This window comes from Exiguobacterium sp. s46, assembly GCF_018618875.1.
Lineage (GTDB): Bacteria > Bacillota > Bacilli > Exiguobacteriales > Exiguobacteriaceae > Exiguobacterium_A > Exiguobacterium_A abrahamii.
The window spans coordinates 1-115343 of record NZ_JACSMY010000003.1; the positions used below are offsets into that span (position 1 = coordinate 1).

Below are 115343 nucleotides of genomic sequence, written 5' to 3' on the forward strand. Positions count from 1 at the left end.
CTGCGCTCGACTTGCATGTATTAGGCACGCCGCCAGCGTTCGTCCTGAGCCAGGATCAAACTCTCCATGAAGTGTTTGACTTGCTCGTTGTGTGACCGAAGTCACGATTGACGAAGCTTGCGCTTCATTCATTTTTGTATTCCGTAGAATACGATTTTTGCCTCATCGTTCAGTTTTCAAAGTTCGTCCGCGCCTGTTTTGGCGACTCAATTAGAATACCAAGTCTGAAACAAGAAGTCAACAACTTTTTTGAAATTGTTTTTCTCGTTTGTTTCAAGCGCTTGTCGTTGTTAAGGACATGTAATAATATATCATGCGTTTTATTATTGTGCAACACTTATTTTAAAATTGTTTTTAAAATCATGAACAAGCCTCTTGAACCTTGCGATTCCGGCTCAAGAGGCTGTTTATTCCCTATTAATCCATCAACTGAATAATACTATGTTGTCGTTCTTCCATTAAATCAATGATCGTCATCCGTCCTTGTTCTTCATAAGAAATGACAGGTCGATCAAAGACTGGATTCTTTCGCGTGATGGTTGCAATCTTTCCGTTACTCATCAGCACGCGATCACCGACTTCTATTGGTAGAAGTAATTGTCCGAGCAACAATACATACTTTGAGCAATATTGCATCGGTCTTGCTTTCAAATGACGATAGGCATCAAACGGCGTATAAGCTTCCCGATACGGACGCCAACTCGTCATTGCAGCAAAGACGTCCGCTACGATGAACAATCGTGTGTGATCTGCGATCTTATCTCCTTTTACCTTTAAAGGGTAACCTGTTCCATCTAAACGTTCATGATGTTGAACAATTAAACGATTTACTGTATCAGAGATGATCGTCTCCTTTTGCAAGGCTTGATACGCCATAGCCGGGTGACGTTGAAAAATTTCTTGTTGCATTGCTTCATATCGTTTCGTGTGACGCCATTCCATGATTCGCGCTAGTCCATAGTCTGCAAAATAGGATGCGGTCCACAACTCATGAATCATTTTCCGTTCTTTTCCGACTGCTTCCGCCAGCATTTGCGCAATTGCCCCTCGATAAATGGCATGTCGCACTGTATAAGCTTCCGTTCCCCGCTCTAGGAAGAATGGTAAGACATCTTGTCTCGTAATCCGTTCTGGAACGGACTGTTTGACCCAACTCAAGGCTTCGTATACATTCGGCTTCATTCCTTGTTCCCATGACATGAAGACTTTATTGTAAAAGCGAATAAATTCTTCAAAGGGATGTTCCACATGGGCTTCAACTGTTTCAGTCTGCACTTGTTCATCTTTACTGAAATCAGGTCGATCTTCAATGACGACTTCCTTAATTAAAAAACGCTGGATTCGTCGTAACTCATCGCTTCCTATTTTTTTCCCTGCTTCTACGATCGGATGATCCGTATGTAAATAGATGGATTCAGTCAAACGATCCCCGATGCGTAATTGGTCACTTGCCACTCGCATATCGCTTCGTTCCTTTCTCTTCTTTCTATATATGTAGATAAAAGCAGCAGAGTAGTATCACTCTGCTGCTTTCTTGCTGACGTCTTGCTTATTCTTCCGCTTCTTCTGAAGCATCCGACACGATCTCATTCTCTTCTGACACAAGATCCGTGTCTTCTTCCATTTCATCAGTCTCTTCGCGTTTCAGTTTGGCAACCGTCGCAACACGGTCACCCTCTTCGATTCGAATGACCTTCACCCCTTGGGTATTCCGGCCGACACGTGAAATGTATTGCGAGTCTGTCCGAATGACGATACCACTCTCTGTCATGATCATGATGTCATCATCAACATCAACGATTCGCATGGCAACGATTTGACCGACGCGATCCGTCACCTTACTCGCGATCAATCCTTTACCACCACGAGACTGGCTACGGAACTCGGTCATCGGTGTTCGTTTACCGAATCCTTTTTCCGTAATGACAAGAACATCTTGTGCATCACGTGCAAGTTCCATCCCGACGACGAAATCGTCTGGGCGTAACGTCATCGCTTTGACCCCACGAGCACCACGTCCCATCGAGCGGACATTCGTGATTGGGAAACGAATCGCTTTCCCGCTTGTTGAAACAGCAAAGACTTCATCGTCCGTCGATGCGAGACGAACCGATGTCAACTCATCGTCTTCAAACAATCGAATCGCGATCAAACCGTTTTTGTTGATCCGTGCGTACGCAGACAACGGTGAACGTTTGACGCGTCCTTTACGTGTCATGAAGATCAATGATTTTTGCTCATCTTGAACGACTTCTTCCGTTTCGAGCGTTTCTTCCGTCTCTTCAATCTCTCCTTCAATCACCTCGACAGGTGCTTCAGTTGCTTGTTGCTCCTCGAGATAACGTTTGAAGTTGACTGGAATCATCGTCTCGACCTTTTCGTCGCGTTCGATTTGGATGAGGTTGATGATTGGTACACCTTTTGATGTCCGGCTCATCTCCGGTACTTCATATCCACGAATCCGGTAGACTTTCCCACGGTTCGTAAAGAATAGAATCGTATCATGCGTCGAACAAGACAAGAGACGCGTGACGTAATCTTCGTCGTTCGTTCCGATTCCCTGAACCCCACGTCCGCCGCGGCGTTGTGTCCGGTACGAATCCGTCGTCATCCGTTTGATGTAGCCACTGCTTGTCAACGTGATGATGATATCCTGTTCCGGAATCAAATCTTCGTCTTCGAATTCGATGTGGTCCATGCGGATTTCCGTCCGACGTTCGTCGTTGAAACGTTCTTTTAACTCCTCGAGCTCTGTCCGGATTAAATCAAGCAAGACTTCCTCACTCGCAAGGATGCGGTTCAGTTCCGCGATCAATTGCATGATTTCGTCATACTCTGCTTCAATTTTCTCCCGCTCAAGACCTGTCAGGCGTTGCAAGCGCATATCAAGAATCGCTTGTGATTGTTTCTCGGATAACGCAAAACGCTCCATCAACTGTTCACGTGCTGCGTCCGCTGTCCGGTTCCCGCGGATGATTTGAATGACTTCATCCAAATGATCGAGTGCAATCCGTAGACCAGCGAGTAAGTGTTCACGTGCTTCTGCTTTTTCGAGATCGAACTGTGTCCGACGACGCACGATTTCTTTTTGATGCTCGAGGTAATGATAAAGCATTTCCTTGAGCGTCAATGTTTTCGGACGTCCTCCAACGATCGCTAGCATGTTGACACCAAACGTCGTTTGCATCGACGTCTGCTTATACAAGTTGTTTAAGATGACGCTCGCATTTGCGTCACGACGGATTTCCATGACGATGCGCATACCGCGGCGATCTGACTCATCTCGTAAATCGGTGATACCTTCGATCTTTTTCTCGCGAACGAGATCGGCAATCTTTTCAACGAGGCGGGCTTTATTGACCTGATAAGGCAGCTCCGTCACGATGATCCGTTCCCGGTCTTTTTTCGTCTGTTCGATTTCAGCTTTCGCGCGGACGATGATTGAGCCACGTCCTGTCTCATAAGCGCGACGAATACCGCTACGACCAAGAATTTCACCAGCTGTCGGGAAATCAGGTCCCGGAATGTGCTGCATCAGTTCTTGGATCGTGATTTCTGGATCGTGAGATAATGCTAAGACACCATCGATGACTTCGCCAAGCTGATGTGGTGGAATGTTCGTTGCCATCCCGACCGCGATCCCGCTCGAACCGTTGACGAGTAAGTTCGGGAAGCGTGACGGTAAGACTTCCGGTTCGCGTTCCGAACCATCGTAGTTATCTTTGAAATCGACTGTGTTTTTGTTGATATCGCGAACGATCTCCATCGCGATTTTTGACATACGAGCTTCCGTATATCGCATCGCAGCCGCCGAGTCCCCATCGACAGACCCAAAGTTTCCGTGTCCATCGACGAGTTCGTAACGGTAGCTGAAGTCTTGCGCCATGCGGACCATCGTGTCATAGACGGCAGAATCCCCGTGCGGGTGATACTTACCGATGACTTCCCCGACGATACGGGCAGACTTTTTATGTGGTTTATCGGCACGAATACCGAGGTCGTTCATCGCATAGAGAATCCGGCGGTGTCCGGGTTTTAAGCCGTCCCGTACGTCCGGAAGAGCACGTGCGACGATGACGCTCATCGCGTAGTCCATGAAGGACGTACGCATCTCTTGACTGATATTAATATCCTTGATGATTCCGTGATTTTGTTCGGACATGCTTCTGGCCACCCTCTCTGTTCAGCGTTAAATATCCAGGTTCTTGACGTAATGTGCGTGTGATTGAATGAAGTCGCGTCGTGGTTCGACTTGATCTCCCATCAAGATATCAAAGACTTCATCTGCTTCGATTGCATCTTGAAGCTCGACACGCAACATTTGACGACCACTTGGATCCATCGTAGTTTCCCAAAGTTGCTCTGGATCCATCTCCCCAAGACCTTTGTAGCGCTGAATGTCGTACCGTGCGTTTTCAGGAAGCGCTGCAAGCGCCTCTGTCAATTCACGTTCGTTATGCACGTACGTGATGTTCTTCCCTTGTTTGATCCCGTATAGCGGTGGCTGAGCGATATAGACATACCCATGCTCGACAAGCGGACGCATGTAACGGTAGAAGAACGTCAACAAGAGTGTCCGAATGTGGGCACCATCGACATCGGCATCGGTCATGATGATGACTTTGTGATAGCGTGCTTTTTCGATATTGAACTCAGAACCGATACTTGTTCCGAGTGCCGTGATGATCGTCCGAATCTCATTGCTTCCGAGAATCTTATCGAGACGTGCTTTCTCAACGTTCAAGATTTTACCGCGAATCGGTAAGATCGCTTGGAAATGACGATCGCGTCCGGATTTTGCAGAACCACCCGCCGAGTCACCCTCAACGATGTACAATTCGGAAATCGACGCATCACGTGATGAACAGTCAGCCAGTTTACCCGGTAGTGAGCTCACTTCGAGAACACCTTTACGGCGTGTCAGTTCACGGGCGCGTTTCGCTGCCATGCGGGCGCGCGACGCCATCATCCCTTTTTCGACGATTGCGCGTGCGTTCGTCGGGTTTTCGAGCATGAACTGCTCAAATGCACCAGAGAAGAGTGAATCCGTAACCGTACGCGCGTCGGAGTTCCCGAGTTTCGTTTTCGTCTGACCTTCGAACTGTGGGTTCGGGTGTTTGACGGAAACGATCGCGGTCATTCCTTCACGCACGTCCTCACCGGATAACGTACCGTCCGCATCCTTCATCAAACCGAACTTCTTCGCATAGTCATTGATGACGCGTGTCAGAGCTGTCTTAAAGCCCGTCTCATGCGTACCACCCTCATGCGTCGGAATGTTGTTCGTGAACGAGTAGATGTTTGACGCAAATCCATCGTTGTACTGAAGCGCGACTTCGACTTCGATGCCATCCTTTGTACCGTGTACATAGACAGGTTCCGCATGAACGACTTCTTTTGAACGGTTCAAGTGCTCGACGTAGGACTTGATTCCACCTTCATAGTGGAAGCTACGTGTCATCGGCTCATCTGCACGATCGTCCGTGATGATGATCTTCAGGCCTTTGTTCAAGAAAGCAAGCTCGCGAAGGCGTGTCGCTAGCAAATCATAGTCATACTCGAGCGTCTCTTGGAAAATCTCACCGTCTGGGAAGAAACGAATCGTCGTTCCTGTCTCTTCTGATGTTCCGATCACTTCAAGATCTTGCGCTGGTACACCGCGATGGTACGCTTGGTAATACAGTTTTTCGTTCCGTTTGACGAATACTTCAAGTTTCGTCGACAGGGCGTTAACGACCGAAGCCCCAACACCGTGTAGTCCACCCGATACTTTATATCCGCCGCCGCCGAACTTACCACCGGCGTGGAGGACTGTCAGGATGACCTCAACGGCAGGACGACCCATCTTCTCTTGAATGTCGACTGGAATACCGCGTCCATTATCCTCGACTAAGATCGAGTTCCCTGGTTCGATCGTCACCTTGATCGTGTCACAGTATCCTGCGAGCGCCTCATCAATCGAGTTATCGACGATCTCCCATACGAGGTGATGGAGACCCTTTGATGCCGTCGAGCCGATATACATCCCTGGACGTTTACGAACTGCTTCTAATCCTTCAAGTACTTGAATCTGATCGGCACCGTACCCTTGTTCCAATTCCATATCTTCATGATTACTCATCGGTTTTCTCACCTACTGTTTCTTTATATGATGTCTCTTCCAAATCGACCGTCCCTTGTTTCACGTGGAACAACTTCGCTTGGTTGATCGTTTCATGCGCAATCCCGTCGACGCTTGTCGTCGTCAGGATCGTCTGGACCTTTTGTTGCATCGTATCGAGCAAATGTGTTTGACGATGATCATCAAGCTCGGATAAGACATCGTCGAGCAGAAGAAGTGGATATTCCCCTACTTCCTCATGAATCAATTCGATCTCCGCAAGCTTTAACGAGAGGGCTGCTGTCCGTTGTTGTCCTTGTGAACCATACGTTTGGACGTTTCGTCCATTGACTTCCATCTCGAAATCATCGCGATGTGGTCCAAACAACGTAACTCCTCTTCGGATTTCATTTTCTTTTATTTTACCAAACTTCCGCGTGTAGGACGCAGTCATTCCTTCGACATCGAGTAATTCGTCGCCGAATGTGTCCGAACGATAGATGAGCGCGAGTTCTTCCTGTCCACGACTGATTCCGTCATGAATCGGTCGTGCCCATTTTTCGAGCTGGGCCATGAAATGATGCCGGCGCTGAACGATTTTAACGGCTAGCGTAATCATTTGCTCCGTCAAGATATCAAGGAAGGTCTCGTCTCCTCCCTTCATGGACAGTTGTTTCAGCAATGCGTTTCGCTGCTTCAACACTTTCAGGTACTGACTCAATTCATGCAGATAGACCGGACTGACTTGACCGATCTCCATATCGAGAAATCGCCGGCGGACTTGTGGACTGCCTTTGACGATATGCAAATCTTCCGGGGCGAATAAAACGATGTTCAGTGCCCCGACATAATCACTCAAGCGTCGTTGCTCTAGATGATTCAGCTTTGCTTTTTTCCCGCGACCCGAGATGACGATCTCTTGGACATGGGAGCCGGTCCGCTTGACGACACGTCCTTCGACGCGCGCTGTTTCTTGGTCCCAACCGATCAGTTCCTTGTCATGCGTCGTCCGGTGCGACTTCGCGAGAGCAAGAACATAGATCGCTTCCAGTAAGTTCGTCTTCCCTTGTGCATTTTCACCAATCAGGACATTCGTTTTTTCGGAGAATGACAGTTCGAGTGCGTCATAGTTGCGATAATGACTGAGTCGGACTGAATCCAGCCGCACGTTAGTTGCCCTCGTTCTTGATGATGAACTGACCGTAGTCTTCTACATCAATGATGTCTCCATCCCGTAATTTACGACCACGTCGCTGATCGACCTCGCCGTTGACTAGAATCGGTACCTCTGCTAAAAACGGTTTGGCTTGTCCTCCGCTTGAGATGATATCCGATAGCTTCAGGAACTGCCCTAATGTGACGTATTCCGTTGTAATTCTGATTTCTTGCATGGATTGACTCCTCCTACCTACATATTATAAATGACGTACTCTTTATTGTACTAAACATTGAGCGATTTAGCAAAATCCCCGAACGTATATACGGTATACGAAAAAGACGGGTCCGATGTCGAAACGATCGAACCCGTCTTATCACGTATTTCGTGTTTATACTTACGCCGTCCGGACTGGAAGAATCAGTTGCAGGACGTTATCTTGATCGACTGGGTGCAAGATAAATGGACGAATCGAACCCGTGAACTGGATTTCGATATCTGTCGCGTCAAGTGCCTTCAAGGCGTCCATCATGTACTTCGAGTTGAACGAGATTTTCAGCTCTTCTCCTTCAAGCGAAAGAATGCTGACTTGCTCCGAGACTTTCCCGACTTCTGGTGAATGTGAAGAGATCTCGACCGCTGTCGTTCCTTCAGCTGCGAACTTGATGACGTTGTTACGGTCCTCACGTGCAAGCAGTGACGCGCGATCGATCGCTTGGAGCAATTCTTTCGCGTTCATGCGGACAGCTGTCCGGTACTCTTCCGGAATCAAACGTGATGTATCCGGATAGTTTCCGTCGAGTAGACGCGAGAAGAAGAGGACGTGCTTCATCTTGAATAAGATTTGTTGGTTTGTGATCGTGATATCCACATGACCATCCCCAAGCAACTTCGATAATTCATTTAAGCTCTTCCCTGGAACGATGACGTTCTGGAACGAGATATCTGTATCTGTCTCAAATTGAGCACGACGAAGGGCTAGACGGTGACTATCTGTTGAGACACACGTCAAGATGCCTTTATCGGCTGAGAAGTTCACACCTGTCAGAACAGGACGTGTTTCTTGAACAGCGACAGCAAAGCTTGTTTGGCGAATCATCGAACGTAAGAGATCAGCCGGTAAACGGAAACGTTGTCCCCCATCGACTTGCGGAAGGCGTGGGAACTCATCTGGATCAAGACCGTTCAAATGGAATTCCGCTGTTCCTGACTGGATCCGTGTCATGAAGTTCGGTGAGACTTCAAGTGTGACTTCGTCTTTTGGCATCTTTTTGACGATATCGCCGAAGAAGCGGGCATTCAAGACGACACTACCTGCACGGTGAACCGTGACATAAGATGTTCCATTCTCTTCTGCATAGATCGTCCGTTCAATCGAGATTTCTGTATCGCTTCCTGTCAGCGTCATACCATCTCCATGAGCTTCGAGTTTGATTCCTGTCAGAATCGGAATCGTCGTGCGGGATGAGACCGCTTTGGCTACATCTTGTACTGCTTGAATTAAAGCTTCGCGTTGAATGGTGATATGCATATCGTCGTTAGACTCCTCTCGAAAATAATGGGCATGCGCCCATCATAACATAATAATATATTTTTTTAATAATAGTCTTAGGGGCTGTGGATAGTGTGGATAAGTCGGTGGATAACTTGATATAAAGCCAAAAACGGTGTGGATAAGTTGTGGATAACTGCCCTACTTTATCCACATGTTTATCCACAGTTTTACGAATGCTTCAATTCATGTTTGATTTGTTCGATGACTTTTCCCGTTTCCCCGTCCGATTTGATCAACATACTGATCTTTTCATGGGCATGGATGACGGTCGTATGGTCGCGTCCCCCGAATTCTTCTCCGATTTTCGGTAACGAGCTCTCCGTCATCTCACGTGAGAGATACATCGCGATTTGACGTGGGAAGGCAATCGATTTCGTCCGTTTCTTCGCCTTCAGATCATCAAATGGCAAATTGAAGTGCTTACTGACCGACTCCTGGATGTCACGAATCGTGACTTTACGCGGTTCAGCGACCGGCATGATGTTATGCAAGGCTTCTGCAGCGACATTTGGATCGATTGGTCGCCCGACGAGATTCGCATAGGCGATAACGCGGGTTAACGCTCCTTCGAGCTCCCGAATATTCGTATCAATTTGACTTGCGATGTAGAGCATGACTTCGTTTGAGACATCAAGTTGCTCCGCATTCGCCTTTTTCCGTAAAATCGCAATCCGTGTTTCGAGATCCGGTGGCGTGATGTCGGTGATTAATCCCCATTCGAAACGTGAACGAAGCCGATCTTCAAGCGTTGGAATCTCTTTTGGTGGTCGATCGCTCGAGATGATGATTTGTTTTTGGTCGTTATGCAGGGCATTGAATGTGTGGAAAAACTCTTCTTGCGTCTGTTCTTTGCCAGCAAGGAACTGGATGTCATCAATTAAGAGGACATCGATGTTACGGTATTTATTTCGAAACTCAACCGTCTTATTATCACGGATGGAGTTAATGAAGTCATTCGTAAAGCGTTCAGAAGAGACATAGGCAATCCGTGTCCCAAGATTTTGATCTTGAACGTACTGTCCGATGGCATGCATCAGATGGGTTTTGCCAAGACCAACGCCACCATAGATGAAAAGCGGATTGTATGCTTTAGCAGGCGCTTCCGCAACAGCAAGTGAAGCGGCATGCGCAAAACGGTTCCCCGATCCGATGACGAATGTATCGAACGTATACTTCTCATTTAATTGTCCGAGTTCACTCATCGTCAATTCCTCTGTTGGTCTCCGCATGTTCGATGGACGCGATTTCGGAGTCGGTGTTGCCTCAACACGTTCCTCTTCTTGTCGATCGAGCATTTTCTTCGCTTGTCCCTCTTCAATGAACTGAATATCGAGTCGGCTTCCTGTTACTTCCTCAACTGTGTCTTCGAGTAAAGATAAGTACTGGCGCTCGAGCCATGTCACCGTAAATGCAGCTGGTGCTGAAACGAGTAGTGTCGTTCCATTTAGCGTGACGCCTTCTGTGGATTTCAACCACATATCATAACTAGCTTTCGGTGTTCGTTCCTCTTCCTCGATCACAGATAAGACATTATGCCAAAGTTCGGCAGCGTTTTTCATAAATACCCCCCTTTTTTTATCAAGATAGAAAATTTTTGTACACAGGCTTATACACAGACAAAGTTAATGAAGAAACTCGACTTATCCCCATAACGTAAAAACTGTGGATAACGTTATCCACAGGCAGTTGAATCTGTGTATAAAGTTATCCACAGGGTGTGTATAACTTGTTTTGTCCTGAACAATCAGGATCATGTTATGCACAATTAGTGTATCAAAAGAAATGAGCCCTGGCAATGGTTGGAATGATTTATCCACAAGTAAATTAAACCGTCCACAGGTAGTTACCCACAAGCTGTGGATAGTGTGGATAAATTGTGGATAAGAGGTGGATAACTTTTTAAATGAGGAAGCGTTGAAAAAGAGTTATTCACAAAATACAAAAGAAGTGGAAAAAGGAAATCCAAAATCGAGGATTGACGTCGATTTTAAAAAATACTAGTGTAGACAAAGTGAAGAGTTATCCACGGAAAGTGTGGATAATGTGGATAAGTCTGTGGATAGGTGGATAAGTCTACACACATCCCCTCCATGATCGATATGTATTCTATCGCGTAATAGAGTTTGCGCAGTCGAATCCTATCGCCTGTTTTCGAACCAGAAATCCCTTAAGCAGGACAAGAAATCTTCTGAACTTTCATTGACAATGCCACAATCAGTTTATATAATGTACAAGACTGCCTTAAAGTAGAAAATAACAATTGGTTATAAAGATCTTTTAAAGGAGGTGCAGACGAATGAAACCAACTTTCAACCCAAACAACCGTAAGCGTAAAAAAGTTCACGGATTCCGTGCGCGTATGGCTACGAAGAGTGGCCGCCGTATCTTGGCTGCTCGCCGTCTTAAGGGCCGCAAAGCCTTGACTGTCTAATGCATTGATGCATCCATCACTTCGGGCATGATCCGAGGTGATTTTTTTTTATGTTTTTTCGTGTGTTCGTGCTTTTGTCACATGCGCCCTATCGCGTCGCGTGTTTATTCTATGATATGATGAGAGACGACGAATTTTCGTAGTGTCAGGATGGAGTGTGAATAAGGTGAAGAAGGAATACCGCGTCAAGAAAGACAAGGAGTTCCAAGCGGTGTTTACTAAAGGAGCCTCTGTCGCAAATCGGCAATTTGTCGTGTATGCCTTGAAAAAGGAGCAACAGACTCACTTTCGGGTTGGTTTATCCGTCAGTAAGAAAATCGGGAATGCCGTCGTCCGGAATCAGGTAAAACGGTATCTTCGGGAAGCATGCCAGCAGCATGAAGCCTCGATTGCCCCGAATTATGATTTGGTGATCATCGCGCGCAATCCGGCCGCGAAGATGACCGCGCAAGAAGTGGCTGACAGTCTCCGTCACGTGCTCAAACGTTCCGGTGTCTGGATGCGATCAAAAAAATGAATCGTAGCAATGCATCCTGTTGATTTGTACGGCGCTCCCTTTCCTTGCCTTACTATAGAAGAAGATGGCGTTCGACAAAGCGTAAACAATTTCTAGGAGGAATTATGAACAAGAGAACTAAGATTTGGTTAACTCTCGGACTCATGTCCGTGCTCGCGATCGTATTATCCGGCTGTACACCTAGTTCGTATGGTACTGGTGAACCGATCACAGCAGACACAGAAGGTTTTTGGAAACATTACTTCGTTTGGCCGATGGCGTGGTTGATTCGTGAGATTTCACAGTTCTTTAGCGGGGATTACGGTATTGGAATCATCATTACGACACTTCTCGTTCGTCTTGTCATCCTTCCATTGATGATTAAACAAACGAAGAGTATGGGTGGAATGCAAGTCATTCAACCAGAAATGATGAAGCTTCGTGAGAAATACAGCTCAAAAGACCAAGAGACACAACAGAAATTGCAACAGGAAATGATGAAGCTCTATCAAGAGCACAACGTCAATCCACTTGCAGGCTGTTTACCGATCTTGATCCAAATGCCGATTTTGATCGCGTTCTACAATGCCATCATTTATACACCGGCTATTTTCCAACACACATTCCTCTGGTTCGACCTCGGGAAACCGGATCCATTCTTCATCTTGCCGATCTTGTCTGCAGTACTGACGTATTTGCAACAAAAGATCTCGATGGCAGGTCAAGAAGACAATCCACAAATGAAAATCATGCTTTATGTCTTCCCGATCATGATCTTCATCATGGGGGTTACACTCCCATCTGCCCTTTCGCTTTACTGGGTCGTCGGTTACATCTTCTCGATCATCGTCACGATCGTCATCATGAAGCCGATGCGTGAAAAGATTAAGTTGCAGACGGAAGCGACAATGGCTGCTAAACGTGAAAAAGAAGCAGCACAAGCAGCTCCGGCTCCTAAAAAATCGAAAAAGAAACGCTAATACGTGAAGAGCGACGCTTTGTTTTGACAGAGTGTCGCTCTTTTTCTTTTGCGTCATTTCGTGTATAGTTGTTTCGTTATACCCATTGCAACGATTAAGGATTAAATACTCATAAAAAGACAGAAGAAAAACGAGGTGGAAGAACGGATGATGGAATTTGATACGATTGCCGCGATTTCGACGCCGATGGGAGAAGGGGCGATTGCGATCGTGCGCTTATCAGGTCCTGATGCAGTCGCTGTAGCCGACCGTGTTTACAAAGGGAGCAACCGCTTGACGGAAGTACCAACCCATACGATTCATTACGGGAAATTGGTCGACCATGAGGCGGACCGTGTCGTCGATGAAGTAATGGTGAGTGTCATGCGCGCACCAAAGACGTTTACACGTGAAGATGTCATCGAATTGAATTGTCATGGAGGAGTCGTCGCGGTCAATCGTGTCCTCGAACTCATCCTCGCCCAACCGGAAGTCCGGCTGGCGGAACCTGGTGAATTTACGAAACGTGCGTTCTTGAACGGACGAATCGATTTATCACAAGCGGAAGCCGTCATGGATCTGATCCGGGCGAAGACGGACCGAGCGATGCATGTCGCCGTCAGTCAGATTGAAGGACGTCTCTCAAAACTCGTCCAAGACTTACGTCAACAATTGTTACAGACGATTGCTGCAATCGAAGTTAACATCGATTACCCAGAGTACGATGCAGAAGAGATGACGCAACAGATCGTCGAACGTGATGCTGGTGCTGTCCGCGCGATTTTGGCAGAGTTATTAACAACGGCACGCCAAGGAAAAATCTTGCGCGAAGGGTTATCCACAGCGATCATCGGTCGACCAAACGTCGGAAAGTCGTCTTTGCTCAACACATTGGTGCAAGAAGCAAAGGCCATCGTCACGGATATCGCGGGAACGACGCGCGATACGATCGAGGAGTACGTCAATGTTCGCGGTGTACCGTTGAAGTTGATTGATACGGCAGGGATTCGCGAGACGGAAGATATCGTCGAACGGATGGGTGTTGAAAAGTCGCGTCAGGCTTTGAAGACGGCCGATTTAATCTTACTCGTCCTGAACGGGAATGATGTTCTAACGGATGAGGACGTCTTGCTGTTTGAAGCGATCAAAGGGATGAACGCGATCATCATCGTCAACAAGAGTGACTTGGCGCAACAGATTGACTTAGCGCGTGTCACGGAGCTTGCTGATGGTCGACCAATCGTCACGACATCCTTGCTCGAAGAAGCAGGTGTCAACGATCTTGAAGCAGCGATTGCGAGTCTGTTCTTTGAACAGGGTGTCGAGAGTCAAGATATGACGTACGTCTCAAATGCACGTCACATCCAGCTCATCAAACGAGCGAGTCAAATGATTGAAGATGCCCTCGGTGCAGCAGAAGCAGCGATGCCGATCGACATGGTACAGATCGATTTACGACGGGCATGGGACACGCTCGGCGAAATCAATGGTGATACAGCACAGGATAGTTTATTGGATCAGTTGTTTTCGCAGTTCTGTCTCGGGAAATAATTCGAGACGACTGCGTGTGGAATAAGAAGGAGGAACCAGTACTATGGCTTATCAAGCAGGTGAATTCGACGTCATCGTCGTCGGAGCCGGACATGCCGGCATCGAAGCCTCTCTTGCTGCGGCACGAATGGGCTCGAAAACGGTCATGTTGACAATGAATCCCGATATGGTTGGATTCATGTATTGCAACCCGTCGATCGGTGGTCCTGCAAAAGGGATCGTCGTCCGGGAAATCGATGCGCTCGGTGGCGAAATGGCACGCGCGATCGATGCAACGTACATTCAAATGAAAATGTTAAACACGTCAAAAGGTCCTGCCGTGCGAGCATTACGGGCACAGGCAGATAAATTCGAATACCAAAACCGGATGAAAAAAGCGCTCGAGGATGAGCCGAATTTGCTCTTACGTCAAGCACTCGTCGAACGGTTATTGATTGACGACGAAGGACGCTGCGTCGGTGTCGTCACGAATACAGGGGCGGAGTACCGGGCAAAAGCGGTCGTCATCACGACAGGAACGTTCATGCGTGGAAAAATCATCATCGGTGAATTGTCGTACGAGAGTGGTCCGAACAATCAGATGCCATCAATCAATCTATCGAAACATCTTGAAGAACTCGGATTTGAGCTCGCACGTTTCAAAACAGGAACACCACCGCGAATCGACGGGAAAACGATCGATTACTCGAAGACGGAGATTCAACCAGGTGACGAAGTAGCACTTCCATTTAGTCATGAAACGACTCAGATGATCACGGAACAGATCCCATGCTGGTTGACGTATACGACGGAGTATACGCATCAGTTGATCGATGCGAACCTGCACCGCTCACCAATGTTCTCTGGGATGATCAAAGGAACAGGTCCACGTTATTGCCCATCGATCGAAGATAAGGTCGTCCGGTTCAACGATAAACCGCGTCACCAAATCTTCCTTGAGCCAGAAGGTCGCGATACGGAAGAAGTCTACGTGCAAGGATTATCGACAAGTTTACCGGAAGACGTTCAACACGATATTCTCCGCTCGATTCCTGGGCTTGAGAATTCAGAAATGATGCGTCCTGGTTATGCGATTGAGTACGATGCCGTTGTTCCGACACAACTATGGCCAACACTCGAGACAAAACGTGTTCCTGGTTTATTCACAGCGGGTCAAATCAACGGAACAAGTGGTTATGAGGAAGCGGCAGGACAAGGGATCATGGCAGGGATCAATGCCGGACTACAAGTCCAAGGCAAAGAACCACTTATCTTGTCACGTTCACAAGGCTATATCGGTGTCATGATCGATGATCTCGTTACGAAAGGTACGAACGAACCGTACCGCCTCTTGACGTCACGTGCCGAGTATCGGTTGTTGCTCCGTCATGATAATGCGGATCTTCGTCTATCGGAAATCGGACATGAACTCGGATTGATCTCGGAAGAACGCCAAGCGAAGTTACTCGATAAACAAGAGCAAATCCGTCTTGAGATGAAACGTCTTGAGAAGGTCGTCATCAAAGCGACACCGGACGTGAATGCACAACTAGAAGCAATTGGTGCATCACCACTTAAGGAAGCTCTGCATGCGATCACGTTGCTGAAACGCCCGGAAATCACGTATGCGATGATCGCGCAGATGACACCACCGGAAACACCACTGTCTGCAGAAGCAGCAGAACAAGTCGAAATCCAAGTCAAATATGCCGGCTACATCGATAAACAACTCGATCAAGTCGAAAAAATGATGCGGATGGAGCAAAAACGGATTCCGGATCGTCTCGATTACGATGCGATCAGTGGATTAGCGATTGAAGCGAAACAAAAACTAAACCAAGTGCGTCCGCTCTCGATCGGACAAGCATCCCGGATCTCAGGGGTTAACCCGTCTGATATCTCGATTTTGCTTGTCTACATCGAACAAGGCCAATACGCATTGACTGCGGAGTGAACGAGATGAACCAACAGCAATTCGTAACAGCATTGGCAGCACAGGGACTTGAGATCTCAGAACATCAGTTGCATCAATTCAAACGGTATTATGAACTGCTCGTCGAGTGGAATGAAAAGATGAACCTGACGGCGATCACGGACGAAGAAGATGTCTATCTCAAGCACTTCTATGATTCGATCACAGCAGCATTCTATTTCGATTTCACGACGGTCACGACGGTTTGTGATGTCGGAGCGGGCGCTGGTTTCCCAAGTCTGCCGATCAAGATCATGTTCCCACATCTCCAAGTGACGATCGTCGATTCACTGAACAAACGAATCGGCTTCCTGAATCATTTGGCGACGGAACTCGGACTCGAAGGTGTCGCGTTCCATCATGGACGCGCCGAAGAGTTCGGTAAAAATAAACAATTCCGCGAACGGTTTGATGTCGTGACAGCACGTGCGGTCGCCCGGATGTCCGTTCTCGCGGAATATTGCCTACCGCTTGCGAAAGTCGGGGGTCAATTCGTTGCCTTGAAGGCAGCGAAAGTCAGTGAAGAGCTCGAGGATGGTGCGATTGCCTTAAAAGTACTCGGTGGGAATTTACGGGAAAGTTTCCAGTTCCAATTGCCAGGCGAGGAAAGTGAGCGTAATATCGTTATTGTAGATAAAAAACGAACAACACCCGGGAAATATCCGCGTAAAGCGGGGACGCCTGCAAAAGATCCATTAAGCTAAACACCGTTTCACGTGAAACGATGACTGATAAAGGTGAGGTGCGCCAACGTGAGAAATGCAATTGCCAAGCTGCTCGGTAAGGGAGGGCAACCTGCTACGATCGAGCTTGACCCACAAGAGACGGTTCAGGAATTACCATTGACAGAACTTGTCGCAAACCAGTTCCAACCACGGACAGTGTTTGATGGGGACCGAATTGAAGAGCTAGCCGTTACGATCGAAGAGCATGGATTACTCCAGCCGATCGTCGTTCGAAAACAAGGAACAGGATACGAAATCATTGCGGGAGAACGACGATACCGGGCAGTGCGCTCGCTTGGCTGGGAAACGATTCCTGCCATCGTCAAAGAGATGACGGACGAGACGACTGCTTCACTGGCATTGATTGAAAATCTGCAACGCGAAGATTTGACACCAATCGAAGAAGCAGAAGCCTATGAGCGCTTGCTTGCGTTACAAGACATCACGCAAGAAGTGTTAGCTCGTAAGCTCGGACGTAGTCAATCGACGATTGCCAACAAATTGCGTTTGCTTCGATTGCCAACGGATGTCCGGGAAGCATTGAAGCAACGGACGATCACGGAGCGTCATGCCCGTGCGTTATTACCGCTCAAGGATGAAGCGCTACAAGTAACGGTACTCGCTGAAATTCTGGAACGGGAATGGAACGTCAAGGAGACGGAGCGCCGGGTGGAACGATTGATGACACCACAGCCACCGAAGAAAAAACGTCATAAGAGCTTTGCTCGCGATACACGGATTGCGTTAAATACCCTTCGCGATTCCGTCGATATGATCGAGCAAACCGGATTGACGATTGAAAAAGAAGAAGTCGATTGTGAAGAATATGTAGAGGTGCGGATTCGCATCGTGAAGGCACGTCCGGAATAAGCGGTCGTGCCTTCCGCTACGTTTAGGAGAGAAGGCAAGTGAACGAATTACCTGTTCGGGCGATTCGCCCGAATCCGACTCAACCCCGGAAACGATTCAATGAAAAAGCATTAGAAGAGTTAGCCCAATCACTCGTTCGGCACGGGATGATCCAACCGATCGTCGTCCGACCACGTGATGGCTATTATGAAATCATCGCCGGCGAACGACGGTATCAAGCAGCGAGTCGCGCAGGATTCGAACGTGTACCGGTCCTCGTGATCGAAGCAGACGAGACACGCGTGATGGAGCTCGCTTTGATCGAAAACATCCAACGGGCGGATTTATCCGCGATTGAAGAGGCGATGGCGTATGCGGAGATGATCGAGGAATTCGGTATCACGCAAGCAGAGCTTGCGCAGCGTGTCGGCAAAAGTCGTTCGCACATCACGAACAGTCTTCGGTTACTACAATTGCCGTTACTCGTTCAACAAGCGGTCATGGATGAGCGGCTATCGATGGGACATGCCCGTGCCCTATTGTCGCTGAAGCATCCAAAGAAGATCGAGCAGATGGCAGAACGCGTCATGGCGGAAAACTGGAACGTCCGTCGATTAGAGCAGGCGCTTCGGGAACGGAAAGAATCCACGCGTCCGCAACAAGCGACCGCTGTGCAATTCGTCGAAGAGTCGCTTCGCGAAAAATACGGAGCAACGGTTCGGATCAAACAAGGGAAACAAGCAGGGAAACTCGAGATTGATTTTGCAGATGAAGACGACCTCAATCGGTTGCTCGATTTGTTATTACCTGAATCGGATCAATGAAAAAGAAGCGTTCCGGTAACGGTTCGCTTCTTTTTCATTACATCGAACGGGGCGTGAAGGAAATCGTCGTCCGTGTCGATTCAGCGGATAGTTTCGCATCGAGCATGTGGAAACTGTTCGCGACGAGTTCTGCTAGTTCATAAACGAGATGTAACCGTGTATTTTGGAGAATCATCATCTCCATGAATCCACTGACGTTAACGACGGCCTTAATGTTGAAGTCACCGACCGAAGGCAATTCTTTTTGAACGCCAGCACCGGGTGCGAGTGGACCTTCCGAGAAAAAGACGTGCCCAACGCTTGAAAGCCGACCAAGACACGCATCAATTGCGATGACGAGCGGACGGTAATGGGTCGTTTGGATCGAGTGAATCGTTTCAGCGAGATTCAGTGCATGGACGGGTTTAGCGAGTGTACCGTAAACGTGGAGATGAGCAGGTGCTTGTTTTTCAAGGAATGTTCCGACAAGTGGACCGAGTGAGTCGCCCGTCGAACGATCAGAACCAATGCAGACGAGTACGATTGGTCGTTTTTCTTGGACTGCGGAGATTTGTTCGAATAGTTGTTCAGCTAAGCGTTCTTTCGCGAACGGTTCCGTATATTCTAAAAAGAAAGAATAAGGCTTGGGCTCGTGCGAATGAAAGCGGAAATTCATCGAAATCATCCTTTCTTCTCTTGGTGTCGGTGTCGTGGTGGATTGGCAAGAGTGAAGGGTTCTTAGATGATTTTCCTTTCCCGGTTTTTCCAAAAATCTAACGTCAAAATCGGCTCTTTGGTTGAAACTCAATTAAAATCACGTATACTGTCGTAATAGAGAGAACAAGAAAGGATGAGAGAATGGCTACCAATCAAGATGTACAAGAATCCGTCGCCCAAGTCGATAAACTAATCAATCAAGTAATGGATGCGGATATGTGGATTCGTTTTGGGATGAAATTACTGATTGCGCTCATCATCATCGCGGCGTTCTATGTGTTAACGCGCGTTTTGACTGGGGCAGTCTCGCGTCTCTTTACGATCAGGAAAATCAATGAACAGGACTATTTGGCGCAGCGACAGAACGAAACATTACTGAAGTTGCTCCAAAATGCAATCCGTTACGTGCTCGGAATCGTCATGTTGTTGACAGTACTCAGTCAGTTTGGAATCAACATCACTGGTCTTGTCGCCAGTGCCGGAATCGCCGGTCTTGCGATTTCGTTCGGTGCGAAGAACTTGGTGCAAGATATCATTACCGGAGCGTTCATCATCTTCGAACGCCAGTTCAAAGTCGGAGATTATGTACGCGTCGGTGTGATTGAAGGAGTCGTCACGGAACTTGGGATCCGGACGACGAAACTCAAAGGACTCAACGGGGAGATTCACATCATCCCGAACGGTCAGATTTTGCAAGTGACGAACTATTCGGTCGACAACAGTTTTGCACTCGTCGACGTCCAAGTCTCCTATGACGAAGATCTCGAGCGGGTCGAACAAGTCTTGCATGAGATCGCAGACCGGACGACGAAGAAGTATGTCGATATGTTCGTCGAACCGATCCAGATGCTTGGCGTCCAGACACTTGGTCCTTCCGAAGTCGTCTATCGTTTGATGGCAGAAGTACCACCGATGCAACATTTCCAAGCTGGTCGTCTGATCCGGAAAGAATTGAAGCAAGGACTCGAAGAAGAAAACATCAAGATCCCGTATCCACGGATGGTCATGATGAATCCAGAACAAAAGAATGGTGGACAGACGGATGATTCCAAAAACGTATCAACTCCATGATTATGTTGAGATGAAGAAGCAGCATCCATGTGGTACGAACCGATGGCAAATCATTCGGGTCGGCATGGATATCCGAATCAAATGTCAAGGTTGCGGGGCAAGCATCTTAATGCCACGTCGTGATTTTGATAAACGATTGAAAAAAGTCTTACCAGAGTAATGAAAAGCGGATCTGATCCTCGTGATTAGATTCGCTTTTTTGTTGTCTTGCCTAAGTGGAGCGGTTGCGTTCGGTTAGGACGTGAGTAAAAAAGACGGTCGAGCTCCTTGCTTAAAAAAATTGAACTATCTATAATTGTGAAAGATGTGCTGACGTGGTGTAATCATTCTACCCACTGCGGCCGCTAGCACGGATTTCCTAGGAAATACCGAAAAGGAGGAATTCCAAGTGGGATTAACAGCAGGAATCGTTGGCTTACCAAACGTAGGAAAATCAACACTTTTTAACGCCATCACACAAGCAGGTGTAGAGGCAGCGAACTACCCGTTCGCAACGATCGACCCGAACGTCGGTGTCGTTGAAGTACCAGATGCACGTCTTCGGAAATTGACGGAACTCGTCAACCCGAAAAAGACGATCCCGACAGCATTCGAATTCACGGATATCGCAGGTATCGTAAAAGGTGCGTCTAAAGGGGAAGGTCTCGGAAATAAATTCCTCGCGAACATTCGTGAGGTAGATGCGATCTGTCAGGTCGTGCGTTGTTTCGTCGATGAAAACATCACACACGTGGCCGGGAAAGTCTCACCGATCGATGATATCGAGACGATCAACCTCGAATTGATCCTCGCAGACCTCGAGCAAGTCGAAAAACGGATTCAGCGTGTCCAAAAACAAGTCAAGTCCCGCGATAAAAACGCAGCGGCTGAACTCGAAGCACTTGAAATCGTGCAAGCATTACTCGAAGATGAGAAACCAGCACGTCTCGCTGAATTGAACGAAGATCAAGCAGCTCTCGTTAAACACTTCCAATTGTTGACGATGAAACCGATGCTTTACGTCGCAAACGTCGGCGAAGATGAAGTCGCAGATGCGGACAATAACGAAAATGTCCGTCTCGTACGCGAATTCGCAGAAAAAGAAGGTTCTGAAGTTATCGTCATCTGTGCTCGGATCGAAGAAGAGATTGCGGAGCTTGAGCCAGAAGAACGTCAAGAGTTCCTCGTCGATCTTGGAATCGAAGAATCAGGTCTTGATCAATTGATCCATGCAGCATACAGCACGCTTGGTCTTGCGACATACTTCACAGCAGGTGAAAAAGAAGTACGCGCTTGGACGTTCAAAAAAGGGATGAAAGCTCCACAATGTGCGGGTGTCATCCACTCGGACTTCGAACGTGGATTCATCCGTGCAGAAGTCGTTTCGTACGAAGATTTAGCAGCAGCAGGCAACATGGCTACAGTCAAGGAACAAGGACGTTACCGTTCAGAAGGTAAGGAATATGTCTTCCAAGACGGCGATGTCGTCACATTCCGCTTCAACGTCTAATCGAAAACGAATCGTTATTGCATAAAGCAAAATACTTTGGTAGTATTAACGAATGTGAGTAATGAATTATTGCTCCTTGCTCGAACATTCGAGCCGCCAGTCCAAGAGGAGGTGACAGATATGCGTAAATACGAAGTACTTTACATCATCCGTCCGGAACTTGATGAGGAAGCACGCAAAGCAACAGTGGAGCGTTTCAACAAAGTCCTCACTGATAACGGTGGTACAGTTGATAAAACAACTGAAATGGGTAAACGTCGTTTCGCTTACGAAATCAATGATATGCGTGAAGGGTTCTACGTTCTTCTTAACGTTTCTGCTGAACCAGCAGCTACAAAAGAACTTGACCGTCTCATGAAGATCAGTGACGATATCGTTCGCTTAATGATCACAAAAGACGAGAAATAAGCTGAAACAGGAGAGTGATTCTGATGATTAACCGCGTCGTTTTAGTCGGTCGGTTAACTCGTGACCCGGAAATGCGTTATACGCAGAGCGGGATTGCGGTAACGCGATTCACACTCGCATGTGACCGTCCTTTCACAGGGCAAGATGGGAAGCGAGAAGCTGATTTCATCGATTGCGTCGTTTGGCGCAAGCAAGCAGAGAACGTTGCTCAGTATTTGAAGAAGGGTAGTCTTGCTGGTGTAGAGGGTCGCCTCCAGATTAGCAGCTACGACGATAAAGAAGGGCAACGCCGTTATCGTGCGGAAGTCGTCGCTGATAGCGTCCGCTTCCTTGAGTCACGTAACGCGAGCCGTTCTTCGGATGGTAGCGAAGGCTACGCTTCATCTACTGGTGGAAACGGGAATGCTGCAGGATGGGGTTCACAGCAACAGCAGAACAACTCTTCCTCGCCAGCACCCGCTTCATCGAATTCGGGCTTCGGCGCTGATCCGTTCAGCGGCGGTAGTTCGATCGACCTTTCAGACGACGATCTCCCGTTCTAAGGAAATCGTCCTGAAAAATCCAAGTTAAAAAGGAGGTTAATCACATGGCACGTCGTCCAGGTGGAAAACGTCGTCGTAAAGTATGTTACTTCACGTCGAACCACATCACTCATATCGATTATAAAGACGTAGAACTTCTCAAACGTTTCATTTCGGAACGCGGTAAGATTCTTCCACGTCGTGTGACTGGTACTTCAGCGAAATACCAACGTCCACTTACAATCGCAATCAAACGCGCACGTCAAATGGCTTTAATCCCATACGTGGCTGACTGATTTCGTAGCACCATCCTCATGCGTGAGGATGGTGCTTTTTTTCGCTTCCCTTTCATCCCCTCCTGCTTTTCGGTTATAATAAACAAGTTACTAAAAATTTAAATGAACCCTATAGAGCATATAAGGAGGACACGATGGAGTCAGGTCAACAAGTATCACCGGAACGAGAACGACGCATCGTTCGCTTCATTCCGTATCTATTAATCGTCGGTCTGCTTCTCGTCGTCGCTGTACGTGAACCGATCATCTCTGCTATCGGAGCCGTCGTGACTGCCCTCCTCTTCGGATTGCACCTATTCGAAGAACGCCGTGCACGCAGGGCATGGGAGGCGTATGTCGCCGGAATCTCGATGCAAGTCGAGGAGACGGGACAAGATGCGTTGACGAACATGCCAATCGGGATTTTGTTATACGATGAGGAAACCCTCGTCACCTGGTTCAATGATCCGATGCGGGACATCTTTGATGATGTAGCGATGGGACAGACGCTCAATGAGCTCGATCCCTTATTCATCGAGATGGTCGCGACGAACGAGGACCAAGCGACGCTTGAAATCGGTGATGCCGTATATCGCGTCTTTTCAAATCATGAGAACCGGACGTTCTATCTGTTCGATATGACAGAAGAAGCACAAGTCGAACAACAACTCGTCGATAATCAGACGGTCATCGGCGTCATCTATCTTGATAACTACGATGAGATGACACAAGGTATCGAAGATCAGTTGCGCAGTGAGTTGAACAGCCGAGTTACGCAACTGTTGAATCACTGGGCAGCCGAACACGGAACGTATATCAAGCGGACCGCATCTGATCGGTATTTCATCGTCACGACAGAAGAGAATCTCCGGATTCTCGAACGATCGAAGTTCACGATTCTCGATACCGTTCGCGAAGAGACGAGTCAGCGTGGTGTCCAGTTGACGTTATCGATCGGAATTGGTTGCGGTAGTGATCCGATTCCTTCGCTTGGTCTGATGGCTCAATCGAGTCTCGATCTCGCGCTAGGACGGGGAGGCGACCAAGTCGTCATCAAACGCGACGGGAAAGTCCGCTTCTATGGTGGCAAGACGAACCCGACAGAAAAACGGACACGTGTCCGGGCACGGGTCATTGCCAACTCGCTTCGTGACTTAATGCAGGAATCAAGCCGTGTCCTGATCATGGGGCATAAGAATCCGGATATGGATGCACTCGGATCAGCGATCGGGATTTTGAAGCTTGCGGAAATGAACGATAAGGAAGCGCATATCGTCTTACCGCCAGAAGAAATCGGTCGCGGGATTCGCCGGATGATGGACGAGATCGCTGAAGTACCACAACTCGAGACACGGTTCGTCAATGCGTTTCAAGCGGATCAGTTGATTGACGATCAGACGTTACTCGTCGTCGTCGATACCCACAAACCGTCGCTCGTCGTCGTACCGACGTTACTCGATCGATTCGAGCATATGGTCGTCATTGATCATCACCGGCGCGGGGAGGATTTCATCGAAGATGCGGTCCTCGTTTATCTCGAGCCTTACGCATCGTCGACGTCAGAACTCGTCACCGAGTTAATCGAGTACCAGCCGACGAATCAGAAGCTATCGATGCTTGAGGCGACGGCGTTACTTGCCGGAATCATCGTCGATACGAAAGGCTTTGCGCTTCGGACCGGCTCGCGGACGTTCGATGCTGCATCTTACTTGCGTTCACAAGGTGCTGACACGGTGCTCGTGCAAGAGTTCCTCAGTCAGGATCTTGAGACGTACGTTGAGCAGTCACATATCCTCGAGCGGTCCGAGGTCTATACGAAAGGGATGGCGATTGCGACAGCGGAACCTGGCGTCATTCACGATCAAGTCTTGATCGCACAAGCGGCCGATCAATTGTTGTCGCTTCAAGGCATCCGTGCTGCCTTCGTCATCGCGGAACTTCAAGACGGACGGACAGCGATCAGTGCCCGTTCACTCGGAGAAGTCAACGTCCAGTTGATCATGGAGACGCTCGGAGGCGGCGGTCACTTGACGAACGCGGCGACACAGATGTCAGAATCGGTCGTCACGGTCGCGGATGCGTTGCGTAAAGCGATCGATCAATATCTAGAAGATGAGACAAAAGGAGAGGAATCAGAATGAAGGTTATTTTCTTACAAGATGTAAAAGGACAAGGTAAAGCAGGAGACGTTAAAGACGTGGCCGATGCTTATGCAAATAACGTACTCTTCAAGAAAAAGTTGGCGCGTCCTGCGACGACTGGCAACTTGAAGCAACATGAAGCACATGAACGTAAAGCAGCAGAAGAAGCGAAACAGAACTTGCTTGACGCACAAGCGTTAAAAGAGAAAATCGAAAAAGAGACGATCGTCGTCTCGACGAAAGCCGGTGAAGGCGGTCGTGTCTTCGGTTCTGTCACAAGCAAACAGATCGCGGAAGCACTCAAGAGCATGGGTTACAAAATCGACAAACGTAAAATCGAGCTCGAGCACCCAATCAAGGCACTCGGCTTTACGAAGGTACCATTGAAGCTACACAACGAAGTGACAGCGACGCTGAACGTTCAGGTCAAAGAGGCGTGAGTAGAAAAGGGGAACGGTGATGAGTGAAGTCATGCAAAATATGCCTCCCCAAAGTATCGAGGCAGAACAAGCCGTCCTAGGGGCGATCATGATTGATGCGGATCGTTTGATCAGTGCATCAGAACGTCTGTTACCGCAGGACTTTTACCGTGCCTCTCACCAACGGATCTTCGAAGCGATGCTCGTGCTGTCCGACCGAGGCGAAGCGATCGACCTCGTCACGGTCACAGCCGAGCTCAGTACGCTTGGCATCCTAGATGAGATCGGTGGTCTACCGTATCTAGCGGAACTAGCGGAAGGGGTACCAACCGCAGCCAACATCAATTACTACGTCAACGTCGTTGACCAGAAGTCGACGCTTCGGCGTCTCATTCGGACGGCGGGTGAAATCGTCACTGACGGATACGAGCGGCAAAACGAGGTCGATGTCCTGCTGAACGAGGCAGAACGGAAGATTCTCGAAGTATCACAAGGAAAAGGGAGCGCGAGCTTCATCCCGATCTCGGACGTCTTGACGAGTGCCTATGCAACGATTGATAAATTGCATAAACAAAGCGGCGAGACGACGGGGATTCCGACCGGTTTCCAGGATCTCGATAAGATGACGGCCGGATTCCAGCGTAACGATCTAATCATCGTCGCAGCACGTCCATCGGTCGGGAAGACGGCGTTTGCCTTGAACATCTCGCAAAACGTCGCGACACGCGCTGACGAGAACGTCGCCATCTTTAGTCTTGAGATGGGTGCCGAACAGCTCGTCATGCGGATGCTCTGTGCCGAAGGAAACGTCGATGCGCAGCGACTCCGGACTGGTCAACTCGAAGAAGAGGACTGGGGCAAGTTATCGCTTGCGATGAGTAACCTGTCTCAAGCCGGCATCTACATCGACGATACACCAGGGATTCGGGTCAACGATATCCGGGCAAAGTGCCGTCGTTTGAAGCAGGAGCACGGTCTTGGGATGATCATGATCGACTACTTGCAGCTGATTCAAGGGAACGGTCGCTCAAGCGACAACCGTCAACAAGAGGTTTCGGAAATTTCCCGTTCCTTGAAATCACTCGCGCGGGAACTCGAAGTCCCGGTCATCGCCTTATCGCAGCTCTCCCGTGGGGTTGAGAGTCGTCAAGATAAGCGACCGATGATGTCGGATATCCGGGAATCGGGAGCGATCGAGCAAGATGCCGATATCGTCGCCTTCTTGTATCGTGACGATTACTACAACAAAGAAACGGAAGATGCGAATACGATTGAGATCATCATCGCAAAACAGCGGAATGGTCCAACCGGTACCGTCAAACTCGCCTTCCGAAAAGAATTCAACAAGTTTGTGGATCTCGAGCCAAGTAACTCGTACGCGCCACCAGCTTAATCCAAGCTACGCTTTGTCTTCGATCGATCGGAGACAAAACGTAGCTTTTTTTATTTTCACCTAAAGATTCTCAGTTTATTTATCAAAAACGATAATTAAACGAACGAAAGAGAATTGTAACAATTAATTGTTCGGTATTTGGTTGACTTCTTTTTTTTATCGCGTTACACTTAGTCGTGGTTTTGAATCGTACGTGGAGGTGGATGATAAGATGTCATCAGTAGTAGTAGTCGGAACACAGTGGGGCGACGAAGGAAAAGGGAAAATCACCGATTTTCTTTCGAAACAAGCCGACGTCGTAGCACGTTATCAAGGTGGAGACAATGCAGGACATACGATCGTATTCAATAACGAGACGTACAAATTGCACTTGATCCCATCAGGTATTTTTTACTCGGATAAGAAATGTGTCATCGGGAACGGTCTCGTCGTTAACCCGAAATCACTCGTCAAGGAATTGAAGTATCTGCACGATCGTGGTGTTTCAACGGATAACTTGTTAATTTCGAATCGGGCGCATGTCATCTTGCCGTATCATCAGTTGCAGGATCAGTTAGAAGAAGAAGCGAAAGGCGACGCAAAAGTCGGAACGACGCTAAAAGGAATCGGACCGTGCTACATGGATAAAGCCGCTCGAATCGGAATCCGGATGGCAGACTTACTCGACAAAGAAACGTTCGCTGAGAAGTTGAAGATCGTTCTCGACCAAAAGAACCGCATGTTCACGAAGATGTATGACGCTGAACCAATCGCGTTCGACGATATCTTCGAAGAGTACTATGCGTATGGACAAGAGTTCGCGAAATACGTCTGCGATACATCCGTCGTCGTCAACGATAGCCTCGACCATGGTGAAAAAGTGTTGTTCGAAGGCGCACAAGGTGTCTTACTCGACCTTGACCACGGAACGTATCCGTTCGTTACATCATCGAACGCATCAGCTGGTGGTGTCGCATCAGGTGTCGGTGTTGGTCCAGCTCGGATCGATCACGTCGTTGGTGTCTGTAAAGCGTACACGTCACGAGTCGGTGACGGTCCGTTCCCAACGGAATTGTTCGATGACATCGGTCATCAAATCCGTGAAGTCGGTCGTGAATACGGAACGACGACAGGACGTCCGCGTCGTGTTGGTTGGTTCGACTCGGTCGTTGTTCGCCACTCGCGCCGTACAAGTGGATTGACGGATCTTTCGCTCAACTCGATCGACGTTTTGACAGGACTCGACACATTGAAAATCTGTACATCATACGAATTCAACGGTAAACAGATCGATGAGTACCCAGCAAGCTTCCGTGATCTCGAAGCATGTGTTCCAATTTACGAAGAACTTCCAGGCTGGAAAGAGGACATCACAGGTGTCCGTCGCTTTGAAGATCTACCGTTGAACGCACAGAACTACGTTAAGCGGATTGCGGATCTGACAGGTATCTCACTCGTCACGTTCTCGGTCGGACCGGGTCGTGAACAGACAGTCGTCTTGCGTGATCTCTACGAAGAAGCATAAGTCTCAACAGCCTCTTGCTTCCTGCAAGAGGCTGTTTTTTGTGCGAAATGGTTCACAAACGGAAGCAAAAACAGGTATACTGAATACAGTGTTTCACGTGGAACCTCTCTCGTGAGACGACGAACAGCAGAGAGAGTGGCGCCGGGAGTTTCCGTCGCCACCTTTCTATATGCCGAAAAAACAGGTAAAATAGATTGAATAGAAATTTTTAAGGGGGCACACCCAGTGACGGAACGCAAAATTCTAGTCGTCGATGACGAGTTACCGATTGCAGATATACTCAAGTTTAAATTAGAAAAAGAAGGCTACCAGGTCGCGATCGCAAATGACGGCGTGGAGGCATTAGAGAAATTCGAGGAGTTCAAACCGGATTTGATGTTACTCGACATCATGCTTCCGCTGATGGACGGGATGGAAGTCTGCCGAGAAGTCCGGAAGACGTCGAAGATTCCAATCATCATGTTGACAGCGAAGGATTCCGAGATTGATACGGTACTTGGTCTTGAGCTTGGCGCGAACGATTACGTGACGAAGCCATTTAGCTCGCGCGAGTTACTTGCCCGTGTGAAAGTCCACTTACGCAACACGAGTCCTGAAGCTACACCACAACCGGTTGGACCAGGTCCACTCAAAGTCGGAGAACTGTATATCGATACGAATTCGCATACGGTGACACGTAAGGATCAAAAGATCGAGCTGACGCAACGTGAGTTCGAATTGTTGCACTACCTCGCGAAAAACATCGGTCAAGTCATGACACGTGAGCATTTGTTGCAAACGGTCTGGGGCTATGACTACTTCGGTGATGTCCGGACAGTCGACGTGACAGTACGTCGTCTCCGTGAGAAAGTCGAAGACAACCCAAGTACGCCTGTCTATATCATGACGCGTCGTGGTGTCGGCTACTATCTCCAAGACGGGGAGAATGAATAACGATGTTAAAAGGAACGAACTTCTTTAAATCCATCCAATGGAAACTCGTCGTCATCTATGCCTTATTGATTTTAGTGGCGATGCAGGTCATTGGCGTCTATTTCGTTCGTTCCCTTGAAAAGCAGTACATTACGAACTTCTCGAAGTCGGTCGAGGACCGAGCAGGCCTTGTCGCCTATAACGTCGGGAAGGAATTCGATAAAACAGGCGATGATGACGCCTCCAAGCGGCAGTTGTCCCAATCACTAGGGCAACTGCTGTCTGAGTTTAGTAATGGCTCCACCTCAAGGAACGACATCCTCGAAGTCCAGATCATTGACCAGGACTCAATCATCCAAGCGACATCGGATAACGAGAACCAATCAGCAGTCGGACAACGGGCGACGAATTCACTGATTAAAAAGGCACAGGCAACGAGCTCGACCCGGACGGACACCGTGCTTGATCCGGAATCAGAGGATAAGATCCGGATCTTTGCCGTACCGGTCACCTCGGAACGAGACGGCGTAACGACCGGTATGATTTATGTTCGCGCCTCGATGGAGTCAATCTATTCGCAGATGCAACAGGTTACGCGGATTCTTGCGACCGGAACGGTCATCGCCCTCGTCATCACGTCAATTCTCGGTGTGTTGCTGTCGCGGACGATCACGCGCCCGATTTCCGATATGCGGCGTCAAGCGATTGAGATGCGACGCGGGAACTTCTCGCGGAAGGTTAAGGTCTATTCGGACGATGAGATCGGGCAACTCGCCCGTTCCTTCAACGAATTGACGGATGAGCTACTCGAAGCAAACGCGACGACGGAAGCTGAACGGCGGAAGTTGACGAGTGTCCTAGAGAACATGACCGATGGCGTCATCGCGACGGACCGGACGCTGCGCGTCATCTTGATGAACGACCAAGCGAAGGATATCGTCGGTGCTGACGATGCGAGCGTCGTCGGCACGAACTTGAAGGACTTACTGGCACTCGGTGACGATTTCATGATTCCGGAAGACGGTACGATGCCACCGCGTCTGCTTGATTTCAGCAGTGAGGACGAACTGTTCCTCGTTCGGGCATTCTTCTCGCCCGTCAAGAAACACAGTGGTCCGATTACGGGGATGATCGTCGTTCTGCATGACGTCACGGAACAGGAGCAAGTCGAACAGGATCGTCGCGAATTCGTCGCGAACGTCAGTCATGAGCTCCGGACACCGCTGACGACGATGCGCAGCTATCTTGAAGCCTTAGCAGAAGGAGCGTATCAGGACGAGGAACTTGCCCCGCGTTTCCTTGAGACGACACAAAACGAGACGGAGCGAATGATCCGCCTCGTCACCGATCTCTTACAACTGTCGAAGATGGACAGTAAGGAATATAAAATGAACAAGGTCCGCTTCGATTACATTCAGTTCCTGAATGAGATTCTCGATCGCCATGACATGACGAAGCCGGAACGGATTCATTTCCGTCGTAAGATCATGAAGCGGAAAGTCTATATCCGTGGGGATCAGGATAAATTGATTCAGGTCGCAGACAACATCCTGACGAACGCAATCAAGTACTCACCGGAAGGCGGAACGATCACCGTCCGGACGATGCTCCGGGCAAAACGAATCGTCATCAGCATCAAGGATGAAGGTGTCGGAATCCCGAAAGCGAATCTCCAAAAAATCTTCGAACGCTTCTATCGTGTCGATAAAGCCCGTGCCCGTAAAATTGGCGGCACCGGTCTTGGTCTGTCGATCGCAAAAGACGTCGTTTCAGCACATGGTGGCGACATCTGGGCAGAAAGTGAATGGGGACGCGGCACGACGATTTACTTCACGCTTCCGTATGAGGTGATCGAAGAGGTGGATGCCGGATGAAGAAACAACACTGGAGTTCGCTGTTACTCGTCCTGCTTGTCGCCGGTTCGATCGCTCAGACAGCGATGCTCTGGACCTATCATCCAAGCAGTGAATCAATCGAGCGGGAACAGGTCTCGTTCAACGAGATCGATGCCTCAAAGACGATTGAAAGCAACCAACTGATCAACCCGGAACTACTCGTCTATGCGGATCAGGAAGGGATCTATCAGACACAAATCATCGGTCGGACCTTCCTTAACCGCATCGGTGCGTCGTTTAACATCGGTGTTCTTGTCTTGACGGATAAAGCGAATAATATCCCGGTCGGTGACCGGAGTGTCGAGATGATTTTCCCGACACCGATCAGTGCGACGATTCTTGAAGAGTTACTCGGAGAAAAACAAATCGCCTTCTCGGAACCGATCAAACGGCTCTATTTACTTGATTATGATGGACCAATCCTCCGTCTCGAGTCGGCGACCGGTCGCCTGAAGGACTTCAAGCTCGTCGGCGATGAGACGGTTCTGAAGCGACTGTTCGCGCATGATAAGAAAAAACCGATGACACGCGTCGAACTCAAAGGTGGCGATTATACGTATGTCGCGAGCGGTACGACGCGACTAGAGCAAGTCTTCGTCTATGACGAGGTCGGGCAATCGCCAAAACCACTTGATCGCATCCGGAGTGCCTTTTTTGCCGAGAACTCGAACGTCCAGCAGATCAAGAGTCGGGATGATCTTGACGTCTTGACAGACGGTGTCAGCGTTTCGACGTATGACCGAAACTACAATGTCTATCGCTTCAACACGTTATCGCCGAATACCCAAAGCTCGACCGTCGATTACAGCACGCTCGTCAGCTATGTCAACATTCATGGGGGCTGGCTCGATCAAGATACCCAGCGCAGTGGTTTCCGGTATTACTTTGATCAGATGAGTAAAAAGAGTGAGGAACAGACGGCGACGTTCCGGTTGTACTTGAACCGGTATCCGGTATTTGGGGAGAGTGGTCCGCTGCTCGAACAGACGAAGTTCGATCTCGCGACACTCAAGATCATGTATGAGGAGAACCAAGTCCGATCGCTCAGCCGTAGCATGCTCCGAGCGAAGCGGAAGCTGATCCTTCGGGAAGAGACGGTGCCAGCCGTTGAAACGGTTCTCGAACGTCTGAGCCGTGCTGATCTCTTAAAAGAGATCAGTGGAATCCGGATTGGATATGAGATGACGTATAAGATTTCAACGAGCCGTTATGCCGTCTTTGAGCCGACGTGGTTTATCAAAATCGACGGCGTCTGGCAATCGATCAATCAAGCTGTCGGGAATGAGGGGTGAGGATGAATGGACTGGAGTAAAGCGAAGACCTTATTGATGCTGACCTTTTTGATCCTGAACGTCTACCTCGCCATTCAATTGATGGACCGGATGGTCGAGCCGCGGATCGTCGCGACGAGTGCGACCGGGAAATCGATCTTGAAGGATCGTCAAATCGACGAGAAGAAACTACAACCGGTCACGCGGGACATCGGCTATTTAACAGCCGAAGTTGATGCGCGGACGCTAGCGCCACTTGCGAGTTCACCGATTCGTGATGCGGTCGCCTCCGTCAAGAATGATGTCGAGTGGTCGGTCCGGTTGACGAAACCGTATCGACTCGAAACGAAGACGATGCGGGATTCTGCTTCATCGTTCGTTCAAGCGTCCGTTCGGTATGGTGCCGAATATACATTTTGGAAGTATGATAGTAAGTATCAGGAGATGACATTCGTTCAGACGTATAAGGGACAGCCGCTCTATTCGACACCACAGCAGTCGCGTGAGGACGATGCGATGATCGGACCGTCCCTGCTCGTCTTGCAGCTCAACGATGCGAAGGAAATCGTCAGCTACAAACAACGCCACTTGAACAAGGTCGTCCGGCAAGCACAGGACGTGACGTTGTTATCAGCAAGTGAAGCAATCGTCCAGTTGTCGGAGCAAGGCTTGTTCCCGGCATCGAAGCAGTTGACGAGTCACAAGCTCGGTTATTTCTGTCTCGTCACGGAAGGTACGGAATCGGTCCAAATCCTGCCGCCGACGTGGCAAATCGAGCTCGATAATGAAGAAGTCTACTTCGTCAATGCGATTGATGGCGGTGTCCAGACCGTCGAACGATTGGATACAGTCTCAGAGAAATGAGGAATGCACGATGAGCCTACACTACAGCGTCATGGCCAGTGGCTCGACGGGGAACGCCCTCTATATCGAAAGTGAACAGACCCGCTTGCTCGTCGACGCGGGATTGACCGGCAAGGCGATGCTCGCCTTGTTCGACCAGATCGACCGGTCGCCACATGGCATCGATGGTCTGTTCGTCACCCATGAACACTCCGACCATATCAAAGGCGTCGGCATCATGGCACGGAAGTACAATATCCCGCTCTATGCGAATGAAAAGACGTGGGCAGCGATGGAAGCGAAGATCGGTAAGATCGATCCGGCGCTGAAGTTCCTCTGGGAAGTCGGAGAGGTCAAGCAGTTCGGTGACATCGAAGTCGAATCATTCAACGTCAGTCACGATGCAGCCGATCCGATGTTCTTCCAGTTCGCACACGAAGGAAAACGATTGGCGCACATCACGGATACCGGATACGTCTCGGACCGGATGAAAGGTGTCATTCGGGGCGCTGATGCTTATATCTTCGAAGCGAACCATGATATCGGCATGCTCCAGATGGGACATTACCCGTGGAGCGTCAAACGACGGATCCTCGGGGATTACGGACACGTCTCGAACGAGGATGCCGCAATCGCGATGAGTGAGGTCCTGGATGACCGGACGAAACGAATCCACATGGCCCACTTGAGCAAGGACAACAACATGAAGGAACTCGCCCGGATGAGTGTCTCCCAGACGCTCGCGAGCCGTGACGTCGATCTGAGTAAGATTCAGCTTCTCGACACGGATCCGGTTATTCCGACACCGCTCCTAAAGCTTTGATTATGGGAAATTACTGAATATGCTCAAAAGACCCCCACATTTGGCTCACTTGCCACGTGATGGGGGTATACTTGTGTAAAGAGAGTCATAAAGGAGGCGTATGTCGATGGATCGACCCGAAGAACCACGGAACGAATCCGAACGATACGAACAGTCATCCGATGAGAGCGGCTTCCCGCCCCGTCAGCCGGCAACGAGCGAACCGGTCAGCCCTTATCGTGAACCATATGAAGAACAACCAGAACCACCACGGCGTCGCGGTGCCGGAAAAGCCTTTTTCGTCGGTCTAATCGGCGGAATCGTCGGAGCCTTGTTGATCGCCCTCGTCGCGTGGCCGTTCGTCCGCGATGAGATGACGAGTCCGACTCCGGTTTCGTCGACGACAGCGGAACAGACTGCGACACAGACGACGGAGGATGAAGCCGACATCGTCGGTGCGGTCGGTAAGACGAAGGAAGCCGTCGTGAGCGTGACGAACCTTCAGAGCTCGTTCCAAGGGACCGATCAGGAAACGGGTGCAGGGTCCGGCGTCATCTATAAAAAAGACGGCAATAAAGCCTACGTCGTTACGAACTACCACGTCGTTGAAGGGGCGAGCCGCTTGTCTGTCACGTTATCCGACGGAACAGCACTCGAGGCAAAAGTCCTCGGCGAAGATCCGACGTACGATTTAGCGGTCCTCTCGATTGATTCATCGAAAGTGACACAAGTCGCAAAACTGGGGGATTCGGATACGTTACGTGCCGGTGAAACGGTGCTTGCGATCGGAAACCCACTCGGCATCTTCGCGAACTCCGTCACACGCGGTGTCATCAGTGCGCAGGAACGGACAGTTCCAGTCGATACGAACAAGGATGGACAGCAAGACTTCAACACGGAAGTCATCCAAACCGATGCAGCGATCAACCCGGGGAACTCGGGTGGAGCGCTCATTAACACAGCCGGTCAATTGATCGGGATTAACTCGATGAAAATTGCAGAAGCAAGTGTTGAAGGAGTCGGATTTGCGATTCCGATCAACGAAGCGTTACCAATCATGCGTGATCTCGAGCAAAATGGTGAAGTCGTTCGTCCACAGCTCGGGATTCAGATTCGCGACGTGCAGGAATTCCCAAGCGGATACCGCGAAGATCGTCTGAAATTACCGAATGATGTCACGAAAGGAATCGTCGTCGTCGGTCTGACACGTAACAGCGGAGCCGAAAAAGCGGGTATGAAGGCAAACGATGTCATCGTCGAAATCAACGGAAAAGCGATCGCATCGTTCGCTGATCTGAAAAGCGTCCTCTACCGGGATGCAAAAGTTGGCGAAACGGTCAAAGTCACGTTCTACCGGGGCGGTGAAAAACAGACAGCAGATGTGAAGTTGTCCGCCCAGTCACCAACCGTTCAGTAAGGTATAACCTGAAAAACCATCCACAGGTCCGACCTGTGGATGGTTTTTTTGAGTGAGGAAACCTGCGCCTTTTCCGGTCAGGAAGGTTGATATTTGTTATACTGGAAGCGGATAAATGTGGATAAGTGAAAGGAGGAGACAACCTGTGGATAAGTACGTTTGTTTAGAACATGTCGAGCTCGCGCTTGACGAAATCGTAGATGAAACAGAACAATACCCGATTCTCGATCAGCTAAATCCAGAAAAAAACATCACGTGTGAATATTGCGAGGCGTCGGCAACATATCTTGTGTCAAGCAAAAAATAAATATCAACATGTGGATTTGTGGATAACTCTGTGGATAACTCCTGAATTTTCTGTCAGAAAGCGAGAAAAAAGATGCAAATTACCATTATTACGGTCGGAAAGCTAAAAGAGAAGTATTTGAAGCAAGGGATCGCTGAATATACGAAGCGTCTCGGCGCTTACTGTTCAATCCAAGAAATCGAGGTCCCGGACGAAAAGGCACCGGAGCAATTGAGTGAAGCGGAGATGGCGCAAGTGAAGAAAAAAGAGGGCGAACGGATTTTAGCGAAGATTGGACCGGACGTTCATGTCCTTGCACTTGCTATTGAAGGAAAACAACGGACGAGCGAACAGTTTGCAAAAGAACTCGATCAACTCGCGACATACGGCAAGAGCAAAATTGCTTTCGTCATCGGTGGATCACTCGGTCTTGCACCAGAAGTGATGCAGCGTGCGAATGATACAATCTCGTTTTCAAAGATGACATTCCCGCATCAATTGATGAAGATGATCCTTTGTGAACAGATTTATCGGGCGTACCGAATTAATCGGAATGAGCCTTATCATAAGTAAACGTATAAATATCATTCTGAAGCGTCAAAGTACATCCTAAATGTCTTTGATGCTTTTTTTATAAGTCAATATTTCGAATAATAAAAAGGACATGAAAATCATGGAGGTGGAGAATAGATGGGAGCTTGGGGAGTAGCGATATTGTCTGATGACATAGCAGAAGATATTAGCTTTAGATATAAGGATTTATTAGGCGACAACTTTACGAATGAAGAAGCAACGAAAGTTGTTATTGAAGAATACCTAGATGAGATAGACGATGAAGAAATTACAGCTTTTTGGTTATCTTTTGCCTTAATACAATGGAAATTAGGAAGACTTCAAGATGAAGTGAAAATTGAGGCATTGCGTATCATTGATAGTGGTGTTGACCTTGATCGTTGGGAGGAAGATCCTAAATTGAAAAAGAAACGCGAAGTCATCCTTTATAAATTGAAGGAGAAACTTAACTCTCCTCAGCCACAAGCCAAAAAAGTACCAAAGAGATTTATAGCTGAAACAAATTTAAAGACCGGTGATGCGATTAGTTATCAATTAACATCAGGTGATTTCATGATTCTTAAGGTTATCGAAATCATTGAACAGTGGACGAAGGATCGATATCCTCTTTTTGAAATATGTGATTGGATAGGAAAAGAAATTCCTTCAAAAGATCAAATCAATCAATTAGATTTAAAGAAAGAAACTCAGGCGGATGGGGAATTATTATTTAATAAAATAGCTGTTTATCCTGCAGGAAAAAGAGACAACCCAGCTAAACGTATAAAAGTAATAGCAGAAAATGTCTCTATAAAATTAGAGGCGGGAACTCCATATACGCTATTAACGTGGAAAGACTTAGATGAATATTTAACTTGGAATCGTTACATAGAATAAACATTAAAAATAAATGGAGGACATAATGATTATTCAGGTCATTGAAGAGGAAACACGTAGTCAGGTCAAAGCCTTTTTTACCAAGCACTGGGGCAGTTCACAAATGGTAACGTCGACAGGTGTTCATGATTGCAGTCTCTTAGACGGATTTTATGTCATTAACGATGATCATGAAATCATTGGACTTGTCACCTATCATATCTCTTCGCAGACGTGCGAAATCATTTCACTGGATAGTCTTGAAGAAGGCAAAGGAATCGGTTCACGATTGATGCAAGTGGTAGAGGAAAAGGCAACACAGCAACAATGCAACTTGCTGACACTCGTTACGACAAATGACAATGAGCATGCGATACGTTTCTATCAACATCGGGGATATACAATATCGCAGGTAATTCCGAATGCCGTGGACCTTGCACGCAAAATAAAACCGGAAATCCCGTTTTACAATGAAAAGGGAGTTCCGATTAAAGACGAAATCGTCTTGATAAAACATTTATGAGTCACTTATTCGTTGTTGATGTTAGAACTTCTAAATAATCTTTCTCACTCTTGAATTGATCATTCACAATCAAATCTGGTGAAATCAAATAGGTTCCGGCATATTCACCGTGCTTAATTTTGAAATAGCATGTCTTAGGTGCGAGTAGACTTTTCGATTGATGAATCTGCTCTCGTGATAGTGGCGTCCAACCTGATTGGTCTTGTGAATTAGCAAAAGAGACAACAATCGATTGATCAGCTTGAATCAATAGTACAAGATCGTTGTCTTGTAAACGTGATGGATTGACGTGGGCGAGGATCGGGTCAACAGACTTAGCGATAAACCCGCCAATAGTAGCGTGTAACTGCTGTTCCTCGATGAATTGTTGAATCATAATTATCCCCCTGACTGGACCTATAGATTACTCCGACTTTTCTTTCGTGATGATACCGATACCACAACCAAACAGCATGATGATGCCGGTAACGAGTAACGCAGGCACGTGACTTTCTAGTGCCATATAGAGACCTGCACCACTAAAGATGACACCGGTTGGGATCAAAACGTTTCGCATGAAGTATTCCTCCCGAAAGGATAATGACGTTGTTTTCACTATACCGGATAGAACGTCAGATAAAACGCATGCTTTAGTAAATAATGACAATCTAATTTTGAATATGCAGAACGAAAACAGACGCCGCCCATTAACTTGGACAGCGTCAGTTTTTCGTTATGTTCGCTCTAGTACATTGACGAGCATCTGATGGATGACGTCATGATCCCGGACGTCGTGGACACGATAACTGCCAGGTAACGTATAGACGTCTATCGCTCCGACGTAAGCAATCTTCAGTTCCAACGTTCCGTCCTCCTGACAGGTCGTCCGGAGTTCGAGTTCACCGCTGATGACACCGACTTCTTGCGTCATGACACCATGTGTGGCGGTAAAGGTAGAGGTTTTCGTTTCCATCGAATCGACTCCTTTTTAGTATGTACATGTGTTCAACATCGTTTGTAGAGCTGTTTTTTCACTCGACTGTAAGCTGAGGTTCCAGCGGCTCTTCGTATTGATCCACATCTTCGAGTAAGCACAGCTCGCACCTGCCCGTGTCGGCTTCCATGTCGACGGATCCTGGTCCCCTTTTGAACGGTTCGAGCTTGCAGAGACAGCAATCAATTGTGGACCTGTCAAATCGTTTGCGAACGCTTGACGTGTTGTCGTCGTCCAGCTGCTTGCTCCTGAGCGCCATGCTTCCGCAAGCGGTACGACATGATCGATGTCGAGGTCAGACGGATTCGTGAATGTCAGTCCGTCATAGTAACTATACCAAGAACCGGATGTAACGGGGCACGATCCGACATATGAATCAGCGTCACGTTTTAAGACGACTTGTCGTGTATCACAGCCGCCTCCTTGACTGCTCCAGTGCGGGAACAAATCACGCGAATAACCGGTCATGCTGCCTTCTGTTTTAACCGTTAAGGCATCGAGTTGAGACTGGGCCGTCGCTTTCGATGAGATGCCCGATGGTAACGCGGAAACAGACGTCGTATCGAATTGGAAAGCGGTCAGGCAGACGAGCGTAGTGATGACGATGGACTTGATGGCTTTGAACACGTGTCATTCCTCCTATGTATGAGACGAGATGATGTGATGTGAAGACACCCTTCACAATTTTTAGTATGGCATCACTCATTTAGGAGAAAATGAATATCGTGTAAATGTTATTAAAATTAAACTTTTGTCATTATATTGAAGGGTCTGATGTTAGGATTTAGGTGGAGAAGAAAGGGGACTACATCATGAACGAACGAATCAGAGGATGGTTGATCGTGTTCGGTATCTTTTTAGTCGTAAGTGGTACGTTGACGGAAGCACAACGTTATTTCAACACAAAAGAACTAGATAATTGCATCGCGCAAGCTCGTGCTGCCCACCAGGAATATGAATATGAAATCGTTAATCCTGTCACACGCGCGTATTCGTTCCGTGCGCATTGATTTTCTAAAAGATGTCGGTTCATCTCGCATATGGTACGCTTTTCAGGAAGCAGGATTTTAATGATTTGAGGAGCTGGTATGCATGAATAAAAAAGACATCGCCGACATCCGTCGTCACTTCAAGATGGATGCCGATTTACTAAAAATCCATGAAATCTACAACGTCTATATCCGAAAAGAGACGAGCGAAATCTATTATGAGGAAGCCCGACCGTTTCCATTGCTTGATCCGGAGCAACAGGAACTGTTCCTCGCGAACTTCAAAAAAGTATTAGGTGGAAAACTCGACGTCAAGCTATTCGAGGTCAAGTTCACGCATCCGGAAGAAGGGGAGACGGGTCATACGCAACAGCTTCTTTATGAAGGACTGTATGCGGAAGAGCCGGAGGACTGGGTCGAACAGATGCAGACGATGGCGCTGAAGATGGTTCAGGACGTCCAGTACGAGAACGACCTCGTCGTCACGTTCATTCGCGGACAATACTATAAAACGACGAAGCGCCAAGCAGATGAGACAGAGATCGATCCAAATGACGACGTCTATACGACACCGTTCATCCTCGGTAGCCTTAACTTGACGGAGTTACCGAAACAATCGCTCGTCTTTGATTTTGTCGAACGCGAATTCAAGTCGAACTTATTCATCAATCCGGTCATCAAACTGGCATCCCCGATTGGTGGATTCCTCTTCCCGACCTTCACCGACAATGCAGCAGACGTCAATCATGTCCTGTATGCGGCGGGCAAGCCGAATAAACCAGATTTTGGCTTCCTTGAAAACGTCTTGAACGGTCAACCGATCGTCACGGCAGATGAGGATAAAGCGATCTTCGAGGAAATCGTCAAATCAGTCGTCGGTGAATCGATGGATACGAAGACGTTAGCTGGTGTCTATGAAAACATCAACCAGTTGATCGTCGTCGAAGAGGATCAGGATGAAGAAGAAGTACCGATGCTCGACGTTCAGGAAGTCGAGCGTGTCCTCAAGGCAAGCGGTGTCGAAGACGTCAGCACGGAGCAGGTCGAACGGGCGTTCAAGACGGTCGTTGACGATCCGACATACGAGATGAAGGCAAGTAACATCGTCCCGAACTATGAAGCGAAATCGATTAAAATCAATACGAAGGTCGCAAATATCGCGATCAGTCCGCAAGACTTGAAGTACGTCAAACAAGTCAACTATCAAGGGAAACGATGCCTGTTGATCGAGGTCGAGGAAGACACGGTCATCGATGGCTTTACGATCGTTTCCCAAGAACAATTACGATGAGGATCAGCGCAGGCGACTGCGCTGATTTTTTTAGGTGAAACATTTGCTTCTGCTATCAAAGACAGGTATATTGTGATGTAAGCGGTCTCTTTTTAAAAAAAGAGGCATTCGAAATTTTTTTAACCGTTATCGAAAGCGCTTTCGATAACGGTTTGACTAGAAAGGAAGCGATTCATTTGTCTACTGCATCGATGCAAGACTTACTGCGGACGTTACGAAATCGTTCATCCATCCATCAAGACGGACTTGAAATCGTCGATAAGCCGATTCCTGACGTCTCGACTCCAGGAACACTCGATCCGCGTGTCCGTGAGGTCGTCCTCACGCAGCGTCCATCGGTCTCGATTCCAGAAGGGGCGTCGCCAGTCGAACTGGCGCGTGCCGGCATGGGCTGGGACAACGAAGACGTGACGACTCGGCAAATCTCAACGGATGTCCTCGCGATCCCAAGACCCGGTACCACGATCGAAGCACGGCTGTATCGTCCGAAAGCGGCGCGTCAACTCCCGCTCGTCGTCTATTTCCATGGCGGTGGTTTTTTCGGTGGTACGCTCGAGACGGTCGAGAATCCGTGTAAAGCATTAGCCGATAAAGGGAACGTCGCTGTCTTGTCCGTTGGTTATCGATTGGCGCCAGAGCATCCGTTTCCGACAGGGCTTATGGATTGTCATGCATCGATCGATTGGGCAGTCGAACACGCTGATCGACTTGGGATTGATCCAAGTGCAATTGCTGTCGCCGGTGATAGTGCCGGTGGGAACTTAGCGACGGTCTGTTGTTTGCTCGACCGCGAGCGTCCGACGCCGTATATCCGCTATCAAGTCTTGTATTATCCGGTCGTTAATGTCGGCGAACATCCGAATTCGGAATATGATTGGACGCTTGAAGCGTATGACCGACAAACGGAACCGGAGCTACTCGAACGGATCATTTTGTCGCTGCAAGATGAAGAGGGTGTCCTCGAGCAGTGGTACGTTCAAACAAGTGACGCAAAGGATCCGAGGATTTCTCCGTTGTTCGCGACACTCGACGATCTACCAGAGGCACTCGTCATTACAGGAGAGTTTGATTACTTACGTCTTGAAGGGGAAGCGTATGCGAAAAAGCTCGCACGCGCCGGCGTCAAGACCCGCTATCTCCATTACCGCGGGATGGAACATGCCTTTCTTGATAAACTCGGTCTGTATCCGCAAGCCGAGGACAGCTTAGACGAAATCGCGAAAGACTTAAAACGACTTTTTTCTCAAACTAACTAACAAAGGTGGATGACGCATGACATACACGCTCGATTGGCAAGCCTATACAAAACTCGCTCGACAAACCGTCGCGGAAGGGGCGGTCCTCTTACAAAATGATGGTGTACTCCCGTTACAACCCGCATCGACGGTCGCTGTCTTCGGACGTAATCAGTTCAACTACTATAAAAGCGGTACGGGATCAGGCGGAATGGTCAACGTCACGAACGTCGTCAGTCCGCTCGATATGCTACGCGAAGACGTAACGCTGAATGCAGACGTCCTCAAGGCGTACGAGACGTGGCTTGAAGACCATCCGTTTGACCAAGGTGAAGGCTGGGCAGCCGAGCCGTGGTCGCAAGAAGAGATGCCGCTTGACGCGACACTCGTTCAGCAAGCAGCGCTTGACTCCGATGTTGCCTTGATCATGATTGGTCGTACGGCTGGGGAAGACCGCGACAATACAGCGGATCCAGGGAGTTATTTTTTAACGGAGACGGAACGGGAGATGCTCCGACTCGTGACGACACACTTCAAACAAACTGTGGTCGTCTTGAACGTCGGGAATATCATCGATATGCGCTGGGTCGAAGAGACAGCGCCAAGTGCTGTCCTTTACGCGTGGCAAGGAGGGATGGAAGGCGGAACTGGACTGAGTGATCTTTTGCTCGGCCGCGTCTCGCCGTCTGGGAAACTACCGGATACGATCGTCCGTTCACTCGATGATTATCCGTCGACACCATACTTCGGTCATGCCGATCGCGCGTTGTATCAAGAAGACATCTATGTCGGGTACCGTTACTTCGAGACGTTCGCACCGGAAGCGGTCTTGTATCCGTTCGGTTATGGATTATCGTATACGTCGTTTGACCTTACGACAGACGTGACGACGTCAGCTGATGCTTGGACGGTTACGGCGACGGTGACGAATACCGGTCAGACGAGCGGGAAGGAAGTCGTACAAGGATACCTCGAGAAACCACAAGGACAACTTGGGAACCCAACGCGTCAACTCGTTACGTTCGGCAAGACAAAAGAACTCGCACCAGGCGAACAAGAGTCTTTCACACTCGTCGTACCGTTCGCCTCGTTTGCGAGTTATGACGATAGTGGCGTTACCGGGCATAAGTCGTCTTATGTCGTCGAACCCGGCACGTATCAGCTCTATCTCGGAACGGACGTCCGGTCGGCGGTTCCAGTCGCAAGCTATTCCGTCGAGACGCTTGACGTCACGGACGTCTTAACGGAGAACATGGCACCGGTGACGGCGTTTGAACGCATCAAACCGCAAGCGACCGAAACGGGATATACGGTAACATATGAAGCAACACCACTGCGGACAATCGAGCCGGAACAACGTCGTCAACAGGAGCGTCCCGTTGAACGGACGCAGACGGAAGATGCCGGTTGGAAATTACGCGACGTCAAAGAAGAACGTGTCACGCTCGAGACGTTCCTCGATCAATTAACGGATGCGGATCTCGCGGCAATCGTCCGAGGTGAAGGGATGAACTCACCGCGCGTTACACCGGGAACGGCGGGCGCCTTCGGTGGCGTGACGACAGAACTCGAAGCGCTCGGTATTCCAGCAGGCTGCTGTGCAGATGGTCCGTCTGGGATCCGGATGGACATCGGAACGAAAGCTTTCTCGTTACCGAACGGAACGTTGCTTGCTTCGACGTTCAACACGACGTTGATCGCCGATCTATTTGAGATGACAGGTCTTGAGTTACGGAAGAACGAGATCGATACGTTGCTTGGACCCGGGATGAACCTTCACCGCCATCCACTCAATGGACGGAACTTCGAGTATTTCTCGGAAGATTCGTATCTGACTGGAAAAATGGCAGTGGCACAGCTTGATGGGATGCACCGGGTTGGTGTGACGGGAACGTTGAAGCACTTCAGTGCCAACAACCAAGAGTTTCACCGACATGATCTGGATTCGATCGTATCAGAACGGGCGTTACGTGAGTTGTACCTGAAAGGATTCGAGATGGCCGTCAAGGACGGGAAAGCCTACTCGATCATGACAACGTATGGTGCCGTCAATGGCATCTGGACTGCCGGCTTATATGATCAGAACACACGTATTTTGCGTGATGAATGGGGCTTTGACGGAATCGTCATGACCGACTGGTGGGCGAAAATCAACGCCGAAGGTTTGGAAGCAAACCGTCAGCAAACGGCGACGATGGTCCGTTCGCAAAACGATCTCTATATGGTCGTCGGCGAACCGGGAACGAATCCGTTCGAGGATGATACATTGACTGCTCTCGCCGACGGAACACTTCGACGTTCCGAGTTACTGCGCAGTGCTGCGAACATCTGTCAGTTCTTACTCCGGTCACCGGTCATGGATCGCGTGATGGGAACGGCGTCACCTGTCGAGGTCCTCGGGGCACCGATCGAAGAAGAGACGCTCGAAGAGCAAGCAGTCTCGCACCAACGCCTCGTCAGTGGGGATGCGTTCCCGTTAACGGACGTCGTGACGACAACAGGCAGCAGTCATGTCTTCGCTGTCACGGCGGAAGAGACAGGGATGTATCAGGTCACGTTGACGGCACGTTCGAATGCTGGTGAACTGGCGCAGATGCCAGTGACATTGTTTGCGAACAACATGCCGGTTGCGACCTTCACCTTCAATGGAACGAACGGCGAGTGGGTCAGTCAGACGAAGGACGTCTTCGTCTTCAACCCACACAACTATTTAAAACTCTACTTTGCACTCGGTGGTCTCGAGTTAAAAGAGTTGACGTTTACGCTTGCGGAATCGTTTCATATGAAGAACGGCTGATTAGATTAGCCGGACGGAAAGGACGGATTGCGTGCAGTTTTCCATCATTAAAAAACGGGTCGAGCAACTGCTTGCCCCGTCGTTACAGGGACGGATTGCTTTTCATGCAGCCGTCTACCGGATTCAAGACAGTCCTAGTCGCGTCTGGATGACGTTTGACGGAGAAGAGATTCTCGGAGCAGACGACTTTCACTTCGAGCGGGAAGTCGAGCGGCGTTATGCATTACAAGCTGCACAGTTACCGGAAAAACCAGCCGGATCGTTATGGCAGTCCGACTGGTTGAAGCAGTCGCATGCGTTATCCGCTGAGATCGAACGACAGGTCAAACAAGACGGGTACATGGAGAACTACGAGATGCAACAGGACTTGTTGCAGTACCCGAACCTTGCGTTTGAACAAGCGCTCGTTCATCCACATCCTTTCATCCGCGGCATCGCACGGCTCGATCGGCGACTCGGCAAACGGCGTTTCCTGTCGCTGACGCATCAGTCTGATTTTGAACAATGGTGTGCAGATACACGTCAAACTATCGAACACTGGTGACACGAAAAAGCACGCTTCCTCAATACGAGGAGGCGTGCTTTGTTGTTAGATTGAAAACGAGTTGACCTCGTGAATCCCTTCTTCTTCAACGAAAGCGTCGAGTAAAGCACGCACTTCGTCCGTTGAGTTCGTCTCCATCAATTTGACCCGCAGTTCACTCGCACCGCGGAATCCGCGGACGTAAATCTTGAAGAACCGGCGTAATGGCTTGAAGAGACGGGGCTCGAATTGAGCCGAGTAATGATCGTGCAGATCGAGCTGGAGACGTAACAAATCGAGGAGTTCTTGGCTCGAATGTTCTTTTTTCTCGACTTCGAATGCAAACGGATTGTGGAAGATCCCGCGACCGATCATGACACCGTCGACACCGTATTTCTCGACGAGTTCAAGACCGTGTTGGCGATCGTTGATATCCCCGTTGATCGTCAGTAACGTCTGTGGTGCGATTTCATCACGTAACTTCTTGATTTCCGGAATCAATTCGAAGTGCGCTGGAACGGCACTCATCTCTTTACGTGTCCGGAGGTGAATCGAGAGGTTCGCGATATCTTGCTCGAGGATGTGGCGCAACCAATCGTGCCACTCTTCGACCTTCGTATAACCGAGACGCGTTTTGACGCTGACCGGGAGACCGCCCGCTTTTGCAGCTTGGATCAGTTCAGCTGCGACTTCCGGACGATTGATCAAACCGGAGCCTTTACCGTTAACAGCAACGTTATGGACGGGACAGCCCATGTTGATGTCGATCCCGCTAAACCCCATCTCTGCCATGCCGATACTCATTTCGCGGAAATATTCTGGTTTGTCGCCCCAGATGTGAGCAACCATTGGTTGTTCATCTTCCGTGAACTCGAGACGTCCGCGGACGCTCTGCTTGCCTTTCGGATGACAATAGCTTTCTGTATTCGTAAATTCCGTGAAGAAGACGTCCGGACGCGCCGCTTTTGCGACGACGTGGCGGAAGACGACGTCGGTGACGTCTTCCATCGGTGCTAAGACGAAAAATGGTCGTGGTAAGTCCTGCCAAAAGTTCTTTTTCATAGTATATTAAACCCTTTCCTTAAGGTAATGCACATGTGTGGTTAAAGAATTTCATCAACTATACACTTTAAGCGCTCTGGCTAAAAAGTGCAAGTGAGTGCTATTCGTTACCGTGAGGAAAGAGAGCGATCCATCATATGCCGTGCCATCCAGTCCGGCCCCGGAATCAGGTGTCCGGCTTCGTCCTTATAGATGACGTGTTCGGGTCGAAGTTCCGTCGGCGAGACGAGTCCTGCTGCCGCCGTCAGGTTATAGAGACCTTCTCGTAACGAAATGATGTAGTTCGTCACGCGGAAACTTTTTTCGTCGACGATTAGCGCCTTTTGCAGCTTCGGGTCGGTCGTCGCGACACCGACCGGACAGTGATTCGTGTGACAGACTTGCGCTTGGATACAGCCGACATTAAACATCAGACCACGTGCGATATTGACGAAGTCGGCACCGAGGGCGAGAGCGATCGCAATCTTATCGGCACTGATCAGCTTACCGGACGCAAACACTTTGACCTTGTCGCGTAAACCAGCTTCCGTCAGGAGTTGGTGGACGAACGGTAAGGCGGAAAAAAGTGGTAGACCTGCAGCATCCGCGAGTTCTTGGAACGTCGCGCCTGTCCCTCCTTCACCTCCATCGACCGTCATGAAGTCCGGATGACGTCCGGATTCTTTCATATAAGCAATCAACTGCCGCATGTCTTCAAGATTACCGACGACGACTTTGATTCCGACCGGTTTTCCGCCAATCTCACGTAGACGTTCGACCCAGTCGAGCATCGTCTCTGGTGTCGTGAATTCGTTGAAGCGGTTCGGACTATCGATGCCGACACCGACTTTGACCTTCCGGACAGCGGCAATCTCTTCTGTGACCTTTGATCCTTCGAGGTGACCACCGCGCGTCTTAGCTCCTTGAGCGAGCTTGAGTTCGAAAGCTTTGACTTGCGGTAACTCACTTTTTTTCTGGAACTCATCGAACGAAAAGTCACCGTCTTCCGTTCGGACACCGAACAGACCGGGACCAATCTGACAGATGATGTCGACGTCACCTTTTAGATGAAAATCGGATAGCCCGCCTTCCCCGGTATTCATCCAGCTCCCTTTGGCGCGACCCAGTCCGATCGAGAGCGCGGTAATGGCACGGTCACCGAGCGCTCCAAAACTCATTGCTGATTGACCAATCAGTCCTTGGATTTGATAAGGGTGTCGACATGTCGTTGCGCCAATGACTGGTGCATCCTCCATTTTCAAGAGATACGGTGAAATTTGCTTCGCAACGAGATGTTCTTTACGTGTAAATAGTTCATCGCGGTCAATCTGATAGATGTGTGTGTCGACACGTTCCGACTGGTCGATGCGTAATTCCTGACGATTCGTTGGAAAGAGGGCGTTTTGTACATAAAAACCGGCTTCTTCAAAATCACGTTCCGATCCAAAACCGAGAATCCGACTTTGATATTTGCCGGAAAGGACGGCCGTCTTGTATTCATTACGGGAGAAGGGTTTCCCTTCGTTATTGTTGAGAAATAAGTATTGGCGGAGTTCCGGTCCCATGTTCTCGAGGATATAGCGCATTTTTCCAAGGACAGGGAAGTTTCGCAGGACCGCGTGTTCTTGCTGACGACGATCAGCGCGCCAGACGTGCCAAAAGAGAAGCGGTGGGACAAGGATGATCAACAGGGCGATGGCGAGTAAAATGAAGAGAACAATCGTATTGATAGACATCAAAATTCCTTCTTTCCCGTAGATTCGTGGTATGTAAGTTGATACCACTGAAAGTTCGGATACAAACGATAATTTCCAGATATTGAATCTTTTCCGTCGGTGATCGCGTAAATGAACTTATACATTAAAGGAGGAGACCGGTATGCATACACTCTATATGAAAGAAAAAGCGTTCAGTTTACGTGGACGATTCTCGATTCAAGACGAGGCAGGGCACGACGCCTATCACATCGAGGGAAGTTTTATGAAACTTCCGAAGTCATTCAGCGTGACGAACCGAGATGGAGAGGAAGTCGCGGAAATCACGAAGAAGACGTTCAGTTTCCGACCGGTCTTTTATGTCGAAGCAGCAGGGCAATCGTTTGAGATCATTAAAGAGTTCACGTTCTTCAAGGACCGTTATACGATCAACTCGGATCAGTTCGAAGTAACGGGCGACTGGTGGGATGTTGATTTTGAGGTCTTACAACAAGGACAACGAATTGGTCGCGTGCAGAAGAAATGGATCTCTTGGACCGATCAGTACATCATTGAAGTCGAAGATGAAGCGATGGAAGAATTGTTGATCGCCCTCGTCGTCGCGATTGATTGCGTCAAGGCGGAGGAAAGTTCGAACTCTACATCTTTCATTGATTAAAAAGGAGCAGGATTTAGAATGGAACAGTGGGACGTATACACAGCAGATCGTAAGAAAACAGGACGGCTCTGGCAACGGGGAACGCCACATACAGCCGGCGATTATCACATGACGATTCATGTCTGTGTCTTTAACGCCAAAGGAGAGATGCTCGTCCAACAACGGCAACCGTTCAAATCTGGTTGGCCGAACATGTGGGATGTGACGGTCGGGGGTAGTGCGATTAGTGGGGATACGAGTCAGATGGCAGCACAACGGGAACTGTCGGAAGAGCTTGGACTCGATATCGATTTCACAGGCATCCGTCCCCATCTGACGATCCCGTTTGAAATCGGTTTTGACGATTATTATCTCGTCGAGCAGGAAGTGGATCTGACGACTTTGATGCTGCAGGAAGAAGAAGTCCAGCGCGTCGCTTGGATGACAGAAGAAGCAATCGTTAACGGAATCGAAGAAGGATGGTTCATCAGTTATCATGAATCATTGATTCGGCTGTTGTTTGCTCTTCGTCATAGTTATGGCGCGCATAACGAGGCATAAAAATAAGCCCTTCCGGTGATTCGGAAGGGCTTGTTGCTTGATTAAGCGGATTTTCGAAGTGCATCCGTCCGTTTTGGTTTTGTTTCTGGTAAGAAGAACGTGAAGAACAGATACACGGAACAGCAGAGGAAGAAGACGATCATTGAGACCGTATATCCAGCATGTCCGAGTGCGTAACTCCAAATGATCGTAAAGATCGTCTGCGTCGCATAAGCGATTGCCCAGAAGAGACCAAATAAGACGGTGATCTTTTGCGGTGTCATCCCTTTTCGTTCGTGTGCCAAGTTCATGAAGATCGGATACTGGATGTACATCGCAAATCCGGAAATGAACGCAAAGACATACGAAACGAGTGGCGAGATGTTTCCGAACAAGACGGTGACGAGGAAACTCGCAATCATGACCGTCCCGCTGATCAACAGAATCGGTTTACGAGGTGTTCCTTTGTTACCGATCCGTAGACCGACGAACGTTCCGACGATTCCGGCACCTGAGACCAACAGGTTGACGAGCGAACCGTTCAACTGCGTATACGTATCGAACACAGGTTTCAAGCCGACGAGCGATAAGATATAGAGCGTCAAGAAACCGCCGAAGGCAACCGCATATTTCCAAAGGAACGGATCGCGGACAGCATCTCCGTAACCGTAAGGCGTTTCGTCCGCGTCCGCAGCATCGTTCAACTCGAACGATTCACTACCGATCCACCATGCGAAGAAGAGAATCGCTGTCAGACTCGCGAAGATCGTTAACGTCAGTTTCCAGTCACTGACGAATTGATCAGCGAACAAGGTGAACAAGAGTGACACGACGAATGCACCGACGTTATAGGAGACAGTATTGAAAGCGTTGATGCGTAATTTTTCAGCCGGATCTTGAACGTAACGTGTTACGACCGGGTTCATATAGACGATGACCATTGAACCACCGAGTCCCATGACCATGCGAGCGACCGTATACGCCCAGTAGTTCGGCAGATAGATGGCGACGATCGACATCATCAGGAACAACAATGCGAGCAACGGTGCTTTTTTCGGACCGAGCTTCATCAAGATGAGCGCAGCGAGAATGTTCGCGAAGACACGCGCCGTCGTAATCGAATAGTTGACGAGTTGTGAGATGAGGGGGTCAACGGTCTGATTGCCAAAGAAATGCGCCGTGATTTGTGGCGTCAAAGACGAACCCGCGACCCAGTTCATGGCGAAGGTCGCATAGGCGAACCAGAGGACGATCATCATGAAATAGCCTTTTTTTGTGGTAGACATAAAAATCCCTTCTTTTCTGAAGTTCCGCTTCATACATGAATCGAAAACTACTTAACTTTATTATCAATTCATTCAATATAAAGCCGTTCCGAAGGGAAGTAAAATAGATAGTTCTTATGAAATCTATAATCAAATTGAATGAGTAGAGTTCGTTATTATTCTTCAAATGAATAATAAAAGGAAATTAAATGGTTATAATTGTAATAAAAGGAGGTATTCATTTGAAACCTAATATTTTTGATTATGCCACAAGTGAGCTATCACAAGATGCTTTTCTATGTTGGTTATTGAAGTGGGCGGAAGAAGGAGCACGAAGTCACGATCCGCAACTCCATACGATTGCGAATGTATTTGTTAAAGAAGTTTTTGATCTTCATAACTGTCAGTTAAACGAATCGATTCAAAGTGTGTGTATTAAAAGACAGTTCAATAGTCTAGATATATTAGCGATTATCAATGAGAAATATGCCATTATGATTGAGGACAAAGTATTTACGAGTCATCATTCAAATCAATTAAATCGATATTTGCGAATGGTCGAAAATCACTCTAAAACCAAGCATTTAAAACCGTTACCGATTTATTACAAAATCGTAGAACAAGGTGACTACTCCGACGTGACAGGAGCAGGATATCAAATATTTACGCGAACGAAGATGATCGAAGTACTGAGCGGCCTTGATGATTCGACGACCAATGATATTTTGAACGATTATCTTAAGTATCTCAAGCAGATCGACACCTCGATAGAATCCTATAAATTACTACCAATCACTGAATGGAATTCTTTCTCTTGGCAAGGATTCTATAGAGATCTGCAAAAAGAATTGAAGAACGGAAAATGGGGACGCGTTGAAAATGCACGTGGAGGATTTTGGGCATTCTGGTGGAAAGGAGACGATAGTCAACCGCACTATTGGCAGTTAGAAGAATCAATGTTAAAAGCAAAGGTAGAAGCTGCTGATAGTCAAAATAAAAGAGAGTATCGAGATCAGTGTATGCAAGCATTATTGGAGTATTCTCAAAAAAATGAGTTGAATTTAAGTCGACCAAAAAGTGTTCGTAGTGGAAAAACGATGACGATTGCACAACGCCCCGATTACATACAAGTCTTTGATGATCAAAAAATTAATTTTGAACAAACCGTATTAGAGTTGAAGCGTTATGCGTACTTTAGTCAGGCTCCGTTAGTATAGATCGATTGGTTGAAAAGATATTACATCATCTACTTGCGTCACCTTAAAAATATCTGGATTCTTCAGCTGTAAACTTTCTTCGAATCCAAAAGTAGGGTCAATCGAATGCAAGTATAAAGATAACAGATTCCCGTGCGTCACGAGAATGGAACCATCATGCTGTTGCAACGCTTTTTCAACGACACGCGTGATGCGCTTAGTTGCTATCCGGCTAGATTCACCACCAGGACACGTATAGTCTGGATCGATGAACGTTAGACGAAGATGATCCTGCCAATCGTCAAGTGGAACGGCACTTAACCGTCGTTCTTTTAAGTCATCTTCTTGTGCAACGGGTAGTTTCAGAGCAGTCGCAAGTGGTTGAATCGAGTCGAGCGCTCGGCGATACGGACTCGAAATAAGATGTGTGATCGGAAGCTCAAATAACTGCGTACACAGTCGTTGCGCCTGTTCTTCTCCACGAGGTGTTAACGGGGCTTCCGGTGCTTGACCAGTCGTTTCACAGTGGCGAATCAAGTAAATCGTCGACATGAATGTTTCATCCTTTCGTGATCAAGTGGTGCTGTATGATTTCTGGAAAAGATGGTAAAGTCCTTTTCATAGATTGAAAAATCATTTTGAAAAAGGCGTTGACAAACGCTGTCGAGATTACTAGAATTAGAAACAATTCATCGATGCAGCGACGCATCGGATAATCAAATAAAGAGAAAGCTATGATTGTCATGGGTCACACTATGGCAGGAGCAGCTTCTGGAGAGACCGTGTCAACACGGCGCCGAAGGGTTCACAATCTCAGGCAAACGGACAGAAGAGTAATCACATGCAGCGACAGGCATTCATGGAATGTCGTAGTGGCGTGTATGGGTTATTCCTTTGATTTTGTTGAGATTGGACATTCGTCCAGTCTCTTTTTTCTTTTTCAGGACCGACAGAACGGTCTGAAGCGTAGAGAAACCATCACAAGGAGGAGTTCAGGTTTGGAACAGCAAGGATTAAAACGGGATTTATCGAATCGTCATGTACAGTTGATTGCCATTGGTGGAACGATCGGAACGGGTTTGTTTTTAGGGTCAGGTAAAGCGATCCAACTCGCCGGACCATCGATTATTTTTGCCTACTTACTCGTCGGGATCGCGATCTTCTTCGTCATGCGCGCACTTGGGGAATTGTTATTGTCAAAAGCAGGTTATCAGTCACTCACGGATATCGCAGAAGATTATCTCGGACCACGTGCCGCGTTCGTGACCGGTTGGACGTACTGGTTCTGTTGGATCATGACAGCGATGGCGGACATCATCGCCGTCGGTCTGTACGTCAAGTATTGGTTTGATATCCCGCAATGGATTCCAGCCGTTCTCGCTCTCTTGATTTTACTTGGTTTTAACTTATTAACCGTTAAATTGTTCGGTGAACTCGAATTTTGGTTCGCCTTGATCAAGGTCGTGACGATCCTTGCTTTGATTGGTGTCGGAATCGTCTTGCTCGCGATCGGTTTTAAAACAGACGCTGGTCCTGTGACAGTTTCGAACCTCTGGTCACATGGTGGCTGGATGCCAAACGGAATTACTGGATTCTTGCTATCGTTCCAAATGGTCGTCTTCGCCTATGTCGGAGTCGAGCTCGTTGGGGTATCGGCAGCAGAGACAGCGGATCCGAAAAAGAACATTCCGTCCGCGATCAATAAGATTCCGCTTCGGATCTTATTCTTCTATGTCGGTGCTTTACTCGTCCTCTTGATGATCAACCCATGGACAGGATTAAGTGCGACAGAAAGTCCGTTCGTCAAGACATTTAGTCTGATCGGGATTCCACTCGCAGCAGGAATAATCAACTTCGTCGTACTGACGTCCGCTGCTTCTGCGTGTAACAGCGGAATGTTCTCGACGAGCCGGATTCTGTATAACCTGGGAAATCAACAGCAAGCGTCGAACAAGTTCTCGAAGTTGAATAAAAACCATGTCCCGGCAAACGCCTTGTTCGTCTCAACGATCGTCGTCTCAGTCGGTGCTTTGCTCAGTAAACTGTTACCAGGACAAGCGTTCAGTATCGTTACGACGATCAGTGCGATCTGCTTCATCTGGGTTTGGGGTGTCATCCTCGTCTGTCATCTCCGGTACAAGAAACAAAATCCGGAATTGCATGCGGCGTCGACATTCAAAGCACCATTGACACCACTCGTCAATTACCTCGTGCTCGGATTGTTTGCAGTCATTCTCGTCGTCATGCTGTTTGCTGACGATACACGCCCAGCCTTGTTGCTGACACCGGTCTGGTTCCTCGGACTATTCGGACTGTATCACCTCCGGAAAAAGAAACAACAAGCAGCTAATCAAAAAAGTGCGTAAGCCAAAACAAGCCGGTCGGATCTAATCCGACCGGCTTGATTTATGGTGTATCGAAAGCACCGTCCTGCAGTTGTTTGCGAAGTGCTTTCGCTTTCTTTCGAATATCGCGTTTGCTGTCCGCATCGCGCTTTCCCCATTGCCGATACATCATCGACATCCGCTGATTATCAGCGAACCGTTTTTCGTGCCGGTCGATGAAGTCCCAGTACAAGGCGTTAAACGGACAAGCATCTTCTCCGAGCATGTCCTTTTGATGGAACGGACATCCCTTGCAATAATCACTCATCTTATGGATGTAATTCGCCGAAGCGATGTACGGTTTCGTCGATAACGTTCCGCCATCAGCATGAAGCGCCATCCCGAGGACGTTCGGTAAGACGACCCAGTAATAGGCATCGATGTACATCTCGTTGAACCAATCTGCCGTCTGTTGCGGCGAGATCGCAAACAGATTAGCGAAATTCCCGAGCACCATCAAGCGCTGGATATGGTGATTGTGCGCATGCTCGACAACAGGACGTAACGATTCAGCGACACAGTTCATGTTCGTCTTACCGGTCCAGAAAAAGTCCGGTAAATCCGCTTCATGACGTAGCGCATTGACGGAAGCATAGTCTGGCATCTCGGCTAGATAGACGGCACGCATGTACTCGCGCCAGCCGAGGATTTGTCGAATAAAACCTTCGACCGCATTGAGCGGAGCATCTTGATCTTCGAGGGCGGCTTCAACTTGACGAATGACCTCTTCCGGTGTCAGCAATCCGAGATTGATTGCTGCTGATAAGAGCGAATGCGATAACGTATCTTCACCGGTCAGCATGGCGTCTTGATACGTTCCGAACGTCTCAAGTCGTTCTTCGATGAAACGATGAAGAGCCCGCGTCGCTTCCTTGCGCGTGACGGGCCAATGGAAGGAATCAAGTGCTCCCGGATGATTGGAAAAATCACGTTCGACCTTGTCGATGACATCCTTTATGATGCGATCGGGACGAAACTGAATCGGATCGGGGAACGTCGTCCCGGACTTCGCCGGTTTCCGGTTCTCGGCGTCAAACGACCACTTTCCACCAATCGGTTTGGAGCCGTTCATGAGAACGTTTCGTTCCTTGCGCAGTTTGCGATAAAAACGGTCCATCTTGTAGGGCTTGTCGCCGATTGCTTCGACCGCTTCTTCCTGTGTCAGTAAAAACAACGGCACGTCGGAACAGACCTCGACCTTGATTTTCTTCGGTAAAGCGTCTTGCCACTTGTGCATCGCCTTTCGCATCGGTTCGTCCGTGATCGCCGTATAGAATACATGATCCGGATCATGATCTTTCCGGTGCGCCTTAAATGCCTGATCGAACGAATCAGCTTCCCGGTAATCGACGGTGAAGCCTTTTTCGCGCAGTTCTTCCGCAAAATGTCGCATCGCTGAGAAGACGAGGACAAGTTTTTGTTTATGGTACGTCTTCCACTTGGAGCGTGAGGTCGCTTCGACCATCAGGATGACGTCGTCTTGTTTGTTTGCTTCCTTCAATAAAGGGAGATCGTGATTCAATTGATTGCCGAATATCCAGCGTGTCGCCATGAGTGTTCCTCCTTTTACTTTCGTTATATGATTACCGTTTTTCGTCAAAGTCATGCCTGATTGTATGCCGGCTGACGAAAATCTTCTTACCTGAATCGTCGCTTTTACACATTTCTGAATGTAAAAGAAGTTCCTTTCTGTGCAAGCTATGATAGGGTTATAATGGAAAGGTAAGTTGTCGTCATGAGGGGGAAGTTTTTCATGACAGGTAGTCCATAATATCAACGGGGATAGGAAGGATATCATGAGCAGTATGCCTAAAAAAACAGACGTTATTTTAATTGGTGCCGGAGTCATGAGCGCGACGTTAGGGGTCTTATTAAAAGAACTCGCGCCTGAGATCAACATCAAGGTATTCGAGAAACTCGCGAGTGCCGGGGAAGAGAGCTCGAACGAGTGGAACAATGCAGGAACAGGTCACGCCGCACTATGCGAACTGAACTATACGACGGAAAATGCCGATGGTTCGATCGATATCAGTAAAGCGGTCAAAGTAAACGAACAGTTCCAACTGTCACGTCAATTCTGGTCGCATCTCGTCAAGGAAGGTGTCTTGCCGAATCCGAAAGAATTCATCATGCCGATTCCACATATGAGCATGGTTGAAGGAACGAAAAACGTCGAATTCCTGAAAAAACGATTGGAAGCGCTATCAGCGAATCCGTTGTTTGCGGGAATGGAATATTCAGAGGATCCAGCGAAATTAGCCGAGTGGATTCCACTCATCATGAACGGTCGGACGTCACCAGAGCCGATCGCTGCGACAAAAATCGATTCAGGAACGGACGTCAACTTTGGTGCGTTGACACGAATCCTGTTTGAATATCTCGCACAACACGATGTAGCGATCAACTATCAGCATGGTGTCGAGGATTTGAAGCGTGTTGACGGGGGTTGGGAAGTCAAAGTGAAGAATGAGCGCGATCACCGGATCGAGCATCATACGGCGCAGTTCGTCTTCATCGGAGGTGGCGGCGGTAGTCTGCCGTTGCTCCAAAAAACAGGCATCGAGGAATCGAAGCAAATCGGTGGTTTCCCGGTCAGTGGTTTATTCCTCGTTTGTAAAAATCCTGAGATCATCGAACAGCACCATGCGAAAGTCTACGGAAAAGCGAAAGTCGGAGCACCGCCGATGTCAGTACCGCACTTAGATACACGATACATCGATGGGAAGAAATCACTCCTCTTCGGACCGTTTGCTGGCTTCTCACCGAAGTTCCTCAAGACAGGATCAAATCTTGATTTGATCGCGTCTGTCAAACCGAACAACGTCTTGACGATGCTTGCTGCGGGAGCTAAAGAGATGGGATTGACGAAGTATCTGATCGAACAAGTCCTCTTGTCGACGGAACAACGGATGAACGAATTACGAGAGTTCATTCCGAATGCGAAGACAGAAGACTGGGATGTCGTCGTCGCTGGTCAACGTGTCCAAGTCATCAAGGATACACCACAAGGAAAAGGGACACTCCAGTTCGGAACAGAGGTCGTCAGTGCAGCCGACGGATCTGTCGCTGCCTTACTCGGGGCGTCACCAGGTGCCTCAACAGCGGTTCCCGTCATGCTGGAAGTACTCGGAAAATGTTTCCCGTCCGAATTACCGGCGTGGGAAGCAAAAATCAAGGAGATGATTCCGTCTTACGGGATCTCACTCGTTGAACATCCGGAGCTGTTCGAACAGATCCATGCCGAAACAGCAAAAACGCTCGAACTCGAACAAGGTCAACCGATTCGCTAAACGAAAACCGTCCGACTCTACGAGGAGCCGGACGGTTTTTTGATTTAGCGGAAGTTACGGAAGAAACGTGTTTTCTTCAGTGCAATCCCGACTGGAATCGCAACGAGGATTCCGACGACGTTTTGTGTGATGTTTCCTGGAATTGAAGCGACTGGTGCGACCCAGTTGCTGTAAAGAATACCTTCACAAACATAGTAAACAGCAAGCATGACAGGAGCAGAAACAATCATTGCGAAAATATTTAAGCCTGGATTGTCTCCTTTGTATCGCGAAGACCAGGCGATACGTCCGACAATATATCCTTGGAGCCCTCGAGCTACGATTGTAAATGGAGCCCAGAGTGTCCATCCACTGATAAGATCAAATAATCCCATGCCGATTGCTCCGGCAATCAGTGCTGTCCGTGGACCGAATAAAATCGCGATGAGAAAGAGCATCGCTGTTCCCATATGAACGAGACCACCGCTTGAAGCGATTGGCAATTTGATATTGATGAATAGTGTCGCGACAAGAACAAGTGCGATTGACATCGCAGTGATGACGAGCTGGCGAGTACGAGTGCTAGAATACGGTGCTGCTTTTTGCATGTGGCTAACCTTCTTTATGATAGATTTTAAGATAGCTTTAATCTATCAGATGACTGGACTAGTCAAAAGTGTCAACTTTGAATTATTTATAGGGGTCAGATTGACTAAAAAGTCGTCATTCGTTCTTAATTCCAAAAGAGTTTAATCTATTCATACAGTCTTAAATGAAAAAATCTCCAAAACGGTTGTCGTTTTTGAATCTACTTTTTGTTTTTTCTGTACAATGAACAGCGAAAGGAAGGGGAAGTTAATGAAATATCAGATCGCGACAGCTGTTTTTTTATTCGCTTCATTGTCACCAGTCATATCGGAGGAAAAGGACCAGACGACACAACATCAACGTTATTACGCGGCATATGAAAAAATCGTGCAGAAAATAAATCGGACACATGAAAATGCGGACGTCACGTTGCTTGCAGCAAATCAATTCGCAGACGAGGACTGGGTTTCGCCGAAACGTTTTCAGGAACGAGCAGTCAAACGGTTAAAGCCGTTACGTGTCCAAACGAGCTTCGAGTGGGATAGTGAACGGACGCTCGAACGCACGCAACGTGGAAACGAAGTCCGGATTATCGGGAATTTCGAGACAGAACTCTTGGAACAGAGTAAACGCCAACGATTATCCGATGTCTTTTCGATGACGTCTCTTGCGATCGATGATGGAAGATGGACGCAAACTGAATTTGTCGGTAGACCAATCGATGCAGGACAAACGATGGTCGTAACGGTCAGTGGTACATACGCGAAGCAAGGCATCTTAACAAAGCACCACATCACAAAAGAATTTCATTGTTCATCCGTTGGTGAAATCTACTATTGAAACAGAAAAAGAGCGAAACTCGTTTGAGTTCCGCTCTTTTCGTTTAATTCCGGATCAAGTGATCGAAAGCACCCAGTGCAGCTGTTGCACCAGAGCCCATCGAGATGATGATCTGTTTATATGCGCTATCCGTGCAGTCTCCTGCTGCGAAAACGCCTGGTACGTTCGTTGCGCCGTGGCGATCGACTTGGACTTCACCGAACTTGTTACGGTTCACTGTTTCACCGAGCCAGTCCGTGTTCGGTACGAGACCGATCTGGACGAAGACACCTTCGAGCTCAACGTGACGCTCGACGTTCGTTTCGCGCTCGATGTACGTGATACCGTTTACTTTGTCCGTTCCTGTGATTTCCTTCGTCTGTGCGTTGACGACGACCGTGACGTTCGGAAGAGAAGCGAGGCGTTCTTGAAGAACAGCATCCGCTTTTAGTTCCGGTGCGAATTCAAGGACCGTGACATGCTTGACGATTCCCGCGAGATCGATGGCTGCTTCGATCCCTGAGTTTCCGCCACCGATGACTGCGACACGTTTTCCTTCGAACAACGGACCATCACAGTGTGGGCAGTAGGCGACGCCTTTGTTCTTGAATTCGAGTTCGCCTGGGACACCAACGTTACGCCAGCGTGCACCTGTTGAAAGGATCAAACTCTTCGTCTTCAAGACAGCACCATTCTCAAGCTCGAGCTCGAGGAGGTCCTTCTTCTCAAGACGAGTTGCTCGTTGCAGGTTCATGACATCGATGCCATATTCCTTGACGTGCTCCTCAAGACTTGCGACGAGTTTTGGTCCTTCCGTGTACTTCATGCTGATGAAGTTTTCGATGCTCATCGTATCCATGACTTGTCCACCGAAGCGTTCTGCGACGATTCCTGTCCGGATGCCTTTACGGGCTGCATAGATGGCAGCACTCGATCCAGCTGGACCACCACCGACGACGAGGACATCGTATGGATCTTTATCAGCGAAATCAGAAGCATCGGCACCTGTGCCAAGCTTCGCCAAGATTTCTTCGAGTGACATCCGTCCGTTACCAAACGCTTCGCCGTTGACGAAGACCGTCGGAACAGCCATGATCTCTTTTTGTTCGACTTCTTCCTTAAATGCCGCACCATCAATCATCGTGTGACTGATGTTCGGGTTGAGGACGCTCATGACGTTCAATGCTTGTACGACATCTGGGCAGTTGTGGCAGCTCAAGCTGATGTACGACTCGAAGTGGTACGTTTCTTGAATGCCTTGAATCTGCTTGATGACGTCCGCATCGACCTTCGGTGCTCGACCGCTGACTTGTAGCAGAGCGAGAACGAGGGACGTGAACTCATGACCGAGTGGAATTCCCGCGAACGTGATGCCGCTTGTCTCACCGACACGGTTGACTGTGAAACTTGGTGTCCGGGGAAGGCTTGCCTGCTCGACGGAGATGCGTGGTGTCATGCTTGCGATCTCTTCGACGAGTGCGCTCATCTCAAGCGAGACGGCGTCTGTCCCAGCGCTAACCGCTAGGACGAGATCGCCTTCGAGAAGCTCGAGGTATTGCGCGAGTTGTGCTTTAATGTCTGGTGCTAAAGCCATCGCGAATCCGCTCCTTAAATTTTTCCGACGAGGTCAAGGCTTGGTGTGAGTGTTGCAGAGCCTTCTTCCCATTTCGCTGGGCAGACTTCGCCTGGATTGTTACGTACGTATTGTGCTGCTTTGATTTTGTTGACGAGCGTGCTTGCATCGCGACCGATACCGCCTGCGTTGATTTCTACCGTTTGGATGACGCCGTCTGGGTCGATGATGAACGTACCGCGATCAGCAAGACCATCTTGTTCGTTCAAGACTTCGAAGTTACGTGAGATGACGTGTGATGGGTCACCGATCATGACGTACTCGATTTTACCGATTGTTTCTGATGTTTCGTGCCATGCTTTATGTGTGAAATGCGTATCTGTTGAGACAGAGTAAACTTCAACGTCAAGCGCTTTGAGAGTTTCGTATTGGTTTTGGAGATCTTCGAGTTCTGTCGGGCAAACGAATGTAAAGTCTGCAGGGTAGAAACATACGACACTCCATTTACCGCGAAGGTTAGCATCCGTTAGGTCAACGAATTCTCCGTTGTGGAATGCTGATGCACTGAATGGTTTTACTTCACTTCCGATTAAAGACATGATAAAAATCCTCCTCAAGGGTTCTATTTTTAGAATCTGTTCTAGTGCATACAAACAATCTGTATTTATCACACTAGAATAATTCTAATCTAATACTAATTTCATATAGACCAACACTTTTGTCAAGGTATAATCGGTAATTTCTTATTTCAGGAAAGATTGTGTGAACAAAAAAAGAAATCCCGACTCCTAAATGAAACAGGAGTCGGGAGCTGTATTCTTTATTGCCAGTCCGTGTGGAAGATCCCTTCGCGGTCTGTCCGAGCATACGTATGAGCACCAAAATAATCGCGTTGCGCTTGCAACATGTTGGCATTCGAATTCGCTGTCCGGTAGCTATCGTAATACGTCAGTGACGTCGATAGAGATGGGAGTGCAAAACCAGATAACGCACCCTCGGCAACGACGTGACGTAACGATTCTTGATACGCCTGTACTTTCTCAGCGAAGAACGGGGCAAGCATCAAGTTCGAGAGGTTCGCATCATTTTTGAACGCTTCACTGATGACGTTCAAGAAGTCTGCCCGGATGATACATCCACCACGGAAAATCAAAGCGATCTCTTCAAGGCGTAAGTTCCAGTCATACAACTCAGACGACGTCCGGTACTGGGTGAAGCCTTGCGCGTATGCGGCAACTTTCCCCATATAAAGCGCTTGACGAATTCGTTCGACCCACGCGTCTCGCTCAAGCGTCGACAAGTCTTCTGGTCCCTTTAAGACAGTAGACGCTGCGACGCGTTCTTCTTTAATAGCTGAAAGGTAACGCGCGAACAGAGCTTCTGTAATGATTGAAGAGGCGATCCCATTATCAATTGCTTGCAGGCTCGTCCATTTTCCAGTTCCTTTTTGACCGGCTTGATCGAGAATGACATCAATCAACGGTTGCCCTGTCTCGTCATCGGTTTTTCGGAGAATGTCCGCTGTGATCTCAATCAGGTAACTTTTCAGTTCACCCGCGTTCCACTCAGCGAAGATATCCGCGACTTCCGTGACGTCGAGTCCGAGACGGAAACGGAGGAAGCTATACGCTTCAGCGATCAGTTGCATGTCCGCATACTCGATTCCGTTATGGACCATCTTGACGAAGTGACCAGCGCCCTTCGGACCAATATAAACACAACATGGATCACCTTCGACGTGAGCAGCGATCTTCGTCAAGATTGGTGCGACATGTTCGTAAGCTTCTTTCGATCCACCAGGCATGATCGCAGGACCGGTCCGCGCACCGACTTCACCACCCGATACACCGACACCGATGTATTCGATCCCGTGGCGTTGTAACTCGTCGAAACGACGCTCTGTATCGAGGAAGTGAGAGTTTCCGCCATCCATGATGATATCGCCTGTTTCGAGATGCGGAAGCAACGATTCGATGACTGAATCAATCGCGCTACCAGCCGTGACCATCATGAAGATTTTCCGTGGACGAGCGAGTGATTGAACGAATGCTTCAATGTCATAGTACGGATGAAGAGGTAGTCCCTCATCATGTGCGACGAGATCGTCCGTTAAATCACGTGTGTAGTTATAGATGGCGACTTCTTCTTGATGACTCGCCATATTCAGTGCCAGGTTGCGTCCCATGACGCCAAGCCCGATGACTCCGATAGAATGTTGCATAAGTAGAACGACTCCTTTTCTTAGACGACGAGGCTGAGGAGAAGAACGAACCCAAGTCCACAAACGGAAATGATCGTCTCAAGCACAGTCCATGTCGCAAACGTTTCTTTTAATGATAATCCGAAATACTCTTTAAACATCCAGAAGCCTGCATCATTGACGTGTGAAGCGATCAGACTACCTGCACCAGTCGCGAGAACGACGAGCGCTAAGTTGACGTCGGATTGCTCCAGTAACGGAATGACGAGACCTGCCGTTGATAGGGCAGCGACTGTTGCGGAACCAAGTGAGATCCGGAGAATCGCAGCAATCAACCAAGCGAGTAGAATCGGGGATAACGCTGATCCCTCAAATAATTGGGCAACGTATTTCCCGACACCACCGTCAATCAAGACTTGTTTGAAGGCACCGCCACCGCCGATGATCAATAGCATCATCCCGATTTGGGCGATTGCCGTCGTACAAGATTCCATGACCGTTTGCATCGGAATCTTACGCGCGATCCCCATCGTGTAGACCGCGACGAGTAATGAAATCAACATCGCCGTCGAGGCGTTCCCGATAAACTCGATTGCCGAGATGACGCTGTTTTCACCCCAGCCGAGTGTTTCTTGTAAAAGCGTGAAGATCGTTGCGACCGACATCAAAAGAACCGGTAGCATCGCCGTGAAGACACTGATGCCGAAGCCTGGTGTCTCGTCTAAATCAAATTCTTTTTGTTCCCCGAGTGACGCGATGTTTCCTGTCCGTGTAAACGATTCAGGAACGAGTCGTTTCGCGATTTTTGTAAAGATAGGACCAGCGATGATGACTGTCGGAACAGCAACGATGAAACCATACAATAAGACTTCCCCGATATTGGCTTTATACTCCCCAGCGATGACGGTCGGACCCGGGTGAGGTGGTAAGAAGCCGTGCGTGACGGATAGGGCAGCGACCATCGGGATCCCGAGATATAGAATCGAGACACGAAGTTGACGTGAAATCGCAAAGACGATTGGAATCAACAAAACGAGTCCGACTTCGAAGAAGAGGGCGATCCCGATGATGAACGAAGCGACGACAACCGCCCACTGGATGTTCTTTTCCCCGAATCGGGCGACAAGCGTCATGGCGATTCGCTGCGCCCCCCCGGCGTCAGCAATCAGCTTTCCAAGCATGGCACCGAGACCAAAGATCAGTGCCAAGTGACCAAGCGTTCCTCCGATACCGGCTTCGATCGTCTTGACGATTTGATCGAGCGGCATGCCGAGTAGTAGTGCAACGCCAAAGGAAACGATGATGAGTGAGACGAACGTATTTAATTTCAACCCCATGATGAGAACGAGCAACGCGACGATCCCAATTCCTACGATGACTAAAGGCATGATGACTTCCCCCAAAAGATTAAGTTAGTTTTCTTCTTGAATCAAGCTCCGTTGATACGTAGCGATTCGTTTGTGATCCTCAGACAATGTCCGCGCTAGACTAATGAAAATTGGTAAGAGCTGACGATATTCATGCATCGCTTCTTCATTTGGTACATGGCGATGCGTTTCCCCGATCATCTCAGAGACGACTTCGAACGAATCGACTTCCCCTGTCGCATACAGTCCGAGAATACAAGCACCAAGACATGAACTTTCAAAACTTTCCGGAATGACGACTTCTGATTCAAAGATGTCCGCCATCATTTGGCGCCAGACTTCGGACCGGGCAAAGCCACCCGTCGCCTGAATCCGTGTCACGGGACCGTCCATGCACTCGATTAGGGCGAGGAAGACGGTATAGAGATTGTAGATGACGCCTTCTAGTGCCGCCCGGATCATATGCTCTTTTTTGTGCGAAAGTGTCAAACCGAAGAACGAACCGCTGACATCCGGATTCCAGAGCGGCGCTCGTTCACCGGACAAGTAAGGATGGAACAATAGCCCGTCGGATCCAGGACGGACGCGTTCGGCAATCTTCGTCAAAACAGCGTACGGATCGATGCCAAGGCGTTTTGCTGTCTCGACTTCGGCTGAAGCGAGTTCGTCTCGGATCCACCGTAAGACCATTCCACCATTATTGACGGGTCCGCCGATGACCCAGTGGTCCTCGGTCAGCGCGTAACAGAACGTCCGTCCCTTTTCATCGGTCTGCGGACGATCAATGATCGTTCGGATGGCACCGCTCGTTCCGATCGTGATCGCAATTTCCCCTTTGCGAATCGCGTTGACACCTAAGTTAGAAAGGACACCGTCACTGGCACCGACTAGGAACGGCGTATCGACGGAGAGTCCCATTTGTCGTGCGTAATCAGCATTCAGTCCGGTACATGTCGTCGTCGTCGGTACGGGTTCCGATAAGTAGCTTGCATCGATCCCTGCGACGTGTAACGCGCCCGTATCCCAGCCTAATTCATGAATGTTGAAGAGACCGGTCGCTGAAGCGAGAGAGTGGTCGATGACATATCTGCCGAACAGTCTTTGGAACACGAATTCCTTGATCCCAACATATTTTTTCGTTTGAGCGTGGAGCTCCGGACGATCTTCGACGAGCCAACTGATTTTGCTGAGCGGTGACATCGGATGAATCGGTGTTCCGGTCCGGTGATAGATCGATAGACCATATTGTTCCTTGATCTTGTTCGACCATGCTTCACTCCGACTGTCTGCCCACGTAATGCAGGCAGTCAATGGTTGATGCTGTGCGTCCATTGCGATCAAGCTGTGCATAGCACTACTGAACGCGACGAACTTTGGTGGCATGCTCGGATGACGTTTCGTGATCAAGCGGATCGATTCGAGTACAGCATCAAAAATTTCTTCCGGATCCTGCTCCGCCGTCGAGCGATTTGGTGTATGGAGCGGGTAACCGACGTTCGTTTGTCCGATGACCTCTCCTTTTGTCGTAAATAAGACCGCTTTCGTACTCGTCGTTCCGATATCGACGCCTAGCATATATTCAGTCATGTGAATCGACTCCTTTCGACATCATTTGTTGCGTTTTCCAGAGATCTTCGACTTCCTGGACGTCATCAAAGTTCTGATGTAAGGAAGCAACCATCCGTTCACGGTCGCCCGTCTCAATCGCTTCGATGTACAAGGCGTGGTTCGCGAGGATGCGTTCGAAGTCTTCGATGTCTTCCTCGAATCGTACCCGCATCGATAGGAGGATGAAACTTTCCATGACCGGTTTGAGATTTTGCCAAATCATGCTGACATATCCATGATCAATCGAGCGGATGATTGTTTCATGGAACAGTACATCCTGGAAGGAGAATTCATCGGCATCCTTGTATTTGATGGCAACCTTCATCATTTCGAGAATCTTACTGAGTTCCCGGACGAGTTCTGCCCGTTCGATTTTGACGAGTCGTTCGAAGACGAACGTTTCGATAAGTAGCCGGACATCATAGATTTCCTGAATGTCGCGCTCAGACAAACCGACGACGACCGCTCCCATCCGCTCGAGACGAATCAATTGTTCGGATGCAAGGACCTTTAACGCATCACGGACAGGCGAGCGACTGACTGAAAAATCAGAGGCTAATTTGTTCTCAGATAAGATGGTACCGCTTTCAATCATTCCTGAAATGATGCGCATCCGCAGCTCGTGTGCAACACGATCTCCGGCGGAAGCTTTTGATAACCACTTCAAGGGGTATAACATTTCTGACATGGAATCACCTGATTTCTAAAGTGAGTATACTTGTATACAAGTTAGTATATACGTTTTTTTCTAAAATGCAAACGCTTAACTTAAAACGGATCGATCCACGCAGAAATCAGGAAATCGGTTCCAAATATGTTAGGGTGAAGGAGTAAGCAACGCACAGAACGGGTAAGGAGGAGATAGTACATATGAACATGTTAGTTGTAGGTGCAGGGGCAGTTGGAGGCTATTTCGGAGGTCGTCTTGCTGAGCAAGGGGAGCAGGTGACATTCCTCGTCCGTTCGAATCGATATGAACAACTACAAAAAACAGGACTACACATCACTAGTCCTCATGGCGATATGACGATTACGCCCCGGTTGATAACACGAGACATGCGACCGGATCGTGCATTTGATGTCATCTTGCTTTCGACGAAAGCCTATCACTTAGATGACGTCCTACAGGACCTCGCGCCATTCGTTTCGAGCGAGACGTATATCATTCCTTTGTTGAACGGCATGCAGCACATTCGACGATTAACAGAAGTCTTCGGAGAAGATCGAGTTTTGGGCGGTCTTTGCTTTATTGAGTCGACGCTTGATGCAGAAGGGCGCATTGTACAGACAAGCCCGTCGCATCGGCTGCTATTTGGTTCACGAACCGGTAAACCAACAGCGCGTCTAGAGAAAATCGCAGCGTGTTTTGCGAAAGCGAAGGCACCAATGAAGTATTCGATGCATATCATGGATGACATGTGGCAAAAGTATCTCTTCATTTCGACATTCGCGGGCGTGACGACGCTATTTCGTTCAGCAATCGGTCCGATTCGGGAAGAAGCTGTTGGACATCAAATGATCCTAGACGTCATGGCGGAAGCGAAACAGGCGATGGAAAAACAAGGGGCAGTCTTTAATGACGATGTAGAAGAGGTCTTGCTGAAGCAGATGCATGCAATGGAAGATACGATGAAATCATCGATGTTACGGGACATGGAAAAGGGTCAGCCCGTCGAAGTGGAACATTTTTTCAGTGAATTATTAAAGCCTGCTACGACTGATCAGATGCATGCCTTGAAATTAGTTGAAGCGAATCTACGCATGTATCTCGAAACGATTAAATAGTAACATTTTTCTATTTTAGAAAAATGATGGTGTGGTGCAAATGTTTCTTTTTGATGACGAAAGACCTGTTTCCCTTAGGAATCGTTGACTTCCGAAATAAAGTTCATCTATTCTTAATGAGATTGAAAAAAACTGATAATATATTTTTCCGTATTTTTTTCTTGCAAGGACGAATGAAGCAGACGAGAGGGGAAGTTTATCCATTATGAAACGTATTATTATTCGTGCAGGTATGACACCATTCGAACAGTTCGATGCTCCTTATTTGATGAAACATAATTCCATTGGAGGAAACGTTGGAAATCTTATCTATCAATACAGTATCTTTCGGACATTGATGACAGAAGGTACGACGATTACACCTGACTATTACTATTACGACGAAGAACGGGCAGACGAAATCAATGCCAACTTTGACCTTTATGTCATTCCGTTAGCGGACGCATTCCGAAAAGAATTCGTACCGACGTTACGGAAATATACACGTCTCATCAAAAAATTAAAGATTCCAGTCGTCGTCATCGGTGTAGGGTTACGTGCACCGTTTGAACCAGACTTAGATGGTGGATTCCCATTCGATGAAGATGTCAAAGCATTCGTCAGTGCCGTTCTCGAGCGCTCGAGCATGCTGGGTCTTCGCGGGGAGATCACGTCGAAATACTTAACACGTCTTGGTTTCCGCGAAGGGATCGATCATCGCGTCATCGGATGTCCTTCGATGTACGCGTTCGGTCGCGACTTGCACATCCGTGAAACGAACATCACACCTGAGTCGATGATTACGGTCAACTCGTCACGTTTAGCTCCACAAAACGTCCTCGATTTCATTACACGTGGGATGGAAGAGTATCCGAATCACTACTTCATTCCACAGTGGATGAAGGAACTGAAGTTGACGTATACAGGAACGCACCCAATCGCAGACTTGTCCGTGACGAACTATCCGGTGAAGATGTCGGATCCTGCTTATATGAACGATCGTGTCCGTTTCTTCTTGAACGCACAGACATGGTTTGATTTCATCGGTCAAGCAGACCTCAGTTTTGGAGCTCGTTTACACGGAAACATCACAGCGACACTTGCGGGTACGCCGAGTATCCTCATTCCAAAAGATGCACGGATGCGCGAATTGACGGATTACCATCAGTTGACGCACATTTGGGCGAACGACATCAAAGCGGATACACAATTATCCGACGTCGTAGCAAATGCTGACTTCCAAAGTCCGGCACGTGTTCAAGCGCGTAACTTCGACAACTTCGTTGACTTCTTGAACGTGAACAATCTTGAGCATATTTATCAAGAGACGAACTATCCTGAGAATGTACCGTTTGACCGTCAAATGGCGCAAACCGAGTTGCTCCCACCAGTCCAGCCGATTTCTGGCGTAAGTCTTGAGGAAGCAGTCGCTCGTTTTGAACGGTTCTTCCCGGAACAAGAGAAGAAGATTGCGGATGCGCAAAAACAAACAAAAGCACAATTAGCTGAAAAAGATAAGAAAATCAAAGCATTGCAGAAACAAACAGGAACGGCTCAAAAGGATCAAGAGATTGCGGCACTCAAAGCGCAACTGGCTGCCCAAACGAAGAAAATGAAGCACCAGCAAGGAACATTGAATCGGAAAGCGGTTCGTGCAGCCTTGAAAACAGCGGATTTATTCGCCAAAAAATAAACCCTCCAAACATTCCGGATCGAAACGATGCGGAATGTTTTTTTGATAGAAGTATTCTGAATTGTGTTGACAATTTGAAAAAGACTTGATAGGGTTAGGAACAATTACATACTTATCCAGAGAGGTGGAGGGACTGGCCCTATGAAACCTCAGCAACAGGTCGAAAGATACTGTGCTAATTCCTGCGGGTGCTGCACCCGATCGATAAGATTTCCGAATTGTCGACCGACGCATCCGTGAGGATGCGTTTTTTGTTTGGAATAGGTGGAACGAGGAGGAAATGGATTCATGAAAACGAGCGGAGCGTTTCGACGCAAGATGGAATCACGTCATCTGATCATGCTGTCGTTAGGTGGTGTCATTGGAACAGGATTATTTTTAAGTACAGGTTATACGTTGGAACAAGCAGGACGCGTCGGAACGATTCTGTCTTACTTGATTGGGGCTGTCGTCGTCTATCTTGTCATGTTAAGTCTCGGTGAACTCGCCGTGCACATGCCGGAAACCGGATCATTCCATAAATACGCAACGAAGTACATCGGGCCCGGCACCGGTTATACAGTGGCCTGGCTCTACTGGCTGACGTGGACGGTCGCCCTTGGTTCAGAATTCACGGCAGCAGGCATTTTAATGCAACGTTGGTTCCCGTCGATTCCTGTATGGGTGTTCAGCGCATTGTTCGCTGCGATGATCCTTGGTATCAACGTCTTGAAGGTTCGTGTGTTTGCTGAAGTCGAGTTTTGGTTTTCCGCCATTAAGGTCGTGACGATCATTGCTTTCATTTTACTCGGTGCGGGAGCGATCGTCGGCTTCATTCCACTGCAAGATGGTAGCTCGGCCCCATTCTTTTCTTCGTTAACCGAAGGCGGGTTGTTCCCAAATGGCGCTTTCGTCATCTTCATGACGATGCTTGCTGTGAACTTTGCTTACTCGGGAACGGAACTAATCGGTGTCGCAGCGGGTGAAGCAGTCGATCCGAAACGGACGATTCCGCTTGCAATCCGGACGACGATCTTGCGACTCGTCCTCTTTTTCGTCGGTACGATCATCGTGTTAGCCGTCTTATTACCAACGGATGGGAAGGGCGTGCTCGAAAGTCCGTTCGTCGCCGTGTTTGAACGAATCGGAATTCCCTACGCAGCAGACGTGATGAACTTCGTCATTTTGACAGCGATCTTGTCGGCAGCGAACTCTGGACTTTACGCTGCCTCTCGGATGCTCTGGTCGCTTGCGAACGAACGCATGATTCCACGCTTCTTCGCCCAGGTGACGCCAAGTGGGGTTCCACTTCGAGCCGTATTGTTCAGCATGCTTGGCGGAGGACTTGCCTTGCTGTCTAGCATCTATGCAGCAGGAAGTGTCTATATCGCGCTCGTCTCGATTTCCGGTCTCGCTGTCGTCGTCGTTTGGATGAGTATCAGCGTTGCCCAGTATCGTTTCCGGAAACAATTCCTCCGTGAAGGGCATACGGTCGACGAATTGGTCTATCGCACACCACTCTTTCCATTTGTACCGATCGCCGCTTTCGTCGTTTGTTTGATTTCTCTGATTGGTATCGGATTTGATCCGACACAACGAATTGCCTTGTATTGTGGTATTCCATTCATCGTGATCTGTTATATCGTTCATGCGTTCACGAATTCTTCTCAGAAACGGAGTGTTGAAGATGTCCCGAATCAAAAATCCAGTTGATCAACGATTACAGGAAGTTCCCTTTCTTATTTTAGATGGTGCCCTTGCAACCGAACTTGAACAGAAGGGATTCGACCTGAACGATCCGCTTTGGTCAGCACGTCTCTTAATCGAAGCACCAGAACAGATCGAACACGTCCATCGTGACTACTTTGAAGTAGGTGCCGATGTCGCGATCACTTCAAGCTATCAAGCAAGTATCGAAGGATTCAAGCAACGTCATATCACGACAGAGGAAGCAAAGGCGCTGATTCGACAAACGGTCACCTTGGCGCAAAACGCACGCACGCGTAGCGGAAAGAGTGACGCATTGATCGCGGGATCAGTGGGTCCTTATGGTGCCTACTTAGCAGATGGTTCTGAATATCGCGGTCATTATGGGGTGTCAGCAGATGTGCTAGAAGCCTTTCATAGACCACGAATCGAAGCGTTGATTGAAGCGGGGGCTGATCTGCTGGCATTCGAGACGATTCCGTCGCTCGAGGAAGCTGTCGTATTGTTCAGGATTCTCGAAGCGTATCCGGAAGTGTCCGCTTGGCTGACGTTCTCGCTTCAAGATGCGACGCACATTAGTGAAGGAACGGCACTTGCGACGTGTATTGAAACGGTCGGACAACATCCACAGCTCGCAGCAATCGGTGCAAATTGTTTTCCGGCATCTTACGCGACCGACTTTATCCGTCACGTCAAGGCGTTGACGGATGTGCCAATCATCGTCTATCCAAACTCTGGTGAGGTCTATGATCCGGTCGCAAAAACGTGGTCAGGTACGAATCAGTGTACGTCGTTCCAAACCGTCGCGAAGACATGGTATGAGGCAGGGGCACGATTGATCGGCGGTTGTTGCCGAACGTCACCCGAACACATCGCACAAATTCGTTCGGTTTGTCAGGTTTCTCATACATCATGAAGAATGACGAAAAAACGGACGCGAAATCGATTGATTTCGCGTCCGTTCCTTTAAATGGTGTGATTTCGTTACCGCTCGCGCAAGGCACGGTTGAATTGTTGCAATAGACGTCCAAAATCTTCGGCATCGTCCGATGGCCAATCCGTCAGGAGACGTTCGATGCTCGCGAGGCGCGCTGTCCGGTAAATCGTGAGCTCTTCTTGTCCTTTATCCGTAATATGATAGAAGAAGGCACGACCATCTGTCGGATCTTTTACTTTTTCCACAAGTTGCTTCTGATCGAGCGCTGCAGCTTGGCGGCTGACGGTCGAGACATCAAGCTGAAGTTCACGGGCAAGTGTTTTGACACCGACGTTGCCGGAATCTGCTAGTTGTCGCAGTAAGAGGTAGGAAGCACGATCTAAATTACGATTGTCTGCCGTCGCTGTCGTCAAGCGCCGGATCAGGATTGCTAACTCCAATTCAATGGTTTCGAGTGCTTGTTGAGACATCGGGTATCTCCCCTTTCAAAAAAGTCTCTCTGTCCCTCATGATTACCCAATGTGGATAAGCTGTCAATGCGAAAAGCAGGAGGCTTGACAGAGTTGTAGTTGTATTATACAATCATTTTTGTTCTTTTAATTGTATCATACAACTTTCGTAGATGAAAAACGAACGACAAAGGAGAATTCAGATGAAAGCTTATGAGTCGATGAAACAAGAGGTCATCACGGTAAACGATACAGATCTGATTCGGACGGTCATCGAACGATTCATTCAATCTGGTATTAGCGGCGTTCCTGTCATCAATGCTGAGCAGGAGGTCGTCGGGTATATCAGTGATGGAGATATCATGCGCGCGATCGGAAAACACAAGGACATCATCGTCGATACATTCTTATATGTAGATGTCATCAAAGGAGACGAAGAAGATTATGAAGATCGGATTCGTCATATCTTGAATCGACCTGTTATGGAACTGGCACGCCGGAAAGTCGTAACTGCGGACGCTGACACAGAAATGGAAGAGATTGCAGCAACGCTCGGCGCAAAACGAATCAAAAAGCTTCCAATCCTGAAAGCAGGACGACTTGTTGGGATCATTAGTCGAGGCGACGTCATCCGTCATTCGTTTAAACAGTTCATGTAACACACTCAATAGAAAGAAGGGACACTATGGCACTTGCTGAAAAAACAACGACGCTTGAGCCGGAAACGGTATTAGCAGAAAGCAAACATGGATTATTCCATCAACCGGTTGCTGTCTGGGCAGTTTTTTTCGCCAGTATTACAGCATTCATGGGAATGGGTCTCGTCAATCCCGTCTTACCGACGATTGCCGAGAATTTAGAAGCGTCAAAAAGTGAAGTAACGCTCTTATTTACAAGTTATAACGCCGTCATGGCATTCGCGATGTTAATTACAGGCGCGATCTCATCACGGATTGGTCAAAAAGGAACATTGATGCTCGGGATCGCCGTCCTCGCAATCGTTGCTGGTTTTGCTTCACAAGCAGACAGCATTTGGACGCTCGTCGCGTTACGCGGTGGTTGGGGACTAGGGAACGCCTTATTCGTCGCAACAGCACTCGCTGCGATCGTTTCTCTGTCGTCAGGCGGAACAGCAAAAGCGATCATTTTATATGAAGCAGCCGTTGGTCTTGGGATTTCGATTGGACCACTATTAGGCGGAACGCTCGGTTCAATCACATGGCGCGCCCCATTCATGGGTGTTGCGACGATCATGGTCATCGCGTTCCTTGTCTTGCTCTTCTTAATGCCAAAACCAGCAGCATCTGCTGCACCGAAACAGAAGTTGTCGTTAAAAGCACCGTTCCAAGCGATGAAGCATCGTTCGCTCTTGACGCTCGGGATCGTTGCAGCACTTTATAACGTTGGGTTCTTTACGATCATGGCCTATGCACCATTCGTCATGAAATTACCAGCTCAAGGACTCGGATTCGTCTTCCTCGGCTGGGGGATGTTGCTTGCCATCACATCGGTTCTAACAGCTCCGAAACTGAAACAATGGTTCGGAACGATCAAAGCGATGGTCATGATGTTGATAACATTCGCGATCTTGCTTCTGTTAATGGGGATCTTTACGGAAACACCAGCCGTCGTCATCGTCTGTGTCATTTTGGCGGGAGCCGTGCTTGGGAATAACAACACGCTCATCACGACAGCTGTCATGGACGCAGCACCTGTTGAACGTTCGACAGCATCTGCGGCATACAGTTTCCTACGTTTTCTCGGGGCAGCCATTGCGCCATTCATGGCCGGTAAATTGGCTGAAATCTTCAACGCAAACTTACCGTTTTATGTCGGAAGTGGCTTTGTCCTCTTATCCGTCATCATCATCGGGGTCAATCTCAAACACATTCGCCATATCGATCGGACAGAAGGCGGACATTAATTTCAAAAAACAGCCGAAGCGAATCCGCTTCGGCTGTTTTTGATTGAAATCAAGACGGGTACATGTCTCTTAACGTGCGAATCGAGTGCTCAATCATTTCCCGAAGGACGTTTAAATCGATGTCAGTCAGTCGTTTTACGTAGAGGCAGGACTTGCCGCGTCGATACGTACCGAGAGTGGCAAGCAGTCGTTCCGATACATCGTCTTCACCAAGCGCGAGGTAAAGGACGAGGTTCGTCTTGCGCGGAGAAAAGCCGACATAAAAGCTGTCGCCCTCGCGACCGGAGGCATAGCGGTAATGGTAGGAACCAAAACCAATCAAGGAAGATCCCCAAATGACGGCTTCGTATCCCGTGACATCTTCGAAGAACTGACGTAACGTGATACCATCTGCTTGACGTAGTGGCGGTTCGACTTGTGCCAAAAAGGCATCAACGGACTGTTCGGTAGGACCTGTCTTTGGCGTATCAGACATAAGCAGACTCCTTTCGGATGAAGAAGATATCGGTTACTTTCGAGAAAGGCTAGTAAATATCCTGTAACTCAGAGGTGGAAATCGAATGAAGCATCGTATCGTGTTTCGAGGAGAAGAAGACAGTATATCGTGGGACATCTTACACGTATATCCAAAGCAAGGTGAACTAACGATTCAGATGACGGGACAAGATAGTAAACACGACATTTCAGTTTCATTCGACGAATATGATCTGTTCATCCGTGATTTTGCCCATGTTCAAGAATCGTTACAGGGAGAAGTCGTATTTGAGCAGGGCGTGATACGTCTCCGTTTACGATATGACCGGCTTGGTCGTGTCTTCATCAGTTGGTCTGACGGACAAACGAATCATCAGTTTCGCAGTGATCAAAGTTATTTAAGTGAGGCATTGGCACAGCTTGGTGTGTACTAAACTAGACACAGTAAAAGTAGAAGGGACGACTTTGGGTATTGCACCCGAATGTCGTCCCTTCTTTTATTTAGTGTGATGAAAGTGGTTGGTGTAGCGGTGTGTTGATCAAGTTGAAGCAAAACGCAATCGTTTGTTCATATTCGGATAACGGAATCGACTCATCGACTTGATGCGCGAGACGGAAATCATGGAAAGAAGCAATCGCGATCGGGAATGCTTTTTTTGCTTGGCTGAACATCGCACCATCCGTTCCGCCTGGGATGGCGATTTTTCGTGGTGTCACGCCACTGACTTGCTCCATCGTATCTGCGACCTGCTGCAAGAAAGGCGCTTGTTCATCGGTTTCACAGGAAGGAATATCCTTGATGACGATCACGCTCATATCAAAGTCAGGATCTTCTGCAACAAGTCGACGCTCGACATCCGTAAAGGCAGCAAGAACGTCCGCTCGACCGAATCCCGGAATCGTCCGGATGTCCATATAAAACGAAGCCTGACTCGGAACGACGTTTGGTCCTTCGCCTCCTGAAATCGAGGTGATCGATGCAACGACCGGACCAAGTGCCGAGTGATGATTCGTCGTGATCGAAAAACGCTCCGACTTCACTTCTTGGATGACGCGATATACGTCATCAATCGCATTACGTCCAAGTTGCGGGGCAGAGCTATGTGCACTTTTCCCACGGCATGTTACTTCAATCCCAACGACCCCTTTTTGTGCATAACCGATCATCCCACTCGTCGGTTCTGTGATCAGTAGAGCATCTAAATCATCCGCATGCCCTTGTTCCGTCAAATGCCAAGCTCCTGTCATGCCATTTTCTTCATCGGATGTAATCAGAAGTTTGACGGTGTTCGGACGGTTTTGACGTTCCTTGTATTGAATGAGCGCTTGCACCATCGCCATGACACCTGACTTCATATCCGAAGCCCCACGACCATAAATGCGTCCGTCTTCGATTTCACCACCGTATGGATCTTTCGTCCAGCCGTCTCCTTGCACAGGAACCGTATCGAGATGACCAGATAGCCCGAGTACGGAAGGGCGTGAAACCTCTTCACTCGCAGGAACGGTCGCGACGAGACAAATCCGTTTCGGTGAGACTTCGATCCATTCTGTCGAGATGTGATGATCAATCAGTACATCGTACACATAACGTGCGACGGCTTCCTCTCCGTCCGTCGGATTAACGCTTGGAATTTGAAGACATCGTTGTAAGTAAGTAATTGCTGTTTGCATAAGTATTTCCCCCCTTACCTATCCTGTACCCTGATAAAAATACTTCAGGGAGGTAAACGAATTCGGAAAATAATTTACGGAGCTGAACGTCTTGAGATAAAAGAAAACGGTGCAACCAGAGGGTTACACCGTACCTTGCTCATTCACTTTTTTCTGCTTCGTCTTTCCACTTCGAATCGATTAACATCTCTCCCGGCCATGTATAAGCCATGATGCCACCGTCTGCTGTGATATCCTCACCTGTAACATATGAGCTGTCGTCAGAAGCAAGGAAGAGGGCGATCGTTGCCATCTCGCGTGGTTTACCGAGTCGTCCGAGTGGTGTAATCCAAGCGTTCGCATCGCGGAACTGTTTGCCTTGCTCTTTTTCTTTTTCACCGACAAGTGTATCGATGAGTGGTGTTTCGATCGTTCCTGGTGATAATGAGTTGACACGAATGCCGTGACGCGCGTAATCGATTGCCATCGCGCGCGTGAAGTTCGCGATCCCGCCTTTTGCTGCGTTATAACCGGACCGGTTCAAGTCAGCTGCGCGACCAGACATCGATGACGTATTGATGATTGAACCACCGTTATCAAGCATGAGTGGAATCAAGAATTTACTGACGAGGAATGTACCGCGCAAGTCGACCGCGATGATCCGGTCGAAGAGATCGATTGGATACTCGTGGACTTTCCCGCCTTGTTCATCGATTCCGGCATTGTTGAAGAGGACGTCGATCGTACCGTATGTCTCTTTGACGTGCTTCGCAAGTTGCTCGACACTCTCGACGTCTGAGACATCGACATGGACGGCTTCTGCTTTCCCACCTTGTTGTGTAATCTGTTCTACTGTTTGTTGTGCTTTTTCAAGTGAGACATCGGCACAGACGACCGTTGCTCCCTGTTCTGCGAAGACAAGTGCAGTCGCTTGTCCAATCCCTGTTGCCGAGCCGGTAATGACAGCTACTTTTTGATCGAGTCTACCCATTGTTAAATCCCTCCTAAGTCGTATCGTTCACCTTATGAAACATTCCCGGAGAAATGGAGATTAAACCCATCGATGCGTCTAGTAATAGAGGATAGGGGGTACATCTACAACAGCACAATCGCTGTATAGAGGGAGATGAGAACGCTGACATCCGATCAATGGCAACTTGCCAAAAAATTATTACACGAAGCCGTCCAGTACCAAATAACACTCGAGAAGAGTGCATTCGCAAGTGAATTGATCGACCAAACGACACCGGTCCTCTGGTTTGGTGATGCGACACGTAGCAGTTGGGTGACGATCGCGACGAACCCATCTCGATCGCAGTTTTTAGACCGAACAGGTACATTACGATTTGACGAGCATGGTCCGCTTTTCATACGTCCGAAGTCGATGGCATGGGAGGATTATCTGCAGGAGAAAACGCTGACGGATTCGATCCGACGCTTCAATCGTTACTTCAAACAACCAAATGTGTACCGGACCTGGTTCGGTCGACCAGGTGGGGGGAAGCTCGAAGGATTCTTGAACGGACTCGGTGCGTCGTTTTACGAAAAGACGTTTGATCCAGTCATTCATTTGGATTTTTTCCCGTTTCCGACACACCATTACATGGGAGCGATCAAAGAACGCAGCGTGTTGGAAGATAGTCCGTTCGGTCAGACATTTTTGTTACGCCTGCTTGAACTGTTTTCGATAAAAGGAATCATCCTGCTCGGTAAGGAACACACGGAACGATTTGCGAAGCTCGAACCAGACATCGATTGGACGACCTATCGACCAACGGATTATCCGGACGCGATTTTTCAAGTCGGCTTCTCGTCACGATTTCAGGTCCCCGTCGTCGGACTCCACTTCAAACCGAGTGAGCAGTTCATCGGTCTCGGTAATCGAAAGGATGAAAACGGCGTTAGCCATGGCACCTATGGGTCAGCAGAACACTTACGTCAAATCGGAATGATTGTCCTTGAAAAAGTCACGACATACAGTGAAAAAGGAGATTGACAGATATTTCGAACTCCCTAATAATAGGAGATGAATTAGCACTCTATATGATTGAGTGCTAAAAAAGGGAGGCAGAATGAGCATGGAAACGAAACAATTTAAGGCGGAATCAAAACGATTGCTGGAGATGATGATTCATTCCATCTATACGCATAAGGAGATTTTCCTGCGCGAATTGATCTCGAATGCAAGTGACGCCATGGATAAGATGTACTACAAAGCATTGACGGACGAGACGATTTCGTTCGAAAAGGAACACTACAAAATTACAATCGAACCAAATAAAGAAGCGCGTCAACTCATCATTCGTGATACGGGAATCGGAATGACGAAGGAAGAACTAGAAGAGAATCTCGGTACGATCGCGAAGAGTGGATCGCTTGCCTTCAAAGCAGAGAATGAAGCACAAGATGGTCATGATATCATCGGACAATTCGGTGTCGGATTCTATTCTGCATTCATGGTCGCAGACGTCGTCACCGTCGTTACGAAACCGTTCGGCAGTGCAGTCGCTTATAAATGGGAATCGCGTGGTGTCGAAGGTTATACGATCGAGGAAGTCGACAAGGAAACCGTCGGAACGGAGATTACGCTCCATATCAAGGCGAACGAGGAAGAAGAATCGTATGACGAATACCTCGAGACATATCGTCTACGTAGCATCATCAAAAAATACTCGGATTTCATCCGTTATCCGATCGAGATGAAGGAACTCGAACGTCAGCCGATCGAAGGCAGTGACGAGACGGAAGAGGTCGAAGTCGTCAAGACGATCAACAGCATGGTGCCGATCTGGCGGAAGAACAAACGGGAACTGACAGACGAAGACTATACGAACTTCTACCAAGAGAAGCGTTATGGTTTCGACACACCAGCGAAACACATTCATATCAGTGTCGACGGCGCTGTTCGTTATCAATCGATCTTATTCATTCCAGAGCAGGCACCGTACGATTATTATTCGAAGGAATTTGAAAAGGGTCTTGAACTCTATGCCAACGGTGTCTTGATCATGGAAAAATGCAGCGACTTGTTGCCGGATCACTTCAGTTTCGTCAAAGGGATGGTCGACTCGGAAGACTTATCGCTCAATATCTCGCGCGAGTTACTGCAGCACGATCGTCAATTGAAATTGATCGCGAAAAATATCCAAAGTAAGATCAAGACACAACTCGAAGCCCTCCTGCGCGAGGATCGCACGAAGTACGAAACGTTCTATCAAGCGTTCGGACGCCAGCTGAAGTTCGGTATGTATAATGATTACGGCATGCACAAAGAACAGGTGCAGGACCTCGTCCTCTTCTACTCAGCTAAGGAGAAGAAGTTGATCACACTCGCAGAGTACGTCGCAGCGATGCCGGAAGATCAGGCACATATCTACTACGCCGCTGGTGAGAGTACGAATCGTCTGGATAAATTACCACAATCCGAGCTCGTCCGTGATAAAGGGTATGATATCTTGTACTTCACGGAAGAGATCGATGAGTTCGCGATCCAGATGCTCGTGACGTACAACGAGAAGACGTTCAAGTCGGTCACGAGCAGCGATTTAGGGATTGAAGCGGAGGAAGCGGAGACGACGGACGCACAAGCAGAGATGTTCCAAGCCATGCAGGAAGTGCTAAGTGGGCAAGTCAAGGAAGTCAAAGCCTCAACACGTCTAAAATCGCATCCTGTCTGCTTTGCGACGGACGGCGCTGTCTCAATCGAGATGGAGAAAATTCTGAAGGCGATGCCGAATAATGAAGGGGTAGAAGCGGTCAAGATTCTTGAATTGAATCCGTCACACGCAGTGTTCGAGTCTCTTGAAACGGCGTATCAAAACGATCGTTCAAAATTCGAGCGCTATACCAAACTGATGTATCAACAAGCATTACTTGTCGAAGGGCTTCCACTTGAGGATCCGGTAGCGTTCGCGAATGATGTGTGTTTATTGATGGTGTGAAACGAATAGATATAAAAAAGGCATTGGATGCGCGCATCCAATGCCTTTTTCATAAAGTGTTTCATCAATCCGTTTGTAAATCCGAAGCGGTTTCGCCTTTTTTCGAGAGAACGTTCAAGACGACGACGAAGAGTACGAATGTGACAAGAGCTCCGATGAAACCGAATACCGAAGACTCCGTGAAACCGATGACTAAATAACCGACTGCCGCAGTGACGGCACCGACTAGCGCATACGGTAACTGTGTCGTAACGTGATCGATATGATGGGATCCAGCCCCTGTCGAACTTAAGATTGTCGTATCGGAAATCGGTGAACAATGGTCACCGAAGACAGATCCAGCAAGAACAGCAGCAAGTGTCGGTAACAAGAGTGAGGCATCGACAGCCATGACGAGATCCGCACCGATTGGCAACATGATCCCGAATGTACCCCAACTTGTTCCTGTCGAGAATGCCATCAAGCCGGCAATCAAGAATAACAAGAACGGCAAGTACGACGCAGAAATCGAGTTGCTAACGAAGCTCGCGAGATAATCACCGGTTTTCATATCACCGATGACAGCAATGATCGTCCAAGCGAATAACAGAATCACGACTGCTGGCCACATCGAACGCATACCAGCAACGATGCTTGCACGGTAATCGCGGCCCGGAATTTTTCGTCCGATCAGCATCAGGAAAGCGACGATTAAACTGATGACGACACCTGCGACGAGTGAACGTGTGACGTCTGTTGCCTCAAATGCTCCAATTAAAGTAAACGGGCGATTGTCGGCTGCAAGTGCCTGAGCACCTGTCCCGAGTAACGCACTGATTGTAGCAATGACAAGAACGACGATCGGAACGACGAGATCCCGGACTTTTCCGTTCGTATGTTCGTTGACCTCTTTTGCCATCCCCATCGGTGTTCCTTTTGACGCATCAAAAAGTTCACCATTCGCGGCACGGCGTTCATGCTGTTTCATCGGTCCGACAGAAACGCCAGAATAAGCGATGTAAAGTGTTAAAAGTAACGCGAAAATCGCATAGAAGTTCATTGGAACGATCATCATGAAAGCACTAAACGCTGAGTAATCCGTAATCGAGTGCGTCGTTAAGATACCGGCGATGATGGAGATGATGAATGCGCCCCAACTCGAAAGCGGACTGATGACACAAACAGGCGCAGCTGTTGAGTCAATCAAATAGGCAAGCTTTGCACGTGAGACACCACGGCGATCCGTTAACGGACGACTGACGTTGCCGACAGCGAGACTGTTGAAGTAATCATCGATGAAAATCAAGATACCGAGTCCGAAGGCAACTAAGCGTGCACCACGCGCTGTCTTGACGTGAGTAGAAGCCCATTCACCGAAGGCACGAGCGCCACCTGATGTCTGAATGAGCGTGGAAAGGACGCCGAGCAATAACAAGAAGACAAGCAATAAGACGTTCCACTCGTTCAAGGCACCGTCTGCCCAAAAGAGGCTGAAGATGTTCTTGCCGAGATAGGTTACCGTATCGATCGGGTTAAAACGGTGAAGTAACAGGGCACCGACGAGAATACCGACACCTAACGAAAGAACGACCTTTCGGGTAAAGATGGCTAATAAGATAGCTAGTAAAGCAGGTACAAGGGCAATGATGGAATCTGAATAGTTGACCATGAAAAATATCCTCCTCTTTAATAAATGGCTTAAAGATGAGACCCCGCGGCACAAAAAAAGCAAGGGCACCGGCAACAAAGCCGACACCCTCGCTGGATGCGTCTTTCTTAGCCGAATTGGAGCGCTCCATACAATTGTTATGTATGGCAATCGATCGGGTGTTTCCCGAATCGACCAACGACGATATGCTCGACACATACTGTCATTTCGGCGATGTCACCTTTCCTGTAGTCGTCTTCGTTGTCATCCTCGGACCAAGTACTGATTGAAATCGCGCCTCTACCTCATCGATAGAATAGTCATATTCTGTTCTTATGGACACTTTATCATGTATTTCAGAAGCGATTCAACCATATATTCTGATAATTTAAGATAAAGTTGTTTATTCAGCAAAATGTTGAATGAGCTGTTTCATCAAATAGGCTTGGTTTTCCTCGAATTGTTTTTTTCGATGACCGTTCGCGCCAGATGGGTGGGGGAATCCGGAAAGAAGCTGATGCTGTTCGATTCGTCCATCATGAATCAATCCACGGACTTGCGTCTCGACGACCCGACCGAGTGGAATTAATAACACTGGTTTTTGTAACTGATTGATCTCAGCGACGAAGTGTTCTTCCGCGTAGTGCCTTAATAAAGGGCTACGATTGATCTTCGGTTGATGACCCGAGTAATTCTTTTCGCGATAAAAGACGGGTTGCTTTAACAGTGACGTTGGATGCAATAATTTCTGATGTTGATGAAATAAGCTAGCCGTCGTCTCGATTCCGAGCAATGCTGGAAGTTCAAGTGTATCGAGCATCTGGACGAGGTTACGTCGCATCGTTCCGGCAAAGCTTGCTGTATATTTGACGAGGCGTGCCGTCTCTTCTAATGAAACACCATGATGGAGGGCATCCGTCGCTTCTTCGAAAGCGATTCGCATCTGTTCAAAACCTGGTGTGATCCCGATGATGACGACTTTTGCTTCAGTATTGACATATTCGCCAATCGGAGAGTAATAGACGGTCAGCTCGTTCTCCTGTTGCAATAAAAAATCGTCCGTCCATAATTCATCACGTCGTAACGTACGATCGTCAGGTAAGCTACGAATGGCTTGTTCAAATATAGTTAATGAATTCATGAAGGACCCTCTCTCTCTGTAATGGCACTATGATAACAAATAATACCATTTGAGACAATTCGACCCTTTCACTATTTTTATACAGGTATCTAAAAAAGGACTCGAGACGAGTCCTTTTCGTGCATCATGCGCGTTCTTTGACCGAAGCGACTTCATATGTCAGAATCTCGCTGCCGAGCATTGGCGATTCTCCTGCCTCACTACTCGCAGGTCGACTATGTGACGCTTTGAAATCGTCACTTTCCCGCCACGCTTGAAAACTCTTCATATCTTCCCAGTACATGTTGACGTTCATTTCATCGTGTTCTTCGATGTTTTGCGTCAATAAGACCTCGACGCGGATGAATCCGTCCATCGTATCAAGTCCACTTGGACGCGTAAAACGAGGAGCGAGAGCTGCAGCCATCCCTTTTTTGACTTTAATCCGGTTCGTAACGACGATCATCATAAAATCCCCTTTCAAAAAACGAGTAACGTACTTCTTCAGTATAGTACGATGAGGGAAAGAATGCCGGAAAGAAGGAACAAAAGACGATGAATGAACAGGAATATGATCAACGATTACGAATTGAGACCATTGAGATGCAACACCTTTATGGTGTGTTTAGTCACTACAATCGCTATGAACCGACGCCTTATGCGGCACTCGGCGAATTATGCGAAACCTATCCGTTTCAAAAAGAGGATACTGTCATCGATTTCGGGTGTGGGAAAGGGCGTTTAAACTTTTACTTACATGACCGATTCGACTGTTCCGTCATCGGAATCGAGATGAACGGACAATTTTACGAGGACGCACTTCGGAATATGGCGAACTACCAAAGTCGACGGAAGCGGCGTTCCGGAAGTTTGCGATTCGAACAGACGTATGCCGAGCAGTATACCATTCCGGATGAGGCGAATAAGTTTTATTTCTTTAATCCATTCTCTTCACAAATTTTCATGAAAGTGATCGATCACATTTTAAGTTCGGTCGAACGTTCCCCGCGTTCGGTTGATCTCATCTTGTATTACCCGACCGATGAATACCGGGAGTACTTGGAGCGCCATACCGTATTCGAGCAAATCGATGAGATTCGATTACGAGACCTCTATGAAAAAAATCATGACGAGCGGTTCGTCATCTATCGCTTTGATCCGAACAAACTGCTTCAAAACGGGTATGAATACAGTGAGGAAAGAAATAAAAGATAGGGAGGTCGGATGATGATCCGTTTGGAGCATGTGACGAAGGAATTTGCGCCGGGGCGTGGGATATTCGATGTCAGTTTTACAGTTGATCCGGGTACGATATTCGGTTTCATCGGACCAAACGGATCTGGAAAATCAACGACACTCCGACATTTGATGGGACTATTGGCTGCGGATGCTGGAAAGGCGACTATCGGTGGTTTTGATTGCTGGAAGCAAAGTAAAGAAGTGAAGCAGTTGGTCGGTTACTTGCCGGGGGAGATTAGTTTACCTGGAGACATGACGGGAGCAGACATGCTGGATTTGATGCAACGACTACACGGTAGCGATCCGGCACGGCGACAACTGTTGTTGAAACGATTTCCTTTTGAGACGAAGACGAAAATCCGCAAGATGTCAAAAGGGATGAAACAAAAATTGGCACTTGTCGGTTGCTTCATGAAGGATGCACCCGTCTATCTACTTGATGAGCCGACCAGTGGACTCGATCCTTTGATGCAAGAGCGTTTTTTAGAGTGGATCGAACAGGAGAAGCATGCTGGAAAAGCGATTCTGATGAGTTCACATCACTTTCCGGAGATGGAAAAATCGTGCGATCGAGCGGCTTTAATCAAAGCAGGGCGCATCATCGTCGAATCGGATATTCATGAGTTGGTTCGATCGAGTCGAAAGACGTACACGATCGTCTTCCGAACTGAGGTGGAGGCAGCACAGTTCGCGATGCAAGTCGGTGTTGAACCGAAGCGGCTGGAAGTCAGTTTTCAAACGGACGAGACGTTGAGCTTAAATCAGGCAATCGCTTATTTAACCCAATATGATGTGCGGCTGATTCGTCCGTCAGCAGATGATTTAGAACAGGTCTTCTTGCATTATTATGGAGAGGAGGAATCGTCGTGATATTGCTGATCCGCTCTTTATTCAAGCAGGTCAGAAAGCCCGTGCTTGCTTATGCGATTGGAACGAGTCTCTACTTATTGATGCTTGCGTTGCTTTATCCATCGATGATGAAGACCGGTTTACTAGAAGCAAAACTAGAAGCGTTACCTCCAGAAGTCTTAAAAGCATTTCAATATGATAAGGTGACGGGGTTCGATAATGTACTGGATCTGCTCGGAGGGAACTATTATGGACTGATCTTTCAAGTCATTGCGAGTCTATTCTTGCTCTCATTAGCAGCGCGCCTCGTTGCGCGACCGATCGACAACGGAGAGCTGATCGTCTATCTCGCAGCCCCGATCACTCGGAATGCGTATACGTTTGCTGTCGCAATCGTCATGGGTATCGCAAGTATGGTTCTCGTAGGACTGAATGGACTCGTCTTGATGGTATCCGACTGGTGGATGACAGATATTTCGATCAATGACGTCATCTTATGGCGGATTCAACTCAATGCGCTATTGTTACTCTTCGCGATCGGTGCCTTTACGTTATTCGTTGCGACGTTATTTGACGAAGAACGTCGTGCTTTTTCGCTTGCCGGTAGTGTACTGGTTCTATCGATCGTCTTGACGATTCTGTCGGAACTAAGTGACAAGACGGAGTGGCTTCGTTATCTATCCGTCTTCTCCTTATTCAATACGACGCAATTACTAGAAGGAACGGATCATTTTCTTCTTCACTCCGTTCTTTTACTTGTCCTCTGTCTTGTGTTCTTGACTGGAGCAGTCGTTCAATTCGGACGTCGGAGCCTGTCGATTTGATCGAAAGTGGCGCAAAAACTTTACAGAAAGTGAACATTTAGGATTTGAACGTTGCGTCACGCGCTGATTTTTACTAAGATAAAGGAATGTTGTAGTTCTGGAAAAAGAAATGAGGTCTTTCGAAATGAATAAACCATCCATTTATGGATTAACGCTTGAGCAGATGACAGAATGGTTATCGAATCAAGGGCACAAACCATTCCGTGCCAAACAAGTATGGGATTGGCTCTACCGTAAACGTGTCACGACTTTCGCGGAAATGACGAATGTCAACAAGGATTGCCTTGAGTTGTTAGATCAGAGTTTTACGATTGACTCGATGACAGAAGCGGTCAAGCAAGAATCAGCAGACGGAACAATCAAGTTCCTTTTCAAATTATATGATGGCAACTTGATTGAAACGGTTTTGATGCGTCATAAATACGGTCTTTCTGTCTGTGTTACGACACAGGTCGGCTGTAACATCGGCTGTAGCTTCTGTGCAAGTGGTCTTATCAAGAAGAGCCGCGACTTGTCAGCAGGCGAAATCGTTGAGCAGATCATGAACGTTCAACATCACCTCGATGCAGTCGGTAACGAAGAACGTGTCAGCCACGTCGTCGTCATGGGTATCGGTGAACCGTTCGATAACTTCGACAACATGGTTGACTTCTTGAACGTCATCAAGGACCACAATGGTCTTGCGATCGGTGCACGTCACATCACGGTTTCAACAAGTGGTTTGGCAGACAAGATCTACAAGTTCGCTGACTTGAAACTCCAAGTCAACTTAGCCATCTCGCTTCACGCACCAAACAATGAATTGCGTACGCAAATCATGAAAATCAACCGGGCGATCCCGCTTGAGAAATTGATGCCAGCGATCGATTATTACGTTCAAACGACGAACCGTAAAATCACGATCGAGTACATCTTGCTTCGTGGCGTCAACGACCAAAAAGAACACGCAGTCGAACTTGCGAAACTGTTCGAAGACAAACGTCACCTGACGTATGTCAACTTGATTCCGTACAACCCAGTCGATGAGCACGGTCAATATCAGCGCAGTACGTCTGAAGATATCACGACGTTCTACGATACGTTGAAAAAGAACGGCTTGAACTGTGGTGTTCGTCTCGAGCACGGAACAGACATCGATGCGGCATGTGGTCAATTACGTAGTAAGCAAATCAAAAAAGATAAAGTAGCATCCAAATAATTCGTTGGGCTTCTCATCGTTTCGGTGGGAAGCTTTTTTTACGATAAGAAATGAGGACATTCTATGACACGTACACGATTTAATGATTTTAACTTAAGCGCACCGATTCTCGACTCAATCGAGCAACTCGGCTACACGACACCAACCGAAGTCCAGCAATCCGTCATTCCGGTCGTATTATCTGGAAAAGATGTCATCGTCAAATCACGGACGGGGAGCGGAAAGACGGCATCGTTTGCGATCCCACTGTGTGAACTCGTCGAGTGGGAAGAAAACAAACCACAAGTCTTAGTCTTGACGCCAACACGTGAGCTTGCCTTGCAGGTCAAAGAAGATATCATGAACATCGGACGTTATAAGCGGATCAAAGCGACAGCTGTCTTCGGCAAGCAACCGTTCCGTGGGCAAGTCACGGAGCTCAAGCAAAAGACACACGTCGTCGTCGGAACACCGGGACGCGTACGCGATCATATCGAGCGGGGCACGTTATCGCTTGAGAAAGTCCGTTACGTCGTTTTAGATGAAGCGGACGAAATGCTGAACATGGGCTTCCTCGATCAAGTCGATGCCATCTTGTCTGAGTTACCGAAGGAGCGGATGACACTATTGTTCTCTGCGACCTTCCCAGAAGACATCGAACAGTTGAGTGACCGTTACATGGAGGCACCAAAACGGATCGAAGTGGGTGAAACCGTTGTCTCGACGATTACGCATAGTTATATTCCGGTGACGGACAAGACGAAGTTCGCGATTTTGAAAGATGTCCTGGTCGCTGAAAACCCGGATCGCTGCATGATCTTCTGTCGGACGAAAGAACACGTTGATTTCGTCGCGAATGGTCTACGCGCACATGACTATCCGGTTGAAGCGATCCATGGTGGGATGGAACAAGACGATCGACTCGATGCGATGAAAGCCTTCCGTGCCGGGAAGTTCCGAATTCTTGTCGCAACAGATGTCGCGGCACGTGGGATCGATATCGAGAACATCACGCACGTCATCCAGTATGATCTCCCTGTCGAACGAGAAAGCTACGTTCACCGGACCGGTCGGACGGGGCGTGCAGGAGCAGCAGGACAAGCAATCAGCCTCGTCACGCCGGCAGACGAACGTCGCCTGAAGGAAATCGAGCAGTATCACGGGAAACTGACACGTCGCCAAGCACCGACGGAAAAGGACTTGATGCGAACAGCGGATGCATTTGAGGAGAAGATGGCGACGGAAGATACGCGTTCTTCGAAAACGGAGCAGCTTGATGCGGACATCATGAAATTGTTCTTTAACGGCGGGAAAAAGAAAAAACTCCGTGCCGTCGACTTCGTTGGAACGATTGCGAAGATTGAAGGCGTCACAGCAGACGACATCGGCATCATCTCGATTCAGGATACGTTGACGTATGTCGATATCCTCAACGGGAAAGGTCCGCTTGTCCTCCGGGCGATGAAGACGACGAAGGTCAAAGGGAAACAATTGAAAGTGTACGAAGCATTCAAGAAATAAGACAAGCCGGTCATTCTCCGCTTAAGCGAAGAAGGGACCGGCTGTTTTGCGTCAAGGCATGTCCAAGATGGAGTCCGCTAGCAGCTGCTTGGGCAAGCGAGTGTGTGGCACCGGAACAATCCCCGATCGTATAGACACCGGGACATGTCGTCTCAAACGTCTCTGACGTCTCAAGCATCGGTGCGTAAAACTTGCCATCTAATCCGTAAAGCAACGTATCTCCCGGAAGTTCCACTTCAAGGAGTTGCTCAAGGCGCTCTAAAAACCCTTCTAAGACAAGCAGGTCTTCTGCAGGTACTTCTGCATGCAAATTACCGGGGGACGCGGTTAGGGAAGGGACAATGGTGTTACGACTCAATTGATCGTGTGTCGTCGCTCGCGATGCTCGGAAATCACTGAGTCGCTGAACGAGAATGCGATCACCACCTTGGTTGATTCCGCCAATGATGCGTGCGGCATACGCATTCGCTTTCGTTAGCGTCGAAAAATAACGCGGGAGAAATAGTGTAAAGTTCAGGTTTGTCGAGCCGTCTGCCGTCTCGTGGACGTTTTGACCGTCCGGCATGACGAGTCCTTCTTGATATTTGCGGATGATCCGTCCGCGTGGATTCATGCAATAGGTGACGGCTTGACCGTAAGGCGAGTCGTAACCGAGCTTCGTCTCGAACGTCTCCTGTAACAATGTCCGAAATAGTCCCTCATCCGTCTCAATTCGCACCCCGAGATCGAGTCGGGTCCGCTGTGGGGTGACGCCAAGCGTCGCTAACTGTTGCAACGTAAAGTCTGCACCTGAACGACCTGTCGCGAACACAATTCGTTGACTGACGAAGATCTCGTCCGCTGTTTTGATCGTAAACGGCTCTGATTTTTTGATCTGCTCGATGGTCGTTTCGAACCGGGCATCGAGTCGTGGCAATAAGGCGTCCTCAAACGCCGTGAAGACGGCAGCGGTCCGTACTGTGCCTAAATGACGGACGGTCGTCTCGACCGTATGCAGACCGGCGCGACGGGCACGAGACGCTACAGTAGGGGAATACGTGGAATAGGTCTCAACTGTACCTCCACCATATGTACATAAGAGATCATCGACTTCTTCGAACAGTCGTCGTGTCGTCTCTTCACCGATTTTTGAGACGAGTTCCCCGCCAAATCCCGTCGCATAATTGAACTTTCCTTCTGATTTGCCAAGCCCTGCGAATCCAAGATACGCATCTTCTGCTGTTCGTTCGCGAATCGGTTTTCCGGCATCGAGCAGTAGGACGCGTTGTCCATCTTCAACGAGCTGATGGGCGAGGAAAATTCCTGCCACACCGGCTCCGATAATCGTCACATCATACATCACAGACGCCTCCTTTTCTTTGAGTATACAAAAAAGCCGGATTCCTGTGAAAGGAATCCGGACTAGGTGAGATCGCTTATTTCCACTCTGCGATGTCAGCGATTGGTAGACGAACTGATGGGTATCCTGCGTCGACTGCTTTACCGATTGAAAGCAGCATGACTGGAAGATAACGTTCTTTTTCAAGACCGAATGCTTCTGCGATTTGATCTTTTTCGTAACCACCGATTGGGTTTGTATCGTAACCGTGTGCACGAGCAACGAGCATCAATTGCATCGAAACGAGACCTGAGTCAATCAAGATGCTATCACGTAATGTTTCAACGTCTTCTGGACGGTAGAAACCTTTGATGGCTGGTACTTGGCGATCACGTACTTCTTGTGGCATAAGACCTTTTTCAACAGCCATGTCGTAGATTGTCTCGATGCTATCGACCGCGTTCATGTCACCGAAGACAGCGATGACAGCAGAAGATGTCTCGACTTGAACTTGGTTGAATTTTGCGAGTGGTGCGAGTGTCGCTTTACCTTCTTCGCTATCGATGACGAGGAAACGCCATGGTTGCATGTTAACTGAAGATGGTGCAAGTGTTGCTTCTTCAAGGATTTGTGTCATTTCTTCTTTTGAAATTTTTACGTTCGTGTCGTAGTTACGAATCGAGCGACGTCCTTTGACGATTTCCATGAAGTCCGTTGTTGTTTGAGTAGTCATAATTATTCAATCTCCCTTGTGTGTGTTTTCTTTTTTTATAGTGTAAAAAACTTATTTCCAGTCTGCGATGTCGTTGATTGGTAGGCGAACTGATGGATATCCAGCGTCCACCGCTTTACCGATCGATAGCAACATGACCGGTACATAACGATCTTTTTCAAGACCGAATGCTTCCGCGATTTGATCTTTCTCGTAACCACCGATTGGGTTTGTATCATAACCGTGTGCACGAGCGACGAGCATCAATTGCATCGAGACGAGACCCGAGTCAATCAAGATGCTGTCTTTCAAGTCGTTTGCTGATACGCTGCTGTACATCCCTTGGATCGCTGGTACTTGGCGATCGCGTACTTCTTGTGGCATGAGCCCTTTTGCGACAGCTGTATCGTAGATGTTCTCGAGTTGATCAACAGCGTTCATGTCACCGAAGACGGCGATGACAGCAGAAGATGTCTCGACTTGGACTTGGTTGAATTTCGCGAGTGGTGCAAGCGTTGCTTTGCCTTCTTCGCTATCGATGACGAGGAAACGCCATGGTTGCATGTTGACAGAAGAAGGTGCGAGTGTTGCTTCTTCAAGAATTTGTGTCATTTCTTCTTTTGAGATCTTCACGTCTGTATCGTAGTTACGGATCGAACGGCGTCCTTTGACGATTTCCATGAAGTCTGTTTGAGTTTGCGTTGCCATATTAAATCGACTCCTCTTTTAATTTAGGTAATGTGTCGGCGTTCGCTTCGATGCGTTGAATCATCTCAGCTAACGTCCGTTGTTCTTCAGCAGAGAATCCTTCGAGTAGGTTCTCGAGGAACTCATCTTTTTGTTCGCGTAATCGTGCAATGCGCGTCGCCCCTTGTTCCGTTAATGAAACAAGAATCACCCGATTGTCAGCGGCTGAACGCTCGCGAGCAATCATCCCTGTCGATTCCAGGTGTTTGAGGTGACGGGTCACCGCCGCGTGATCGACATTGACGCGTTTTTGCAATTCTTTTTGACTGATCGTTTGATCGACTTGTAGTTGAGCAAGTAGGTCCATTCGAGTCTGACTGAAACCATCCGTACAGAGATCGAATTTTTGAGCAATCGTCTTATTGACGGAGACGAGTGCATAGATCAAACGTCCTTTTTCGGTGCAGGAAATACTCAATCCATCACATCCTTCCCTTCGTTCGAAGAAACCTTTGACGTATCAAAGATTGATATGTAAACGAATATAACGTGTTTATTTTGATGACGCAACTTATCTGCTTCTGACATAAAAAAAGATATCATTCACGCGGAATGATATCGAGTCAGGTGACTTAGCTAATTTGGCGTTCAGACGCTGGAATTCCTTTTGCATCAATCGCTGCAATGATCCGGCGGAAATAGAACAACCAAAATTGCAGGAACGGTCCGATTAAGAAGATCGAGAGAATCGTACCGAAGAAAACAGGTCCCCCAAGCAACCAACCGATGCCGCATGCCGTGACTTCCATGATCGTCCGCATCAGACGAATTGACGTTCCGAAGCGCTCTGCAAGTGTCAGCGTCAACCCATCACGTGGACCGGCCCCGTATCCGACAGCGACATACAGACCAGCGCCCATCCCAATGATGAAGATACCGAAAATCAGCCAGAGTGTATTCAACCAAATCGACTCAAAAGAAGGTAAGAGATGAGAACCAAGCACAAGATTCATGAAGACACCGACGAAAATTGCATTGACGAGCGTTCCGATTTGCGGTGTGACGCGGTCTAATGCGTACTTAACGAAAACGAGTAATAGACCAACAAGTAAGATGATCGTTCCGACGGATAGTGGCGTCTTCTTTTGGAGACCAAGATGCAATACATCCCACGTCGAGACACCGAGTTCAGCCGTGATCATCATCGATGAGCCAAGAGCGAGTAAAAATAAACCAAGCAGGAAGAGTCCCCACTTTAACGTAGCGCGTAACAACCAGGAAGCGCGATGACGCGTCATGTCTGGCACCTCATTTCTTAAAATAATTGATTCGTTAACTGTATCATGAGGAAAGTGGAAGAAGAAAGACGAAATTTTCCGTTTTTTCCATCTTAAGAAGGAGGGGAAGGAGGATTGAGACACGTATACTGAAGAAAAAAGGAGATGACCGAATGAAAGCGATCCGGCACCTGATTCGTTTTACATATATAGAAGCCATCTGTTGCGTCTTTCCCGTGATGATTTTCGCAGCGCTTGCTCTTTCACGTTATCTTCCTACTGAACCGGTTGCTCGATATGATCTCCTGTTGCTATGGTGTATTCTCGTCCAAATCGTCTTACTCGTCACGCGGTATGAAACGATGGAGGAATTCAAACTGATCTTATTGTTTCACGTCATCGGTCTAGTACTTGAACTGTTCAAAGTGAACGTCGGGTCTTGGAGTTATCCGGAAGACGCTTTGACGAAAGTGGCTGGTGTTCCATTGTATGCAGGATTCATGTACGCAAGCGTCGCGAGTTATGTCTGCCAGGCTTTTCGGCGATTTCATTTACGATTCATAGCATTTCCTCCCCCGTGGCTTGCGATCAGCGTCGGTAGTCTCGTCTATCTCAACTTCTTCACCCACCACTGGATCTTCGATGCACGCTGTCTATTGATGGTTCTCGTCGTCCTCGTTTTCTATAAGTCATGGGTTCATTTTACGATCGAGCAGACGATTTACCGGATGCCGCTCGTCCTGTCCTTTTTACTGATTGCCTTTTTCATTTGGATCGCGGAGAACATCGTAACGTTCTTTAAAGGCTGGGTCTATCCGCATCAGGAAGGAGGCTGGGCAGTCGTTGATCTTGGAAAATTGTCTTCTTGGTTCCTGCTTGTGATCATCACGGTTTTGATCGTCATCGTCGCGAAATACAAGCGTCAGGATCCGGCTGTGGAAATTCAACAACGTACCCAAACAAAAAAATGACCAGGCTATTTTTTTGCACTACTTCCGCGTTTTTTCGTTGCTATAGTGAAAAAAACGCAAAGGAAGTGGTTACGGATGATGCAACAGGTGTTGGAACGAGCAACTGAATTGGTACAGATGAAATTAGCGGTCGTGGAGCAGTATGAAGATTGGCAACTCTGGCTCGACGAAGTGAACGGAATCGATGAATGGGTCAAAATGTCAGCGTATTATGCACCGCGCGACGTTCAAGAAACACCGGTCATCGATGAAGTGATGGAGTTAGAGAAACAGACTATCGTCATGCCACCGCAAGTACCGATCGAGCCAGTACGCAAGCAACGTTATGCCTATACGTTTCAGCGGGGGTTAAAAGGTGGTACTTTACTAGAATGGTCGGGCAGTCATATTTCTGAACGAGACGTCCGCGATTGGAATCTCGAGCACGGCATGGAAGTCCGTGTCCGTGTCGATCGTCAGGATGATCAAAAAACGATATGCCGTATCGAAGCCGTCGTCTCGACGGAGCGAATGAGAGAGAATCCAGAACGTGTCGTGTTTGAACAAGCAATCGTCAAGGCGCATGGAATCATTGAGGAAACGGTGAATGGTCCACTGCAAGATGAGTCGGGCAGATCGTTCTATTATGTCGTTCCGGTAGAAGACATGCGCTATTTCCGACTAGAAGCAGGTCAACTCGTCGATCTCGTCATGTGGCGGGAACGGAAGGATACACTGACGATTGCTTGGAAGCATCCATTCACGTATAAAGAGCCGATCGTCAACGCATCATCTAACCGCCCATCAGAGGTAGAGCAACCGGTAGTGAAGACGTCTGTGACAACGAAAAAGTCAAATCGGTATGCACGAAAAATGAAACGACAACCGGTTCCGAAAGCTAAAAAAGCACAGCGTCGCGTCCGTATGCCAAAAGAGCGAACGATTGAACCGATCGTGACGACAGCCGTACCTGGACAATTGATGGATTTCGTTGATAAGACACCACTTGATTTCACGCGCTTCACAGGAATGCGTCTCGTCATCGTCGGAAATGAACAACAGACCGCTGTCTATCGCGAGTTCTTTGCGCCGACGGGAATCGAATTGATTCATCTTGCAGGGGACGCACAGTCCGCGAAAAAGATTGCCTGTCTCGCCAAAAAGACGGACGCGATCGTCGTCGTGACGAGTCGCGTTTCTCATGCAGCGAGTGCACATGTCATCGCGCAGGCAAAAAAGCATGGTATTCCATTCGCGATGGAACGGCTCGACGGTCGACGATCGTTATACACGGCGTGTGAACGACAACTTGAGCGTGCTTGGCTCAACCAGCAACGAGACGGGAAATTATTGAAAAAAGAGTGAAACATTAGAAGAATTCGACCGTAAAGTAAGGTGAGAACTTATTTTTCAAGGAGGACCTTACTCATGTCATCTCAATTAAAAAAAGCAGCGAAGGAGTCGCTCAGCGGTCGTTGGGGATTTGCCATCCTCATGTTCGTACTGTTTTCTATCATCCAGAGCGTTCCGACGTTCATCGGACCAGATCCTAACGAAGATCTAAATGCGATGAGTGCGGTCAGTATCATTCTTTCGATTTTATTGATCCCAATCGCAGCGGGTTGGACGTGGGTCGCGATGTCGTTCGCACGCAATGAAGAAGTCAAAGTAGCTGATTTGTTCGAGCCGTATAAAATCTTCGGCAAAGTCATCGGCGTCTCGATTGTGCAAGCGGTCTTCTTATTCTTATGGACATTACTCTTGATCATTCCAGGGATCATCAAGTCGTTCTCTTACCTGTTGACGTTCTACATCCTTCGAGATGAACCATCGGTCGGTATCTTCGAGGCCATCACACGTTCACGTCAACTCATGGATGGTCATAAAATGGAAGCATTCTTACTCTTCCTATCATTCATTGGTTGGGCATTACTCGTGATCGTTACACTTGGTCTTGCTGTCTTATGGGTTGGACCATACTTCAGCGTCACAATGGCAAAATTCTATGATCGTGTGCGTGGTGAACAAGCGCCAGAGCCAACATCAGATTTCGTCGCACCATATTAATACCGAATCCCGACACGACGTCGGGATTTTTTTATGCGTGAAATAATTCCGATTGGAAAAGACGGTTTAATGGTTGCTTTAGTTCAGTGAATTTTGTACGATGAATGCAACACATCTTATCTAGAGAAGTCGAGGGACTGGCCCGAAGACACTTCAGCAACCCCGCTACGGCGGAAGGTGCTACTTCCAGGAAGGGATACCTTCCGAAGATAAGAGCGGACAGGACAAGATACCGTCGCTCTTTTCGAACTTCGAAAAGAGCGTTTTTTTATGATAAGGGGGACGATGGAGTGGAGTATGGTTTTTGGTTACCGATTTTTGGGGGATGGTTACGTAACGTCGAGGATGAACAGATGCCACCGACCTTCGATTATGCGAAACAAGTCGCACAAACAGCAGAACGAATCGGGTTCTCGACGACGTTGATTGCGGAATTGAACTTGAATGATATCAAAGGCATTAAGGAACCGAGTCTTGAGGCATGGACGACGGCAGCAGCGATTGCTGCAACGACAGAACGCCTTGAGATCATGACAGCGGTTCGTCCCGGGTTCCATAATCCAGCGACGACGGCGAAGATGGCGGCAAACATCGATCAGTTGAGTGGTGGACGCTTTACGCTCAACGTCGTTTCAGCGTGGTGGGCAGAGGAAGCGAAACAATACAACGGTATCTTCACAGCGCACGATGAACGCTATGCTCGGACGGAAGAGTTCGTCACGGTCATGAAGGGACTGTGGGCAGATGCGTCACCGTATAGCTTCTCCGGTCATCACTACACGATCGAGCAAGCAGAACTCCATCCGAAGCCAGTCCAGCGTCCAGGCATCAAGCTCTACGCTGGTGGAGAGAGTGAAGCTGGAAAGCGAACGATCGTCGAACACTGTGACGCTTATGTCATGCACGGGGGCACTGTTGAAGAAGTAGCCCATAAAATCGACGACATGAAAGTACGCCGGGAAGCGACGGGACAAAAGCCGCTCGAAAGCTTCGGTCTTGCTGCCTACATCATTTGTCGGGATACGGAAGAAGAAGCACTTCTTGAATGGCAACGGATCACGGACGTCAAGGAAGACAGCGCCGGTTATGCCGGTTATCAGGATTTCATTAGTAAATCGCAACTGGAGCAACAGGTCGAGCGGAACGATTATTCTGTCTCGAACCGTGGTCTACGTCCGAATTTAATCGGGACACCAGAACAAATCGCTGAACGGATTCTAGCGTTCGAAGCCGTCGGTGTCACGTTACTTTTGTTACAATTCTCACCACAACTTGAAGAAATGGAACGCTTTGCTCGTGACGTAATGCCACTGGTCGAAGCGAAACGAAAGGTAGGTCAACAATCATGACAAAAATTCATATTCTCCACGAAAACCAAGAATGGACGGACCATCTCATCAAACGTCTCGAAGAACTCGAATTACCGTATGAACAGTGGCACTTGAATGAAGGAATCGTTCCGCTGGATGAACTGCCGCCAGAAGGCGTCTTTTACAGCCGGATGAGTGCTTCTTCGCATACGCGGGGACATCGTTACGCGCCGGAGTTGACGGAAGGGGTCCTCGCTTGGTTAGAAGAGCATGACCGGACCGTCTTTAACGGAACGCGTGCGCTCCGTCTTGAAGTCAGCAAAGTCAATCAATATACGGCGTTGCGGAAGGCTGGGATTCGTGTACCGAAGACGACGGCTGCCGTCGGACGTGATCAAATCGTACAAGCAGCAAAAGAAATCGGTGTTTCGTCATTCATCACGAAACACAACCGTGCCGGAAAAGGTCTCGGCGTCCAGCTGTTCCACTCGATTGAAGCACTTGAAGCTTATCTCGACGGTCCGACATTCGACGAACCAGTCGATGGCATCACGTTGATTCAAGAGTATATTCAAGCACCAGAACCGTACATCACACGTTGTGAGTTCGTAGGTGGAAAGTTCGTCTACGCGGTTCGAGTCGATACATCAGAAGGGTTCGAGCTTTGCCCAGCGGATGCATGCGTGATCGACGACTTGTTCTGCCCAGTCGGTGAAGAAGCACCGCAAACACCGATGAAGTTCCAAATCGTTGAAGGCTTCGATGACCCGATCATCCAAAAGTATGAAGCATTCCTCCAAGCGAACCAAATCGCGGTCGCAGGCATCGAGTTCATTAAGGATGCGTCAGGTACGATCTATACGTATGACGTCAATACGAATACGAACTATAATTCGGATGCCGAGGCAGCTGCAGGACGCTACGGTATGCTCGAACTAGCGAAGTTCCTCGGTGCAGCCCTTGAAACAAGCACAGTAAAATAAGAATCTGCTCTCGCCCTGTCACCGGACGTTACAAGACCGGATGACAGGGTATTTGTATAGAAAAGGGGGCGGATCTATGATTACGTGGAGAGAAGAACGACAGCTCGATATTCCGATTGAGGAAGCATGGCACTTGTTTGATCACACGCGATTGCAGCGTTTGATTCCAAACGTCGTCCAGCACGAGGTGATTGAACGAAAACCGGGTGTCGTCGGTTCGACGTATCGTCAAACATACATGCAGGGTAATCGACTTGAAACCTATATCGTGACCGATTTAGCCTATACGAACGAGCCTGACTTCAAACAAAATACGATTGGATTCACATTGGCTAAAATATTCAAGATCGAGATGACGTTTACACTTAAACCGATCGACCATGACCGTTGTCTGTTGATCTATACGGGAAAAAATGAGGGAGCGAACTTTGTTGGAAAGAGTCTGTTGTCGCTTGGAGGAGAGCGAGAGAATGAGAAAATCGTTCATGGGCTGTTGCAACGTGTCGAAGAAGAAGCGGCGAAACAAAAGAAGAATAACGCATGAAAAAACGGATTCCCGCGTTTTTGTATCCTGTCGCTTCGTATACGATTTATCAAAATCAGGCGAGAATACTCCCACCTCTAAGTGTAGCGTAGGTAGGAGATGAATCACCCGTTTCGATAAGACTATAATCATTTGATGAAATCAGTGCAACCAATAAAAGGAATTGATACACAAACAAAATTTAACACAGATAAGCATTCAGTCTTTCTTCTGAATTACGATCTTATCCTCGTAGTGAAATACAGGAGACAAGTGATTGATGACGCCATCTCGACGTTTGCGAGACAGATGTTCGAACGAATAGGCACGTCATATCGTATTACACTGATCGAGTGGAACCATGACAACGATTATATCGATGTGTTGTTTAAAGCGCACCCAAACGCGGAAATGTCCAAGTTTCTGAACGCTTATAAGAGTACCAGCAGTCGATTGATCAACCACGATTTTCCACATGTCAAAACACAACTTTGAAAAGAAATGTTTTGGTCCCGAAGTTATTGTCTAGTGAGGACCGGAAATGCGACGATCGATGTCATCAGACACTACATCGAAAAAAAGGAGAGGAGTGATTTCCTTGCTGAAGGCGTACAAGTTTCGACTTTATCCGACGAAGTTCCAACAAGAGTATTTCGTGAAGACGTTCGGTTGTGTCCGTTTCGTTTACAATAAGATGCTCGAAGAGCGTATCCGATTGTATAAAGAGTCTAAGCTCGACCCTGACGTGAAGCAGAAGCTCCCAACCCCAGCAAAGTACAAACCTGAATTCCCTTTCCTAAAAGAAGTCGATAGTCTTTCCCTAGCGAACGCTCAGATGGACTTGAATAAGGCATACCAGAACTTTTTTCGGGATAAGTCTGTTGGGTTCCCCAAGTTCAAATCGAAGCACAACGACCGCGCCTCTTACACGACGAACAATCTGAAGGGAAGCATCCGAATCGAGGCATGTCAGGTGAAGCTTCCTAAGATTGGTTTTGTGAAGTTGAAACAACATCGTCCGTTTACAGGTGTGATCAAGTCCGCGACGATCTCGATGACGAGGACCCGAAAATTCTTCATCTCGATCCTCGTCGATCAAGCCGAAGAGCAATGGATTCCCGCCAAACATAAAGTAGGGATTGATCTTGGTTTGGAGCACTTCGCCATCCTGACAAACGATAAACATTTTTCTGAGAAAGTTGCCAATCCGCGCTTTCTTCGAAAGTCTGAAGATAAGATAAAGAAGGCGCAACGTGGCTTGTCACGCAAGAAAATTGGGAGTAAGAACCGAGAGAAGGCGAGGATGATCCTTTCCAAGAAGCATGAAAAGATTGCGAATCAACGTCAAGATTTTCTTCATAAGCTGTCGAAACGAATCGTTGACGATAACCAAGTCATAGTCGTTGAGACACTTAAGTCGAAGAACATGATGAAAAACCATAAGATCGCCAAATCGATCGGGGATGTCAGTTGGTATGAGTTTGTTCGTCAGCTAGCATACAAATGCAAATTCTACGGGCGAACACTTATCAAAGCGGATCAATGGTATGCCTCTACACAGATTTGTTCTTCTTGCGGAATAAAAAGCGAGAAGAAAGCCATGGATGTGCGCGAGTGGAGCTGTATTTGTGGTGCTCTTCATGATCGAGACATCAACGCGAGCATCAACTTGTTGATGTTAGCATACTGAAAATTCTTCAGGGTGGGGACCACCCGATGAGCTTGGTCAATAATCGTAGCTTGTAAAAGTACGGTCTTCCCAAGAGGCTCCTACTTCAATTTGCGAAGCAAACAAGTGGTGAGTAGTTCACTCAGTCGATTATGTAGGGAGTGTAAAGAAACCTGGTTAGTTATATCTCAGTTAGTTAATCTTTCCTTTACAGTAAGTTCAGCAAACGAGTAATCTGTGAATCATCTTGAAGGTCCTTTAGTGGTCGGAAACGGACGGTTCGTAATTCCTGTTTATTAAGCGGAAGTTCGGGATCAATCCCGAGTCGAGGTGCAGAAGAACTACCTGAGGTGCGTTGAACGAGAAAACATGTCTCGATTCCCTGATCGATTGAAATCTCGTAGAGTTGTCGTTCGATTGTGATGTGAAGATGCGTCTCCTCTAATACTTCGCGCACGACGGCTTGTTCTTTTGTTTCACCACGCTCGACACCTCCGCCCGGTAACGTCCAAAATGTCCGGGAAGGCGTGTGTAATTCAACCATTAAGATCTGTTGCTCTTCAATCAGCGCGGCACATACGCGATGACGCATATCGCATTCCTCCTTCAAAGTGTTCAAAAAAGAGACCGAAACGACAGTTCCGGTCTCTTTTGACATCATTGTGCGTATAACGCTGTTAATTGCTGTTGGATCGTATCATTGTTCAAGTACTCATCGTATGTCGTTTCTTTATCGACGATACCGTTTGGCGTCAACTCGATGATACGGTTCGCAATCGTTTCGACGAACTGATGGTCATGCGAGCTGAAGAGCATCGCACCTTTGTAAGCGATCAAGCCATCGTTGAGTGCTGTGATCGATTCGAGATCCAAGTGGTTCGTTGGATCGTCGAGGACGAGAACGTTAGCACCGCTGAGCATTGCTTTTGAAAGCATACAACGGACTTTTTCGCCCCCAGATAAGACAGAGGCTTTTTTCATAACTTCTTCTCCTGAGAAGAGCATCCGACCGAGGAATCCACGGAGGAACGTATCACTCTCATCTGCCGGTGAGTACTGACGGAGCCAATCGAGGATCGTCTTGTCCGAGCCTTCGAAGAATTCCGAGTTATCTTTTGGCAAGTACGACTGTGAAGTCGTGACGCCCCATTTGAACGTACCGCTATCCGGTTCCATCTCACCCATAAGGATCTTGAAGAGAGTCGTGATCGCGATATCGCTCTGACTGATGAACGCGACTTTATCCGTCTTGTTCAACGAGAAGCGGACGTTATCAAGGACTTTGACACCATCAATCGTCTTCGAGATACCGTCAACCATCAAGAGGTCATTTCCGATTTCGCGTTCCGGTGTGAAACCGACGAACGGATAACGGCGTGACGATGGACGAATGTCGTCGAGTGTGATTTTATCAAGCAATTTCTTCCGCGACGTCGCTTGTTTCGCTTTTGAAGCGTTTGAGCTGAAACGCGCGATGAAGGCTTGAAGTTCTTTGATTTTCTCTTCTTTTTTCTTGTTTTGGTCACTTGCCATGCGCGAAGCAAGCTGACTTGACTCGTACCAGAAATCATAGTTTCCGATATACAATTGAATCTTACCGTAATCGAGATCCGCCATGTGCGTACAGACGTTGTTCAAGAAGTGACGGTCGTGGGAAATGACGATGACCGTGTTCTCGAATCCGATCAAGAATTCTTCGAGCCATTTGACGGCTTTCAAATCAAGTCCGTTCGTCGGCTCATCGAGTAAGAGAATGTCTGGTTTGCCGAACAACGCTTGTGCAAGCAAGACTTTGACCTTTTCCGATCCTGTCAGCTCAGCCATCGTTTTCGAGTGAAGGTCTTCCTTGATGCCGAGTCCTTGAAGAAGCATTGCGGCTTCCGACTCTGCTTCCCAACCGTTCATCTCAGCGAATTCACCTTCGAGTTCAGCAGCGCGCATGCCGTCTTCGTCCGAGAAATCTTCTTTCATATAGATCGCATCTTTTTCTTTCATGACTTCATAGAGACGTTTGTGTCCCATCATGACCGTTTCGATGACTTGGAATTCTTCGTATTCGTAATGGTTCTGACGGAGAACGCCTAAACGTTCGCCTGGTGTGATGATGACATCGCCTTGTTGTGCTTCGATGTCACCAGCGAGAATTTTCAGGAATGTCGATTTACCGGCACCGTTTGCACCAATCAGACCGTAACAGTTACCTGGTGTGAACTTGATGTTGACGTCTTCGAATAATTTTCGGTCTGCAAAGCGAAGACCGACGTTTTGTACTGTAATCATATAGAGATGAACCCTCGTTTCTAGTAAGTGATGTGCTCATTCGAGTGTACCACAAATCGTGATCTGTCGTAGAGCAGGCAAAGTTCCCTCCATATTAGGACAGAAATTAAAAATAAGCAACCAGACATTTAAAAAAATGAAACATTTTCCAGATAGATACGTAGAAGAAAGTAAGGAATTCGTTAGAGGAGGGGTTAGATGGCCATCTTTTTCACATTATTGTTTTTCGCCCTCATCGTTTTGCTTGGCATGGAACTCTACCGTTATATCCAAGAAAAGATCGATAAAGGAGATTCAGAATGAGAGAAATCAAACCGAAGAAAAAAATTCGCCCATCGATGATCATCGCTGGTGTGCTCGTACTAGCGTTGCTTGCAACAACACCGTTCATCGTTGAACAAATCGAACCTGGACAAGTTGGTGTCGTCTATACACCATCAAGCGGTGTCAAAGATGAGACGTTATCGCAAGGTTGGCATGTCGTTTCACCGATTACACGGGTGACAGAGTATCCGATTCGGACACAGACAAAAGCGCTTGAAAACATGACGCTTGCGACCAAGGATGGAAAGAACATCGTCGTCGACTTTACATACAGCTTCTCCGTCTCACCGGATAAGGTGACGAAAGTCTTCAATAAGTTCGGACCGATTGAAATCGATGAGATCGCAAAAGGATATCTGAAACAACGTCTCTATGATGCATCGCGTGAGCAAATCTCGAAAGTTACCGTCCTTGAACTGTTCGGTGAAAAATCAGGGAATGTCTCGACGAGCATTCAGACGCAGTTTGCAGAAGACGTCAAGGATATCGGTTTCATCATCGAAGATGTCGCACTCGGTGCGCCGAAACCAGATGAAAAGACACAGGAAGCAATCGATGCGCGTGTCAAAGCGTCGCAGGAACTTGATAAAAAGAAAACGGATCTTGAAATCGCTAAAGCAGAAGCAGAGCGTCTTCGCGTAGAAGCGAAAGGAGCAGCAGATGCGCGTTTGATCGAAGCCCAAGGTTTAGCAAAAGCTCAAAAAGAACTACAGAAGACATTGACAGAAGAGATGATTCAATACGAAGCTGTCAAGAAATGGGACGGAAAGTCACCACTCGTCAGTGGGTCGGGTAGTATGGTTCAATTACCGATTCCAAACGATACGACAGAAGAAAAGAATTAAATCTCGATGTGCTTGGAGACAAGCACATTTTTTTATTTCATCATAATAAAATGACTGTACTAATGCTCTTATGGCATTAAATTTTAATATACCAATAAATAATGATATATTTTATATCTTTTAAATCCCAAATTAATGGTTTAATTAACTTATTTAGAAGGAAAAAGATGTAAAGAAAAGTCATTTAGATCAACTAGGTCAATGAATTGTTCCAATTGAAGGAGGAATTTTATTGTATCGAAATCGATCACCAAATCTTTTTATCATCTTAATGATCTTACTGGCAACAAGCTTTCCGATTCCGCACAGTCATGCGACGACTGAGGAATTCGAGATTCCAGACCCTTTGACGTCATCGTTTTGTGAAGAGACGTTGAATGATCCAAAGAAAAAGGACTTGTTGGAAAAAGAGGAAATTGAACAATGCGAAGAACTCGTAGAAGTAGAGAAGACACCATCAACCGAGAGTGAAGACCCACCAACACCCGAGACACCCCCAACCGAGAGTAAAGACCCATCCACACCTGAGACACCTCCAACTGAGAACGAAGACCCATCCACACCTGAGACACCTCCAACTGAGAACGAAGACCCATCCACACCTGAGACACCTCCAACTGAGAACGAAGACCCACCAACATCTGAGACAGTACCAGCCGAGAGCGAAGATCCACCAACACCCGAGATACCTCCAACTGAGAATGAAGATCCATCAACACCAGAGATACCCCCAACTGAAAGTGAAGACCCATCAACACCAGAGACATCTCCAACCGAGAATGACGATCCACTGACACCTGAGACAGCACCTACTGATGAAGAGGAAAACAAAATTCCCGACCAACCTGATTCTGGTAAAGCAGAATCACCGAACGAAATCGAAACTCCTGTCCTAACGTCACCTAAACCAAGACAAGAGAAGCAACAAGCGGTTGTACCGATGCTTGCTGGAGTAGCACTGCTCGGAACATCAAGCTTAGATGCTTCTTATAATGGAACGACTAAAACGATCACATTAGAAAATACTGTTTCTGGATTGTTGGGCTTAAATTTATCAAGTGGATATATTATTTTTCGATTACCACCAGAAGTGATGCAAAGTATTGAAACGAGTTCCGTCAAACTTCAATATCGCTATAATGGATTACTTGGGATTGGATCGCAAACGAGAGATGCGACAGCAATAATCGATCGAACGAATAACCAAATTTATGCTGATGTTAGCTCTTTATTAAAGCTATCTCTTCTAAGTAGCGATCGATTCACCTTATCTTTCAAAGTCGGAAAATTACCAGTCGGAGTCGATAAAGTCTATACATTCCGGAGTGTTTTAGCAGATGGGTTAGTTGATTTGAATGTTTTAAGTAGTGGTACGGCTACAGCAACACTTGGAATCGGACCTACATTCAACTTAAGTGTTCCGGATACGCTAGATTTCGGAAGTCATGAGTTGACAGGACGTGAGAAAATAATCCCTCGCTTGTCCCCAATGACGATTTCTATTTCGCACGAAAATGCAACAGGTTACAGCTGGAAGTTACAAGCAAGTCTCAGTCGTCCTTTGACGAGTACAGACAATGACGTGTTGAGCGATGTTCTTTATTTTAAGACCACTTCGAAAACCCAATTGTTACAAACGACTGCTATTGAAATCGCAACAGGGACGATGTCGGCAAGCTCGAATCAGACACCGTTAACCTACGCAGAAAACGAAGGGATCATTCTCGACTTAACTGGCAAATATCCAAAACCTTCATCGTATAGCGCAGACATTCAATGGAGTTTAATCAATGCACCATGAAAAGGAGAGAACAGAAATGAAGAAACGTTTCGCTGTTTCGACGGTATTGATGAGCACAGCTTTGGTTTTAGGAACAACCACTGCATGGGCGGCGACTTCTACGGGCGAGTCGACGGCAAAAATTACGTTCACGACGAATGAAGCACCGGTCATCGTGGATCCAGATGATCGGGACCCGAACAATCCATATGAACCAGACAAAAACGGCGGAAATACACCTACAGGAAATACAGGAGCATTGACACTCGACTATGCGCCTAACTTTGATTTTGGATCAAACGAATTGCTTTCCAATAAAGCTGAGTTTAAGGCGACTGATCAAAAACCATTTCTCCAAGTAACGGATCGACGGGTTAATCGGACAGAATGGGAAGTAACTGTGAAGTTGGGAGACTTTATAGATGAAGGTGGAAAGCCCTCGTTAATAGGTTCGACGTTATCCATTGATGCCGGTACTGTTCAAACATTAGTGAATGTATCAGGATTCGCGGCACCTACGACAGGAGATATAACATTGACACCAGGAAATGCAGGAGATGCGCAAACGATATTAACATCCCCAGAAGGAACGTTCTCAACTTGGCAAATTTACTGGAAGGGTAATGGAACCGATAACGATTACATCAAACTCAATGTACCAATCAATTCTCAAGTGCAAGGCACACACACCGCAACACTCGACTGGACGCTTACGGATGTCGTGAATTGATTGGAAAGCAGGTGAAGACAAAGATGAAACGATGGGGAGCCAGTTGTCTTGCTATACTACTTTATGTATTGTTATTCTGCGTCATACCTTCGACTAGTTTTGCAGAAGATCGCGTCAATTTTTCGATTGAAGCCGTTCCGAATGCCTACCAAGTGGATTCTGGTGTCTCGTACTTTGACTTACGTATGACGGCAAAACAAAAGACAAACATTCAAGTTCGGATTTTCAATCACGGACCTGATGATCATACGTTTTTGACATCAATCCGGAATGCAACGACGAACGATAATGGTTTGATCGTTTACGATCAAAAGAAACCGGTCCCGTTAGCTCCGACTTCGTTGACGGATCTCATTCAACCGAACGCGACATCGACGTTCATCAAGGGAGGCGAATCAAAAGTCGTTTCTTTACCACTTGAGATCGTGAACGATTTAGACGGTACCTTGTTAGCTGGTGTTCGGGTCGAGAAGAAACCAGAAAAAGAAACAGCTGAAAAAAATACAATCGGTATTCAAAATCGTCACTCTTACATCATCGGTTTGAAAGTCCGATCTTCGATTAAAGACCTGGCGCCCGAGATTACGTACGAAGGGGTAGAGGCAAAGTCGTCTTTTTCTAGACCGACTGTCTTTGTTAAGCTAGCCAATCAGGTACCGACGATCAGTCAGCCTATGAAGTTCGAAGCCGTCGTCACGCAAGGCAAAAAAGTCGTCGTTCGGAAAGCGACGGAAGTTCGATTTGCTCCGTCGATTTATATGAGAACACCGATTGAAACGACAGGAATCTTAGAACCAGGTACGTATCAAATTAATATCCGTGTTGAAGGAAAAGAAAAGACGTGGAAGTGGAAAGACAGCTTTAAAATCACGAAGCGCCAAGCAGACCAGATGAAAGAACAGATGCCTGAGCGAGAGATTGAGGAAAATTCCAACTCCTTCGTCGGTGAATGGTCGAAGGAACTCATGATTGCCTCGACGTTGATTATCTTTTTGCTGATTGGTTACATCTATCGTTTGAAAAAACAACAACGTTAGACATGAAAAAAAGCAGATTCTCAGCGCTGAGAATCTGCTTTTGATTAGCGCGAAGCTTGTTCAAATCCTTGAGCGATGGCAATGATCACTTGTGTTGCTTTGACCATATTATTGACCGAAATGAATTCAAACTTGCCATGGTAGTTCTCGCCACCGGTAAAGATGTTCGGTGTTGGAAGACCCATGTATGAAAGTTGTGATCCATCCGTCCCACCACGAATTGGTTTAATGATCGGTGTGATGTCAAGCGACTCCATCGCTGCATGAGCGATATCGACGATGTGCATATGGGGTTCGATTTTTTCGCGCATGTTGTAGTACTGATCGTGTAAATCGATTTCGACACTGCCGGCGCCATACTTTTTGTTCCACTCATCGACAAGGGCAGATAAGAAGTGTTTCCGTCCTTCGAACGCCTCACGATCAAAATCACGAATGATATAGTCGAGCGTCGTTTTTTCGACAGAACCATCAAACGAAATCAGGTGAAAGAAGCCTTCGAAACCATCCGTGAATTCAGGAGACTCTTCTCCAGGAAGACGATCGTGGAATGCCATCGCATGTTTCTGCGAATTGACCATCTTATCTTTTGCTGTTCCCGGATGGACATTTGTTCCGTGGAAGACGATTTTGGCTGCAGCCGCATTAAAGCTTTCGTATTCGAGTTCACCCAGCGGACCGCCGTCAACCGTATAAGCATACGTGGCATCGAATGCTTCGACATTGAAGTGATGTGGTCCACGACCGATTTCTTCGTCTGGCGTAAAGGCAACACGAATGCGACCATGCTTGATTTCTGGATGTGAAATCAGATGATGCATGGCTGTCATGATTTCTGCGATTCCGGCTTTATTATCGGCACCGAGTAATGTCGTACCATCCGTTGTCATTAAGGTATGACCAACATAGTTGTGTAGTGCCGGAAAATCAGTTGGCGACAGGATGACGGACGGTACTTCACTTAACGTGATCGGATTTCCATCATAGGCTTCCACGAGTTGCGGACGAACATTCGTACCTGTAAAGTCCGTTGCTGTATCCAGGTGAGCAAGAAAACCAATTGTCGGAATGTCTGCATCTGTATTAGCGGGTAACGTCGCCATGACATAACCATTGTCATCGACCGTGACCTCTTCCATGCCAATGGTCTTTAATTCTTCTACGAGCAAACGAGCTAGTGTCCATTGCCCTTCAGTTGTTGGAACAGTCGTACTCTCATAGTTCGACTGTGTATCGACTTTCACGTATGTAGTTAGACGATCAATCAATTCTTGTTTCAAATCAAAAACGTCCCTTCTCGTCATAAGATACCTTCATCATAGCATGAACGCATAATGTGAGAGAATTCTGAATCATGATAGACTAATAATGAAAAAGGGGGAATTTTTCATGAGAGCATTCGTAGTCGATCAGTATGGAAAAGACGCATCACTTACAGAAAAAGACGTCACACCTGAAAAAGCGGGGAAACACGAATTACGGGTTCAAATCGAGGGGTCGAGCATCAATCCACTTGATACGAAGATGTTCTTCGGACATGTGGCGGCGGCTTCGACGACTGGAATTCTCCAGGGGGATGTAACGGGGAAAGTCATTGGGATTGGGGATAGTGTGACGTCTTTTTCTATCGGCGATCGCATCGTCGCATTTGGCGGTGGACTTGGAACACGTGCCGGTGCGCTAGCGGAAGAAATGCTTGTGCCTGAACAGATGGCAGTCTTCCGACCGGAAGGGGTCTCGGCTGAGGTTGCTGGTTGCTTACCGGTGATTGGGTTGACCGCGATGGAAATATTAAAAGAGCGAATCGCGATTACTCCAGGCATTCGTGTATATGTAGCAGGTGGAACGGGTGGAGTAGGACATCTTACCGTGCAACTTGCTCGTCATTATGGATGCGACGTCACAGCGAGCGCCTCTTCTGACGAGAAGGCAGCTTGGCTAGAAGCGAAAGGGATTCGCGTTCATCGGTACAAGAAAGAATCAGCTGAAGCGTTATTAAACCGACTGGATCTGGACGGATTCGACGTCATCATTGATACAGTCGGTGGTGACCATTTACAAGAATCGTTCATACTCGCAAAAGAGCGGGGACGCATCATTTCGATCGCGACACGGACGACACAAGATTTAACGATGATGCATAGTAAAGCCTTGTCCCTTGAAGCTGTGTTCGTCGCGCTTCCGTTACTGAAAGGAAAAGTAGAGGAGATGAAACAACAGCAACGTCACTTATCAGAACTCGTTCATTTAGTGGAAGAGGGTGTCATCGAGATTCGGATTGAAGAGCAGATTCCTTATGAACGCGATGCGTTAAACGATCTCTATCAACGATTTGATCAAACATCACATTTTGGTAAGGTGAGTGTATATCCAACCCCTAAAAAATGATTCTCCATTCATTTTACATTTCCTGTTAAAAGTATAAAAAATCCGCTACTGAAAAATTCGGTAGCGGATTTTTTATATAACAGATCATTTACGGCGAACAAGAATGCTTTTTGGAGCGAGTTGTGGCATGGAAGGAGGAGTCGGGAAATCTTTCTGCTCCGGTTGCTCCCATACGACTTCGAATTTTTGACGCAACTTGTTGAATGCCTGCTCGACAGCTTTTTTCAATTGTGAGGCATCAAGAGCAGGACTATCTGTCGTAATCGCAAGCAGTCCTCCGCGATTCGTCAGATGAATGACTTTTTGGATCCAAAGAGCGAGATCCTGTTCCGTCCGAAACTGACGCGTCCGTGTATTGACTTGTACGGGCGGATGGAACAAGACGACGTCAAAACGAGTCTTCTTATCCGCTTGTTCGATGTAGTCGAACGCATCCTGAACTATAATCTTCTGTTTTTCGGGAGTAAAACTGTTCAACATCAGATTATCTTTTGTCTTATTTCGACTACGTGTCGAGAAATCAACGCTTGTCGTTCGGGCAGCTTCACCATAAAGGGCAGCTACCGTTAACGTTCCTGTATCGGAAAAGAGGTTAAGTACGGTCTTTCGTTCGACGGAATCGAGAAGGATTCGGCGAAGTTCACGTTGGGCAATGTCAAAACCAGTCCGCATGCCAGCATCCAAATCATATTCATACAACACACCATATTCTTGTGCGACTTCAGGAAAATCGCCTCGTCCCCCCTTCAAAAAGTCGTCGCCTTTGACCGGTTGAAGATCGACGAGGAAATCTCGTTTTTCATAAATGCTTCTATAATTCAGTAGTGATTCAAGAGCCTCAAGAATCAGTGGGCGGAATGTATAGATGCCTTCATTTTCGAATGTAATGAGGTAATGATGATCATAACAGTCGATCGTCAAACCACCAATACCATCCCCAGCACCGTTAAAGATACGGAAGGCTTCTGAATACTCTTCAAAAAATTCATTTCGTTTGTCTAACGCTTTTTCAAAAAGTTGTTTGAAGAAGGCGACATCAATCGCTTCTTGCTCGTCCATTGAGAGAGTCCAACCGACACCTTTTTCCTGCTTGCCAAAATAACCGGTCGCGAGGTATTCTTTATGTTCTGTCATCAGATGAAGCAGTCCGCCTGCCTCTTTGACATGGTGCAAAGCTTCGAACATTTCCTTGCGTAACGCGGGATACCCGCTTTGAATCGATTCAATCCATTCTGGTTTGACGACAACTGGATAAAGTTCACGGGGCATGTTAATTTCCTCATTTCTACTTGTGGATAAGTGCCATAAGTATACCATAAATGGGGTTATCCACATGTGGATAACTGGATATAAATAAAACCGCTATTCTTTGTATAAGTCAAAGGAATAACGGTTTTTGTTATGATAAGCAGAGAACTGAAAAATCTATAATGATTTGGAGTGAAACATAAAAATGAAAAAACATATTCAAGTCGTAGGGGCTGTCATTCGCAATGATCATAATGAAATATTGTGTGCACTTCGTAGTAGCCAAATGTCATTACCCAACTTATGGGAGTTTCCTGGTGGGAAAATTGAGCTACATGAAACGCCTTCACAGTCTTTAGTTCGCGAGATCAATGAAGAATTAAAATGTAATATTAAGGTCAAACAACCAATCGAAAAAACGACTTACGAGTACGATGCTATTATTGTTACATTGCATACGTTTGAAGCTGAAATCGTAACAGGAGAACCGATTGCCGTAGAACATGCAGAGCTTCGCTGGGTGTCTGTTTCAGACCTTGATCAGCTTGATTGGGCTCCTGCCGATATTCCTGCAGTTGAGTACATTAAGAAAGAGTTTGCCACTCCTTAAACAGTTCAATTGATAGTGGAGAATGAAGTGACCAAGTCACACTAATCGGTTTAGAACCTGTACTTTGAAGATGCTTTAACTGGCCAAAGTATGTGAACGGTAGCGCTTTTCCTTGTTCTTTATCTGCTTTACGCATAAACAAATGAATACGAATTCCTTCGCTCTCATGGTTTTGATATAAAGTACCCGCTTTACCTGTAGCAGTTGCATTACTTTGAGACTGCCAGTGGAAACGATATTGATCTAAGAAATAATCGTTATATTTTAGTTGCTCATCAATGGCTTCATCTTTGTGTAAATTCACGAATAAAATGTAGTCGTCACCAACTTGAGCTACGCCTTCACGCCAAGAACCTTCCTGACTTGGTGAACAGAGAAGACGTTGAATAACAGAACGATTGTATGTTTGATGTAATAGAAACGCCTGGTCTTCGATCAACCAATTAATTCGATCTGGTAGTTGATGAAATGCAAGTAGACCTGCTTGGATAAAATGCATCATATATGAACGTAATTCAGTTGATTGTTGAAGTGCTTGGACGACAGTATTTGAAAAGCGATAGCGCTCTTCTGATACAGCATCTAGCAATTGAATACGATCATTTTTAAACGCAGTAGACCAGCGTTTAAAAAGATGATGAATAATAGGTCGCTTTGAAAAAGAGTGATTCGTCGATAAGGCGAATTCTTTGAAAACTTCTTGTTCAATATCTTGTACTGAAGCAGAAGGATGATGCAGTAAATGTTTTAAAATCAGTAAGCTGAAGGGCTCACGAATTGGGAATAGTCCTTCGAGCTGTTCAACAATTTTGCGTGTAGTGTCATCGAGCAATAAACGTAGTTCTTCATCGGTAGCATGTTTTTCAAGTTGTTTAAGACGTAATGTACTTCTCCATTGTTGAACAATACTTTCAATAGCTGGTGCGTCTTTATGCGTGACTAAATCATTTAAACTCGGAGGATTTCCGATCATGCGTGTCAGCCTTTGATAACTTTCACGGAGCTGTTTGCTAGCTGAAAACTCTATTTTTTTCATTTGTTCAATAATAAATCTTTCTGTAATTGAATCTAGAATGGCTAAAGATCCTTCCGGTAAAATCGGAAAATGCTGTTTTACAGCAGTAGCAATTTTATAACGATCAATAGAATGAAACGATTGTTGACCAGACAACACAAGCGGTGCAACAAAAGCCTTTTGGCTATTTCCGATAAAATCTAAAATCGTAACAAATTCTTTTGAGCTATGTTTACGTAAGCCTCTCCCCAATTGTTGAATAAAAATAGTAGGAGACTCCGTTGGACGTAAAAATAGCATTAGATTGACTTTTGGAATATCGACGCCTTCGTTAAACAAGTCAACTGTAAAAATATATTGCAGTGGATCTTGATCGTCCTCTAGTCGGCGAATGGCCTCTTCGCGTTCATCTTCGGACTGTTTACTTGTAACAGCCATTGCTTCAATCTGATGTCGTTTAAATTCCTGCTCCATAAACTCTGCATGATTAATATTGACGCAGAATCCTAGTCCAACAGCCTGATTACCACTGAACCCAAATTTACGAATCATTTCAACAATATAATCTGTTCGTGTTGATCGTTCGAGTGCAACAACAAGATCTTGTTCTACATAAAATCCGTTTTGCTGAGGAATAAGAGAATAATCAATCGATTCATCATCTTGAATCCCAAAATAATGGAATGGTGAAAGTAAATCTTGTGCTAAGGCATCATACAGACGAACTTCGTAAGCGACATTATAGTCAACAAGCTGGAAGATATTTTGACCATCCATTCGTTCTGGTGTTGCCGTTACACCAAGCAAAAATTGAGGTGTAAAATAGTTAAGAATGTTTTGGTAAGAAGCAGATGAAGCGTGATGGAATTCATCAATAATGATGTAGTCAAACGTATCCTGTAAAAATTGTTTGAGATGAACCTCTTTTGAAAGTGTTTGAACGGTAGCAAAGGTAAATTGTGCATCTTGAATTTGTTGTGATCCTGAATATCTACCAAATGTATAACTTTTATTTGAAAAAACTTGCCTAAATGTATGCTCAGCTTGTGATAGTAACTTTCCACGATGTGCAACAAATAATACTTTTTTAGCCTGAGCTTGACGGACATCAAATGCTGCTAAGTACGTTTTCCCCGTTCCTGTTGCCGCAATGACCATTGCTTTTGTTTCTTTTCGCTCGCGCAAACGATTCAGTTCTTCTAAAGCTGGAATCTGCATGAGGTTTGGTTCAATAACGGTGTAATCGACAGCGGGTTCGGCAACTGTATCGCGGATAGAAAATGATCTTATAGGTGGTGTTTCTTGTTGGTACTGTTCGTATTGAACTAATAATTCTTCTGTACATATAGTCGCTTCGTGGCTGTTCCAAAGCTGTTCAAACAAGTTTTTTGCTTGAGTGACTAATGTTGTGACGGGTGTAGAAGGTATACGAATATTCCATTCCATGCCGTGCGTTAAAGCTGATTTTGATAAATTAGAAGATCCAACAATAGCACTATCCAACTGATCAGGACGTGAAAATAAATAGGCTTTCGGATGAAACGCATGATTTTTTTTAATCGGTTCATAAATTTTTACTTCGATATTGCTGAATTCCATCAATTGTCGAATAGCCTTCGCTTCTGTAATATTCATATAAAATGAAGTCAAAATACGAATTGGTTTGTTTTGAGCTTCTGCTTCTTTTAAAGCTGGGACAAGCGTCTGGATTCCAGAATGTCGTGTAAAACTTACCATCCAATCAGCAGCAGATGCTGTCCATAATTCTTGATTGATATGATGCAATAACTGTTCTTGTTCAAGTTGGCCAGGAGCAATGAGTTCCCAAGCACGCAAAGAATTTTTATATTGTGTAGGTAAAGCATGAGTTGTGTTAGTAGTGAGTTCACGATGAAGCGGCGAGTCGATCGGAGGTTGATTTAAATGAAGGAGCCATTCATTGACCGTTTCAACCATTTGATCAGGTTTATCTTGTTTTTGTAAATGGTCTAAAGATTGATATAGTACTTGATTAAGGTGTGTAAGTAATTCTGTTGTGTAGTCATGTGCTGGTACAGAGACACTTGTTGTATCAGATTGTGAGTTAGTTTCAGTTGAAGAACGTAGTGTTTCATAATAAGACATGGTTATCCTCCGAATGATAGTAAATGGTATTTATAATGAGTAAATCATCAATAATATACCAATAAATAGATAAATAAAGTAAAAAAATCATCGTTTAACTAAAAAGTTAAACGATGATTTTTGTTTATTAATTTGAGATTCGCTCCACAACAGCCTCAAGCGATACTTTGACATTACCAGCCAATGCTCGCGTAATCATACACGAACCTTCCGCTTTTTCAGCAAGACGTTGCGCCTTCTCCAGATCACGATCCGACAGATCAGATGGTAATAAAAGTTTCGGACGATGAATGATCGCGCCGTACGTAAAGACACCGTTCGTGACATCCACGATGCCTTCAGATTCCATCGTTAACGAAACTTTTGGAATGTGACTACGCTCAAGCATCGCGGCAAGCGTGATGATATAGCACGTAGCAGCAGCCCCAAGTAACATCTCATCTGGATTCGTACCAACCCCTGGACCATCCATGGCGTCCGGAATTGAGATTTTTGTTTTTAGTTCACCCGTCTCGATCTGACCGACATCATTGCGATTGCCCGGCCAGTCTGCAGTTAAATGAAAATGGTGCTTCATGATCAATCGCCTCCATGCCTCCATCATACGAAGTTTAGTATGATTTTTCGCCTATTCTGCTCATGTGCATAGGAAGAGATCGATTAGCTAAAAATTTGGTCGATTTTTTT

The 115343-nt window shown here is 47.5% G+C and carries 109 protein-coding genes, 1 rRNA gene, 1 pseudogene and 4 riboswitches (1 of these 115 running past the window's edge); of the genes and pseudogenes, 67 read left to right on the top strand and 44 right to left on the bottom strand.

Annotation, left to right across the window (positions count from 1 at the left end; translation table 11 throughout):
• The 8 genes from KNQ08_RS13225 to dnaA form a co-directional block, all read right to left on the bottom strand.
• Nucleotides 1-71: ribosomal RNA gene (locus KNQ08_RS13225) — 16S ribosomal RNA — on the bottom strand; the annotation flags it as partial.
• A 346-nt stretch (nucleotides 72-417) separates the two neighbouring features.
• Nucleotides 418-1461: an HD-GYP domain-containing protein gene (locus KNQ08_RS13230; RefSeq protein ID WP_050678883.1), complete on the bottom strand. Its 1044-nt coding sequence runs from the start codon at nucleotides 1459-1461 to the stop codon at nucleotides 418-420.
• Between the two features lie 88 nt (nucleotides 1462-1549).
• A complete protein-coding gene (gyrA, locus tag KNQ08_RS13235) occupies nucleotides 1550-4162 on the bottom strand; it encodes a DNA gyrase subunit A (RefSeq protein ID WP_050678884.1) in 2613 nt (870 codons plus the stop codon).
• Nucleotides 4163-4189: 27 nt separating this feature from the next.
• Nucleotides 4190-6103, bottom strand: a complete 1914-nt coding sequence (gene gyrB / locus KNQ08_RS13240; RefSeq protein WP_200864062.1) for a DNA topoisomerase (ATP-hydrolyzing) subunit B — start codon at nucleotides 6101-6103, stop codon at nucleotides 4190-4192.
• A 10-nt stretch (nucleotides 6104-6113) separates the two neighbouring features.
• Nucleotides 6114-7268: a DNA replication/repair protein RecF gene (recF, locus tag KNQ08_RS13245; RefSeq protein ID WP_023469866.1), complete on the bottom strand. Its 1155-nt coding sequence runs from the start codon at nucleotides 7266-7268 to the stop codon at nucleotides 6114-6116.
• 1 nt (nucleotide 7269) lies between these two features.
• On the bottom strand, nucleotides 7270-7491 hold the full coding sequence (gene yaaA / locus KNQ08_RS13250; protein ID WP_023469865.1) for a S4 domain-containing protein YaaA: 222 nt from the start codon (nucleotides 7489-7491) through the stop codon (nucleotides 7270-7272).
• A gap of 162 nt (nucleotides 7492-7653) precedes the next feature.
• Nucleotides 7654-8787, bottom strand: a complete 1134-nt coding sequence (gene dnaN, locus KNQ08_RS13255; RefSeq protein WP_023469864.1) for a DNA polymerase III subunit beta — start codon at nucleotides 8785-8787, stop codon at nucleotides 7654-7656.
• A 191-nt stretch (nucleotides 8788-8978) separates the two neighbouring features.
• A complete protein-coding gene (gene dnaA, locus KNQ08_RS13260) occupies nucleotides 8979-10370 on the bottom strand; it encodes a chromosomal replication initiator protein DnaA (protein ID WP_023469863.1) in 1392 nt (463 codons plus the stop codon).
• Nucleotides 10371-11107: 737 nt separating this feature from the next.
• Between dnaA and rpmH the strand changes: the two genes are divergently transcribed.
• From rpmH to KNQ08_RS17000, 8 genes are all read left to right on the top strand, one after another.
• Nucleotides 11108-11242 (top strand): 50S ribosomal protein L34, encoded by a 135-nt coding sequence (rpmH, locus tag KNQ08_RS13265; protein WP_012371910.1) that lies wholly within the window; start codon nucleotides 11108-11110, stop codon nucleotides 11240-11242.
• Nucleotides 11243-11408: 166 nt separating this feature from the next.
• A complete protein-coding gene (rnpA, locus tag KNQ08_RS13270) occupies nucleotides 11409-11759 on the top strand; it encodes a ribonuclease P protein component (RefSeq protein WP_023469862.1) in 351 nt (116 codons plus the stop codon).
• Between the two features lie 104 nt (nucleotides 11760-11863).
• Nucleotides 11864-12718: a membrane protein insertase YidC gene (gene yidC, locus KNQ08_RS13275; protein ID WP_214806099.1), complete on the top strand. Its 855-nt coding sequence runs from the start codon at nucleotides 11864-11866 to the stop codon at nucleotides 12716-12718.
• A gap of 147 nt (nucleotides 12719-12865) precedes the next feature.
• Nucleotides 12866-14248 carry a tRNA uridine-5-carboxymethylaminomethyl(34) synthesis GTPase MnmE gene (mnmE, locus tag KNQ08_RS13280; RefSeq protein WP_023469860.1) on the top strand — a complete coding sequence of 461 codons (1383 nt, stop codon included), beginning with the start codon at nucleotides 12866-12868 and terminating at the stop codon, nucleotides 14246-14248.
• Between the two features lie 43 nt (nucleotides 14249-14291).
• Nucleotides 14292-16181, top strand: a complete 1890-nt coding sequence (mnmG, locus tag KNQ08_RS13285; RefSeq protein WP_058265604.1) for a tRNA uridine-5-carboxymethylaminomethyl(34) synthesis enzyme MnmG — start codon at nucleotides 14292-14294, stop codon at nucleotides 16179-16181.
• Nucleotides 16182-16186: 5 nt separating this feature from the next.
• A complete protein-coding gene (gene rsmG, locus KNQ08_RS13290; RefSeq protein ID WP_214806101.1) occupies nucleotides 16187-16903 on the top strand; it encodes a 16S rRNA (guanine(527)-N(7))-methyltransferase RsmG in 717 nt (238 codons plus the stop codon).
• A gap of 48 nt (nucleotides 16904-16951) precedes the next feature.
• Nucleotides 16952-17794, top strand: coding sequence for a nucleoid occlusion protein (noc, locus tag KNQ08_RS13295; protein WP_023469857.1), 843 nt, complete (start codon nucleotides 16952-16954; stop codon nucleotides 17792-17794).
• Between the two features lie 38 nt (nucleotides 17795-17832).
• Nucleotides 17833-18597, top strand: a complete 765-nt coding sequence (locus tag KNQ08_RS17000) for a ParB/RepB/Spo0J family partition protein (protein ID WP_035395440.1) — start codon at nucleotides 17833-17835, stop codon at nucleotides 18595-18597.
• Between the two features lie 37 nt (nucleotides 18598-18634).
• Here the strand turns inward: KNQ08_RS17000 and yyaC are convergent, their stop codons facing one another.
• Nucleotides 18635-19252, bottom strand: coding sequence for a spore protease YyaC (yyaC, locus tag KNQ08_RS13305; protein WP_058704744.1), 618 nt, complete (start codon nucleotides 19250-19252; stop codon nucleotides 18635-18637).
• Between the two features lie 182 nt (nucleotides 19253-19434).
• Between yyaC and KNQ08_RS13310 the strand changes: the two genes are divergently transcribed.
• The 20 genes from KNQ08_RS13310 to KNQ08_RS13405 all read left to right on the top strand — a co-directional run bounded on the left by KNQ08_RS13310 (nucleotide 19435) and on the right by KNQ08_RS13405 (nucleotide 37891).
• Nucleotides 19435-20364: a mechanosensitive ion channel family protein gene (locus tag KNQ08_RS13310; protein ID WP_023469854.1), complete on the top strand. Its 930-nt coding sequence runs from the start codon at nucleotides 19435-19437 to the stop codon at nucleotides 20362-20364.
• Nucleotides 20336-20524: a DUF951 domain-containing protein gene (locus KNQ08_RS13315; RefSeq protein ID WP_023469853.1), complete on the top strand. Its 189-nt coding sequence runs from the start codon at nucleotides 20336-20338 to the stop codon at nucleotides 20522-20524. The genes KNQ08_RS13310 and KNQ08_RS13315 overlap by 29 nt, the downstream gene beginning before the upstream one ends.
• A 228-nt stretch (nucleotides 20525-20752) precedes the next feature.
• A complete protein-coding gene (gene ychF / locus KNQ08_RS13320) occupies nucleotides 20753-21853 on the top strand; it encodes a redox-regulated ATPase YchF (protein ID WP_023469852.1) in 1101 nt (366 codons plus the stop codon).
• 120 nt (nucleotides 21854-21973) lie between these two features.
• Nucleotides 21974-22261 carry a 30S ribosomal protein S6 gene (gene rpsF / locus KNQ08_RS13325; RefSeq protein WP_023469851.1) on the top strand — a complete coding sequence of 96 codons (288 nt, stop codon included), beginning with the start codon at nucleotides 21974-21976 and terminating at the stop codon, nucleotides 22259-22261.
• Between the two features lie 23 nt (nucleotides 22262-22284).
• On the top strand, nucleotides 22285-22803 hold the full coding sequence (gene ssb, locus KNQ08_RS13330; protein WP_023469850.1) for a single-stranded DNA-binding protein: 519 nt from the start codon (nucleotides 22285-22287) through the stop codon (nucleotides 22801-22803).
• Nucleotides 22804-22847: 44 nt separating this feature from the next.
• On the top strand, nucleotides 22848-23078 hold the full coding sequence (gene rpsR / locus KNQ08_RS13335) for a 30S ribosomal protein S18 (protein ID WP_023469849.1): 231 nt from the start codon (nucleotides 22848-22850) through the stop codon (nucleotides 23076-23078).
• Nucleotides 23079-23212: 134 nt separating this feature from the next.
• Nucleotides 23213-25198 (top strand): DHH family phosphoesterase, encoded by a 1986-nt coding sequence (locus tag KNQ08_RS13340; protein WP_214806103.1) that lies wholly within the window; start codon nucleotides 23213-23215, stop codon nucleotides 25196-25198.
• Nucleotides 25195-25638: a 50S ribosomal protein L9 gene (gene rplI / locus KNQ08_RS13345; protein ID WP_023469847.1), complete on the top strand. Its 444-nt coding sequence runs from the start codon at nucleotides 25195-25197 to the stop codon at nucleotides 25636-25638. Before KNQ08_RS13340 ends, rplI begins: the two co-directional genes overlap by 4 nt.
• A gap of 19 nt (nucleotides 25639-25657) precedes the next feature.
• Nucleotides 25658-27010, top strand: a complete 1353-nt coding sequence (gene dnaB, locus KNQ08_RS13350; protein ID WP_023469846.1) for a replicative DNA helicase — start codon at nucleotides 25658-25660, stop codon at nucleotides 27008-27010.
• A 211-nt stretch (nucleotides 27011-27221) separates the two neighbouring features.
• Entirely contained in the window at nucleotides 27222-28514 is a 1293-nt protein-coding gene (locus KNQ08_RS13355) for an adenylosuccinate synthase (RefSeq protein WP_149428087.1), read from the top strand.
• A gap of 225 nt (nucleotides 28515-28739) precedes the next feature.
• Nucleotides 28740-29447: a response regulator YycF gene (gene yycF, locus KNQ08_RS13360; RefSeq protein WP_023469844.1), complete on the top strand. Its 708-nt coding sequence runs from the start codon at nucleotides 28740-28742 to the stop codon at nucleotides 29445-29447.
• A gap of 2 nt (nucleotides 29448-29449) precedes the next feature.
• Nucleotides 29450-31300, top strand: coding sequence for a cell wall metabolism sensor histidine kinase WalK (gene walK / locus KNQ08_RS13365; RefSeq protein WP_214806105.1), 1851 nt, complete (start codon nucleotides 29450-29452; stop codon nucleotides 31298-31300).
• On the top strand, nucleotides 31297-32613 hold the full coding sequence (gene yycH / locus KNQ08_RS13370; RefSeq protein ID WP_058713711.1) for a two-component system activity regulator YycH: 1317 nt from the start codon (nucleotides 31297-31299) through the stop codon (nucleotides 32611-32613). Before walK ends, yycH begins: the two co-directional genes overlap by 4 nt.
• Nucleotides 32614-32619: 6 nt before the next feature.
• Nucleotides 32620-33456 carry a two-component system regulatory protein YycI gene (locus tag KNQ08_RS13375; protein WP_214806107.1) on the top strand — a complete coding sequence of 279 codons (837 nt, stop codon included), beginning with the start codon at nucleotides 32620-32622 and terminating at the stop codon, nucleotides 33454-33456.
• A 10-nt stretch (nucleotides 33457-33466) separates the two neighbouring features.
• Nucleotides 33467-34258 (top strand): MBL fold metallo-hydrolase, encoded by a 792-nt coding sequence (locus tag KNQ08_RS13380; protein ID WP_023469840.1) that lies wholly within the window; start codon nucleotides 33467-33469, stop codon nucleotides 34256-34258.
• Nucleotides 34259-34364: 106 nt separating this feature from the next.
• Complete coding sequence (locus tag KNQ08_RS13385) at nucleotides 34365-35654, top strand: S1C family serine protease (protein ID WP_023469839.1); 1290 nt, start codon at nucleotides 34365-34367, stop codon at nucleotides 35652-35654.
• A 145-nt stretch (nucleotides 35655-35799) separates the two neighbouring features.
• Complete coding sequence (locus tag KNQ08_RS13390) at nucleotides 35800-35961, top strand: CxxH/CxxC protein (RefSeq protein WP_071908844.1); 162 nt, start codon at nucleotides 35800-35802, stop codon at nucleotides 35959-35961.
• A 72-nt stretch (nucleotides 35962-36033) separates the two neighbouring features.
• A complete protein-coding gene (gene rlmH / locus KNQ08_RS13395; protein ID WP_214806109.1) occupies nucleotides 36034-36513 on the top strand; it encodes a 23S rRNA (pseudouridine(1915)-N(3))-methyltransferase RlmH in 480 nt (159 codons plus the stop codon).
• Nucleotides 36514-36630: 117 nt separating this feature from the next.
• A complete protein-coding gene (locus tag KNQ08_RS13400; RefSeq protein ID WP_214806111.1) occupies nucleotides 36631-37389 on the top strand; it encodes a hypothetical protein in 759 nt (252 codons plus the stop codon).
• Between the two features lie 25 nt (nucleotides 37390-37414).
• Entirely contained in the window at nucleotides 37415-37891 is a 477-nt protein-coding gene (locus tag KNQ08_RS13405) for a GNAT family N-acetyltransferase (protein ID WP_195866089.1), read from the top strand.
• Between the two features lies 1 nt (nucleotide 37892).
• Here KNQ08_RS13405 and KNQ08_RS13410 read toward each other — a convergent pair whose 3' ends face one another.
• The 4 genes from KNQ08_RS13410 to KNQ08_RS13425 all read right to left on the bottom strand — a co-directional run bounded on the left by KNQ08_RS13410 (nucleotide 37893) and on the right by KNQ08_RS13425 (nucleotide 39479).
• Nucleotides 37893-38267, bottom strand: coding sequence for a hypothetical protein (locus tag KNQ08_RS13410; RefSeq protein ID WP_214806113.1), 375 nt, complete (start codon nucleotides 38265-38267; stop codon nucleotides 37893-37895).
• A 27-nt stretch (nucleotides 38268-38294) separates the two neighbouring features.
• Nucleotides 38295-38447, bottom strand: a complete 153-nt coding sequence (locus tag KNQ08_RS13415; RefSeq protein WP_214806115.1) for a hypothetical protein — start codon at nucleotides 38445-38447, stop codon at nucleotides 38295-38297.
• A gap of 156 nt (nucleotides 38448-38603) precedes the next feature.
• Complete coding sequence (locus KNQ08_RS13420) at nucleotides 38604-38843, bottom strand: hypothetical protein (RefSeq protein WP_023469834.1); 240 nt, start codon at nucleotides 38841-38843, stop codon at nucleotides 38604-38606.
• Nucleotides 38844-38858: 15 nt separating this feature from the next.
• The gene (locus KNQ08_RS13425; protein WP_029343013.1) at nucleotides 38859-39479 is read right to left on the bottom strand and encodes an HNH endonuclease family protein; all 621 of its coding nucleotides are present in this window, start codon (nucleotides 39477-39479) and stop codon (nucleotides 38859-38861) included.
• 197 nt (nucleotides 39480-39676) lie between these two features.
• Between KNQ08_RS13425 and KNQ08_RS13430 the strand changes: the two genes are divergently transcribed.
• The 5 genes from KNQ08_RS13430 (at nucleotide 39677) to KNQ08_RS13450 (ending at nucleotide 45720) form a co-directional block, all read left to right on the top strand.
• A complete protein-coding gene (locus KNQ08_RS13430) occupies nucleotides 39677-39874 on the top strand; it encodes a hypothetical protein (RefSeq protein WP_214748953.1) in 198 nt (65 codons plus the stop codon).
• Nucleotides 39875-39956: 82 nt separating this feature from the next.
• Nucleotides 39957-41144: a DUF4317 domain-containing protein gene (locus KNQ08_RS13435; RefSeq protein ID WP_214806116.1), complete on the top strand. Its 1188-nt coding sequence runs from the start codon at nucleotides 39957-39959 to the stop codon at nucleotides 41142-41144.
• 176 nt (nucleotides 41145-41320) lie between these two features.
• The gene (locus KNQ08_RS13440; RefSeq protein ID WP_251133719.1) at nucleotides 41321-42400 is read left to right on the top strand and encodes an alpha/beta hydrolase; all 1080 of its coding nucleotides are present in this window, start codon (nucleotides 41321-41323) and stop codon (nucleotides 42398-42400) included.
• A 16-nt stretch (nucleotides 42401-42416) separates the two neighbouring features.
• Entirely contained in the window at nucleotides 42417-45176 is a 2760-nt protein-coding gene (locus KNQ08_RS13445; protein WP_214806117.1) for a glycoside hydrolase family 3 protein, read from the top strand.
• Between the two features lie 31 nt (nucleotides 45177-45207).
• The gene (locus KNQ08_RS13450; protein WP_214806118.1) at nucleotides 45208-45720 is read left to right on the top strand and encodes an SF0329 family protein; all 513 of its coding nucleotides are present in this window, start codon (nucleotides 45208-45210) and stop codon (nucleotides 45718-45720) included.
• 45 nt (nucleotides 45721-45765) lie between these two features.
• Here KNQ08_RS13450 and KNQ08_RS13455 read toward each other — a convergent pair whose 3' ends face one another.
• Both KNQ08_RS13455 and KNQ08_RS13460 read right to left on the bottom strand, forming a co-directional pair.
• Nucleotides 45766-46761, bottom strand: coding sequence for a tRNA dihydrouridine synthase (locus tag KNQ08_RS13455; RefSeq protein WP_029343007.1), 996 nt, complete (start codon nucleotides 46759-46761; stop codon nucleotides 45766-45768).
• Nucleotides 46762-46868: 107 nt separating this feature from the next.
• A complete protein-coding gene (locus tag KNQ08_RS13460; RefSeq protein ID WP_214806119.1) occupies nucleotides 46869-48476 on the bottom strand; it encodes an FMN-binding glutamate synthase family protein in 1608 nt (535 codons plus the stop codon).
• 142 nt (nucleotides 48477-48618) lie between these two features.
• Between KNQ08_RS13460 and KNQ08_RS13465 the strand changes: the two genes are divergently transcribed.
• Both KNQ08_RS13465 and KNQ08_RS13470 read left to right on the top strand, forming a co-directional pair.
• Nucleotides 48619-49113 (top strand): LURP-one-related/scramblase family protein, encoded by a 495-nt coding sequence (locus tag KNQ08_RS13465; protein ID WP_047394907.1) that lies wholly within the window; start codon nucleotides 48619-48621, stop codon nucleotides 49111-49113.
• Nucleotides 49114-49131: 18 nt separating this feature from the next.
• Nucleotides 49132-49653, top strand: a complete 522-nt coding sequence (locus tag KNQ08_RS13470; protein WP_214806120.1) for an NUDIX hydrolase — start codon at nucleotides 49132-49134, stop codon at nucleotides 49651-49653.
• Nucleotides 49654-49694: 41 nt separating this feature from the next.
• Here the strand turns inward: KNQ08_RS13470 and KNQ08_RS13475 are convergent, their stop codons facing one another.
• Nucleotides 49695-50918 carry an MFS transporter gene (locus tag KNQ08_RS13475; protein ID WP_050678565.1) on the bottom strand — a complete coding sequence of 408 codons (1224 nt, stop codon included), beginning with the start codon at nucleotides 50916-50918 and terminating at the stop codon, nucleotides 49695-49697.
• Nucleotides 50919-51139: 221 nt separating this feature from the next.
• Between KNQ08_RS13475 and KNQ08_RS13480 the strand changes: the two genes are divergently transcribed.
• Entirely contained in the window at nucleotides 51140-52114 is a 975-nt protein-coding gene (locus tag KNQ08_RS13480) for a PD-(D/E)XK nuclease family protein (protein ID WP_214806121.1), read from the top strand.
• Here KNQ08_RS13480 and KNQ08_RS13485 read toward each other — a convergent pair.
• Nucleotides 52106-52645: a histidine phosphatase family protein gene (locus tag KNQ08_RS13485; protein WP_214806123.1), complete on the bottom strand. Its 540-nt coding sequence runs from the start codon at nucleotides 52643-52645 to the stop codon at nucleotides 52106-52108. The genes KNQ08_RS13480 and KNQ08_RS13485 overlap by 9 nt on opposite strands.
• A gap of 209 nt (nucleotides 52646-52854) precedes the next feature.
• A riboswitch (glycine riboswitch) is annotated at nucleotides 52855-52932 on the top strand.
• Nucleotides 52933-53091: 159 nt separating this feature from the next.
• On the opposite strand from KNQ08_RS13485, the gene KNQ08_RS13490 reads away from it, so the two are divergent.
• The gene (locus tag KNQ08_RS13490; protein WP_050678563.1) at nucleotides 53092-54459 is read left to right on the top strand and encodes an amino acid permease; all 1368 of its coding nucleotides are present in this window, start codon (nucleotides 53092-53094) and stop codon (nucleotides 54457-54459) included.
• A 40-nt stretch (nucleotides 54460-54499) separates the two neighbouring features.
• On the opposite strand, the gene KNQ08_RS13495 is transcribed toward KNQ08_RS13490, so the two are convergent.
• Complete coding sequence (locus tag KNQ08_RS13495; protein WP_214806125.1) at nucleotides 54500-56029, bottom strand: cryptochrome/photolyase family protein; 1530 nt, start codon at nucleotides 56027-56029, stop codon at nucleotides 54500-54502.
• A gap of 244 nt (nucleotides 56030-56273) precedes the next feature.
• Here KNQ08_RS13495 and KNQ08_RS13500 point away from each other — a divergent pair, with 244 nt between their 5' ends.
• The gene (locus KNQ08_RS13500; protein ID WP_214806126.1) at nucleotides 56274-57767 is read left to right on the top strand and encodes a malate:quinone oxidoreductase; all 1494 of its coding nucleotides are present in this window, start codon (nucleotides 56274-56276) and stop codon (nucleotides 57765-57767) included.
• A 44-nt stretch (nucleotides 57768-57811) separates the two neighbouring features.
• Here KNQ08_RS13500 and KNQ08_RS13505 read toward each other — a convergent pair whose 3' ends face one another.
• Complete coding sequence (locus KNQ08_RS13505; RefSeq protein WP_069940113.1) at nucleotides 57812-58354, bottom strand: ECF transporter S component; 543 nt, start codon at nucleotides 58352-58354, stop codon at nucleotides 57812-57814.
• A gap of 250 nt (nucleotides 58355-58604) precedes the next feature.
• Here KNQ08_RS13505 and KNQ08_RS13510 point away from each other — a divergent pair, with 250 nt between their 5' ends.
• The gene (locus tag KNQ08_RS13510; protein WP_214806127.1) at nucleotides 58605-59174 is read left to right on the top strand and encodes a hypothetical protein; all 570 of its coding nucleotides are present in this window, start codon (nucleotides 58605-58607) and stop codon (nucleotides 59172-59174) included.
• Nucleotides 59175-59217: 43 nt separating this feature from the next.
• On the opposite strand, the gene ahpF is transcribed toward KNQ08_RS13510, so the two are convergent.
• The 6 genes from ahpF to KNQ08_RS13540 all read right to left on the bottom strand — a co-directional run bounded on the left by ahpF (nucleotide 59218) and on the right by KNQ08_RS13540 (nucleotide 66589).
• A complete protein-coding gene (gene ahpF, locus KNQ08_RS13515) occupies nucleotides 59218-60747 on the bottom strand; it encodes an alkyl hydroperoxide reductase subunit F (RefSeq protein ID WP_050678558.1) in 1530 nt (509 codons plus the stop codon).
• Nucleotides 60748-60761: 14 nt separating this feature from the next.
• Nucleotides 60762-61325, bottom strand: coding sequence for an alkyl hydroperoxide reductase subunit C (gene ahpC, locus KNQ08_RS13520; RefSeq protein ID WP_023469815.1), 564 nt, complete (start codon nucleotides 61323-61325; stop codon nucleotides 60762-60764).
• Between the two features lie 221 nt (nucleotides 61326-61546).
• Nucleotides 61547-62947: a decarboxylating NADP(+)-dependent phosphogluconate dehydrogenase gene (gnd, locus tag KNQ08_RS13525; protein ID WP_149428067.1), complete on the bottom strand. Its 1401-nt coding sequence runs from the start codon at nucleotides 62945-62947 to the stop codon at nucleotides 61547-61549.
• 20 nt (nucleotides 62948-62967) lie between these two features.
• Nucleotides 62968-64314 carry a GntP family permease gene (locus KNQ08_RS13530; RefSeq protein ID WP_055969735.1) on the bottom strand — a complete coding sequence of 449 codons (1347 nt, stop codon included), beginning with the start codon at nucleotides 64312-64314 and terminating at the stop codon, nucleotides 62968-62970.
• A gap of 24 nt (nucleotides 64315-64338) precedes the next feature.
• Nucleotides 64339-65880 carry a gluconokinase gene (gene gntK / locus KNQ08_RS13535; RefSeq protein WP_214806128.1) on the bottom strand — a complete coding sequence of 514 codons (1542 nt, stop codon included), beginning with the start codon at nucleotides 65878-65880 and terminating at the stop codon, nucleotides 64339-64341.
• Nucleotides 65873-66589, bottom strand: coding sequence for a GntR family transcriptional regulator (locus tag KNQ08_RS13540; RefSeq protein ID WP_214806129.1), 717 nt, complete (start codon nucleotides 66587-66589; stop codon nucleotides 65873-65875). The genes gntK and KNQ08_RS13540 overlap by 8 nt, the downstream gene beginning before the upstream one ends.
• A gap of 182 nt (nucleotides 66590-66771) precedes the next feature.
• Here KNQ08_RS13540 and KNQ08_RS13545 point away from each other — a divergent pair, with 182 nt between their 5' ends.
• From KNQ08_RS13545 to mmuM, 4 genes are all read left to right on the top strand, one after another.
• Nucleotides 66772-67686 carry a ketopantoate reductase family protein gene (locus KNQ08_RS13545; protein ID WP_214806130.1) on the top strand — a complete coding sequence of 305 codons (915 nt, stop codon included), beginning with the start codon at nucleotides 66772-66774 and terminating at the stop codon, nucleotides 67684-67686.
• Nucleotides 67687-67891: 205 nt separating this feature from the next.
• Nucleotides 67892-69358 carry a polysaccharide pyruvyl transferase family protein gene (locus KNQ08_RS13550; protein ID WP_214806131.1) on the top strand — a complete coding sequence of 489 codons (1467 nt, stop codon included), beginning with the start codon at nucleotides 67892-67894 and terminating at the stop codon, nucleotides 69356-69358.
• Between the two features lie 109 nt (nucleotides 69359-69467).
• A riboswitch (SAM riboswitch) is annotated at nucleotides 69468-69569 on the top strand.
• A 77-nt stretch (nucleotides 69570-69646) separates the two neighbouring features.
• The gene (locus KNQ08_RS13555; protein ID WP_149428063.1) at nucleotides 69647-71050 is read left to right on the top strand and encodes an amino acid permease; all 1404 of its coding nucleotides are present in this window, start codon (nucleotides 69647-69649) and stop codon (nucleotides 71048-71050) included.
• Nucleotides 71025-71960, top strand: a complete 936-nt coding sequence (gene mmuM / locus KNQ08_RS13560) for a homocysteine S-methyltransferase (RefSeq protein WP_149428062.1) — start codon at nucleotides 71025-71027, stop codon at nucleotides 71958-71960. Before KNQ08_RS13555 ends, mmuM begins: the two co-directional genes overlap by 26 nt.
• 68 nt (nucleotides 71961-72028) lie before the next feature.
• Here mmuM and KNQ08_RS13565 read toward each other — a convergent pair whose 3' ends face one another.
• Nucleotides 72029-72451: a MarR family winged helix-turn-helix transcriptional regulator gene (locus KNQ08_RS13565; protein ID WP_035395500.1), complete on the bottom strand. Its 423-nt coding sequence runs from the start codon at nucleotides 72449-72451 to the stop codon at nucleotides 72029-72031.
• Between the two features lie 182 nt (nucleotides 72452-72633).
• On the opposite strand from KNQ08_RS13565, the gene KNQ08_RS13570 reads away from it, so the two are divergent.
• Together KNQ08_RS13570 and KNQ08_RS13575 are read left to right on the top strand one after the other, a co-directional pair.
• Nucleotides 72634-73089 (top strand): CBS domain-containing protein, encoded by a 456-nt coding sequence (locus KNQ08_RS13570; protein ID WP_035395501.1) that lies wholly within the window; start codon nucleotides 72634-72636, stop codon nucleotides 73087-73089.
• Nucleotides 73090-73115: 26 nt separating this feature from the next.
• Complete coding sequence (locus KNQ08_RS13575) at nucleotides 73116-74354, top strand: MFS transporter (protein WP_214806133.1); 1239 nt, start codon at nucleotides 73116-73118, stop codon at nucleotides 74352-74354.
• 49 nt (nucleotides 74355-74403) lie between these two features.
• On the opposite strand, the gene KNQ08_RS13580 is transcribed toward KNQ08_RS13575, so the two are convergent.
• Nucleotides 74404-74829 (bottom strand): DUF1801 domain-containing protein, encoded by a 426-nt coding sequence (locus KNQ08_RS13580; RefSeq protein ID WP_214806135.1) that lies wholly within the window; start codon nucleotides 74827-74829, stop codon nucleotides 74404-74406.
• 85 nt (nucleotides 74830-74914) lie between these two features.
• Here KNQ08_RS13580 and KNQ08_RS13585 point away from each other — a divergent pair, with 85 nt between their 5' ends.
• Nucleotides 74915-75262: a hypothetical protein gene (locus KNQ08_RS13585; RefSeq protein ID WP_214806137.1), complete on the top strand. Its 348-nt coding sequence runs from the start codon at nucleotides 74915-74917 to the stop codon at nucleotides 75260-75262.
• Nucleotides 75263-75329: 67 nt separating this feature from the next.
• On the opposite strand, the gene KNQ08_RS13590 is transcribed toward KNQ08_RS13585, so the two are convergent.
• Together KNQ08_RS13590 and KNQ08_RS13595 are read right to left on the bottom strand one after the other, a co-directional pair.
• Nucleotides 75330-76502 carry a M20 family metallopeptidase gene (locus tag KNQ08_RS13590; RefSeq protein ID WP_214806139.1) on the bottom strand — a complete coding sequence of 391 codons (1173 nt, stop codon included), beginning with the start codon at nucleotides 76500-76502 and terminating at the stop codon, nucleotides 75330-75332.
• Nucleotides 76503-76641: 139 nt separating this feature from the next.
• On the bottom strand, nucleotides 76642-77472 hold the full coding sequence (locus tag KNQ08_RS13595) for an SDR family oxidoreductase (RefSeq protein WP_214806141.1): 831 nt from the start codon (nucleotides 77470-77472) through the stop codon (nucleotides 76642-76644).
• A gap of 135 nt (nucleotides 77473-77607) precedes the next feature.
• Here KNQ08_RS13595 and KNQ08_RS13600 point away from each other — a divergent pair, with 135 nt between their 5' ends.
• Complete coding sequence (locus tag KNQ08_RS13600) at nucleotides 77608-78477, top strand: PDZ domain-containing protein (RefSeq protein WP_214725180.1); 870 nt, start codon at nucleotides 77608-77610, stop codon at nucleotides 78475-78477.
• Between the two features lie 82 nt (nucleotides 78478-78559).
• Complete coding sequence (gene htpG, locus KNQ08_RS13605) at nucleotides 78560-80422, top strand: molecular chaperone HtpG (RefSeq protein ID WP_133208455.1); 1863 nt, start codon at nucleotides 78560-78562, stop codon at nucleotides 80420-80422.
• Between the two features lie 64 nt (nucleotides 80423-80486).
• Here htpG and KNQ08_RS13610 read toward each other — a convergent pair whose 3' ends face one another.
• The 3 genes from KNQ08_RS13610 to KNQ08_RS13620 form a co-directional block, all read right to left on the bottom strand.
• The gene (locus tag KNQ08_RS13610) at nucleotides 80487-82070 is read right to left on the bottom strand and encodes a Na+/H+ antiporter NhaC family protein (protein WP_214725178.1); all 1584 of its coding nucleotides are present in this window, start codon (nucleotides 82068-82070) and stop codon (nucleotides 80487-80489) included.
• A 111-nt stretch (nucleotides 82071-82181) separates the two neighbouring features.
• A riboswitch (Lysine riboswitch) is annotated at nucleotides 82182-82360 on the bottom strand.
• Between the two features lie 92 nt (nucleotides 82361-82452).
• Nucleotides 82453-83190, bottom strand: a complete 738-nt coding sequence (locus KNQ08_RS13615; protein ID WP_214772333.1) for a uracil-DNA glycosylase family protein — start codon at nucleotides 83188-83190, stop codon at nucleotides 82453-82455.
• Between the two features lie 124 nt (nucleotides 83191-83314).
• Nucleotides 83315-83635, bottom strand: coding sequence for a heme oxygenase (locus KNQ08_RS13620; RefSeq protein ID WP_023469797.1), 321 nt, complete (start codon nucleotides 83633-83635; stop codon nucleotides 83315-83317).
• A gap of 89 nt (nucleotides 83636-83724) precedes the next feature.
• Between KNQ08_RS13620 and KNQ08_RS13625 the strand changes: the two genes are divergently transcribed.
• The 5 genes from KNQ08_RS13625 to KNQ08_RS13645 all read left to right on the top strand — a co-directional run bounded on the left by KNQ08_RS13625 (nucleotide 83725) and on the right by KNQ08_RS13645 (nucleotide 88779).
• Nucleotides 83725-84384 (top strand): methyltransferase, encoded by a 660-nt coding sequence (locus KNQ08_RS13625; protein ID WP_214806142.1) that lies wholly within the window; start codon nucleotides 83725-83727, stop codon nucleotides 84382-84384.
• 9 nt (nucleotides 84385-84393) lie between these two features.
• On the top strand, nucleotides 84394-85278 hold the full coding sequence (locus tag KNQ08_RS13630; RefSeq protein ID WP_251133720.1) for an ABC transporter ATP-binding protein: 885 nt from the start codon (nucleotides 84394-84396) through the stop codon (nucleotides 85276-85278).
• Complete coding sequence (locus KNQ08_RS13635; protein WP_353049230.1) at nucleotides 85275-86081, top strand: ABC transporter permease subunit; 807 nt, start codon at nucleotides 85275-85277, stop codon at nucleotides 86079-86081. The genes KNQ08_RS13630 and KNQ08_RS13635 overlap by 4 nt, the downstream gene beginning before the upstream one ends.
• 124 nt (nucleotides 86082-86205) lie before the next feature.
• Nucleotides 86206-87279: a dual-specificity RNA methyltransferase RlmN gene (rlmN, locus tag KNQ08_RS13640; protein WP_023469793.1), complete on the top strand. Its 1074-nt coding sequence runs from the start codon at nucleotides 86206-86208 to the stop codon at nucleotides 87277-87279.
• 63 nt (nucleotides 87280-87342) lie between these two features.
• Entirely contained in the window at nucleotides 87343-88779 is a 1437-nt protein-coding gene (locus KNQ08_RS13645; RefSeq protein ID WP_149428052.1) for a DEAD/DEAH box helicase, read from the top strand.
• A 10-nt stretch (nucleotides 88780-88789) separates the two neighbouring features.
• Here the strand turns inward: KNQ08_RS13645 and KNQ08_RS13650 are convergent, their stop codons facing one another.
• From KNQ08_RS13650 to KNQ08_RS13670, 5 genes are all read right to left on the bottom strand, one after another.
• Nucleotides 88790-90118, bottom strand: a complete 1329-nt coding sequence (locus tag KNQ08_RS13650; RefSeq protein ID WP_214806144.1) for an NAD(P)/FAD-dependent oxidoreductase — start codon at nucleotides 90116-90118, stop codon at nucleotides 88790-88792.
• A 76-nt stretch (nucleotides 90119-90194) separates the two neighbouring features.
• The gene (locus KNQ08_RS13655) at nucleotides 90195-90830 is read right to left on the bottom strand and encodes a nitroreductase family protein (RefSeq protein ID WP_023469790.1); all 636 of its coding nucleotides are present in this window, start codon (nucleotides 90828-90830) and stop codon (nucleotides 90195-90197) included.
• A 51-nt stretch (nucleotides 90831-90881) separates the two neighbouring features.
• On the bottom strand, nucleotides 90882-91517 hold the full coding sequence (locus tag KNQ08_RS13660; RefSeq protein ID WP_023469789.1) for a nitroreductase family protein: 636 nt from the start codon (nucleotides 91515-91517) through the stop codon (nucleotides 90882-90884).
• 1 nt (nucleotide 91518) lies between these two features.
• The gene (locus KNQ08_RS13665; RefSeq protein ID WP_023469788.1) at nucleotides 91519-91974 is read right to left on the bottom strand and encodes a MarR family winged helix-turn-helix transcriptional regulator; all 456 of its coding nucleotides are present in this window, start codon (nucleotides 91972-91974) and stop codon (nucleotides 91519-91521) included.
• A 154-nt stretch (nucleotides 91975-92128) separates the two neighbouring features.
• A complete protein-coding gene (locus tag KNQ08_RS13670; RefSeq protein WP_023469787.1) occupies nucleotides 92129-92794 on the bottom strand; it encodes a YczE/YyaS/YitT family protein in 666 nt (221 codons plus the stop codon).
• 152 nt (nucleotides 92795-92946) lie between these two features.
• Here KNQ08_RS13670 and KNQ08_RS13675 point away from each other — a divergent pair, with 152 nt between their 5' ends.
• From KNQ08_RS13675 to tnpB, 8 genes and pseudogenes are all read left to right on the top strand, one after another.
• Nucleotides 92947-93744, top strand: a complete 798-nt coding sequence (locus tag KNQ08_RS13675; RefSeq protein WP_214806145.1) for a DUF817 domain-containing protein — start codon at nucleotides 92947-92949, stop codon at nucleotides 93742-93744.
• A gap of 75 nt (nucleotides 93745-93819) precedes the next feature.
• On the top strand, nucleotides 93820-95088 hold the full coding sequence (locus tag KNQ08_RS13680) for a DUF2325 domain-containing protein (protein WP_214806146.1): 1269 nt from the start codon (nucleotides 93820-93822) through the stop codon (nucleotides 95086-95088).
• Between the two features lie 63 nt (nucleotides 95089-95151).
• Entirely contained in the window at nucleotides 95152-95790 is a 639-nt protein-coding gene (locus KNQ08_RS13685; protein ID WP_214725166.1) for a DUF975 family protein, read from the top strand.
• A gap of 113 nt (nucleotides 95791-95903) precedes the next feature.
• A riboswitch (SAM riboswitch) is annotated at nucleotides 95904-96006 on the top strand.
• Between the two features lie 74 nt (nucleotides 96007-96080).
• Entirely contained in the window at nucleotides 96081-97139 is a 1059-nt protein-coding gene (locus KNQ08_RS13690) for an LLM class flavin-dependent oxidoreductase (RefSeq protein ID WP_149428047.1), read from the top strand.
• The gene (locus tag KNQ08_RS13695; RefSeq protein WP_050678782.1) at nucleotides 97136-98083 is read left to right on the top strand and encodes an ATP-grasp domain-containing protein; all 948 of its coding nucleotides are present in this window, start codon (nucleotides 97136-97138) and stop codon (nucleotides 98081-98083) included. The genes KNQ08_RS13690 and KNQ08_RS13695 overlap by 4 nt, the downstream gene beginning before the upstream one ends.
• 76 nt (nucleotides 98084-98159) lie before the next feature.
• A complete protein-coding gene (locus KNQ08_RS13700) occupies nucleotides 98160-98627 on the top strand; it encodes an SRPBCC family protein (protein ID WP_023469781.1) in 468 nt (155 codons plus the stop codon).
• Nucleotides 98628-98762: 135 nt separating this feature from the next.
• A pseudogene (gene tnpA / locus KNQ08_RS13705) lies at nucleotides 98763-99188 on the top strand (IS200/IS605 family transposase); the annotation flags it as partial.
• Between the two features lie 16 nt (nucleotides 99189-99204).
• On the top strand, nucleotides 99205-100296 hold the full coding sequence (gene tnpB / locus KNQ08_RS13710) for an IS200/IS605 family element RNA-guided endonuclease TnpB (protein ID WP_133208443.1): 1092 nt from the start codon (nucleotides 99205-99207) through the stop codon (nucleotides 100294-100296).
• 187 nt (nucleotides 100297-100483) lie between these two features.
• Here the strand turns inward: tnpB and KNQ08_RS13715 are convergent, their stop codons facing one another.
• Both KNQ08_RS13715 and KNQ08_RS13720 read right to left on the bottom strand, forming a co-directional pair.
• Nucleotides 100484-100867, bottom strand: a complete 384-nt coding sequence (locus tag KNQ08_RS13715) for an NUDIX domain-containing protein (RefSeq protein ID WP_214725162.1) — start codon at nucleotides 100865-100867, stop codon at nucleotides 100484-100486.
• A gap of 65 nt (nucleotides 100868-100932) precedes the next feature.
• The gene (locus KNQ08_RS13720) at nucleotides 100933-102555 is read right to left on the bottom strand and encodes an ABC-F family ATP-binding cassette domain-containing protein (protein WP_023469778.1); all 1623 of its coding nucleotides are present in this window, start codon (nucleotides 102553-102555) and stop codon (nucleotides 100933-100935) included.
• Between the two features lie 299 nt (nucleotides 102556-102854).
• On the opposite strand from KNQ08_RS13720, the gene KNQ08_RS13725 reads away from it, so the two are divergent.
• From KNQ08_RS13725 to KNQ08_RS13740, 4 genes are all read left to right on the top strand, one after another.
• Entirely contained in the window at nucleotides 102855-103724 is an 870-nt protein-coding gene (locus tag KNQ08_RS13725; RefSeq protein WP_149428044.1) for a prohibitin family protein, read from the top strand.
• Nucleotides 103725-103956: 232 nt separating this feature from the next.
• Complete coding sequence (locus KNQ08_RS13730; protein WP_214806147.1) at nucleotides 103957-105525, top strand: hypothetical protein; 1569 nt, start codon at nucleotides 103957-103959, stop codon at nucleotides 105523-105525.
• A gap of 49 nt (nucleotides 105526-105574) precedes the next feature.
• Nucleotides 105575-106234, top strand: a complete 660-nt coding sequence (locus KNQ08_RS13735) for a WxL domain-containing protein (protein WP_214806148.1) — start codon at nucleotides 105575-105577, stop codon at nucleotides 106232-106234.
• 23 nt (nucleotides 106235-106257) lie between these two features.
• Nucleotides 106258-107271, top strand: coding sequence for a WxLIP family cell surface protein (locus KNQ08_RS13740; RefSeq protein WP_214806149.1), 1014 nt, complete (start codon nucleotides 106258-106260; stop codon nucleotides 107269-107271).
• Between the two features lie 44 nt (nucleotides 107272-107315).
• Here KNQ08_RS13740 and pepT read toward each other — a convergent pair whose 3' ends face one another.
• Nucleotides 107316-108551, bottom strand: a complete 1236-nt coding sequence (gene pepT, locus KNQ08_RS13745) for a peptidase T (protein WP_214772307.1) — start codon at nucleotides 108549-108551, stop codon at nucleotides 107316-107318.
• A 109-nt stretch (nucleotides 108552-108660) separates the two neighbouring features.
• Here pepT and KNQ08_RS13750 point away from each other — a divergent pair, with 109 nt between their 5' ends.
• On the top strand, nucleotides 108661-109659 hold the full coding sequence (locus KNQ08_RS13750; protein WP_149428039.1) for a zinc-binding dehydrogenase: 999 nt from the start codon (nucleotides 108661-108663) through the stop codon (nucleotides 109657-109659).
• An 84-nt stretch (nucleotides 109660-109743) separates the two neighbouring features.
• On the opposite strand, the gene KNQ08_RS13755 is transcribed toward KNQ08_RS13750, so the two are convergent.
• Complete coding sequence (locus tag KNQ08_RS13755) at nucleotides 109744-110928, bottom strand: class I SAM-dependent rRNA methyltransferase (protein WP_214806150.1); 1185 nt, start codon at nucleotides 110926-110928, stop codon at nucleotides 109744-109746.
• Between the two features lie 184 nt (nucleotides 110929-111112).
• Between KNQ08_RS13755 and mutT the strand changes: the two genes are divergently transcribed.
• Nucleotides 111113-111517, top strand: a complete 405-nt coding sequence (mutT, locus tag KNQ08_RS13760; protein WP_214806151.1) for an 8-oxo-dGTP diphosphatase MutT — start codon at nucleotides 111113-111115, stop codon at nucleotides 111515-111517.
• Here mutT and KNQ08_RS13765 read toward each other — a convergent pair.
• The 3 genes from KNQ08_RS13765 to KNQ08_RS13775 form a co-directional block, all read right to left on the bottom strand.
• Nucleotides 111492-114656, bottom strand: coding sequence for a DEAD/DEAH box helicase (locus KNQ08_RS13765; RefSeq protein ID WP_214806152.1), 3165 nt, complete (start codon nucleotides 114654-114656; stop codon nucleotides 111492-111494). The genes mutT and KNQ08_RS13765 overlap by 26 nt on opposite strands.
• Nucleotides 114657-114783: 127 nt before the next feature.
• Complete coding sequence (locus KNQ08_RS13770; RefSeq protein WP_251133721.1) at nucleotides 114784-115233, bottom strand: OsmC family protein; 450 nt, start codon at nucleotides 115231-115233, stop codon at nucleotides 114784-114786.
• Between the two features lie 83 nt (nucleotides 115234-115316).
• Nucleotides 115317-115343 carry the end of an aldo/keto reductase gene (locus KNQ08_RS13775; protein WP_133208435.1) on the bottom strand. 906 nt of this gene lie beyond the right edge of the window, so 27 of the gene's 933 nt are visible here — the last part of the coding sequence; its start codon lies off the right edge, out of view — the gene reads right to left on this strand; the stop codon is at nucleotides 115317-115319.

Excerpts from the sequence above, each read along its gene's own strand:
- KNQ08_RS13230 (WP_050678883.1), bottom strand. The coding sequence starts at position 1,461 with ATGCGAGTGGCAAGTGACCAATTACGCATCGGGGATCGTTTGACTGAA.
- gyrA (WP_050678884.1), bottom strand. The coding sequence starts at position 4,162 with ATGTCCGAACAAAATCACGGAATCATCAAGGATATTAATATCAGTCAA.
- gyrB (WP_200864062.1), bottom strand. The coding sequence starts at position 6,103 with ATGGAATTGGAACAAGGGTACGGTGCCGATCAGATTCAAGTACTTGAA.
- yaaA (WP_023469865.1), bottom strand. The coding sequence starts at position 7,491 with ATGCAAGAAATCAGAATTACAACGGAATACGTCACATTAGGGCAGTTC.
- dnaN (WP_023469864.1), bottom strand. The coding sequence starts at position 8,787 with ATGCATATCACCATTCAACGCGAAGCTTTAATTCAAGCAGTACAAGAT.
- dnaA (WP_023469863.1), bottom strand. The coding sequence starts at position 10,370 with ATGAAAAACGCTGCCGAACTTTGGCATAATGTCTTATCTGTGATCGAG.
- rpmH (WP_012371910.1), top strand. The coding sequence starts at position 11,108 with ATGAAACCAACTTTCAACCCAAACAACCGTAAGCGTAAAAAAGTTCAC.
- yidC (WP_214806099.1), top strand. The coding sequence starts at position 11,864 with ATGAACAAGAGAACTAAGATTTGGTTAACTCTCGGACTCATGTCCGTG.
- mnmE (WP_023469860.1), top strand. The coding sequence starts at position 12,866 with ATGATGGAATTTGATACGATTGCCGCGATTTCGACGCCGATGGGAGAA.
- mnmG (WP_058265604.1), top strand. The coding sequence starts at position 14,292 with ATGGCTTATCAAGCAGGTGAATTCGACGTCATCGTCGTCGGAGCCGGA.
- rsmG (WP_214806101.1), top strand. The coding sequence starts at position 16,187 with ATGAACCAACAGCAATTCGTAACAGCATTGGCAGCACAGGGACTTGAG.
- yyaC (WP_058704744.1), bottom strand. The coding sequence starts at position 19,252 with ATGAATTTCCGCTTTCATTCGCACGAGCCCAAGCCTTATTCTTTCTTT.
- KNQ08_RS13310 (WP_023469854.1), top strand. The coding sequence starts at position 19,435 with ATGGCTACCAATCAAGATGTACAAGAATCCGTCGCCCAAGTCGATAAA.
- KNQ08_RS13315 (WP_023469853.1), top strand. The coding sequence starts at position 20,336 with ATGATTCCAAAAACGTATCAACTCCATGATTATGTTGAGATGAAGAAG.
- rpsF (WP_023469851.1), top strand. The coding sequence starts at position 21,974 with ATGCGTAAATACGAAGTACTTTACATCATCCGTCCGGAACTTGATGAG.
- ssb (WP_023469850.1), top strand. The coding sequence starts at position 22,285 with ATGATTAACCGCGTCGTTTTAGTCGGTCGGTTAACTCGTGACCCGGAA.
- rpsR (WP_023469849.1), top strand. The coding sequence starts at position 22,848 with ATGGCACGTCGTCCAGGTGGAAAACGTCGTCGTAAAGTATGTTACTTC.
- KNQ08_RS13340 (WP_214806103.1), top strand. The coding sequence starts at position 23,213 with ATGGAGTCAGGTCAACAAGTATCACCGGAACGAGAACGACGCATCGTT.
- rplI (WP_023469847.1), top strand. The coding sequence starts at position 25,195 with ATGAAGGTTATTTTCTTACAAGATGTAAAAGGACAAGGTAAAGCAGGA.
- dnaB (WP_023469846.1), top strand. The coding sequence starts at position 25,658 with ATGAGTGAAGTCATGCAAAATATGCCTCCCCAAAGTATCGAGGCAGAA.
- KNQ08_RS13355 (WP_149428087.1), top strand. The coding sequence starts at position 27,222 with ATGTCATCAGTAGTAGTAGTCGGAACACAGTGGGGCGACGAAGGAAAA.
- walK (WP_214806105.1), top strand. The coding sequence starts at position 29,450 with ATGTTAAAAGGAACGAACTTCTTTAAATCCATCCAATGGAAACTCGTC.
- yycH (WP_058713711.1), top strand. The coding sequence starts at position 31,297 with ATGAAGAAACAACACTGGAGTTCGCTGTTACTCGTCCTGCTTGTCGCC.
- KNQ08_RS13375 (WP_214806107.1), top strand. The coding sequence starts at position 32,620 with ATGGACTGGAGTAAAGCGAAGACCTTATTGATGCTGACCTTTTTGATC.
- KNQ08_RS13380 (WP_023469840.1), top strand. The coding sequence starts at position 33,467 with ATGAGCCTACACTACAGCGTCATGGCCAGTGGCTCGACGGGGAACGCC.
- KNQ08_RS13385 (WP_023469839.1), top strand. The coding sequence starts at position 34,365 with ATGGATCGACCCGAAGAACCACGGAACGAATCCGAACGATACGAACAG.
- rlmH (WP_214806109.1), top strand. The coding sequence starts at position 36,034 with ATGCAAATTACCATTATTACGGTCGGAAAGCTAAAAGAGAAGTATTTG.
- KNQ08_RS13400 (WP_214806111.1), top strand. The coding sequence starts at position 36,631 with ATGGGAGCTTGGGGAGTAGCGATATTGTCTGATGACATAGCAGAAGAT.
- KNQ08_RS13405 (WP_195866089.1), top strand. The coding sequence starts at position 37,415 with ATGATTATTCAGGTCATTGAAGAGGAAACACGTAGTCAGGTCAAAGCC.
- KNQ08_RS13410 (WP_214806113.1), bottom strand. The coding sequence starts at position 38,267 with ATGATTCAACAATTCATCGAGGAACAGCAGTTACACGCTACTATTGGC.
- KNQ08_RS13415 (WP_214806115.1), bottom strand. The coding sequence starts at position 38,447 with ATGCGAAACGTTTTGATCCCAACCGGTGTCATCTTTAGTGGTGCAGGT.
- KNQ08_RS13420 (WP_023469834.1), bottom strand. The coding sequence starts at position 38,843 with ATGGAAACGAAAACCTCTACCTTTACCGCCACACATGGTGTCATGACG.
- KNQ08_RS13430 (WP_214748953.1), top strand. The coding sequence starts at position 39,677 with ATGAACGAACGAATCAGAGGATGGTTGATCGTGTTCGGTATCTTTTTA.
- KNQ08_RS13435 (WP_214806116.1), top strand. The coding sequence starts at position 39,957 with ATGAATAAAAAAGACATCGCCGACATCCGTCGTCACTTCAAGATGGAT.
- KNQ08_RS13445 (WP_214806117.1), top strand. The coding sequence starts at position 42,417 with ATGACATACACGCTCGATTGGCAAGCCTATACAAAACTCGCTCGACAA.
- KNQ08_RS13455 (WP_029343007.1), bottom strand. The coding sequence starts at position 46,761 with ATGAAAAAGAACTTTTGGCAGGACTTACCACGACCATTTTTCGTCTTA.
- KNQ08_RS13460 (WP_214806119.1), bottom strand. The coding sequence starts at position 48,476 with ATGTCTATCAATACGATTGTTCTCTTCATTTTACTCGCCATCGCCCTG.
- KNQ08_RS13465 (WP_047394907.1), top strand. The coding sequence starts at position 48,619 with ATGCATACACTCTATATGAAAGAAAAAGCGTTCAGTTTACGTGGACGA.
- KNQ08_RS13470 (WP_214806120.1), top strand. The coding sequence starts at position 49,132 with ATGGAACAGTGGGACGTATACACAGCAGATCGTAAGAAAACAGGACGG.
- KNQ08_RS13475 (WP_050678565.1), bottom strand. The coding sequence starts at position 50,918 with ATGTCTACCACAAAAAAAGGCTATTTCATGATGATCGTCCTCTGGTTC.
- KNQ08_RS13485 (WP_214806123.1), bottom strand. The coding sequence starts at position 52,645 with ATGTCGACGATTTACTTGATTCGCCACTGTGAAACGACTGGTCAAGCA.
- KNQ08_RS13495 (WP_214806125.1), bottom strand. The coding sequence starts at position 56,029 with ATGGCGACACGCTGGATATTCGGCAATCAATTGAATCACGATCTCCCT.
- KNQ08_RS13500 (WP_214806126.1), top strand. The coding sequence starts at position 56,274 with ATGAGCAGTATGCCTAAAAAAACAGACGTTATTTTAATTGGTGCCGGA.
- KNQ08_RS13505 (WP_069940113.1), bottom strand. The coding sequence starts at position 58,354 with ATGCAAAAAGCAGCACCGTATTCTAGCACTCGTACTCGCCAGCTCGTC.
- KNQ08_RS13510 (WP_214806127.1), top strand. The coding sequence starts at position 58,605 with ATGAAATATCAGATCGCGACAGCTGTTTTTTTATTCGCTTCATTGTCA.
- ahpF (WP_050678558.1), bottom strand. The coding sequence starts at position 60,747 with ATGGCTTTAGCACCAGACATTAAAGCACAACTCGCGCAATACCTCGAG.
- ahpC (WP_023469815.1), bottom strand. The coding sequence starts at position 61,325 with ATGTCTTTAATCGGAAGTGAAGTAAAACCATTCAGTGCATCAGCATTC.
- gnd (WP_149428067.1), bottom strand. The coding sequence starts at position 62,947 with ATGCAACATTCTATCGGAGTCATCGGGCTTGGCGTCATGGGACGCAAC.
- KNQ08_RS13530 (WP_055969735.1), bottom strand. The coding sequence starts at position 64,314 with ATGCCTTTAGTCATCGTAGGAATTGGGATCGTCGCGTTGCTCGTTCTC.
- gntK (WP_214806128.1), bottom strand. The coding sequence starts at position 65,880 with ATGACTGAATATATGCTAGGCGTCGATATCGGAACGACGAGTACGAAA.
- KNQ08_RS13540 (WP_214806129.1), bottom strand. The coding sequence starts at position 66,589 with ATGTCAGAAATGTTATACCCCTTGAAGTGGTTATCAAAAGCTTCCGCC.
- KNQ08_RS13545 (WP_214806130.1), top strand. The coding sequence starts at position 66,772 with ATGAACATGTTAGTTGTAGGTGCAGGGGCAGTTGGAGGCTATTTCGGA.
- KNQ08_RS13550 (WP_214806131.1), top strand. The coding sequence starts at position 67,892 with ATGAAACGTATTATTATTCGTGCAGGTATGACACCATTCGAACAGTTC.
- KNQ08_RS13555 (WP_149428063.1), top strand. The coding sequence starts at position 69,647 with ATGAAAACGAGCGGAGCGTTTCGACGCAAGATGGAATCACGTCATCTG.
- mmuM (WP_149428062.1), top strand. The coding sequence starts at position 71,025 with ATGTCCCGAATCAAAAATCCAGTTGATCAACGATTACAGGAAGTTCCC.
- KNQ08_RS13565 (WP_035395500.1), bottom strand. The coding sequence starts at position 72,451 with ATGTCTCAACAAGCACTCGAAACCATTGAATTGGAGTTAGCAATCCTG.
- KNQ08_RS13570 (WP_035395501.1), top strand. The coding sequence starts at position 72,634 with ATGAAAGCTTATGAGTCGATGAAACAAGAGGTCATCACGGTAAACGAT.
- KNQ08_RS13575 (WP_214806133.1), top strand. The coding sequence starts at position 73,116 with ATGGCACTTGCTGAAAAAACAACGACGCTTGAGCCGGAAACGGTATTA.
- KNQ08_RS13580 (WP_214806135.1), bottom strand. The coding sequence starts at position 74,829 with ATGTCTGATACGCCAAAGACAGGTCCTACCGAACAGTCCGTTGATGCC.
- KNQ08_RS13585 (WP_214806137.1), top strand. The coding sequence starts at position 74,915 with ATGAAGCATCGTATCGTGTTTCGAGGAGAAGAAGACAGTATATCGTGG.
- KNQ08_RS13590 (WP_214806139.1), bottom strand. The coding sequence starts at position 76,502 with ATGCAAACAGCAATTACTTACTTACAACGATGTCTTCAAATTCCAAGC.
- KNQ08_RS13595 (WP_214806141.1), bottom strand. The coding sequence starts at position 77,472 with ATGGGTAGACTCGATCAAAAAGTAGCTGTCATTACCGGCTCGGCAACA.
- KNQ08_RS13600 (WP_214725180.1), top strand. The coding sequence starts at position 77,608 with ATGAGAACGCTGACATCCGATCAATGGCAACTTGCCAAAAAATTATTA.
- htpG (WP_133208455.1), top strand. The coding sequence starts at position 78,560 with ATGGAAACGAAACAATTTAAGGCGGAATCAAAACGATTGCTGGAGATG.
- KNQ08_RS13610 (WP_214725178.1), bottom strand. The coding sequence starts at position 82,070 with ATGGTCAACTATTCAGATTCCATCATTGCCCTTGTACCTGCTTTACTA.
- KNQ08_RS13615 (WP_214772333.1), bottom strand. The coding sequence starts at position 83,190 with ATGAATTCATTAACTATATTTGAACAAGCCATTCGTAGCTTACCTGAC.
- KNQ08_RS13620 (WP_023469797.1), bottom strand. The coding sequence starts at position 83,635 with ATGATCGTCGTTACGAACCGGATTAAAGTCAAAAAAGGGATGGCTGCA.
- KNQ08_RS13625 (WP_214806142.1), top strand. The coding sequence starts at position 83,725 with ATGAATGAACAGGAATATGATCAACGATTACGAATTGAGACCATTGAG.
- KNQ08_RS13630 (WP_251133720.1), top strand. The coding sequence starts at position 84,394 with ATGATGATCCGTTTGGAGCATGTGACGAAGGAATTTGCGCCGGGGCGT.
- rlmN (WP_023469793.1), top strand. The coding sequence starts at position 86,206 with ATGAATAAACCATCCATTTATGGATTAACGCTTGAGCAGATGACAGAA.
- KNQ08_RS13645 (WP_149428052.1), top strand. The coding sequence starts at position 87,343 with ATGACACGTACACGATTTAATGATTTTAACTTAAGCGCACCGATTCTC.
- KNQ08_RS13650 (WP_214806144.1), bottom strand. The coding sequence starts at position 90,118 with ATGTATGATGTGACGATTATCGGAGCCGGTGTGGCAGGAATTTTCCTC.
- KNQ08_RS13655 (WP_023469790.1), bottom strand. The coding sequence starts at position 90,830 with ATGACTACTCAAACAACAACGGACTTCATGGAAATCGTCAAAGGACGT.
- KNQ08_RS13660 (WP_023469789.1), bottom strand. The coding sequence starts at position 91,517 with ATGGCAACGCAAACTCAAACAGACTTCATGGAAATCGTCAAAGGACGC.
- KNQ08_RS13670 (WP_023469787.1), bottom strand. The coding sequence starts at position 92,794 with ATGACGCGTCATCGCGCTTCCTGGTTGTTACGCGCTACGTTAAAGTGG.
- KNQ08_RS13675 (WP_214806145.1), top strand. The coding sequence starts at position 92,947 with ATGAAAGCGATCCGGCACCTGATTCGTTTTACATATATAGAAGCCATC.
- KNQ08_RS13680 (WP_214806146.1), top strand. The coding sequence starts at position 93,820 with ATGATGCAACAGGTGTTGGAACGAGCAACTGAATTGGTACAGATGAAA.
- KNQ08_RS13685 (WP_214725166.1), top strand. The coding sequence starts at position 95,152 with ATGTCATCTCAATTAAAAAAAGCAGCGAAGGAGTCGCTCAGCGGTCGT.
- KNQ08_RS13695 (WP_050678782.1), top strand. The coding sequence starts at position 97,136 with ATGACAAAAATTCATATTCTCCACGAAAACCAAGAATGGACGGACCAT.
- KNQ08_RS13700 (WP_023469781.1), top strand. The coding sequence starts at position 98,160 with ATGATTACGTGGAGAGAAGAACGACAGCTCGATATTCCGATTGAGGAA.
- KNQ08_RS13715 (WP_214725162.1), bottom strand. The coding sequence starts at position 100,867 with ATGCGTCATCGCGTATGTGCCGCGCTGATTGAAGAGCAACAGATCTTA.
- KNQ08_RS13720 (WP_023469778.1), bottom strand. The coding sequence starts at position 102,555 with ATGATTACAGTACAAAACGTCGGTCTTCGCTTTGCAGACCGAAAATTA.
- KNQ08_RS13725 (WP_149428044.1), top strand. The coding sequence starts at position 102,855 with ATGAGAGAAATCAAACCGAAGAAAAAAATTCGCCCATCGATGATCATC.
- KNQ08_RS13735 (WP_214806148.1), top strand. The coding sequence starts at position 105,575 with ATGAGCACAGCTTTGGTTTTAGGAACAACCACTGCATGGGCGGCGACT.
- KNQ08_RS13740 (WP_214806149.1), top strand. The coding sequence starts at position 106,258 with ATGAAACGATGGGGAGCCAGTTGTCTTGCTATACTACTTTATGTATTG.
- KNQ08_RS13750 (WP_149428039.1), top strand. The coding sequence starts at position 108,661 with ATGAGAGCATTCGTAGTCGATCAGTATGGAAAAGACGCATCACTTACA.
- KNQ08_RS13755 (WP_214806150.1), bottom strand. The coding sequence starts at position 110,928 with ATGCCCCGTGAACTTTATCCAGTTGTCGTCAAACCAGAATGGATTGAA.
- mutT (WP_214806151.1), top strand. The coding sequence starts at position 111,113 with ATGAAAAAACATATTCAAGTCGTAGGGGCTGTCATTCGCAATGATCAT.
- KNQ08_RS13765 (WP_214806152.1), bottom strand. The coding sequence starts at position 114,656 with ATGTCTTATTATGAAACACTACGTTCTTCAACTGAAACTAACTCACAA.
- KNQ08_RS13770 (WP_251133721.1), bottom strand. The coding sequence starts at position 115,233 with ATGAAGCACCATTTTCATTTAACTGCAGACTGGCCGGGCAATCGCAAT.